Annotated in this window: 106 protein-coding genes, 1 tRNA gene, 1 other RNA gene, 2 pseudogenes and 1 riboswitch (2 of these 111 only partly in view); of the genes and pseudogenes, 59 read left to right on the top strand and 51 right to left on the bottom strand. The window is 67.6% G+C overall.

What is annotated here, in order from left to right; all coding sequences use genetic code 11:
* On the bottom strand, window positions 1-1125 hold the 5' portion of the coding sequence (locus BLA15945_RS16930) for an acetylornithine transaminase (protein ID WP_174992972.1). The gene continues 60 nt to the left of window position 1, outside the view; 1125 of the gene's 1185 nt are visible here — the first part of the coding sequence; it begins with the start codon at window positions 1123-1125; its stop codon lies off the left edge, out of view.
* A gap of 291 nt (window positions 1126-1416) precedes the next feature.
* Window positions 1417-2448, bottom strand: coding sequence for a CDP-6-deoxy-delta-3,4-glucoseen reductase (locus BLA15945_RS16925; RefSeq protein ID WP_174992971.1), 1032 nt, complete (start codon window positions 2446-2448; stop codon window positions 1417-1419).
* A 107-nt stretch (window positions 2449-2555) separates the two neighbouring features.
* On the opposite strand from BLA15945_RS16925, the gene BLA15945_RS16920 reads away from it, so the two are divergent.
* A complete protein-coding gene (locus tag BLA15945_RS16920; protein ID WP_174992970.1) occupies window positions 2556-3593 on the top strand; it encodes an NAD-dependent epimerase/dehydratase family protein in 1038 nt (345 codons plus the stop codon).
* On the opposite strand, the gene BLA15945_RS16915 is transcribed toward BLA15945_RS16920, so the two are convergent.
* Together BLA15945_RS16915 and BLA15945_RS16910 are read right to left on the bottom strand one after the other, a co-directional pair.
* Window positions 3576-3764 carry a hypothetical protein gene (locus BLA15945_RS16915; RefSeq protein ID WP_059233422.1) on the bottom strand — a complete coding sequence of 63 codons (189 nt, stop codon included), beginning with the start codon at window positions 3762-3764 and terminating at the stop codon, window positions 3576-3578. The genes BLA15945_RS16920 and BLA15945_RS16915 overlap by 18 nt on opposite strands.
* Window positions 3765-3870: 106 nt before the next feature.
* Window positions 3871-4587 carry a 16S rRNA pseudouridine(516) synthase gene (locus BLA15945_RS16910; protein ID WP_059233423.1) on the bottom strand — a complete coding sequence of 239 codons (717 nt, stop codon included), beginning with the start codon at window positions 4585-4587 and terminating at the stop codon, window positions 3871-3873.
* 114 nt (window positions 4588-4701) lie between these two features.
* Here BLA15945_RS16910 and copC point away from each other — a divergent pair, with 114 nt between their 5' ends.
* The 4 genes from copC to BLA15945_RS16890 all read left to right on the top strand — a co-directional run bounded on the left by copC (window position 4702) and on the right by BLA15945_RS16890 (window position 7696).
* Window positions 4702-5076, top strand: a complete 375-nt coding sequence (copC, locus tag BLA15945_RS16905; protein WP_174992969.1) for a copper homeostasis periplasmic binding protein CopC — start codon at window positions 4702-4704, stop codon at window positions 5074-5076.
* A gap of 65 nt (window positions 5077-5141) precedes the next feature.
* The gene (locus BLA15945_RS16900; protein WP_174992968.1) at window positions 5142-5642 is read left to right on the top strand and encodes a DinB family protein; all 501 of its coding nucleotides are present in this window, start codon (window positions 5142-5144) and stop codon (window positions 5640-5642) included.
* A gap of 178 nt (window positions 5643-5820) precedes the next feature.
* Window positions 5821-6594: an SDR family oxidoreductase gene (locus BLA15945_RS16895; RefSeq protein ID WP_006478064.1), complete on the top strand. Its 774-nt coding sequence runs from the start codon at window positions 5821-5823 to the stop codon at window positions 6592-6594.
* Window positions 6595-6760: 166 nt separating this feature from the next.
* On the top strand, window positions 6761-7696 hold the full coding sequence (locus tag BLA15945_RS16890) for a LysR family transcriptional regulator (RefSeq protein ID WP_174992967.1): 936 nt from the start codon (window positions 6761-6763) through the stop codon (window positions 7694-7696).
* A gap of 39 nt (window positions 7697-7735) precedes the next feature.
* Here BLA15945_RS16890 and BLA15945_RS16885 read toward each other — a convergent pair whose 3' ends face one another.
* Window positions 7736-8632, bottom strand: a complete 897-nt coding sequence (locus tag BLA15945_RS16885; RefSeq protein WP_174992966.1) for a LysR family transcriptional regulator — start codon at window positions 8630-8632, stop codon at window positions 7736-7738.
* Window positions 8633-8738: 106 nt separating this feature from the next.
* Here BLA15945_RS16885 and BLA15945_RS16880 point away from each other — a divergent pair.
* Window positions 8739-9630: pseudogene (locus BLA15945_RS16880) on the top strand (alpha/beta fold hydrolase).
* 23 nt (window positions 9631-9653) lie between these two features.
* Here BLA15945_RS16880 and BLA15945_RS16875 read toward each other — a convergent pair.
* The 4 genes from BLA15945_RS16875 to BLA15945_RS16860 form a co-directional block, all read right to left on the bottom strand.
* Complete coding sequence (locus BLA15945_RS16875; RefSeq protein WP_174992965.1) at window positions 9654-9821, bottom strand: hypothetical protein; 168 nt, start codon at window positions 9819-9821, stop codon at window positions 9654-9656.
* Window positions 9822-9968: 147 nt separating this feature from the next.
* Window positions 9969-10053, bottom strand: a tRNA-Leu gene (locus tag BLA15945_RS16870).
* 93 nt (window positions 10054-10146) lie between these two features.
* The gene (locus BLA15945_RS16865) at window positions 10147-11304 is read right to left on the bottom strand and encodes an ABC transporter substrate-binding protein (protein ID WP_174992964.1); all 1158 of its coding nucleotides are present in this window, start codon (window positions 11302-11304) and stop codon (window positions 10147-10149) included.
* Window positions 11305-11368: 64 nt separating this feature from the next.
* Window positions 11369-12310: a CysB family HTH-type transcriptional regulator gene (locus BLA15945_RS16860; RefSeq protein ID WP_014896306.1), complete on the bottom strand. Its 942-nt coding sequence runs from the start codon at window positions 12308-12310 to the stop codon at window positions 11369-11371.
* A 214-nt stretch (window positions 12311-12524) separates the two neighbouring features.
* On the opposite strand from BLA15945_RS16860, the gene BLA15945_RS16855 reads away from it, so the two are divergent.
* The 6 genes from BLA15945_RS16855 to cobA all read left to right on the top strand — a co-directional run bounded on the left by BLA15945_RS16855 (window position 12525) and on the right by cobA (window position 18735).
* On the top strand, window positions 12525-14204 hold the full coding sequence (locus BLA15945_RS16855; protein ID WP_174992963.1) for a nitrite/sulfite reductase: 1680 nt from the start codon (window positions 12525-12527) through the stop codon (window positions 14202-14204).
* A gap of 25 nt (window positions 14205-14229) precedes the next feature.
* Window positions 14230-14781: a DUF934 domain-containing protein gene (locus tag BLA15945_RS16850; protein ID WP_059233431.1), complete on the top strand. Its 552-nt coding sequence runs from the start codon at window positions 14230-14232 to the stop codon at window positions 14779-14781.
* Window positions 14778-15521, top strand: coding sequence for a phosphoadenylyl-sulfate reductase (locus tag BLA15945_RS16845; RefSeq protein WP_059233432.1), 744 nt, complete (start codon window positions 14778-14780; stop codon window positions 15519-15521). Before BLA15945_RS16850 ends, BLA15945_RS16845 begins: the two co-directional genes overlap by 4 nt.
* Before the next feature lie 76 nt (window positions 15522-15597).
* Window positions 15598-16560: a sulfate adenylyltransferase subunit CysD gene (gene cysD, locus BLA15945_RS16840; RefSeq protein WP_059233433.1), complete on the top strand. Its 963-nt coding sequence runs from the start codon at window positions 15598-15600 to the stop codon at window positions 16558-16560.
* Between the two features lie 22 nt (window positions 16561-16582).
* A complete protein-coding gene (locus BLA15945_RS16835; protein ID WP_059233434.1) occupies window positions 16583-17899 on the top strand; it encodes a sulfate adenylyltransferase subunit 1 in 1317 nt (438 codons plus the stop codon).
* A gap of 86 nt (window positions 17900-17985) precedes the next feature.
* Window positions 17986-18735, top strand: a complete 750-nt coding sequence (gene cobA / locus BLA15945_RS16830) for a uroporphyrinogen-III C-methyltransferase (protein ID WP_059233435.1) — start codon at window positions 17986-17988, stop codon at window positions 18733-18735.
* An 81-nt stretch (window positions 18736-18816) separates the two neighbouring features.
* Here cobA and BLA15945_RS16825 read toward each other — a convergent pair whose 3' ends face one another.
* From BLA15945_RS16825 to lptF, 3 genes are read right to left on the bottom strand one after another with little or no spacing between them, the layout of a single operon-like run.
* A complete protein-coding gene (locus BLA15945_RS16825; RefSeq protein ID WP_059233436.1) occupies window positions 18817-19200 on the bottom strand; it encodes a sirohydrochlorin chelatase in 384 nt (127 codons plus the stop codon).
* Between the two features lie 27 nt (window positions 19201-19227).
* Entirely contained in the window at window positions 19228-20376 is a 1149-nt protein-coding gene (gene lptG / locus BLA15945_RS16820) for an LPS export ABC transporter permease LptG (protein WP_059233437.1), read from the bottom strand.
* Between the two features lie 3 nt (window positions 20377-20379).
* The gene (gene lptF / locus BLA15945_RS16815; RefSeq protein ID WP_059233438.1) at window positions 20380-21471 is read right to left on the bottom strand and encodes an LPS export ABC transporter permease LptF; all 1092 of its coding nucleotides are present in this window, start codon (window positions 21469-21471) and stop codon (window positions 20380-20382) included.
* Between the two features lie 122 nt (window positions 21472-21593).
* Between lptF and BLA15945_RS16810 the strand changes: the two genes are divergently transcribed.
* From BLA15945_RS16810 to BLA15945_RS16800, 3 genes are read left to right on the top strand one after another with little or no spacing between them, the layout of a single operon-like run.
* On the top strand, window positions 21594-23105 hold the full coding sequence (locus BLA15945_RS16810; RefSeq protein WP_059233439.1) for a leucyl aminopeptidase: 1512 nt from the start codon (window positions 21594-21596) through the stop codon (window positions 23103-23105).
* A 34-nt stretch (window positions 23106-23139) separates the two neighbouring features.
* A complete protein-coding gene (locus BLA15945_RS16805) occupies window positions 23140-23556 on the top strand; it encodes a DNA polymerase III subunit chi (protein WP_021160787.1) in 417 nt (138 codons plus the stop codon).
* Between the two features lie 25 nt (window positions 23557-23581).
* A complete protein-coding gene (locus BLA15945_RS16800; protein ID WP_174992962.1) occupies window positions 23582-24346 on the top strand; it encodes a DUF2486 family protein in 765 nt (254 codons plus the stop codon).
* Between the two features lie 144 nt (window positions 24347-24490).
* On the opposite strand, the gene BLA15945_RS16795 is transcribed toward BLA15945_RS16800, so the two are convergent.
* On the bottom strand, window positions 24491-24817 hold the full coding sequence (locus tag BLA15945_RS16795) for a c-type cytochrome (protein WP_059233441.1): 327 nt from the start codon (window positions 24815-24817) through the stop codon (window positions 24491-24493).
* A 128-nt stretch (window positions 24818-24945) separates the two neighbouring features.
* Window positions 24946-26619, bottom strand: a complete 1674-nt coding sequence (ilvD, locus tag BLA15945_RS16790; protein WP_059233442.1) for a dihydroxy-acid dehydratase — start codon at window positions 26617-26619, stop codon at window positions 24946-24948.
* A 134-nt stretch (window positions 26620-26753) separates the two neighbouring features.
* Here ilvD and BLA15945_RS16785 point away from each other — a divergent pair, with 134 nt between their 5' ends.
* Together BLA15945_RS16785 and lgt are read left to right on the top strand one after the other, a co-directional pair.
* Entirely contained in the window at window positions 26754-27713 is a 960-nt protein-coding gene (locus BLA15945_RS16785) for a LysR family transcriptional regulator (protein ID WP_174992961.1), read from the top strand.
* 89 nt (window positions 27714-27802) lie between these two features.
* Window positions 27803-28693: a prolipoprotein diacylglyceryl transferase gene (lgt, locus tag BLA15945_RS16780; RefSeq protein ID WP_059233444.1), complete on the top strand. Its 891-nt coding sequence runs from the start codon at window positions 27803-27805 to the stop codon at window positions 28691-28693.
* A gap of 113 nt (window positions 28694-28806) precedes the next feature.
* Here lgt and BLA15945_RS16775 read toward each other — a convergent pair whose 3' ends face one another.
* From BLA15945_RS16775 to BLA15945_RS16755, 5 genes are all read right to left on the bottom strand, one after another.
* Window positions 28807-29547 (bottom strand): SIMPL domain-containing protein, encoded by a 741-nt coding sequence (locus tag BLA15945_RS16775; protein ID WP_059233445.1) that lies wholly within the window; start codon window positions 29545-29547, stop codon window positions 28807-28809.
* Between the two features lie 181 nt (window positions 29548-29728).
* Window positions 29729-30190 (bottom strand): EVE domain-containing protein, encoded by a 462-nt coding sequence (locus tag BLA15945_RS16770; RefSeq protein ID WP_059233446.1) that lies wholly within the window; start codon window positions 30188-30190, stop codon window positions 29729-29731.
* A gap of 71 nt (window positions 30191-30261) precedes the next feature.
* A non-coding RNA gene (gene ssrS, locus BLA15945_RS16765) (6S RNA) lies at window positions 30262-30443 on the bottom strand.
* An 81-nt stretch (window positions 30444-30524) separates the two neighbouring features.
* Window positions 30525-30839 (bottom strand): cell division protein ZapA, encoded by a 315-nt coding sequence (locus BLA15945_RS16760; protein ID WP_011352906.1) that lies wholly within the window; start codon window positions 30837-30839, stop codon window positions 30525-30527.
* Window positions 30836-31186 (bottom strand): hypothetical protein, encoded by a 351-nt coding sequence (locus BLA15945_RS16755; protein ID WP_059233447.1) that lies wholly within the window; start codon window positions 31184-31186, stop codon window positions 30836-30838. Before BLA15945_RS16755 ends, BLA15945_RS16760 begins: the two co-directional genes overlap by 4 nt.
* 154 nt (window positions 31187-31340) lie before the next feature.
* Window positions 31341-31592: riboswitch (cobalamin riboswitch) on the top strand.
* A 42-nt stretch (window positions 31593-31634) separates the two neighbouring features.
* Between BLA15945_RS16755 and BLA15945_RS16750 the strand changes: the two genes are divergently transcribed.
* The 5 genes from BLA15945_RS16750 (at window position 31635) to cobC (ending at window position 36014) form a co-directional block, all read left to right on the top strand.
* Complete coding sequence (locus BLA15945_RS16750) at window positions 31635-32750, top strand: FecCD family ABC transporter permease (protein ID WP_174992960.1); 1116 nt, start codon at window positions 31635-31637, stop codon at window positions 32748-32750.
* On the top strand, window positions 32747-33562 hold the full coding sequence (locus BLA15945_RS16745) for an ABC transporter ATP-binding protein (protein WP_174992959.1): 816 nt from the start codon (window positions 32747-32749) through the stop codon (window positions 33560-33562). Before BLA15945_RS16750 ends, BLA15945_RS16745 begins: the two co-directional genes overlap by 4 nt.
* 61 nt (window positions 33563-33623) lie before the next feature.
* Window positions 33624-34679, top strand: coding sequence for a nicotinate-nucleotide--dimethylbenzimidazole phosphoribosyltransferase (cobT, locus tag BLA15945_RS16740; RefSeq protein WP_174992958.1), 1056 nt, complete (start codon window positions 33624-33626; stop codon window positions 34677-34679).
* Window positions 34669-35445, top strand: a complete 777-nt coding sequence (locus tag BLA15945_RS16735; protein WP_174992957.1) for an adenosylcobinamide-GDP ribazoletransferase — start codon at window positions 34669-34671, stop codon at window positions 35443-35445. The genes cobT and BLA15945_RS16735 overlap by 11 nt, the downstream gene beginning before the upstream one ends.
* On the top strand, window positions 35430-36014 hold the full coding sequence (cobC, locus tag BLA15945_RS16730) for an alpha-ribazole phosphatase (RefSeq protein WP_174992956.1): 585 nt from the start codon (window positions 35430-35432) through the stop codon (window positions 36012-36014). The genes BLA15945_RS16735 and cobC overlap by 16 nt, the downstream gene beginning before the upstream one ends.
* Before the next feature lie 123 nt (window positions 36015-36137).
* Here the strand turns inward: cobC and BLA15945_RS16725 are convergent, their stop codons facing one another.
* From BLA15945_RS16725 to cobU, 4 genes are read right to left on the bottom strand one after another with little or no spacing between them, the layout of a single operon-like run.
* The gene (locus BLA15945_RS16725; protein WP_174992955.1) at window positions 36138-37055 is read right to left on the bottom strand and encodes a cobalamin-binding protein; all 918 of its coding nucleotides are present in this window, start codon (window positions 37053-37055) and stop codon (window positions 36138-36140) included.
* Window positions 37052-38071 carry a threonine-phosphate decarboxylase CobD gene (gene cobD / locus BLA15945_RS16720; RefSeq protein ID WP_174992954.1) on the bottom strand — a complete coding sequence of 340 codons (1020 nt, stop codon included), beginning with the start codon at window positions 38069-38071 and terminating at the stop codon, window positions 37052-37054. The genes BLA15945_RS16725 and cobD overlap by 4 nt, the downstream gene beginning before the upstream one ends.
* Window positions 38064-39008, bottom strand: coding sequence for an adenosylcobinamide-phosphate synthase CbiB (gene cbiB / locus BLA15945_RS16715; protein ID WP_059233454.1), 945 nt, complete (start codon window positions 39006-39008; stop codon window positions 38064-38066). Before cbiB ends, cobD begins: the two co-directional genes overlap by 8 nt.
* The gene (gene cobU, locus BLA15945_RS16710; protein WP_059233455.1) at window positions 39002-39556 is read right to left on the bottom strand and encodes a bifunctional adenosylcobinamide kinase/adenosylcobinamide-phosphate guanylyltransferase; all 555 of its coding nucleotides are present in this window, start codon (window positions 39554-39556) and stop codon (window positions 39002-39004) included. Before cobU ends, cbiB begins: the two co-directional genes overlap by 7 nt.
* A 74-nt stretch (window positions 39557-39630) precedes the next feature.
* On the opposite strand from cobU, the gene BLA15945_RS16705 reads away from it, so the two are divergent.
* The 4 genes from BLA15945_RS16705 to BLA15945_RS16690 all read left to right on the top strand — a co-directional run bounded on the left by BLA15945_RS16705 (window position 39631) and on the right by BLA15945_RS16690 (window position 42722).
* Complete coding sequence (locus tag BLA15945_RS16705; RefSeq protein WP_059233456.1) at window positions 39631-41133, top strand: cobyric acid synthase; 1503 nt, start codon at window positions 39631-39633, stop codon at window positions 41131-41133.
* A gap of 82 nt (window positions 41134-41215) precedes the next feature.
* Window positions 41216-41353 (top strand): hypothetical protein, encoded by a 138-nt coding sequence (locus tag BLA15945_RS16700; RefSeq protein WP_174992953.1) that lies wholly within the window; start codon window positions 41216-41218, stop codon window positions 41351-41353.
* 149 nt (window positions 41354-41502) lie between these two features.
* Entirely contained in the window at window positions 41503-41916 is a 414-nt protein-coding gene (locus tag BLA15945_RS16695; protein ID WP_174992952.1) for a DoxX family protein, read from the top strand.
* A 137-nt stretch (window positions 41917-42053) separates the two neighbouring features.
* On the top strand, window positions 42054-42722 hold the full coding sequence (locus BLA15945_RS16690; protein ID WP_174992951.1) for a ParA family protein: 669 nt from the start codon (window positions 42054-42056) through the stop codon (window positions 42720-42722).
* A 94-nt stretch (window positions 42723-42816) separates the two neighbouring features.
* Here BLA15945_RS16690 and panD read toward each other — a convergent pair whose 3' ends face one another.
* From panD to BLA15945_RS16670, 4 genes are all read right to left on the bottom strand, one after another.
* Window positions 42817-43203 (bottom strand): aspartate 1-decarboxylase, encoded by a 387-nt coding sequence (gene panD / locus BLA15945_RS16685; protein ID WP_031398432.1) that lies wholly within the window; start codon window positions 43201-43203, stop codon window positions 42817-42819.
* 44 nt (window positions 43204-43247) lie between these two features.
* On the bottom strand, window positions 43248-44087 hold the full coding sequence (gene panC / locus BLA15945_RS16680; protein WP_059233459.1) for a pantoate--beta-alanine ligase: 840 nt from the start codon (window positions 44085-44087) through the stop codon (window positions 43248-43250).
* Window positions 44088-44354: 267 nt separating this feature from the next.
* Window positions 44355-45227: a segregation and condensation protein A gene (locus BLA15945_RS16675; protein ID WP_059233460.1), complete on the bottom strand. Its 873-nt coding sequence runs from the start codon at window positions 45225-45227 to the stop codon at window positions 44355-44357.
* Window positions 45228-45231: 4 nt separating this feature from the next.
* Window positions 45232-45420, bottom strand: a complete 189-nt coding sequence (locus tag BLA15945_RS16670) for a DUF3460 family protein (protein WP_011352889.1) — start codon at window positions 45418-45420, stop codon at window positions 45232-45234.
* A gap of 247 nt (window positions 45421-45667) precedes the next feature.
* On the opposite strand from BLA15945_RS16670, the gene BLA15945_RS16665 reads away from it, so the two are divergent.
* The 4 genes from BLA15945_RS16665 to BLA15945_RS16650 all read left to right on the top strand — a co-directional run bounded on the left by BLA15945_RS16665 (window position 45668) and on the right by BLA15945_RS16650 (window position 53559).
* The gene (locus tag BLA15945_RS16665) at window positions 45668-47482 is read left to right on the top strand and encodes an autotransporter assembly complex protein TamA (protein ID WP_059233461.1); all 1815 of its coding nucleotides are present in this window, start codon (window positions 45668-45670) and stop codon (window positions 47480-47482) included.
* 28 nt (window positions 47483-47510) lie between these two features.
* A complete protein-coding gene (locus BLA15945_RS16660; protein ID WP_174992950.1) occupies window positions 47511-51554 on the top strand; it encodes a translocation/assembly module TamB domain-containing protein in 4044 nt (1347 codons plus the stop codon).
* Between the two features lie 269 nt (window positions 51555-51823).
* On the top strand, window positions 51824-52546 hold the full coding sequence (locus BLA15945_RS16655) for a hypothetical protein (protein ID WP_174992949.1): 723 nt from the start codon (window positions 51824-51826) through the stop codon (window positions 52544-52546).
* Entirely contained in the window at window positions 52543-53559 is a 1017-nt protein-coding gene (locus tag BLA15945_RS16650) for a methyltransferase (RefSeq protein WP_174992948.1), read from the top strand. Before BLA15945_RS16655 ends, BLA15945_RS16650 begins: the two co-directional genes overlap by 4 nt.
* Window positions 53560-53677: 118 nt before the next feature.
* Here the strand turns inward: BLA15945_RS16650 and metG are convergent, their stop codons facing one another.
* Both metG and BLA15945_RS16640 read right to left on the bottom strand, forming a co-directional pair.
* Window positions 53678-55834: a methionine--tRNA ligase gene (gene metG / locus BLA15945_RS16645; protein WP_174992947.1), complete on the bottom strand. Its 2157-nt coding sequence runs from the start codon at window positions 55832-55834 to the stop codon at window positions 53678-53680.
* A 376-nt stretch (window positions 55835-56210) separates the two neighbouring features.
* Window positions 56211-56855 (bottom strand): OmpA family protein, encoded by a 645-nt coding sequence (locus BLA15945_RS16640; protein ID WP_059233466.1) that lies wholly within the window; start codon window positions 56853-56855, stop codon window positions 56211-56213.
* A gap of 348 nt (window positions 56856-57203) precedes the next feature.
* On the opposite strand from BLA15945_RS16640, the gene apbC reads away from it, so the two are divergent.
* From apbC to BLA15945_RS16615, 5 genes are all read left to right on the top strand, one after another.
* Window positions 57204-58295 (top strand): iron-sulfur cluster carrier protein ApbC, encoded by a 1092-nt coding sequence (gene apbC, locus BLA15945_RS16635; protein WP_059233467.1) that lies wholly within the window; start codon window positions 57204-57206, stop codon window positions 58293-58295.
* A 133-nt stretch (window positions 58296-58428) separates the two neighbouring features.
* On the top strand, window positions 58429-58965 hold the full coding sequence (gene sodC, locus BLA15945_RS16630; RefSeq protein WP_059233468.1) for a superoxide dismutase [Cu-Zn]: 537 nt from the start codon (window positions 58429-58431) through the stop codon (window positions 58963-58965).
* A 112-nt stretch (window positions 58966-59077) separates the two neighbouring features.
* Window positions 59078-59647 (top strand): dCTP deaminase, encoded by a 570-nt coding sequence (dcd, locus tag BLA15945_RS16625; protein ID WP_006398615.1) that lies wholly within the window; start codon window positions 59078-59080, stop codon window positions 59645-59647.
* A gap of 81 nt (window positions 59648-59728) precedes the next feature.
* Window positions 59729-62008 carry an arginine/lysine/ornithine decarboxylase gene (locus BLA15945_RS16620; protein ID WP_059233469.1) on the top strand — a complete coding sequence of 760 codons (2280 nt, stop codon included), beginning with the start codon at window positions 59729-59731 and terminating at the stop codon, window positions 62006-62008.
* Entirely contained in the window at window positions 62008-62832 is an 825-nt protein-coding gene (locus BLA15945_RS16615) for a lysozyme inhibitor LprI family protein (protein WP_174992946.1), read from the top strand. Before BLA15945_RS16620 ends, BLA15945_RS16615 begins: the two co-directional genes overlap by 1 nt.
* 80 nt (window positions 62833-62912) lie before the next feature.
* Here the strand turns inward: BLA15945_RS16615 and BLA15945_RS16610 are convergent, their stop codons facing one another.
* From BLA15945_RS16610 to BLA15945_RS16600, 3 genes are all read right to left on the bottom strand, one after another.
* Window positions 62913-63596, bottom strand: coding sequence for an HAD family hydrolase (locus tag BLA15945_RS16610; protein ID WP_059236646.1), 684 nt, complete (start codon window positions 63594-63596; stop codon window positions 62913-62915).
* A 96-nt stretch (window positions 63597-63692) separates the two neighbouring features.
* On the bottom strand, window positions 63693-65102 hold the full coding sequence (gene argH, locus BLA15945_RS16605) for an argininosuccinate lyase (RefSeq protein WP_059233471.1): 1410 nt from the start codon (window positions 65100-65102) through the stop codon (window positions 63693-63695).
* A 103-nt stretch (window positions 65103-65205) separates the two neighbouring features.
* Window positions 65206-66015, bottom strand: coding sequence for a helix-turn-helix transcriptional regulator (locus BLA15945_RS16600; protein ID WP_059233472.1), 810 nt, complete (start codon window positions 66013-66015; stop codon window positions 65206-65208).
* A gap of 218 nt (window positions 66016-66233) precedes the next feature.
* Here BLA15945_RS16600 and BLA15945_RS16595 point away from each other — a divergent pair, with 218 nt between their 5' ends.
* Window positions 66234-66986, top strand: a complete 753-nt coding sequence (locus BLA15945_RS16595; protein WP_174992945.1) for a class I SAM-dependent methyltransferase — start codon at window positions 66234-66236, stop codon at window positions 66984-66986.
* 119 nt (window positions 66987-67105) lie between these two features.
* Here the strand turns inward: BLA15945_RS16595 and ppc are convergent, their stop codons facing one another.
* On the bottom strand, window positions 67106-70120 hold the full coding sequence (ppc, locus tag BLA15945_RS16590) for a phosphoenolpyruvate carboxylase (RefSeq protein ID WP_059233474.1): 3015 nt from the start codon (window positions 70118-70120) through the stop codon (window positions 67106-67108).
* A gap of 208 nt (window positions 70121-70328) precedes the next feature.
* On the opposite strand from ppc, the gene hemC reads away from it, so the two are divergent.
* From hemC to BLA15945_RS16575, 3 genes are read left to right on the top strand one after another with little or no spacing between them, the layout of a single operon-like run.
* The gene (hemC, locus tag BLA15945_RS16585; RefSeq protein ID WP_059233475.1) at window positions 70329-71330 is read left to right on the top strand and encodes a hydroxymethylbilane synthase; all 1002 of its coding nucleotides are present in this window, start codon (window positions 70329-70331) and stop codon (window positions 71328-71330) included.
* Window positions 71330-73300 carry a fused uroporphyrinogen-III synthase HemD/membrane protein HemX gene (hemDX, locus tag BLA15945_RS16580; RefSeq protein WP_174992944.1) on the top strand — a complete coding sequence of 657 codons (1971 nt, stop codon included), beginning with the start codon at window positions 71330-71332 and terminating at the stop codon, window positions 73298-73300. The genes hemC and hemDX overlap by 1 nt, the downstream gene beginning before the upstream one ends.
* A gap of 2 nt (window positions 73301-73302) precedes the next feature.
* Window positions 73303-74490, top strand: a complete 1188-nt coding sequence (locus BLA15945_RS16575) for a heme biosynthesis protein HemY (RefSeq protein WP_059233477.1) — start codon at window positions 73303-73305, stop codon at window positions 74488-74490.
* A gap of 89 nt (window positions 74491-74579) precedes the next feature.
* On the opposite strand, the gene BLA15945_RS16570 is transcribed toward BLA15945_RS16575, so the two are convergent.
* The 5 genes from BLA15945_RS16570 to BLA15945_RS16550 form a co-directional block, all read right to left on the bottom strand.
* Complete coding sequence (locus BLA15945_RS16570) at window positions 74580-75806, bottom strand: alpha/beta fold hydrolase (RefSeq protein ID WP_174992943.1); 1227 nt, start codon at window positions 75804-75806, stop codon at window positions 74580-74582.
* On the bottom strand, window positions 75803-76216 hold the full coding sequence (locus BLA15945_RS16565; RefSeq protein ID WP_174992942.1) for a helix-turn-helix domain-containing protein: 414 nt from the start codon (window positions 76214-76216) through the stop codon (window positions 75803-75805). The genes BLA15945_RS16570 and BLA15945_RS16565 overlap by 4 nt, the downstream gene beginning before the upstream one ends.
* Window positions 76217-76458: 242 nt before the next feature.
* Window positions 76459-77763 (bottom strand): MFS transporter, encoded by a 1305-nt coding sequence (locus tag BLA15945_RS16560; RefSeq protein ID WP_059233480.1) that lies wholly within the window; start codon window positions 77761-77763, stop codon window positions 76459-76461.
* 146 nt (window positions 77764-77909) lie between these two features.
* Window positions 77910-78668 (bottom strand): SDR family oxidoreductase, encoded by a 759-nt coding sequence (locus BLA15945_RS16555; RefSeq protein WP_174992941.1) that lies wholly within the window; start codon window positions 78666-78668, stop codon window positions 77910-77912.
* 85 nt (window positions 78669-78753) lie between these two features.
* A complete protein-coding gene (locus BLA15945_RS16550; protein WP_174992940.1) occupies window positions 78754-80193 on the bottom strand; it encodes an aldehyde dehydrogenase family protein in 1440 nt (479 codons plus the stop codon).
* A 225-nt stretch (window positions 80194-80418) separates the two neighbouring features.
* Between BLA15945_RS16550 and ppa the strand changes: the two genes are divergently transcribed.
* On the top strand, window positions 80419-80946 hold the full coding sequence (ppa, locus tag BLA15945_RS16545) for an inorganic diphosphatase (RefSeq protein ID WP_011352863.1): 528 nt from the start codon (window positions 80419-80421) through the stop codon (window positions 80944-80946).
* 54 nt (window positions 80947-81000) lie between these two features.
* Here the strand turns inward: ppa and BLA15945_RS16540 are convergent, their stop codons facing one another.
* Window positions 81001-81819, bottom strand: coding sequence for a GIY-YIG nuclease family protein (locus BLA15945_RS16540; RefSeq protein ID WP_174992939.1), 819 nt, complete (start codon window positions 81817-81819; stop codon window positions 81001-81003).
* 77 nt (window positions 81820-81896) lie between these two features.
* Here BLA15945_RS16540 and BLA15945_RS16535 point away from each other — a divergent pair.
* Window positions 81897-82105 (top strand): annotated as a pseudogene (locus BLA15945_RS16535) (fibronectin type III-like domain-contianing protein); the annotation flags it as partial.
* Between the two features lie 71 nt (window positions 82106-82176).
* Here the strand turns inward: BLA15945_RS16535 and BLA15945_RS16530 are convergent.
* Window positions 82177-83355 carry a GNAT family N-acetyltransferase gene (locus BLA15945_RS16530; protein WP_174992938.1) on the bottom strand — a complete coding sequence of 393 codons (1179 nt, stop codon included), beginning with the start codon at window positions 83353-83355 and terminating at the stop codon, window positions 82177-82179.
* Between the two features lie 108 nt (window positions 83356-83463).
* Here BLA15945_RS16530 and BLA15945_RS16525 point away from each other — a divergent pair, with 108 nt between their 5' ends.
* A complete protein-coding gene (locus tag BLA15945_RS16525) occupies window positions 83464-85170 on the top strand; it encodes an NAD+ synthase (protein WP_174992937.1) in 1707 nt (568 codons plus the stop codon).
* Window positions 85171-85253: 83 nt separating this feature from the next.
* Entirely contained in the window at window positions 85254-85592 is a 339-nt protein-coding gene (locus tag BLA15945_RS16520; RefSeq protein ID WP_006398637.1) for a P-II family nitrogen regulator, read from the top strand.
* A gap of 139 nt (window positions 85593-85731) precedes the next feature.
* Here the strand turns inward: BLA15945_RS16520 and BLA15945_RS16515 are convergent, their stop codons facing one another.
* Entirely contained in the window at window positions 85732-86808 is a 1077-nt protein-coding gene (locus tag BLA15945_RS16515; protein WP_059236652.1) for a porin, read from the bottom strand.
* A 562-nt stretch (window positions 86809-87370) separates the two neighbouring features.
* Window positions 87371-88342 (bottom strand): LysR family transcriptional regulator, encoded by a 972-nt coding sequence (locus BLA15945_RS16510; RefSeq protein ID WP_226196673.1) that lies wholly within the window; start codon window positions 88340-88342, stop codon window positions 87371-87373.
* 88 nt (window positions 88343-88430) lie between these two features.
* Here BLA15945_RS16510 and BLA15945_RS16505 point away from each other — a divergent pair, with 88 nt between their 5' ends.
* Window positions 88431-88928, top strand: coding sequence for a GNAT family N-acetyltransferase (locus tag BLA15945_RS16505; protein WP_174992936.1), 498 nt, complete (start codon window positions 88431-88433; stop codon window positions 88926-88928).
* 62 nt (window positions 88929-88990) lie between these two features.
* Here the strand turns inward: BLA15945_RS16505 and BLA15945_RS16500 are convergent, their stop codons facing one another.
* The 4 genes from BLA15945_RS16500 to BLA15945_RS16485 all read right to left on the bottom strand — a co-directional run bounded on the left by BLA15945_RS16500 (window position 88991) and on the right by BLA15945_RS16485 (window position 92188).
* Window positions 88991-89770, bottom strand: a complete 780-nt coding sequence (locus BLA15945_RS16500) for an ABC transporter ATP-binding protein (RefSeq protein ID WP_059233486.1) — start codon at window positions 89768-89770, stop codon at window positions 88991-88993.
* Window positions 89771-89788: 18 nt separating this feature from the next.
* The gene (locus BLA15945_RS16495; protein WP_059233487.1) at window positions 89789-90502 is read right to left on the bottom strand and encodes an ABC transporter permease; all 714 of its coding nucleotides are present in this window, start codon (window positions 90500-90502) and stop codon (window positions 89789-89791) included.
* Entirely contained in the window at window positions 90499-91188 is a 690-nt protein-coding gene (locus tag BLA15945_RS16490) for an ABC transporter permease (RefSeq protein ID WP_021158491.1), read from the bottom strand. Before BLA15945_RS16490 ends, BLA15945_RS16495 begins: the two co-directional genes overlap by 4 nt.
* A gap of 217 nt (window positions 91189-91405) precedes the next feature.
* Complete coding sequence (locus BLA15945_RS16485) at window positions 91406-92188, bottom strand: ABC transporter substrate-binding protein (RefSeq protein ID WP_059236656.1); 783 nt, start codon at window positions 92186-92188, stop codon at window positions 91406-91408.
* 360 nt (window positions 92189-92548) lie between these two features.
* Between BLA15945_RS16485 and BLA15945_RS16480 the strand changes: the two genes are divergently transcribed.
* The gene (locus tag BLA15945_RS16480; protein ID WP_059233488.1) at window positions 92549-93247 is read left to right on the top strand and encodes a pirin family protein; all 699 of its coding nucleotides are present in this window, start codon (window positions 92549-92551) and stop codon (window positions 93245-93247) included.
* Between the two features lie 69 nt (window positions 93248-93316).
* On the opposite strand, the gene BLA15945_RS16475 is transcribed toward BLA15945_RS16480, so the two are convergent.
* On the bottom strand, window positions 93317-93871 hold the full coding sequence (locus BLA15945_RS16475) for a periplasmic heavy metal sensor (RefSeq protein WP_059233489.1): 555 nt from the start codon (window positions 93869-93871) through the stop codon (window positions 93317-93319).
* A 224-nt stretch (window positions 93872-94095) separates the two neighbouring features.
* On the opposite strand from BLA15945_RS16475, the gene BLA15945_RS16470 reads away from it, so the two are divergent.
* The gene (locus BLA15945_RS16470) at window positions 94096-94821 is read left to right on the top strand and encodes a response regulator (protein ID WP_006493394.1); all 726 of its coding nucleotides are present in this window, start codon (window positions 94096-94098) and stop codon (window positions 94819-94821) included.
* Window positions 94805-96121 carry an ATP-binding protein gene (locus BLA15945_RS16465; RefSeq protein WP_059233490.1) on the top strand — a complete coding sequence of 439 codons (1317 nt, stop codon included), beginning with the start codon at window positions 94805-94807 and terminating at the stop codon, window positions 96119-96121. The genes BLA15945_RS16470 and BLA15945_RS16465 overlap by 17 nt, the downstream gene beginning before the upstream one ends.
* Before the next feature lie 42 nt (window positions 96122-96163).
* Here the strand turns inward: BLA15945_RS16465 and BLA15945_RS16460 are convergent, their stop codons facing one another.
* Window positions 96164-96430 (bottom strand): double-stranded DNA-specific endonuclease, encoded by a 267-nt coding sequence (locus tag BLA15945_RS16460; RefSeq protein ID WP_011545926.1) that lies wholly within the window; start codon window positions 96428-96430, stop codon window positions 96164-96166.
* 496 nt (window positions 96431-96926) lie between these two features.
* On the opposite strand from BLA15945_RS16460, the gene BLA15945_RS16455 reads away from it, so the two are divergent.
* From BLA15945_RS16455 to BLA15945_RS16415, 9 genes are all read left to right on the top strand, one after another.
* Window positions 96927-98684, top strand: a complete 1758-nt coding sequence (locus tag BLA15945_RS16455; protein ID WP_059233491.1) for an ABC transporter permease — start codon at window positions 96927-96929, stop codon at window positions 98682-98684.
* A 22-nt stretch (window positions 98685-98706) separates the two neighbouring features.
* On the top strand, window positions 98707-100044 hold the full coding sequence (locus tag BLA15945_RS16450; protein ID WP_059233492.1) for an ABC transporter ATP-binding protein: 1338 nt from the start codon (window positions 98707-98709) through the stop codon (window positions 100042-100044).
* A gap of 568 nt (window positions 100045-100612) precedes the next feature.
* A complete protein-coding gene (gene tssI, locus BLA15945_RS16445) occupies window positions 100613-103612 on the top strand; it encodes a type VI secretion system tip protein TssI/VgrG (RefSeq protein WP_059236657.1) in 3000 nt (999 codons plus the stop codon).
* Window positions 103613-103707: 95 nt separating this feature from the next.
* Entirely contained in the window at window positions 103708-104394 is a 687-nt protein-coding gene (locus BLA15945_RS16440) for an ankyrin repeat domain-containing protein (protein ID WP_226196671.1), read from the top strand.
* Between the two features lie 98 nt (window positions 104395-104492).
* Complete coding sequence (locus BLA15945_RS16435) at window positions 104493-105308, top strand: DcrB-related protein (RefSeq protein WP_059233494.1); 816 nt, start codon at window positions 104493-104495, stop codon at window positions 105306-105308.
* A gap of 12 nt (window positions 105309-105320) precedes the next feature.
* A complete protein-coding gene (locus BLA15945_RS16430) occupies window positions 105321-106667 on the top strand; it encodes a PAAR domain-containing protein (RefSeq protein ID WP_196486591.1) in 1347 nt (448 codons plus the stop codon).
* A gap of 11 nt (window positions 106668-106678) precedes the next feature.
* Window positions 106679-107149 carry a hypothetical protein gene (locus tag BLA15945_RS16425; protein ID WP_059233495.1) on the top strand — a complete coding sequence of 157 codons (471 nt, stop codon included), beginning with the start codon at window positions 106679-106681 and terminating at the stop codon, window positions 107147-107149.
* A gap of 64 nt (window positions 107150-107213) precedes the next feature.
* Window positions 107214-107696, top strand: a complete 483-nt coding sequence (locus BLA15945_RS16420; protein ID WP_174992935.1) for a tetratricopeptide repeat protein — start codon at window positions 107214-107216, stop codon at window positions 107694-107696.
* 75 nt (window positions 107697-107771) lie between these two features.
* Window positions 107772-108458, top strand: coding sequence for a hypothetical protein (locus BLA15945_RS16415; protein WP_174992934.1), 687 nt, complete (start codon window positions 107772-107774; stop codon window positions 108456-108458).
* 237 nt (window positions 108459-108695) lie between these two features.
* On the opposite strand, the gene BLA15945_RS16410 is transcribed toward BLA15945_RS16415, so the two are convergent.
* Together BLA15945_RS16410 and BLA15945_RS16405 are read right to left on the bottom strand one after the other, a co-directional pair.
* Window positions 108696-109190, bottom strand: a complete 495-nt coding sequence (locus BLA15945_RS16410; protein ID WP_059233498.1) for a hypothetical protein — start codon at window positions 109188-109190, stop codon at window positions 108696-108698.
* Window positions 109187-109738, bottom strand: a complete 552-nt coding sequence (locus tag BLA15945_RS16405) for a hypothetical protein (protein WP_059233499.1) — start codon at window positions 109736-109738, stop codon at window positions 109187-109189. Before BLA15945_RS16405 ends, BLA15945_RS16410 begins: the two co-directional genes overlap by 4 nt.
* A 288-nt stretch (window positions 109739-110026) precedes the next feature.
* Here BLA15945_RS16405 and BLA15945_RS16400 point away from each other — a divergent pair, with 288 nt between their 5' ends.
* The 3 genes from BLA15945_RS16400 (at window position 110027) to BLA15945_RS16390 (ending at window position 112370) form a co-directional block, all read left to right on the top strand.
* Window positions 110027-110224, top strand: a complete 198-nt coding sequence (locus BLA15945_RS16400; RefSeq protein WP_174992933.1) for a hypothetical protein — start codon at window positions 110027-110029, stop codon at window positions 110222-110224.
* Window positions 110225-110362: 138 nt separating this feature from the next.
* Entirely contained in the window at window positions 110363-111784 is a 1422-nt protein-coding gene (gene otsA, locus BLA15945_RS16395; protein ID WP_174992932.1) for an alpha,alpha-trehalose-phosphate synthase (UDP-forming), read from the top strand.
* Complete coding sequence (locus BLA15945_RS16390) at window positions 111777-112370, top strand: AAA family ATPase (RefSeq protein WP_174992931.1); 594 nt, start codon at window positions 111777-111779, stop codon at window positions 112368-112370. Before otsA ends, BLA15945_RS16390 begins: the two co-directional genes overlap by 8 nt.
* Window positions 112371-112391: 21 nt before the next feature.
* On the opposite strand, the gene BLA15945_RS16385 is transcribed toward BLA15945_RS16390, so the two are convergent.
* Window positions 112392-112414: the end of an MFS transporter gene (locus tag BLA15945_RS16385; protein WP_059233502.1), read on the bottom strand. 1345 nt of this gene lie beyond the right edge of the window; the window shows 23 of its 1368 coding nt (coding positions 1346-1368); its start codon lies beyond the right edge, outside the window; its stop codon occupies window positions 112392-112394.

The raw sequence follows: 112414 nt of genomic DNA, 5'->3' as shown, positions 1-112414 counted from the left end.
CACGTTCAGTGCGGGCATGAAGCGCAGCAGGTTCGGCCGCGCGGCGTTCAGCAGCAGGCCGTCGGGCTGCATGTCGCGCGCCTTCTCGACGATCTGCGGGCCGATATCCTTGCCGAGCAGCAGCGCGCGCAGCAGGCCTTCGCCGCGTTCGCCCTCGAAGCCGCGCTCCTCCGACAGCTCGAGCAGCTTGCGCTTCAGGTATTCGCCGCGTTCGCGCACGCCTTCGAGGAAGCCGGGCGCGACGAGTTGCGAGATCACCGAGTAGCCGACCGCCGTCATCAGCGGGTTGCCGTTGTAGGTGCCGCCCTGATCGCCGGCCTCGAATACCGCGACGTCGGCTTTCGACAGCAGCGCGCCGAGCGGCGCGCCGCCACCGATGCCCTTCGCGAGCGTCATGACGTCCGGCTCGATACCGGCGAGCTCGTATGCGAACAGCGTGCCCGCGCGGCCGCAGCCGCTTTGCACTTCGTCGACGATCAGCAGCAGGTTGTGCTGCTTCGTCAGCGCGCGCAGCGCCTGCATGAATTCGCGCGTCGCCGGAATCACGCCGCCTTCACCCTGGATCGGCTCGAGCATCACGGCGACGGTCTTGTCGGTGATCAGCTTCTCGACCGAGTTGATGTCGTTCAGCTCGGCCTTCGGGAAACCCGGCACCTGCGGCGCGTAGATCGTGTCCCAGCCCGGCTTGCCGCTGGCCGACATCGTCGCGAGCGTGCGGCCGTGGAAGCTGTGGTCGAACGTGATGATCTCGTACGCGCCGTTCTTGAACTTGCGGCCCCACTTGCGCGCGAGCTTGATCGCGCCTTCGTTCGCCTCGGCGCCGCTGTTCGTGAAGAACACCTTGTCGAACACGCTGTGCTGCGTGAGCAGGCCCGCGAGCTTCGCCATCGGTTCGTTGTAGAACGCCGGCGACGGGTTCAGCAGCTTTTCGGCCTGCGTCTTCAGGGCTTCGACGATGCCGTCGTTGCAGTGGCCGAGGCTGTTGACGGCCCAGCCCTGGATGAAGTCCAGATAGCGCTTGCCCGTGTGATCGTAGAGCCACGAACCCTTGCCGTGCGTAAACACGAGGTCGGGGCGGTTCGTGATGTACATCAGCGAGTCGATCGGAAAATCGTTCAGGGGCATGGCAGCAGACTCCAGCGGACGTTGAAAGGGAAACGGGCAATAAAAAAGCCACGGAAGGCCGTGGCTGGTGGGTTCGAACAGCTTGTGCGTAACCGGTGAAGCGGTGTGGGTTACGCGCGAGTCCGTGACGAGCCTGCGGCATCCGGGCGGAGCGGCGAGCGGCGACGTCGAAGGGCGGACAGGAAGCAGTTCATGTGCGCAAGCATAAGGCATCCCGCGCCCCACTGTAAACCGCCGCAATGCCACGGATGTGACACGGCGGTGCGCAGTGGGGGGCGCGGGCGGCGGCGCTCAGACCGGATGCGCGAGATCGGCCGCGCTCGTGAACGAGTCCGCGTAGAACTCGTCGGCCGGCAGCGCGTGGTGCTGCGTGAAGTCGCGCTGCGCAGATTCGACCATCACCGGCGCGCCGCAGGCGTACACCTGGTGGCCCGACAGATCGGGCAGGTCCTCGGTCACCGCGCGATGGACGAAGCCCGTGCGGCCCGTCCATTGATCGCCGGCGTCCGGCTCGGAGAGCACCGGCACGTACTTGAAGTTCGGGATCTCGCGCGCCCACTGCTCGGCGAGTTCGCCGAGGTAGATGTCCTTCTTGCGGCGGGCGCCCCAGTAGAGCGTCATCGGGCGCGTGATGCCCGAGTGCTTCACGTGCTCGATGATCGCTTTGATCGGCGCGAAGCCCGTGCCCGACGCGAGCAGCACGATCGGCTTGTCGGAATCCTCGCGCAGGAAGAACGTGCCGAGCGGGCCTTCGAAGCGCAGGATGTCGCGCTCCTTCATCGCGCCGAACACGTGGTCGGTGAACTTGCCGCCCGGCATGTGGCGGATGTGCAGCTCGACCGGGCCTTCCTCGTGCGGCGCGCTCGCCATCGAGTAGCTGCGGCGCGAGCCGTCCTTCAGGATGAACTCGACGTACTGGCCCGCGAGGTACTGCAGGCGTTCGTTGGCGGGCAGCTGCAGCTTCACGACCATCACGTCGTCGGCCTTGCGTTCGAGTGCGGCGATCCGGCACGGCAGCTTCTTGACCTGCACGCCGTCGACGCCGGCGATTTCACGCACGTCGATCTCGAGATCGCACTGCGCCTTCGAGCAGCACAGCAGCGCGAGCCCGCGCGTGCGTTCGTCATTGGACAGTGCCGATGCAGCGTGCGGGCCCTGTTCGATCTGACCCGACACGATCTGGCCCTTGCAGGAGCCGCATGCGCCGTTCTTGCAGCCGTACGGCAGATGGACGTTCTGGCGCAGCGCGGCAGCCAGCACGGTTTCGTCCGACTCGACCTGGAATTGCCGGCCGCTTTGCTTGAGAGTGACGTTGAATGCCATAGAACCAAACTAGAACAAAATGTGGGGACCGTGCATGTCGCGCACGGCAGCTACAATGCAAAACCGTTGCGCGTCGCGCAACGGCGGCTACTGATTTCGCAACCAACATGATCGCGACACGAATCCTGCGCCGGCCGCGCGTACTGATCGTCGGCTGCGGCGACGTCGGCATGCGCTGCGTCGCGCAATGGCGCGACGCACGCCGCAACCTGCGGATCCTCGCGCTGACGAGCCACCCGGCCCGCCGCGACGAACTGCGCGCCGCGGGTGCGACACCGATCGTCGGCGACCTCGATCGCCGGGCGACGCTTGGCCGTCTCGCGGGCCTCGCCCGCACGATCCTGCATCTCGCGCCGCCGCAATCCGACGGCCGCGACGACCGGCGCACGCGTGCGCTGATCGCCGCAACGTCCATGCCCGCCCGTCGGCCGGCGGCACCGCCGGCGCCGGCGGTCGGCCGGCTCCGAACGCTGCGCACCGCTACCCGACAGGCCGGCGCGCCCGTTCGGGCAGCGCGTATTGTACCCGACGGTCTTCGCGCGCCGAGGCTCGTCTATGCCAGCACGACAGGCGTATACGGCGACTGCGGCGGCGCGCGCATCGACGAAACGCACCCGCTGCGCCCCGCGAATCCGCGCGCGTTCCGGCGCGTGTCGGCCGAGCGGCAACTGCATGCGGCGACGGTGCGCGGCGTGCTGTCCGCGCGCATCGTGCGCATTCCCGGCATCTACGCGGCGAACCGCCTGCCGGTCGCGCGGCTCGAGCGCGGCACGCCGGCGCTCGTGCCGGCCGACGACGTCTACACGAACCACATCCACGCGGACGATCTCGCGGCGATCCTGCGCCGTGCAGCCGAACGAGGCCGGCCGGCGCGCGCGGTGCACGCGTCGGACGACAGCGAACTGCGGATGGGGGAGTATTTCGACCGGGTCGCGCAGGTGCTCGGCCTGCCGAGGCCGCCGCGCGTCAGCCGCGCGGACGCCGAGCGCCTGCTCGAACCGACGCTGCTGTCGTTCATGCGCGAGTCGCGGCGCCTGTCCAACGCTCGGCTCAAGGCCGAATTGTGCGTGACGTTGCGATATCCGACCGTAGACGATTTCCTTCAAACGCTCGCGCCGGGCAGCGCGTCAGGTCAGCGCCGGTAACGCCTCGATCAGCAGGAAGCAGAGCAGCGCACCGATCAGCGCGCCAATCAGGTTCGGATGATATTTGTGCTTCATGTGCATCGTGGCCAGCAGGCCGCCGATCACGATCACACCGATGACCGCGAACGCAATCATCACGGACGACAGTTCGAAAGAATGGTTGATGTTCATGGTATCTCCCCCTGCATCGCTGCTCTTGCAGCTTGTGATTTCAGTATAGCGGGGGAACATGCGGCCGAGACACGGCCGGACACCGAACGGTCGTGCGGATTTTCCCTTACAGGGTTTTGACGGGATTGCGCAGGGCTGAAAGGTCGGCGTCATCGAGCCACCGCCACGCACCCGGTTCGAGATCGTCCGGCAGCGCGTAACCGCCGATGCTTTCGCGGTGCAGCAACTCGACGCGGTTGCTCGCAGCCGCGACCATGCGCTTGACCTGGTGGTATTTGCCTTCAAGGACGGTCAGCGCGAGTGCGTGGGTGTCGCGCGCGTCGGCAGCGACGGCCGCGATCGGCTTCGGCTCGCCATGTAGCTGCACGCCGCTGCGCAGCGCATTCAGCTGCGCATCGTCGAGCGGGTGGCGCACGGTCGCGACGTAGGTCTTCGGCACCTTGCGTTTCGGCGACGTGTACGCGTGCACGAACTGGCCGTCGTCGGACAGCAGCAGCAGGCCGGTCGTGTCCTGGTCGAGACGGCCGACGCACTGCACGCCGCGTGCGACGAGCGGCGCGGGCAGCAGGCTGAACACGCTCGCGTGATGCTGCGGATCGCGCGAACACTCGTAGCCGGCCGGCTTGTTGAGCGCGAGATACGCGCGCGCGTGAAACGGCCATGCCGTATTGTCGACCGAGAACACGAGGCCGTCGGTGTCGAATGTGGCGTCGGCGTCGGTCGCGGCGGTGCCCGCGACGGCGACGCGGCCGGCTTCGATCAGGCCGCGGCACTGGCGGCGCGAGCCGAAGCCCTGAGTGTAGAGAATGCTTTCGAGATCCATAGCGGGCGCATTCTATCAAGCGACGGCGGATGACCGGCATGAACGCGCATGCGCTGGTAAGCTGCCGGAACGCCGCGCGGGGCGCGGCGCCCGTTCATTCTTCACGGACAGCCCATGCGTTTCGATTCATTCCCGTTCGGCCGCCAGGTGGCCGCAGTCATCGTGGCCGCGACCGTCTCGTCGGCCGCGTTCGCGCACGCGCATCTCGCGAAGAGCGATCCGGCGGCGGGCGCGGCGGTGGCCGCCGCACCGGCCGCCGTCACGATCGATTTCACCGAGCCGCTGGAGCCGGCATTCAGCTCGATCGTCGTCGTCGACGGTGACGGCAAGACGGTGTCGGACGGTCGCGCGCGCATCGATGCGTCGAACCGCAAGCGGATGACGGTGCCGCTGACGGCGGTCGGTACGGGCGCGTATACCGTGAAATGGGTGGCCGTCGCGACCGACGGACACCGCACGCAGGGCATGTACGGCTTCAGCGTGAAGTGACGCAACGGCGGCGGCAGGCCCGTGCCAGGGTTGCCGCCGCCCTTATCCGAAAGGGGGTTTCCCGCATGAACCCGACGACGCTCGACGCACTCACCGATTTTCCCCGTCAGCTCGAAGCGCATTTCGCGGCCGTGCCTGACGGCTACGCGCGCTGGACGCCCGACGACTGGGCCGGGATTCCGAGCGAGCATTTCTCGCCGCTCGGGCAGCTCTGCCACGTGCGCGACATCGAGATCGACGGCTATCACGTGCGGCTGCGGCGGATGCTCGACGAAGACCGGCCGCTGCTCGAGTCGATCGACGGCGACGCGCTTGCGATCGAGCGCCACTACAACGACGCGTACGCATCCGACGTGCTCGCGGCGATCCGCGACGCGCGACGCGAAACGCTGGAGCTGTTGTCGCACCTTACGCCGGAACAGTTCGAGCGTGCCGGCGAATTCGACGGCTACGGGTCGCTGACCGTGCGCGGGCTCGTCCACTACCTGTGCAGCCACGACCAGCAGCATCTGGCAGGCATGCAGTGGCTGCTCGGCAAGATCGACGCGACGCTGTACGCGCGCTGAACCGGCCGGCGGCCGCGCAATGAAACCGGATGCCGGTGCCGCTGTCGGTACGGCATGCCACATTGCGGCGCTTCGATTGGATCGGTTTTCTGGATAATCCATCCAGCCGCAACCGGCTGACCGGCGCGCCGCGGGTGCCTACACTCCTAGCTTCGTTCAACGAAAAAAGGAGTCAACCGTGGCAACTCATACGCTCGCAGACAAGGTTGTCCTGATCGCAGGCGGCGCAAAGAATCTCGGCGGCCTGATCGCCCGCGATCTGGCGGGCCACGGCGCGAAGGCGGTGGCGATTCACTACAACAGCGCGGCGTCGCAGGCACAGGCCGAAGAGACGGCGGCCGCGGTACGTGCGGCCGGCGCGGAAGCCGCGACTTTCCAGGCCGACCTGACGACGGCCGCCGCGGTCGAGAAGCTGTTCGACGACGCGAAGCAGCGCTTCGGCAAGATCGACATCGCGATCAACACGGTCGGCAAGGTGCTGAAGAAGCCGTTCACCGAGATCAGCGAGGCCGAGTACGACGAGATGTTCGCGGTCAACAGCAAGTCCGCGTTCTTCTTCATCAAGGAAGCGGGGCGGCATCTCGAGGATCACGGCAAGCTCGTCACGCTCGTGACGTCGCTGCTCGGCGCGTTCACGCCGTTCTATGCGGCGTACGAAGGATCGAAGGCGCCCGTCGAGCACTTCACGCGCGCGGCATCGAAGGAATACGGCGCGCGCGGGATCTCGGTGACGGCCGTCGGGCCCGGCCCGATGGATACGCCGTTCTTCTACCCGGCCGAAGGCGCCGACGCGGTTGCGTATCACAAGACGGCGGCCGCGTTGTCGCCGTTCAGCAAGACGGGCCTGACCGACATCGAAGACGTCGTGCCGTTCATCCGCCATCTCGTGACCGACGGCTGGTGGATCACCGGCCAGACGATCCTGATCAACGGCGGCTATACGACCAAGTAACCGGGCCGCCCAACGGCCGCGCGGCGCACCGCAATGGCGCGTTTGCGTGGACAATGGACGGGCGTGCAGCCGCGAGGCCGCGCGCCCGTTTTCTCTGTGCCGCCGAAGCGCGCCGCGAGGCGCGGCGGCTGGCGGCGACTGTCGTTCGAACCCGGGTTTGCCGCCGATGGACAAGCTGGATCAGGTCAGGATCTTCCTGCAGGTTGCCGAGATGGGCAGCTTCATCAAGGCTGCGCATGCGCTTGACGTGCCGCGCGCGACCGTGTCCGCGGCCGTCCAGCAGCTCGAGACGGGGCTCGGCACGCGTCTCCTGCATCGCACGACGCGCCAGGTGCAACTGACCGCCGACGGCGCGCTGCTGCTCGAACGCGGCCGGCGCCTGCTCGCGGAGGCCGACGAACTCGACCGCCTGTTTCGCCGCCGCGACCGTGACGTGGTGGGGCGGCTGAACGTCGACGTGCCGAGCCGGATCGCGCGCCGCGTCGTTGCGCCGTCGCTGCCGTCGCTGTTTCGCCGCTACCCGAAGCTGCAACTGTCGCTCGGCTCGACCGACCGCTCGATCGACCTCGTACAGGAGGGCGTCGATTGCGCAATCCGCGTCGGGCGGCTCGCGGACAGCAGCCTCGTCGTGCGGCCGCTCGGGCAGTTCACGCTGATCAACTGCGCGAGCCCCGATTACCTGCGCGAATGCGGCGTGCCCGAGCATCCGGATGCGCTCGCACACGGGCACTGGGCGATCGGCTATGCGTCGCCGACGACGGGGCGCGAGCTTGGATGGGAATACTGCGCGGACGGGCAGCGGCACACGCTGACGCTGCCGAGCCGCGTGATCGTCAACAACGCCGAAACCTATATCGCCGGCTGCATTGCCGGCATGGGCCTGATCCAGATCCCGCGGTTCGACGTCGAACATCTGCTGGCAAGCGGCGCGCTCGTCGACGTGATGCCAGGCCATCGCGCCGAGCCGATGGACGTGTCGGCCGTGTATCCGCACCGCCGGCACCGGTCGCGCCGGCTCAACGCGTTCATCGAGTGGTTCGGGGAGTTGATGGCGGAGGCGCTGACGGGGGCGGCGGCGGGGCAGGGCGCGGACGGCGACTGAGCGGAGCGGCCGGGTGGCGCGGTTGCCATCGCGCAGGTTTCAGTCGTCAAGCGCGGCGAACTGCCGGCCGCGCCCGATGGCCCGCACCGCATCGATCAATGCCGCGCCGGGGCCGTCCGGTTTTGCCGCGAATGCGTAGAAGCGTGCGGCCGGCAGCGCGGGCAGGCCGTCCCGCGGCCCGCATTCGCGCAGGCCGTTGCGCAACTGGCTGCGCGCGAGCGCGGTGACCGCGAAGCCGGCGAGCGCGGCCGACACGCAGCCGGCCATGCTGCCGCTCTCGAACAGCACACGGAACGGCCGCAGGGCGGCGGCGAGCGCTGCGACGGCCGCTTCCCGATAGACGCACGGCTGCGGAAACAGCGCGAGCGGCACTTCGCCACTCGCGTCGAGCGTGCGGTCCGACGCGAAAGCCCACACGAGCGGCTCTTCCCACAACAATTCGCCCGGCGTGTCGACCTGCCGGCACTGTTTGCCGAATACGACGTCGAGCCGGCCGAGCGCCTGCTCGCGCAGCAGCGATGCGGTGATCCCGACCTTCAGCTCGATCGACGTGCGCGGATGGCGGTCGCGGAACGTGCGCAGCACATGCGGTAGCCACGCCCCCGCGAAATCTTCCGACGCGCCGACCCGCAGCGGCCCGTGTGCAGGCGCGCCGCGCAGCCGCGCGCGCACTTCGCGCTCCATGTCGACGATGTTGCGCGCGTACGCGTACAGCGTGTCGCCGGCCGGCGTGAGTGCGATGCGGCGGGTCGTGCGCGCGAGCAGCACGGTGCCGGCCGCCTGTTCGAGCCGCTTGATGTGGCCGCTGACGGCGGAGGGCGTCAGTGCGAGACGTTCGGCGGCGGGCGCGAATCCGCGGCTGTCGACGACTTCGAGGAAGGTGCGCAGCAGCGTGATGTCGAGCGCGGTCGACGCGGGATCGGTCAGCGGTTCCATGGATTAATTCAACGCAATATTCGACGAATGAATCATGATACTCCGCGAATCGTGATGAAAGGCCGGCCTACCATCGTGCGTTCAGGCTGACCCAACGGAGTTCACGATGACGACCTATATGCACGCGACGACCGCGTCGCTCGATATTGCCTATCTCGAATGGAACCCGCGCGGCGAGCGCGCGGCCGTGCTGCTGCATGGCTGGCCGGACAGCCCGGTCGGCTGGGAGCCGGTGGCCGCGGCGCTCGCCGGGCAGGGCTACCGCGTGCTGGCGCCTGCATTGCGCGGCTTTGCGCCGACGCGCTTTCGCGACGCGTCCGTGCCGCGCAGCGGCCAGCTCGCGGCGCTCGGACGCGACCTGCTCGAATTCGTCGATGCACTCGGTGTCGAGCGGCCAGTGCTGGTCGGGCATGACTGGGGTGCCCGCGCGGCCGCGAACGCGTGCGGGCTGCGCGACGGTGCCGCCTCGCATCTCGCGATGCTGTCGGTCGGTTACGGCACCAACGATCCCGGCCAGCCACTGTCGTTGCAGCAGGTGCGCAACTATTGGTATCACTGGTTCATGGCGACGCCGCGCGGCGAGCAGGCGCTGCGCGACGATCGCCGCGCGTTTGCCCGCCTGATGTGGGAGACGTGGTCGCCAGCCGGGCTGGTACCGCGACCGCGATTTCGAGGCAGCTGCGGTCGCGTTCGACGGACCCGACTGGATCGACGTCGTGCTGCATTCGTACCGGCATCGCTGGGGATTCGCGCCGGGCACGCCGGCCTATGCGGACGACAATGCGCGGCTGAACCCGGCGCCCGTGCTGCCGGTGCCGACGCTCGTGCTGCACGGCGGCGCGGATACCTGCAATCACCCGGACAGCTCGGCCGGGCGCGAACGGTTCTTCACCGGGCGCTATGAGCGGCAGATCCTGGACTCGGTCGGGCACTTTCCGCAACGCGAGGCGCCGGCGGCCGTCGCTGACGCGATCCTGCGGTTCTGCGCGCGCGACTGAACGCGCGGCCGTCCGCCCCGCTCTCATTCGGTGCGATGCGGAATGTTGTCCGGGAACGGGTAGGGCGCATGCGGCCCCGGCCAGTCGGGCACCGGCGGCTCGCGAAGCAGGTCGCATCCGCCCAGCATGATCGACAGCAACGCGGCGAGCACGCCGACGCGGATCGGGATTGAAATGACGCGCTTGGACATGGCTTGCCTCCGTGCTGCGTTCCCTGATGCTTGGACTGCGGGAGGAGGGCGCGCGTTGCGGTGGGCATCGCGCGTGGCCAAAACAAAAAACCCGCGAAGCAGCGAGCTTGCGCGGGTTTCAGTGCAGCGCGTGACGCTGCGAAATACTGGTGCCCAGGGCCGGAATCGAACCGGCACGCCTTGCGGCGGGGGATTTTGAGTCCCCTGCGTCTACCAATTTCACCACCTGGGCTTGTTCCTGACCGCGCAGACCAGTGCGCGGCGAAAGGCGGATTATGGCGGAAATCCGGATGCCGGGCAAGCTGCCCGGTTACCGGCGCGCAAGTCACTGGCTCAGGTAGACGAACCGGCCCTGCTTCACGATTCCCATCACGCTGGCGCGCTGATCGAGCCCCACATGATCCTTGTCGCTCGTGTTGACGACGCCGTTCGGCACGACGAGTTCGTGCGCGCGTTCGAGTTCGCGGCGCAGCGCCGCACGGAACGCCGGCGTGCCGGGCTGCGCGGTTTTCAGCGCGCGGCCGACCGCGTCGGCGAGGCGCGGGTAGACGCCCGCCGCGTCGCCTGCGAACTGCGTGACCGTGCCGGCGCCGTACTTCGCCTCGTACGCGTCGACGAACGCGAGCGCGGCCTTGCGGGCCGGATGATCGGCCGGCAGCGTGCGCGCAACGACCACCGGCTGGGTCGGGAACAGCGTGCCGTCGACGTCCTTGCCGCCGAGCTTGATGAATTCCGGCGTCGCGATCCCGTGCGTCTGGTAGACCGGGCCCTTGTAGCCGCGCTCGATCAGCGTGCGCTGCGGCAGCACGGCCGGCGTGCCCGAGCCGGCGATCAGGATCGCGTCGGGCTTCGCGGCGATCAGCTTCAGCGCCTGGCCCGTGACGCTCGCGTCGGTGCGGTTGAAGCGCTCGGTCGCGACGATGCGGATCTTGCGCAGGTCGGCGAAGCGCGTGAATTCGTTCAGCCAGCTGTCGCCGTAGCTGTCCGCGAAGCCGATGAAGCCGACCGTCTTCACGCCGTGGTTCGCCATGGTGCGCGTCATCACGTCGGCCATCGCGCTGTCGCTCTGCGCCATCTTGAACGCCCAGGTCCGCGCGCCTTCCTGCGGCTCGACGATCGCGCCGGAACCCACCAGCGTGATCATCGGCGTCTGCGCGGCGGCCACCGCGTCGAGCGCCGCGAGCGCGGCCGGCGTGATGTTCGGCCCGACCACGACGTCCACGTGATCCTCGTCGACCAGCTTGCGGATATTGCGCACCGCGGTGCCCGGGTCGGATGCGTCGTCGAGCACCGTCACCTGCACCGGTTGCCCGGCGATCGTCTTCGGCCACATCAGGATCGCGTTCTTGCTCGTGATGCCGATCGCGGCCGCAGGGCCGGTCGACGACAGGTCGACGCCGACCTTCAGGTCGGCATGCGCGGCCGCGCAGGCCAGCGCGAGGGCGGCGCCGGCGGCGCGGCGCAGCAGGGCGGGAAGCGTCATGCGGGAATCTCCGTCGGGCAGCAAAAAGGGGCGCGATATGCGCCCCTGTGTTTATACACGCCGGTCAAAGCTCGTACGATTCGGATTCGCCCTTGAGCGCCTGTTCGATCAGCTTGCGGTTCAGCGTTGGCGACAGCAGTTCGACGAGCGTATACACATAGCTGCGCAGGTAGGCGCCCTGCTTGAGCGCGACGCGCGTCACGTTGCTGCCGAACAGGTGGCCGACCGGGATCAGCCGCAGGTTGCGGTCGCGCTCCGGGTTGAACGCGATGTCGGCCATGATGCCGACGCCAAGACCGAGTTCGACGTAGGTCTTGATCACGTCGGCGTCGATCGCTTCCAGCACGATGTCCGGCGACAGCCCGCGCAGCGCGAACGCGTGGTTGATCTTCTTGCGGCCCGCGAACGCGTCGTCGTAGGTGATCAGCGGGTACTGCGCGAGATCGTCGAGCGTGACCGGCTTGCGTTCGAGCAGCGGATGGTCGGCCGGCACGACGGCTGCGTGGTGCCACTGGAAGCAGGGCAGCGACACGAGCTCCTTGTAGTCGGAGATCGCCTCGGTCGCGATCGCGAGATCGGCCTGGTCGTGGATCACCATCTCGGCCACCTGCGTCGGGCTACCTTGCAGGATCGACAGGTGCACCTTCGGAAAGCGCTTCTTGAATTCGGCGATCGCGGCCGGCAGCGAGTAGCGGGCCTGTGTATGGGTCGCGGCGATGGTCAGGTTCCCCTGGTCCTGCGCCGCATAATCTTTCCCGACCCTTTTAAGGCTTTCAACCTCCTGCAGGATCCGCTCGACCGACGCGAGGATGATCCTGCCCGGCTCGGTGAGCGAGCGCACGCGCTTGCCGTGCCGCGTGAAGATCTCCACGCCCAGCTCGTCCTCGAGCTCGATGATCGCCTTCGAAACCCCCGGTTGCGACGTGTAGAGCGCCTTCGCGGCCTCGGTGAGGTTGAAATTCTGCCGGACGGCCTCGCGCACGAAGCGAAATTGGTGCAGGTTCATTTATAACCCTTCCGCATATCAACAGAATTTTTTAGTCGTTTGAAATATAAGGCGAGTTTATTACGATTCACCGGAGTTTTTCAAATATGGATATCTGTTTTCGTCATTAGCAATCCACCCGGCAGCGGATGGGGGCGGTGACGGCGGAACGGAGATTCGGGCGCGACGTGGCTAGGACGTCGCGCGGTCACCACGAAAACCCTGGGGTCCCCGAATGTATCAGTACGACCAATACGACCAGACGATCGTCGACGAGCGTGTCGCGCAGTACCGCGATCAGGTGCGCCGCCGGCTGTCGGGCGAGTTGAGCGAAGACGAATTCCGACCGCTGCGCCTGCAGAACGGCCTGTACATGCAGCGCCACGCGTACATGCACCGCATCGCGATTCCGTACGGCAACCTGCGCAGCGACCAGCTCCGGATGCTGGCGCGCATCGCCCGCGAACACGATCGCGGCTACGGTCACTTCTCGACCCGCTCGAACATCCAGTTCAACTGGGTCGAGCTGGAAGACACGCCCGAGATCCTCGCGAAGCTCGCGTCGGTGCAGATGCACGCGATCCAGACGTCGGGCAACTGCATCCGCAACATCACGGCCGACCAGTTCGCCGGCGTCGCGCAGGACGAAGAGATCGATCCGCGCCCGTGGGCCGAGATCCTGCGTCAGTGGTCGACGTTCCATCCCGAATTCGCGTGGCTGCCGCGCAAGTTCAAGATCGCGGTGTCGGGCTCGAAGGACGACCGCGCGGCCGTGCAGATCCACGATCTCGGCGTGTACCTGAAGAAGAACGCGCAAGGCGAAGTGGTCGCGAGCATCCTCGCGGGCGGCGGCCTCGGCCGGACGCCGATCGTCGGCGCGGTGATCAAGGAAGACCTGCCGTGGCAGCACCTGATCACGTACTGCGAAGCCGTGCTGCGCGTGTACAACCGCTACGGCCGCCGCGACAACCTGTACAAGGCGCGGATCAAGATCCTCGTGAAGGCGCTGTCGCCGGCGAAGTTCGCGCAACAGGTCGAGGAAGAGTGGCAGCACCTGAAGGACGGCCCGTCGACGCTCACGCAGGCCGAGCTCGACCGCGTGTCGCAGTACTTCGCGCCGCCCGTCTACGAGAAGCTGGCCGATACCGACGCGTCGTTCGAACAGCACCTGCTCGAGAACAAGGCGTTCGCGCGCTGGGTCGAGCGTAACGTCGCACCGCACAAGGTGCCGGGCTACGCGGCCGTCACGCTGTCGCTGAAGGATCATCGCGTGGCGCCGGGTGACGCGACCGACGCGCAGATGGACCTGGTGGCCGACTGGGCCGACGCGTACTCGCTCGGCGAGCTGCGCGTGTCGCACGAGCAGAACCTGATTCTCGCGAACGTGAAGAAGCGCGACCTGTTCGCGGTGTGGGAAAAGGCGAAGGCGGCCGGTTTCGCGACGCCGAACATCGGCCTGCTGACCGACATCATCGCGTGCCCGGGCGGCGACTTCTGCTCGCTCGCGAACGCGAAGTCGATCCCGATCGCGCTGGCGATCCAGCAGCGTTTCGACGATCTGGACTATGTGTACGACCTCGGCGACCTGTCGCTGAACATTTCCGGTTGCATGAACTCGTGCGGTCACCACCACGTCGGCAACATCGGCATCCTCGGTGTCGACAAGGACGGCGCCGAGTGGTACCAGGTGTCGCTCGGCGGCGAGCAGGGCACGGGCCAGAACGGCGCGCGCCTCGGCCGCGTGATCGGGCCGTCGTTCTCGGCGGAAGAAGTGCCGGACGTGATCGCGAAGCTGATCGACACGTTCGTCGATGCGCGCATCGACGGTGAGCGCTTCGTCGACACGTACGACCGCATCGGCATCGCGCCGTTCAAGGAGCGCGTGTATGCGGCGCGCCAGGCAGTGAACGCGTAACCAACCGGGTACAAGGAATTTGCAGATGGCTTCGATTATCAAGAACCGCGCAGTGATCGACGACGCATGGCAGGTCGTGCGCGCGGCGGAAGACGGTGCGCTGCCCGCGGTCGACGCGTTGCCGGCCGGCAAGGTGCTGGTGCCGTTCGCGTTGTGGCAGGCCGAGCGCGCGGCGCTCGTCGCCGCGAAGACGAAGGACGAGCTCGGCGTGTGGCTCGCGTCGGACAGCGAACCGGCCGATCTCGTGGCCGATTTCGGCGCGATTTCGCTGATCGCCGTCGATTTCCCGCGCTTCGCGGACGGCCGTGGCTACAGCATCGCGCGCCTGCTGCGCGAGCGCCACGGCTGGACCGGCGAACTGCGTTCGATCGGCGACGTGCTGCGCGACCAGCTGCTGTACATGTCGCGTTGCGGCTTCGACGCATTCGCGGTGCGCGCCGACAAGGACATCCACGACGCACTGAACGCGTTCACGGAATTCACGCAGCGTTACCAGGGCGCGTTCGACGAGCCGGCGCCGCTGTTCCGCCGCCGCGCGGCCGACGCAGCGACGCCCGATGCGAAGGTGAGCGCATGAGTGCCGCCACCGCGCTGACGCCGGTACTCGCCGCGAAGGTCGAGCGCCTCGACGCGCTGCTCGCGCAGATCGGTGCCCGTCACGAAAAAGTGAAGTTCGCGAGCAGCCTCGCGGCGGAAGACATGCTGCTCACGCACGCGATCCTGTCGAAGGGCGTGTCGATCGGCATTTTCTCGCTGAACACGGGCCGCCTGCATGCGGAAACGCTCGGCATGATCGACCGCGTGCGCGAGCGCTACGGCTACGAGATCGAGCAGTTCCACCCGCAGCAGGACGCGGTCGACCAGTATGTCGCCGAACACGGCCTGAACGCGTTCTACGAGAGCGTCGAGCTGCGCAAGTCGTGCTGCCACATCCGCAAGGTCGAGCCGCTGAACCGCGCACTGTCCGACGTCGGCGCGTGGGTCACCGGCCAGCGCCGCGAGCAGTCGGTCACGCGCGCGGAGCTGCACGAGGAAGAACAGGACGAAGCGCGCGGGATCGCGAAGTACAACCCGCTCGCTGACTGGACGGAAAGCGACGTGTGGGCGTACCTTGACGCGTTTGAGGTGCCGGTCAACCCGCTGCATGCGCGCGGCTATCCGAGCATCGGCTGCGAGCCGTGTACGCGTGCGATCCGTCCCGGCGAGGACAGCCGCGCGGGCCGCTGGTGGTGGGAGTCGCGCGATACGAAGGAATGCGGCCTGCACATCACGATTACGCCGGTTCCTGCGGCCGCCGAAGCTGGCGCCGCGCACTGAAAGCCTGACAAGAAACTGAATATTGCGCCGCCAGCGACAGCGGGCGGCACGAACCCAGAAGAGAAGGACTGAAATCATGAGCACGACGCTCGAGCAATCCGCCTTTGCCCCGGCCACCGGCGCGGACAGCCGCATGGGCCACCTCGACTGGCTCGAAGCCGAGTCGATCCACATCCTGCGCGAGCTGGTTGCCGAGTGCAGCAAGCCGGCGCTGCTGTTCTCGGGCGGTAAGGATTCGGTCGTCGTGCTGCATCTGGCACTGAAAGCATTCGGCCTCGGCGCGAACCGCAAGACGACGCTGCCGTTCCCGCTCGTGCACATCGACACGGGCCACAACTACGAGGAAGTGATCGACTTCCGCGACCGCCGCGCGCAGGAACTGGGCGCCGAGCTGATCGTCGGTCACGTCGAGGATTCGATCAAGCGCGGCACGGTCGTGCTGCGCCGCGAAACCGATTCGCGCAACGCCGCGCAGGCCGTCACGCTGCTCGAGACGATCGAGGCGCACGGCTACACGGCACTGATCGGCGGCGCGCGCCGCGACGAGGAAAAGGCGCGTGCGAAGGAGCGCATCTTCTCGTTCCGCGACGAGTTCGGCCAGTGGGATCCGAAGGCGCAGCGCCCGGAACTGTGGAGCCTGTACAACGCCCGCCTGCACAAGGGCGAGCACCTGCGCGTGTTCCCGATCTCGAACTGGACCGAACTCGACGTGTGGCAGTACATCGCGCGCGAGAACCTCGAACTGCCGTCGATCTACTACGCGCACCAGCGCGAGATCGTGCGCCGCAACGGGCTGCTCGTGCCCGTCACGCCGCTCACGCCGATGCGTGACGGCGAGTCGAGCGAGCTTGCGCAAGTGCGCTTCCGCACGGTCGGCGACATCAGCTGCACGTGCCCGGTCGAGAGCGATGCGGACGACGTCGAGAAGATCATCGCCGAGACGGCGGTGACCGAGATCACCGAACGCGGCGCGACCCGGATGGACGACCAGGCGTCCGAAGCCGCGATGGAACAGCGCAAGAAGCAAGGTTATTTCTGAAGCACACGAGGACATTCACATCATGAGCATCATCGAGAACACCGAAGACCTCGGCGTGCTGCGCTTCATCACCGCGGGCAGCGTCGACGACGGCAAGAGCACGCTGATCGGCCGCCTGCTGTACGACAGCAAGGCCGTGCTGTCCGACCAGCTGTCCGCGCTGTCGCGTGCGAAGAACAAGCGCACGGTCGGCGACGAGCTCGATCTCGCGCTGCTGACCGACGGCCTCGAGGCCGAGCGCGAGCAGGGCATCACGATCGACGTCGCGTACCGTTACTTCGCGACCGCGAAGCGCAAGTTCATCATCGCCGACACGCCGGGCCACGAGCAGTACACGCGCAACATGGTGACGGGCGCGTCGACCGCGCACGCAGCGATCATCCTGATCGACGCGACGCGCATCACGGTGGAAAACGGCGTCGTGCAGTTGCTGCCGCAGACCAAGCGCCACAGCGCGATCGTCAAGCTGCTCGGGCTGCAGCACGTGATCGTCGCGATCAACAAGATGGACCTCGTCGACTACAGCGAGGCGCGCTTCAACGAGATCCGCGACGCCTACGTCACGCTCGCGAAGCAGCTCGGCCTGACCGACGTGGGCTTCGTGCCGGTGTCGGCGCTGAAGGGCGACAACATCGTCGGCGCGAGCGAGCGCATGCCGTGGTATGCGGGCGAACCGCTCCTCGACGTGCTCGAGTCGCTGCCGGTGGAGACGCAGGCGCATGACGCGCTGCGCTTCCCGGTGCAGTGGGTTGCGCGCCAGGACGGCAGCTCGGCCGACGATTTCCGCGGCTACATGGGCCGGATCGAGTCGGGCGAAGTGAAGGTCGGCGACGAGATCGTCGTACTGCCGTCGAACCGCACCGCGACGATCGCCGAGATCGTCTCGCCGGTGCCGGGCGGCACGGCTTCCGTCGCGCACGCGTTCGCGGGCCAGACGGTCACGATCCGTCTCGAGGAGGATGTCGACGTGTCGCGCGGCGACATGTTCGTCACGACCGCCGAGCCCGTCGAGCCGGCCAAGAAGCTCGAGGCCGACCTGTGCTGGTTCGACGAAACGCCGTTGTCGCCGCAGCGCAAGTACCTGCTGAAGCAGACCACGAGCACGGTGTTCGCGAAGGTCGGCGCGGTCAAGCAGGTGCTCGACGTGCATACGCTGTCGCACGCCACCGACCGTCAGGAACTGAAGATGAACGACATCGGCCGCGTCGCGCTGACGCTGCAGAAGCCGATCGTCTGCGACACGTACGATGCGCATCCGGGTACGGGCGCGTTCGTGCTGATCGACGAGGCGACGCATCACACGGTCGCCGCGGGCATGATCCGCGCGTTCTCGGCGTAATCGTCAATCTGCGCGGCGAACCGCGCCGCCACACGGCGGCGCGGGCCGTACGCCAACGTCCGCAGGGACGAAGCGAAGCGACCAACATGGGCAAGGTGTATCTGATCGGAGCAGGGCCGGGCGCGGCCGACCTCATCACGGTGCGCGGCGCGCGCCTGCTCGCGCAGGCGGACGTCGTGCTGCACGACGCGCTCGTCGAGCCGGCGATGCTCGACTATGCGCCGAACGCGCGCCGGATCGCGGTCGGCAAGCGTTGCGGGCAGCGCTCGACCGCGCAGCATTTCATCAACAAGCAGATCGTCGATGCGGCGCGCGAGCACGCGTGCGTCGTGCGGCTGAAGGGCGGCGATCCGATGCTGTTCGGTCGCGCGGAAGAGGAAATGCGCGCGCTCGAGGCGGCCGGCATCGACTACGAGGTCGTGCCGGGCATCACCGCGGCACTGGCCGGCGCGGCGACGCTGAAGCGCTCGCTGACGTTGCGCGGTGTGTCGCGCAGCGTCGCGTTCGCAACGCACAGCCGGGCGCCGGGCAGTGACGAGATCCGCGAGGCCGCGCGCGCCGATTCGATCGTCTACTACATGGGCCGCGACAGCGCCCCCGGCATCGCGCAGGAACTGATCGACGCCGGCCGCGCGCCGGCGACGCCCGTGGCGATCGTCGAGGCATGCAGCACCGCGCGCGAGCGCTCGCTGACGCTGACGCTCGCGCAGATGGCGGCGGGCGACGCACAGGCATGGCTCGATCCCGCGGAACCGAGCCTGCTGATGATCGGCGATGCATTCGCCGAGCGCACCCGGCAGGCGAGCGCGGGCGATCCGTTGCGCAATGCCGCCTGAGCGCGGCTCGACGGCAGTCCGAAACGAAAAAAGCGCTGGCAGATGCCAGCGCTTTTTCTTTGTGTCCGGCGAATGCGCGGCCTACGCGTTGCCGCCGATCTGGTCGACGCAATAGCGCGCGATCGCGTCGAGCACGCCATCGTCTTCGCCGACGGCTGTCGCGCAACGGATCTCGACGCCCGGATGTGCGGCGCGGCACGCATCGACGAGCTGCGGCAGGTCGCGACGGACATGACCACCCTGCCCGAAGAACACCGGTACGACGGTGATGCGCGTGCAGCCGGCCGTGACTTGCGTGGCCACAGCCTCACCGAGCGACGGCGTCATCAGTTCGAGGAAGGCGAGCGACACCTGCGGGGCAGGGGAGCCGGCGCTGCGCAGCCGCGCGGCGAGCCGCTCGAACGGCTCGGCCCAGCGCGGATCGCGGGCGCCGTGGCCGAACAGGACGATGCCATGCGAACTCATGTCGAAGCCTCCGTCGTCACGCGGCACTCAGTGCCGGTCGACCCACTTGAGCGCGAACAGGCCGAGCGCGAGATAGATCAGGCCCGGCGTTGCGGCCGTCAGCGGCGCGGGCCACGTGTTCAGCGTGCCGATGTGCGAGAACAGCGTGTTGAGCAGCTGGAAGCTCATGCCGAGCATGATGCCGCCGAACACCTTCACGCCGACCACGCCCGCACGCGTGTGCAGGTACGCGAACGGCAGCGACAGCACGAGCATCACGAACACGGCGAACGGATACAGCAGCTTGCGCCACAGCGCGATGTCGTAGCGCTGCGTGTCCTGCTGATTCTCGCGCAAGTGCTGGATGTAGCGGAACAGGTTGAAGATCGACATGCGTTCCGGCGACACCAGCAGCACCGACAGGATCTGCGGGGTCAGGTCGGAGCGCAGCCGGTATTCGGGCAGCGACACCTGCTGCGACCGGTACACCGGGTTCAGCGCGTCGGCCGGCTGCCCGCTGATCGGCTTGATCGGCGTGAGCTCCGTTTCGGTGACGCCCTTCAGCAGCCAGTGGCCGGGCGGCTCGTAGCTACCCGTCTGCGCGATCCGCACGTTCTGCAGCTGGAACTTCGAGTCGAATTCGTAGATGCGCACGTTGCTGATCGTCGAGTCGGGCGACAGGCTGCCGACGTTGACGAAGCGCGTGACCTGCTCGCCGTTTTCGCGGGCTGCGAGCGTGTCCTTCACCCACACGCCCGACTGGAAGTTCGACGACACCGACGCGCCGAGCGCCTGCAGCCGCACGCGCTCGGACAGCTGGTCGGCGTACGGGCCGACGAATTCGCCGATCAGGTAGGTGATGATCACGAGCGGCACGCCGATCTTCAGCAGCGAGCGCAGCGCCTGGTTGGTCGCGAGGCCCGACACGCGGAAGATCGTGAATTCCGAGTTCGCGGCCATCTGCGCGAACACGTAGATCGCGCTGATCAGCGCGGCGACCGGGATGATTTCGTAGAAGCGCGACGGCGTTTGAAGCGCGACGCGCAGTACCGCGTAGCCGAACTTGTAGTTGCCGTGCCCGACCGAATTCAGTTCGCTGATCAGGTCGAAGAAGAAGAACAGGCCCGAGAACGCGAACAGGATGAAGACGAACGTGACGTAGATCTGTCGCGCGAAGTATTTTTCATAGAGCCGCATCGATCATGCTCCCGAGCGGCCGAACAGCGCGCGTGTAAACAGCGGACGATTGCGCACGCGCAACCAGAAAATGAACGCGACGATCACCGCGACGAGCGCATGCAGGCCGACGAGGCCGACGCCGAACGACATCTTGCCCTGCTCGATCTGCGCCTGTACGACGTTCAGCAGGTTCGAGTACGTGAGGTAGATCAGCACGGCCATCACGAGGTTGATCGTGCGGCTGCGGCGCGGGTTCTGATACGCGAGCGGGATGCCGAGCACCATCAGGTTGAGCGCGATCAGCGGCAGCCCCGCGCGCCATGCGAATTCCGCGAGGTTGTCGCGCGTCGGGTTGCGCAGCAGGTCGAGCGTCGGCGTGCTGTTGGTGGTCGGCACGTTGACGACCGGGGTGCTCGTGATCTTCACGCCGTAGCGCTCGAACTCCATGATCTTGAAGTTCGGCTGGCCGGGCGTGCCGTCGTAGCGGCGGCCGTCTTCCAGGACGACGAAACGGTTGCCGTCCAGCGTCTCGGTGTGCCCCGTCTGCGACACGACGACGTTGACCTTGCCGTTCTCGGTCGACGTGACGAATACGTTCTGCACCTTGCTCTGGTCCGGCGACATCTTCTCGATGAAGAACACGCGGTGGTTCGCGGCCGATTCGCGGAACTGGCCCGGCGCGAGCAGCGAGATTTCGTCGCGCTGCTGGAAGCGCGCGCGGATCATCTTGCTCTGCTGGTTCGACCACGGCCAGCCGACGAACGCGAAGAAGGCGATCAGCAGGACGATCGGCGTGGCGAACACGCCGATCGGCTTGATGAGGCGCGTGAGGCTCACACCCGACGCAAGCCACACCACCATTTCGGAGTCCCGGTACCACCGGGTCAGCACGAACAGGATCGACACGAACAGCGTGACGACCAGCATCACGGCGAGGTAGCCGATGACGGTCAGGCCGATCAGCACGAGCACGTCCCGCGGATCGATTTCACCGGACGCGGCATAGCCGACGATGCGGATCATCATCGTCGTGAGCATGATCGTGAGCAGCACCATGAACACGGCGCCAGCCGTATACGCAAGCTCGCGCTGGAGGGAGCGTTCGAAGATCATTCTTGATGAGAAGAGGGCGGGAGGCTGCGCACGCGTGGTGGAGCGCTCGCGCCGCCACGGGAAAAATAGCGGATAATTGCGGCTTTCATCCTTAGCCCAGATTTTATCCGAGGACAAGCGCGATGGACTTTAGCATAAAAGGCTGTGATTGGAGCAAAGGCGAGGCCAAGGGGTTCCTGACCGGGAAGTCCGACTGCATCGTGCTCGGCATCTTCGAGGCGCAGACCCTGTCGGGCGCGGCGCTCGACATCGACACGGCCACCAAGGGGCTGATTTCGCGCGTGGTGAAGGCCGGCGACATGGACGGCAAGCGCGGCAAGACGCTGTTCCTGCACGAAGTATCGGGCATCGGCGCGTCGCGCGTGCTGCTCGTCGGCCTCGGCAAGCAGGATGCTTTCAATCAGAAAGCCTATAACGATGCCGTGACGGCCGCCTGGCGCGCGCTGCTGGCGACCAAGGTCGTCCAGGTCACGTTCTCGCTCGCGCAGCTGCCGGTCGACGAGCGCAGCTCCGACTGGGGCGTGCGTGCGGCGATTCTTGCGCTGCGCAACGAGACGTACCGCTTCACGCAGATGAAGAGCAAGCCGGAACCGGCGTCGCACACGCTCAAGCGCGTCGTGTTCAGCGTCGACCCGGCGGACGAAAAGGCCGCGAAGGTCGCGGTCAAGCAGGCCGTCGCGCTCGCGAACGGGATGGATCTGACCCGCGACCTCGGCAACCTGCCCGGCAACGTCTGCACGCCGACCTACCTCGGCAACACCGCGAAGAAGATCGCGAAGGATTGGGGCCTGAAGGCCGAAGTGCTCGGGCTCAAGCAGATCCAGGCGCTGAAGATGGGCTCGTTCCTGTCGGTCGCACGTGCGTCGGTCGAGCCGCCGCAATTCATCGTGCTGCACTACCAGGGTGCTGCCGCGAAGGCTGCGCCGGTCGTGCTGGTCGGCAAGGGCATCACGTTCGATACGGGCGGCATCTCGCTGAAGCCGGGCGAGGGCATGGACGAGATGAAGTACGACATGTGCGGCGCGGGTTCCGTGCTCGGCACGATGCGCGCGGTTGCCGAGATGGGCCTGAAGATCAACGTCGTCGCGATCGTGCCGACCTGCGAGAACATGCCGGGCGGCAACGCGACGAAGCCGGGCGACATCGTCACCAGCATGAAGGGTCTGACGATCGAGGTGCTGAACACCGACGCCGAAGGCCGCCTGATCCTGTGCGACGCACTCACGTATGCCGAGCGCTTCAAGCCGGCTGCGGTGATCGACGTCGCGACGCTGACGGGCGCGTGCGTGATCGCGCTGGGCGGCCACAACAGCGGCCTGTTCTCGACCAACGACGCGCTCGCGGGCGAACTGCTCGACGCGTCGCGCGAGGCGAACGACCCGGCGTGGCGCATGCCGCTCGACGACGAGTACCAGGACCAGCTGAAGTCGAACTTCGCGGATCTCGCGAACATCGGCGGACGCCCGGCCGGCGCCGTCACGGCAGCGTGCTTCCTGTCGCGCTTCACCGAGAGCTATCCGTGGGCCCACCTCGACATCGCGGGCACCGCGTGGAAGGGCGGTGCCGCGAAGGGCGCGACGGGCCGTCCGGTGCCGCTGCTCGCGCAGTTCCTGATCGACCGCGCCGGCCAGTGATGGCGGTGCTGACGACGATGCGGGTACGCGGGCAATGACGCGGATCGATTTCCACTCGAACGTCGGCGATTCGCTCGCGTACGCGTGCCGGCTGCTGCGCAAGGCCTACCAGGCCGGGCAGCCGGTGGTCGTGCTCGCCGAGCCCGCGCGCCTGCGCGCGCTCGACGAGCGGCTCTGGACGTTCTCGCCGCTCGATTTCATCCCGCATTGCGGCGTCGACAGCGAGCACGCAGCCGGCACGCCCATCGTGCTGGCCGCCGATCTCGACCGCGCGCCGCATCATCACGTGCTGCTGAACCTCGGCGCAGCCGTGCCCGCGCAGTTCGCCCGCTTCGAGCGCCTGCTCGAAGTGGTCGGCAACGCGCCGGACGAGCTGGCCGCGGGCCGCGACCGCTACCGGTTCTACCGCGACCGCGGATACGCACTGAACAACTACAAGCAAGGCAGCTAGCCGCAACCGTCGACGGAGTGTTGCCGTGACAGAAGCCGATTCATCCTCGATCCCGACGCTGACCGACGTGCTGGTGCCGGGCAAGCCGGTGCCGGCGCGCTCGCCTGCGTCCACCACCGCACCGCTGCCGCACGACAGCGCGGCGATTCCGGTGCTGACCGACGTGGTCGCGCCGGGTGCCGCTGGCGCGGCGCAGGCCGGTTCCACCAAAACAGAAGCTGACCCCGAATCTGTCGTCATCGAACCCGTGCCGACGCTGCACGTGCCGGCCGTCGAACTGCCGGGCGACGTGGCGACGGTCGCTGCCGCCGCCGCGGGCGAGACCGATGCGCCGGCCGAACCCGGCGCCGCGGATCACGTGGTTGCCGAAGATGCGGCGGCGATGACGGCGCCGCTGCCGACGTCGCTGGTCAATGACGACGTGCCGCAGCCCGCGTTCGCCGCGATGGCACGCGAAGCGGCCGGGCAGGCGCCCGACACGGCGACGCCGGAGGCGGTCCTGCCAGGTGCTGCGCCGCAGCCGGATGCGCAGGCGGCTGCCGGGCTGACGCCGGAAGATGCGCAGCACATCGCCGAGCGTCTTCGCCATCGCCTGACGAACTATCTGACCGGTGCCGGGCGTGACGCCATCGAATCACGCTGTCGCGATGCGCTGCACGAGCATTCGGCCTGGCTGGTCGGTCAGGTCACGCGCGAAGTCGCGCTCGCGCTGGAAACCGAGGTCATGGATTGGGTGCGCGACGCGGTCGACGAAGAGATTGCACGCCGGCGCGCCGGTCGTTCCGGCTGAACGCGCGATCGTTTGCTGTGACGGAAAAGAGGGTGCGGTCCGGTAAATGCCGGGGAAGCTGCCGTTGAGGTGCCGGTCAGCCGGTGCAGGCGTGCCTGCCGGCGGCGCCCGGCTCGACGGTGATCCTCGTCCGGGATATCCGGTTCAGCGTACCGACAGCACCCATTGGGCGAGCGTGCGGGCTTCGGTGTTCGTCAGTTGCGTATTGGCGGGCATCGGCACGCTGCCCCATACGCCGACGCTGCCTTTCACGATCGACTGGGCAAGGTAGTCAACGGCGTCGCCGCGCGCCGCGTACTTGCCGGCGATGTCGTGGAACGACGGACCCATCAGCGGCTTGCCGATCGCGTGGCAGGCCATGCAGTTCTTGCGCTGTGCAAGCGCGAGCCCGTCGGCCTGATCGGCGCGTGCCGCCGCTGCGCTGCCGATCAGCAGCGTGGCGAGCAGGGCACGCAATATCGTCTGTTTCATGCGGTTCTCCGCCGGCGGGGACGGCCGGCTTCATGGTCCGCGCATTATAAAAGCAAAGGGGAAGCGCGTTTTGCGCGTTCCCCCCGGCAGCCATGTTGATTGGGGCTGCATGTCGTGACGCGCCCGCGTCAACCCGTGACGGCCCCCTTGTTCGCCGGCCGCGCGAGCGCCGCGAATTTCGCGAGCACGCCGCGCGTGTAGCGCGGCGCCGGCTGTTGCCAAGCGGCCCGGCGGCGCGCGAGTTCCGCATCGTCGACATTCAGCTGCAGCAGTAACCGGTGCGCGTCGATCGTGATCGAGTCGCCTTCCTGCACGAGTGCGATCGTGCCGCCGACGAACGCCTCGGGCGCGACGTGACCGACGACCATGCCCCAGGTGCCGCCCGAGAAGCGGCCGTCCGTGATGAAGCCCACCGATTCGCCGAGCCCCTTGCCGATGATCGCGGAAGTCGGTGCGAGCATTTCCGGCATGCCGGGGCCGCCCTGCGGGCCGAGATAGCGCAGCACGAGGATGTCGCCCGCGCGGATCCGGTCGCCGAGGATGGCATCCATCGCGCTCTGCTCGTCGTCGAACACGCGGGCCGGGCCCGTAATCACCGGATTTTTCAGGCCGGTGATCTTCGCGACCGCACCGTCTTCCGCGAGATTGCCCTTCAGGATCGCCAGGTGGCCTTCCTTGTACAGCGCGCGGTCGACCGGGTAGATCACGTCCTGGTCGGCGCGCGGCACGCTCGGCACGTCCTTCAGTTCGTCGGCGATCGTGCGGCCGGTGATGGTCATGCAGTCGCCGTGCAGCAGCCCCGCATCGAGCAGGATCTTCAGCACCTGCGGAATCCCGCCGGCCCGGTGCAGGTCGGTCGCGACATACTTCCCGGACGGCTTCAGGTCGCAGATCACGGGCACACGCTTGCGGATGCGCTCGAAGTCGTCGATCGTCCAGTCGACCTCGGCCGCGTGCGCGATCGCGAGATAGTGCAGCACCGCGTTGGTCGAGCCGCCCGTGGCCATGATCACCGACACCGCGTTCTCGATCGCTTCCTTCGTGATGATGTCGCGCGGCTTCAGGTCGCGCTTCACGGCCTCGACGAGCACGCGTGCCGATTCGGCGGCCGAATCGACTTTTTCGTCGTCGGGGTTCGCCATCGTCGACGAATACAGCAATGACATCCCGAGCGCCTCGAACGACGAACTCATCGTGTTTGCGGTGTACATGCCGCCGCACGAGCCCGACGTCGGACACGCGTTCTGCTCGACGCCTTCGAAATCCTCCTGCGACATCCGGCCTGCGGTGAATTCGCCGACGGCCTCGAACGACGATACGATCGTCAGGTCCTTCCCTTTCCAGTGGCCGGGGCGGATCGTGCCGCCGTACACGTAGATGCCCGGCACGTTCAGGCGCGCCAGCGCGATCATGCCGCCCGGCATGTTCTTGTCGCAGCCGCCGACCACCACCACGCCGTCCATCCACTGGCCCTGCACGCAGGTCTCGATGCAGTCGGCGATCACCTCGCGCGACACCAGCGAGTACTTCATGCCTTCGGTGCCCATCGACATGCCGTCCGAAATCGTCGGCGTGCCGAAGATCTGCGGGTTCGCGCCGGCGGCCTTCACGGCGTCGACGGCCGCGTCCGACAGGCGCTGCAGGCCGGAATTGCACGGCGTGATCGTCGAATGACCGTTGGCGATGCCGACCATCGGCTTGTCGAAATCGTCCTTCTGGTAGCCGAGTGCGTAATACATCGAGCGGTTCGGCGAGCGGGCCACGCCTTGCGTGATGTGCTTCGAGCGACGGTTGTACGACATGGGGGGCTCCATCGTTGTGTGGGCGTCGCTCGCGCGGGCGCGCCGGTTCGGATCAATCAAGAATGGAGTTTCCGGATTGGGATGTCCAATATATTATTTGTCGCTTATTAAGTCGTCACATGAATGAGTCGAGCATGGCCGATCCGACACCCGACCTGCGCCAGTGGCGCTATTTCGCGACCGTCGCCGAAGAGCGTCATTTCGGCCGCGCGGCCGAACGCCTGTCGATGACGCAGCCGCCGCTGTCGCAGGCGATCCGGGCGCTCGAGGACGCGCTCGGCGTCGCGCTGTTCGTGCGCACCAAGCGCTCGGTGGCGCTGACGGCGGTCGGCGCGGCGCTGTTGCCCGACGTGCGCCGTCTGCTGGCGTCGGCCGATGCGCTGCCGCCGCTGGCGCGACGGCTCGCGCGCGGCGAGGCCGGTTCGCTGTCGCTCGCATTCGTGTCGACCGCCGATTACGGGCTGCTGCCATCGTTGCTGCGTGCGTTCGGCGCGCGCTATCCGCAGGTGCGCCTGCAGCTTGCCGAGGCGACGAGCGATGTGCAGATCGACGAACTCGTCGCCGGGCGCATCGACGCGGGGCTCGTCATTCCGCCCGTGCCGCCGCGCCATGCGGCCGGGTTGTCGTACCTGCCCGTCATGCGTGAGCCGCTGGTCGTCGCGATGCCGGCCGCCGGGTCGCCGGCCGCCGGGTCGCCGGCCGCCGGATCGCCGGCCGCAGCGTCCGACGCGCCCGAAGACGCGCCCGTGCATCTCGCCGAAGTGGCCGCGTTGCCGCTCGTGATCTTTCCACGTCGTTTGGCGCCCGGCTTTTATGACATCATTACGGGCTGCTACGGCGCGGCGGGGGAAACCCCGCGCATCGGCCAGGAGGCGATCCAGATGCAGACGATCGTCAGCCTCGTGTCGGCCGGCATGGGCGTCGCACTGGTGCCGCAATCGCTGCGTAACCTGCGGCGCACCGGCGTGGTCTACCGGCCGCTTGCCGGCCACGCGCCGGTCGTCGAGACGGGTTTGGTGTGGCGCACCGGCGACGTGAGCCCCGTGCTCGCCGGCTTCATCGACGTCGTGCGCGCGCAGGGTCTTGCCGCGTGACGTGAACGATGGCGCGCGGGTGCCGTCCAACGCGCGGCGCTGCACACATGCCATGGCCGTACCGTATTCGAAAACTTCTTCGCTAACCCATGATCATTCACCCGAATTTCGACCCCGTTGCGATCCATCTCGGGCCGCTGGCCGTGCGCTGGTACGGCCTCATGTATCTCGTCGGCTTCATCGCGGCGATCGTCGTCGGCCGGATCCGCCTGAAACTGCCGCATGTCGCGGCGCAGGGCTGGACCGCGAAGGACATCGACGACATGATGTTCTACGGCGTGCTCGGCACCGTGCTCGGCGGCCGGCTCGGCTATGTGCTGTTCTACAAGGCCGATTTCTACCTCTCGCATCCGCTCGACGTGTTCAAGGTGTGGGAAGGCGGCATGTCGTTTCACGGCGGCTTCCTCGGCGTGACGCTCGCGATGGTGCTGTTCGCGTGGCAGCGCAAGCGGCACTGGCTGCAGGTGACCGATTTCGTCGCGCCGATGGTGCCGACGGGGCTCGCGGCCGGGCGGCTCGGCAACTTCATCAACGGCGAACTGTGGGGCCGCGTGACCGATCCGACGGCGCCGTGGGCGATGCTGTTCCCGGGCGCGATGCGCGACGATGCGGCCTGGCTGCCGAAGCATCCGGCGCTCGTCGAGAAGTGGCATCTCGCCGATGTGTTCATGCAATACCAGATGCTGCCGCGCCATCCTTCGCAGCTCTATGAAATCGCGCTCGAAGGTGTTGCACTGTTCTTCGCGCTGTTCTTCTTCTCGCGCAAGTCGCGGCCGATGGGCGCCGTGTCCGCGCTGTTCCTGATCGGCTATGGCCTCGCACGCTTCACGGTCGAGTTCGCACGCGAGCCTGACGATTTCCTCGGCCTGCTGGCGCTCGGCCTGTCGATGGGGCAGTGGCTGTCGCTGCCGATGATCCTCGCGGGCATCGCGTTGATGATCTGGGCGTATCGCCGCCGCGCGGCAAACGCTGCTGCGTGATGTGAAATCGATGCGCGCGCAATCGACGCGTGCTTCGACAACGTGAAGGCAAACAAAAAAAACGCCGGCCCTCGGGCCGGCGTTTTTCGTTTTCGGCAGCTGCGCGATGCGCGTTACTTCATCTGCACGGAGCCGTTGACGGTGACCGACACGGTGGCCTTGCCGCCTTCGACCGCGATCGGTGCGCTCATCTTCGCGCTGTCCATCGGTGCCGCGGCCATCGCCATCATGCGCGTGTACGGCTGCACGTTGCGGCCGCTGCCGACATTCACGTCGCGGATCGTGTAGCTGCTGTAGCCGAATGCCTTCGCGGCTTCGTCCGCGCGTGCGCGGAACGACTTGATCGCTTCGGTCGTGAGCTTCTGCTCGGCCGTGCGCTGTGCTTCGGGCGACAGCGAGAACTCGACGTTTGCGACCTGCATCAGGTTCGACAACTGGCCCGCCAGCTTCGACGCCGCCGCGAAATCGCGCGATTCGAGTGCAACCTCGGTGCGGCCGCGCCACGCGGAAATCTTGCCGTCGCGATCGGTGCTCGGATACACGGAGAACGCTCCGGTGTGCGCGGTGACGCCCGATACGCCCTTCGCCTGCGACAGCGCCGCGTCGGCGCGCTGGTTCAACTGCGCCGTGAGGCTGCCCGGATCCTTGGCCTGCTGCTCGTAGAACAGCGTGATGTGGATGATGTCCTGCGGCACGTCGGCGCTGGCCTGCGATGACAGCGACAGCACACCCGCCGGCTCGGGGAAATGCGGGTTTGCGGTCTGCGCGTGCGCGGCGGGCGACGCGAGCGTCAGCGCGACGGGAACGGCAGCGGCGAGGGCGAGCGACAGCGCGAGTGCGGATTTCTTGGTCATTGTTGGACTCCTTGTGCGAGGGCGCGCACGCGGATTGCGCGTGCGCGACGCGGGCGTACCGCGCGACGAAAAAAACGACAGCCGGCCCGATCGACCGGCAGCGGTTGCTTAGGCTGCGCGAAAGTGCCGCGAGTTCCGTGACGGCGGCACGTGCTGACCAGATTTGACCTTTGGCGCGCGCTTACTTCATCAGCTTTTCGGTGATGAACCGCCATTCGGCGCGCGTGACGGGTGTGATCGACAGCCGGTTGCCGCGTGCGAGCACGCGCATGTCGGCGAGCTCGTCGTGTTCGCGCAGGGCGGCGAGCGGCACGAGCGGCGACTTGTTCACGTAGCGCACGTCGACGAGCAGCCAGCGCGGCGTTTCCTGCGTCGATTTCGGGTCGTAATAGGGGCTGTTCGGATCGAACTGGGTGGGATCGGGGTAGGGCGTCGACGACACTTCGGCGAGGCCCGCGATGCCCGGCTCGGGGCAGCTCGAGTGATAGAACAGCACGCCGTCGCCGATCTTCATCGTGTCGCGCATGAAATTGCGCGCCTGATAGTTGCGCACGCCGGTCCACGGCAGCGAGCGCTGCGGGGCGTTGGCGAGATCGTCGATGCTTGCTTCGTCCGGTTCGGACTTCATCAGCCAGTATTGCATGGATCGTGATCGACGCAGAAAGAGGCTGCTACAAAAGAAAACGGCACCGGGACGTGCCCGATGCCGTTGGATAGGCCCCCGCCTTGGCCGCTAGGCCGGCATCCTGAACCTGGGGTTCAGAATTGGTCGCAGTTAGCAGCACTTCGGGTACATCAGACAGAGTGACGCGCGCGCCCGTGCTACAAATTTCCGCAACCGTGCACATGGCATTGGTTCAAGGAATATATGACCTTGGCGAACCAGGCAGGGAAGCTGACTGAACTGTGATTCGATGCGCCAATTTGACCACCGTTGATCGCAGAGATCAAGGGGAATCGACGCATCGATTAAAACGTTACTGCGTCTCGTGCTGTGCGAGCACCGCGCCGAGCTGTTCGTTCATCTGGTGCATTGTACGACGGATTTCCTCCGCCGGAAATGCTTCACCGTGCCGCACGCTCGTTTGCAGCCGCAGCAATTCCGATGCGAGCGACAGCGCCGCCATCACCGCAATGCGATCGGTGCCGCGTACCGAGCTGTTCGAGCGGATTTTCGACATTTCGGCGTCGACCCGCGCGACGGCCTCGAGCAGCGCCGCTTCGGTCTCGGCCGAACAGGCGAGCCGATAGGCCTGACCGAGAATCGAGACTTCGATCTGCTTGGTGCTCATGCATGTTCTCCGTGGCTGGCCGCGTCATCGCCATCCGGACGCGCCTGCGCATCCAGCAGGTCGAGCTGGTTGTCGGCTTGCTCCGCGCTTTTCGAGCGCGGCAGCTTTTCGAGAATCGCGTTCAGTTTCACCTGGGCGTCGTCGATCTTTGCCGACAGCGTGTCACGCTCGGCCGCGAGCGCATTGCGTTCATCGCGCAGTTCCGCGAGTTCCGCGCGGACCGTGTCCGCTTCCGCGCGCAATTGCGCGACCTGCTCCTCGAGCGCGAGCCGTTCCGCGTGATAGCGCTTGTTCAGCGAAATCAGACGGCCAATATTTTGAGATAAGGTTTCGAGTTCGTTGAGCATTTGCTGCGTCCTCTAAAGACCCAGCATTTTAGCGCGGAATACCGTGCAATCCGACATCTGTAACGTTTCCAGTCGTAACACCCCTGCTTCTTGCCGTGAATCGGTGCTTCCCGTACGTGTCCGGACGCTTCCTTGACGCTCGCGTTACCCGCTCCTAAACTGGCGCCGCCTCGGTGCTCGCGCGTGGCACGCGCGGTTAAACGGGAAGCAGGGCGTGCGCTCCGGGAGCACACCAGCCTGCGCTGCCCCCGCAACGGTAAGCGGCCGCGTCCCTTGACGCAGGCCGGCTCGGGCGCGTTTTGCGTGCAGATGTCGCACGCGGGCGCGGGCCACTGCGCGTGAAACGCGCGGGAAGGCGAGCCGGACCGCCGCCAGCCCGGATACCGGCCGAGACGGGAAGCCTGCATGGGCTTCGTGACGCGTGGCCTGCGGGGAGGCGGGGCGCGCAATGCTTCACGGAATGTTCTTCGATGCTGACCCCAATCGTCCGCGCGGCGTCCCTGTCACGTCCGGCCGGCACCCTCAATCGGATGCGCCGCGCGTCATGCGCGCGGCCGTGCACGGCATGAGCGCCGCGCGCGCCGCCGCGATCTGGGCCGCGCTGGCCGCCGTGGTCGCGCTGCTGTTCGTCGCGTCGCTGTCGATCGGCAGCGTGCCGATGTCGCCGTGGCAGGCACTCGCGTCGCTCGTGCCGCATGGCGGCGATGCGCTGTTCGCCGATATCGTCCGCACGCTGCGCCTGCCGCGCGCACTCGCCGGCTTCGCGTGCGGCGCGCTGCTCGCGCTCGCCGGCGCACTGCTGCAGGTGCTGCTGCGCAACCCGCTCGCGGAACCCTACGTGCTCGGCGTGTCCGGCGGCGCGGCCGGCTTCGCGCTCGTCGCGATGATCGCGGGCGGCGCGTGGTGGCTCGTCGACGCGTCCGCATTTGCCGGCTCGCTCGTCTCGGTCGCGCTCGTGCTCGGCCTCGCGCGCCGCGAGCTGTGGCGCGGCGATTCGCGCGACGCGTCGCCGCGCTTGCTGCTCACCGGTGTCGTGATCGCGGCAGGGTGGGGTGCGCTCGTCACGCTGTTGCTGTCGCTCGCGCCCGATGCGCGGCTGCGCGGCATCATCTTCTGGCTCACGGGCGACCTCAACGGCGTGACGGCGCCGTGGTTCGCATGGAGTGCGCTGCTGCTGGCCGCCTGCGTCGCGCTGCCGGCCGCGCCGCAACTGAACGTGCTGCTGCGCGGCGACGCGACTGCGCAGGCGCTCGGCGTGCCCGTCGCGCGCCTGCGCGTGCGGATCTATCTCGTCGCGTCGCTGGCCGCCGCGGCCGCGGTGACGACGGCCGGCACGATCGGCTTCGTCGGACTCGTCGTGCCGCATGCGCTGCGGCTCGCGTTCGGCAACGACCAGCGAATGCTGCTGCCGGCCGCGATGCTCGCGGGCGGCGGCGGCGTGATGGCGGCCGACCTGCTCGCGCGCACCGCGATCGCGCCCGCGCAGTTGCCGGTCGGCGTGATGACCGCGTTGATCGGCGTACCGGTGTTCCTGTGGATGTTGCTGAGGAGACCGATGCGATGACGGATGCTGCACGACACGCCGATGGCGGCGACATGACCTGCGCGGCCGTCGACCTGACGCTGACGGCCGGCGCGCGCACGCTGCTCGACCGCTTCACGCAGGCGTTCCGCCCAGGCGAGATCTGGTGTGTCGCGGGGCCGAACGGCGCAGGCAAGACGACGCTGCTCGCGACGCTCGCGGGGCTGCAGCCGCCGGCCGGCGGACACGTCGAGATCGACGGCCGGCCGCTTGCCGCGTGGCGCCCCGAACAACTTGCGCAACGCCGCGCGCTGATGCCGCAGCAATTGCACGACGCGTTCAGCGCGACCGTGTTCGACACGGTGCTGCTCAACCGCTTTCCGTATCTCGGTGGCTGGGGCTGGGAGCGCGACGGCGACCGAACGGCCGCGCGCGATGCGCTCGCGACGTTCGACCTGACCGCGCTCGCGTCGCGCGACGTCCTGTCGCTGTCGGGCGGCGAGCGGCAGCGGGTCGCGCTGGCCGCGACGCTGTGCCAGGATGCGCCGCTGATGCTGCTCGACGAGCCGCTCGCGCATCTCGACCTGCATCACCAGATCGACTGCCTGACCGCGCTGACCGCATGGCTCGAAGCGGGCCCGCGCACGGTGCTGTTCTCGTGTCACGACCTGAATCTCGCACGGCGTTTCGCGACGCATGCCTTGCTGCTCGACGGCCGCGGCCGCGCGTGGGCCGGCCCCGTGCACGACGTGCTGACGCCCGCGCGCGCGAGCGACGCGTTCGGCTATCCGCTCGTGCTGATCCGCGAGAATGGTCGCGATGCGCTGCTGCCGGCGTGGCCTGCGCGACAATGAGCTTTCCCTTTCCGATTCTTTCGATGCGCGGCGCATGCCGCGCGCACGACACGGCTCCTCGATGACGACTCCGACCCACTTCCCGCCCGCGATCGCGCCCCTCGACGACACACTGCGCAAGCGCCTGCAGCATGTGATCGACCACAAGACCAAGCCGCCCGGCAGCCTCGGCCAGCTCGAGGCGGTCGCGCTGCAGATCGGCCTGATCCAGCGCACCGAGCGGCCGGTCGTGCAGCGTCCGGTGACGATCGTGTTCGCGGGCGACCACGGGATCGCGGCCGAGGGCGTCAGTCCCTATCCGCAGGCGGTGACTGCGCAGATGGTCGCGAATTTCCTGGCCGGCGGCGCCGCGATCAACGCGTTCTCGGGCGTCGCGCAGAGCACGCTCGAGATCGTCGATGCGGGCGTCGCGTCACCGCTGCCGCTGTCGGACCGGCTGGTGTCGCTGCCGGTCGCGCGCGGCACGCGTAACTTCGCGGCGGAGCCGGCGATGACGCGCGACGAGGCGATGACGGCGCTGGCCGCCGGCGCGGCACGCGTGCGCCTGCACGCATCGCTCGGCACGAACGTGATCGGTTTCGGCGAGATGGGGATCGCGAACACGTCGTCGGCCGCGTGCCTGATGAGCCGTCTGCTCGACGTGCCGATCGACGCATGCGTCGGGCGCGGCACGGGCCTCGACGACCAGGGCCTCGCGCACAAGCGCGCGGTGCTCGGCCGCGCGCTCGTCAAGCATTCGCACGCGGTCGCGCCGCTCGACGTGCTTGCGACGTTCGGCGGCTTCGAGATCGCGATGATGACGGGCGCGTACCTCGCGGCCGCGAGCGAGCGGATGACGATCCTCGTCGATGGTTTCATCGCGACGGCCGCGCTGCTCGTCGCCGAGCGCATCGCCCCCGGCGTGCGCGACTACTGCGTGTTCTCGCATACGTCGCACGAGGCCGGACACCGGCGCATGCTCGAGCATTTCGGCGCGAAGCCGCTGCTCGCGCTCGACCTGCGGCTCGGCGAAGGCACGGGCGCCGCGCTCGCGCTGCCGCTCGTGCGCGCGGCGGCCGCGTTCCTCAGCGAGATGGCGAGTTTCGAATCCGCGGGTGTCGACAATCGTGACGCCTGATCGCGCGCGCGGCGTGCGGGCCGAACTGCGCTACTTCTTCGTCGCGCTCGGTTATTTCACGCGCGTGCCCGTGCCGCGTTCGATCGGCTACGCGGCCGGCGATCTCGACCAGGCCGCACGCTATTTCCCGCTCGTCGGCGCATGCGTCGGCGCGTGGGGCGCGCTGGTCTATCTGGTCGCGCTGCGCGCGCTGCCGGCGTCGATCGCGGTCGGGCTGTCGATGGCCGCGACGCTGCTCGCGACCGGCGCCTTCCACGAAGACGGCCTGGCCGACAGCTGCGATGCGTTCGGCGGAGGCTATACGCGCGACGACGTGCTGCGCATCATGCACGATTCGCGGATCGGCACGTTCGGCGCGGTCGCGCTCGTGATCTCGCTCGGGCTGAAATGGCAAGCGCTCGCGTCGATGCTGCCGCTGCGCGCCGCATGGACGATGATCGCCGCGCATGCGGCGAGCCGCGCGGCGGCCGTGAGCCTGCTGATGACGCTCGACTACGTGCGGCCCGAGGGCAAGGCGAAACCGGTCGCGCAACGGATGGGCGCGCGAGCGGCCTGCGTTGCTGCGATCTTCGGATTGCCCTGGCTGTTCTGGCCGGACTGGCGCATGGGCGTTGCGGCGTGCGTGGCGCTCGTGCTCGTGCGCGCGTGGGCGGCCCGCTATTTCGTGAAGCGGATCGGCGGTTATACGGGCGACTGTCTCGGCTTCGCGCAGCAACTGTGCGAGCTGGCGATCTATCTCGTGGTGCTCGGATGGACATCGTCCTGATCCGCCACCCGGCCGTCGGCGTCGAGCCGGGCATCTGCTACGGACGCAGCGACGTGCCGCTCGCCGCGCCGGCCGACGCCGGCGCGCAGGCCGTACGCGCGCATCTGGCGGATCTTGGCGCGCCGCTGCCCGACCGGATGTGGACGAGCCCGCTGATGCGCTGCGCGTCGGTTGCCGAACGGCTGGCGCGGGCATTCGACGTACCGCTGCGGCGCGATGCCGGCTGGCAGGAGATGGATTTCGGCACGTGGGAAATGCAGCGCTGGGACGATATCGACCGCGCGGCACTCGACGCGTGGGCGGCCGATCTGATGCATGCCTGCGCGCACGGCGGCGAAAGCGTCGCGCGATTCGCCGCGCGGATTGCACGGCAGGCCGATGCGATGACGACGTTCGACGGGCCGCAGTGGGTCATCACGCATGCGGGCGTGATCCGTGCGTTCGCGTCGCACGTTTTGCGTGTCCCGCTCGATACGCTGTTGTCGCGGCCGGTGCCGACGGGCGGTGTCGTCTGGCTGCGCGCGGATGCCGCCGCGCGAACGTGGGAAGTCGTCCGCTGGGACGAATAGGCGCGCGGCCGCCTGCATGCAAGCGGCACGGCGTGCGGTCAACAACGTCTCGGGCATCGGTCGCATCGGTCGCATTGGTCGCACCGTTCGCCGGTGCGCGTTGACCGCGCAAGTCGCCGGGACTCAGCGCGCCGGCCGCCGGGTTCGCGCGGCATCGAGGTCCTCGCACAGCGCGGCCGCACCCTGCGCGATCCGCGGCGATGGCCGCGTCAGCAGATCGCCGTCGATCGCGAACAGGTTGTTGCGCGTCACGGCCGTCAGCGCGGGCCATGCGCGCCAGCGCGCGAGGCTCGGCAGCGGCTCGTTCGAACGGGTTGCACCGGCGCTCGTCGTCACGATCGCTTCCGGATTCGCCGCGAGCACGGCCTCGTCGGTGACGGTCGGCACGAGCGGCTTGAGCGACGCGAACACGTTGCGGCCGCCGCATAGTTCGATCACTTCGTTGATCAGGTGGGCGCCGTTGAGCGTCATCAGCGGCCGGTCCCACACCTGGAAGAACATCGTGACGGGCGGACGCGCCGCGTAGCGTGCGCGTAGCGAGCCGATGTCGTGCGTCAACGCGGCCGCGGCCGCATCGGCCGCCGGTTGCGTGCCGAGCAGCGTGCCGAGCCGGCGCAGCGACGACGACACGTCGTCGAGATGTTTCGGTTCACTGAAGAACAGCGGGATGTGCAGCGCGCGCAGCGCGTCGGTTTGCCGCTCGGCGTTGCCGTGCCGCCAGACGACGATCAGGTCGGGCTTCAGCGCGGCGATCCGTTCGAGGTCGAGCGCCTTGTTGTCGCCGACGCGCGGCACGGCCTGCGCGGCGGGCGGATAGTCGCTGTACGTGACGGTGCCGACGAGCTTCGCGCCGCCGCCGGCCGCGTAGACAAGTTCGGTCGCGTGCGGTGCGAGACTGATGACGCGTTGCGCGGGCGCGGGCAGCGTGACCGGATTGCCGGCGTCGTCGCGCGTCGACACATCGGCGTGGACAAGCGGCGCGTAAGCGAGCGCGGCCACCATCGCGGCCGGAGCGAATCCGCGAAACGTGCGCGGAGTCATGCGGATTCCTGGTGCAGCAGCGGCACGCAATGGGCGAGCGCGTCGCCGAGGCGCTGCCATTCGGCTTCGCTGCCCGGCAGGCCGACGCGTACGCTCGACGGTGCCGGGAAGTACCGCGTCCAGATCCCGCGTGTCGCGAGTGCCGCATGCAAAGCCGCAGCGCGCGGGTCGTCGGTCCAGCTGAAGAGCGGCGTCGCGTGAACCGCGAAGCCATGTGTGCGCAGCAAGGCCGCCATACGTTCGCCGTCGGTCGCGAGGCGCTCGCGGGCGGCCGCTTGCCACGCGCGATCGGCGAACGCCGCCATCACCGCGTGACGTGCCGGACCGCCGACTGTCCACGCGCCGAGCATGTCGCGCAACGCGGCGATCCGGTCGGGGCACGCGAGCACGAAGCCCGCGCGGATGCCGGCGAGCCCGTAGAACTTGCCGACCGAGCGCAGCACGACCAGCCCCGGGCGATTGACCTGCGGCGCGAGCGACTGCGGCGCGCCGGTATCGGCGAACGCCTCGTCGACGATCAGCGTGCCGCCGCGCGTCGCGAGTTGCGCATGCCAGCCGAGCAGGCGCGCAGCCGGCACGAATTCGGCGGTCGGATTATTCGGATTCCCGACGATGACGTGGCGCAGCGTCGCTGGCAGCATGTCGGTGCCGATGTCGAGCGGCACGACGCGATGGCCGTGGCGCGCGAACGCGGGCGCGTATTCGCCGTACGCGAGCGCTGCGACGCCGGCGTCACCGGCCGGCAGCAACGCGGGCAACGCGCGGATCGCGGCCTGGCTGCCGGCGACCGGCAGCACGTGTGCGGGATCGGGCGCGTGGTAATACTGCGCGGCGCAGGCCGCGAGGCCGTCGCCGTCGTCGGGCAGCCGGCGCCAGGCGTCGGCCGGGACGGGCGGCACCGGATAGCCGACCGGATTGATGCCGGTCGACAGGTCGAGCCAAGCGTCGTACGGAATGCCGTGGCGGCGCGCGGCTTCGTGCAGGTTGCCGCCGTGCGCGATGCGTGTATCAGACATGATGGGTGGCCATGGCGAGTGCGCCGCTCGCGACCAGCAGCGCGAGCCACAGGGCAAGCGTGCGCGTGACGAGCGACAGCGCGGCGACGATGTGGAGGGCGGTGGCCGATGCGCCGGTGCCGAGCGCCGGACGATCCTCGATTTCGCCGTGATAGACGGCCGGGCCGCCGAGCTGCACGTTCAGACTGCCGGCGCCCGCGGCCATCACCGGGCCCGCGTTCGGGCTGTCCCAGTGGCGCGCCTGCGTGCGCCAGCAGCGCCAGGCGGCGGCCGTGTCGCCGAGCAGCGCGTAGCTCGCGGCCGTGAGGCGCGCGGGTATCCAGTTCAGTGCATCGTCGAGGCGCGCGGCGGCCCAGCCGAAGGTCAGGAAACGCGGCGTGCGGTAGCCCCACATCGCGTCGAGCGTGTTCGCGAGCCGGAACAGCAGCGCGCCGGGACCACCGGCAACGACGAACCAGAACAGCGCGCCGAAGATCGCATCGTTGCCGTTCTCGAGCGCCGATTCGACGGCCGCGCGCGACAACGCGCCTTCGTCGGCGTCGCTCGTATCGCGCGACACGATGCGCGCGGTCAGCGTGCGGGCGGCCGCGAGATCGTGCCGCAGCAGCGCGGCGGCGATCGGCGCGATATGCTCGCCGAGGCTCTTCGCGCCGAGCGCGAACCACAGCAGCGCGACGTGCAGCGCAGCCGCGAGCGGCCAAGGCAGCACGGAGACGAGCCAGGCCGCGACGGCCACCGGCGGCACGACGGCCGCGATCCACGCGGCGACGCCGACCATGCGGCCGCGCCGGCCGGTGTTCAGTGCGCCTTCGATGCGTGCGGCGAGGCGGCCGAACGCGACGAGCGGATGCCAGCCGGCCGGTTCGCCGAGCGCGCGGTCGACGATCGCGGCCGCGACCGCGAGCATCGCGACGACGGGCAGCGACAGCATCAGCATGACGGCGCTCCGGCCTTCAGGTCGAGCGGCAGCCCGGCGACGAGCAGCGTCACGCGCGTCGCGAGCGCAGCGACGCGCTGGTTCAGGCGCCCGAGCTCGTCGACGTAACGGCGCGTGACCGACCCGAGCGGCACGACGCCGAGCCCGATCTCGTTGCTGACGACGATCACCTTCGCGCGTGCGCCGCGCAATGCTTGCTCGAGCCGCTCGACCTGCGCCGCGTACTGCGCATCGTCGAGCGGTGCGCCGTCGGCCGGGCACAGCAGGTTCGTGAGCCACAGCGTCAGGCAATCGACGAGCAGGCACGCGTGCGGATCGTCGAGCCGCGCGAGCGTGCCCGCGAGGTCGACGGGTGCCTCGGCGAAGCCCCAGTCGGCCGGCCGGCGCGCGCGGTGATGCGCGATGCGCTGCGCGAATTCGGCATCGGCGGCGGTCGCGGTCGCGATGTAGGTGACGGGGCGGCCGCTGTCGGCGGCGAGCCGCTCGGCATGCGCGCTCTTGCCCGAGCGCGCGCCGCCGAGGACGAAGGTGAGGTCGTGCGGAATCATCGCGTGATTGTAACGGCGCGGGCGACCCGTCGCGGGCGATAATGCGGCCTTTGCTTCGCAACGACCTTCACACGATGAATGCACCCGAGCCGCGGCCGCGCGGCACGCTGATGATCCAGGGCACGACGTCCGACGCGGGCAAGAGCACGCTCGTCGCGGGCCTGTGCCGCCTCGCGCACCGTGCCGGTGCGCGCGTGGCGCCGTTCAAGCCGCAGAACATGGCGCTCAACAGCGCGGTGACGTCCGACGGCGGCGAGATCGGCCGCGCACAGGCGCTGCAGGCACTGGCCGCGGGTGTCGCGCCGCATACGGATTTCAACCCCGTGCTGCTGAAGCCGACGAGCGACCGCGGCGCGCAGGTGATCATTCACGGCAAGGCGCGCATGAACCTCGACGCACGTGCATATCACGACTACAAGCCGGTCGCGTTCGATGCGGTGCTCGAATCGTATGCGCGCCTGCGTGCCGGTTACGACACGGTGATCGTCGAAGGCGCGGGCAGCCCGGCCGAGATCAACCTGCGCGAAGGCGACATCGCGAACATGGGGTTTGCCGAGCGCGTCGACTGCCCGGTCGTGCTCGTCGCCGACATCGACCGCGGCGGCGTGTTTGCGCATCTGGTCGGCACGCTCGCATGTCTGTCGGACAGCGAACGCGCACGCGTGCGCGGCTTCGTGATCAACCGCTTCCGTGGCGACATCGGGCTGCTCGAACCGGGGCTCGACTGGCTGCGCGCGCAGACGGGCAAGCCCGTGTTCGGCGTGCTGCCGTACCTGCACGGGCTCCTGCTCGACGCGGAAGACATGCTGCCCGCGCAGGCGCGCAGCGCCGCCGCGCGCGGCGACGCCGGCGTGCTGCGCGTCGTCGTGCCCGCGCTGCCGCGCATCAGCAATCACACGGATTTCGATCCGCTGCGCGCGCATCCGCAGGTCGAATTCACGTACTGGAAGAGCGGCCCCGTGCCGGACGCCGACCTGCTGATCCTGCCCGGGTCGAAGAGCGTGCAGCGCGATCTCGCGTGGCTGCGCGATGCGGGCTGGGATGCGGTGATCCGTCGCCACCTGCGCTACGGCGGCAAGGTGATCGGCATCTGCGGCGGGATGCAGATGCTCGGCCGCACGCTCGACGATCCGCTCGGCCTCGAAGGCGCGCCCGGCAGCGTGCCGGGGCTCGCGCTGCTCGATTTCGACACGACACTGCAGCCCGACAAGACGCTGAAGAACGTCACGGGGCACGTCGCGCTGCCGGGCGGGGCCGCCGTGCGCGGCTACGAGATCCACATGGGCGACACGCGCGGGCCCGCGCTCGCGGCGCCCGCGCTGATGCTGGCAGCCGACGATGCGCAGGGCGGCGCGCGTCCCGACGGGGCGGTTTCCGCCGACGGCCAGATCCTCGCGACCTACGTGCACGGGCTGTTCGACGCGCCTGACGCCTGCGCGGCGCTGCTCGCATGGGCCGGTCTCGACGGCGCGGAACGGCTCGACTATCCGGCGCTGCGCGAGGCATCGCTCGAGCGGCTGGCCGACACGTTCGCCGACCATCTCGACCTCGACGCGCTGTACGCCGAGTTCCGTTGAGGCCACGGCGGTTCGTGCTCGCTTTTTCCGCCCGATCGCGTACAACAGAGGAGGGCGGAGGTCCGCCTGGAGGAGTGCGACGATGAAGGCTCGATGGTGGTGGAGCGTGCTGCTCGCGGCGCTGCTGGGCGCGTCGGCGGTTGCGCACGCGTGCGATTCGTACGCGCCGGGCGGCCAGTCCGGCTCCGGCGACGCCACACAAGGCAAGAGCGGTTACTGAAGCATCGCAACGGGCATGATCGGTCATGCCCTTTTTTTGGCGCTATTCGTTCTTGTCGGGAATCAGTTAAAGCGTATTGGCGTGTTTATCGGCTGAAATGATTCGAATAGAGTGCGATCCATTGTCATCCACTCACGAAGGAATCCGCCATGAACGCCAATCACCTGAACGATTTCGCCGCGACGCTGTTGCGTGTCGCGCTCGGCGTGTTGTATCTCGCGCACGTCGCACAGAAGGTGTTCGTCTTCACGCTGCCCGGCACCGCGCAGTTCTTCGCGTCGATCGGCCTGCCGGGCTGGCTCGCGTACCTGACGACGCTCGTCGAGCTGGCGGGCGGCCTCGCGCTGCTCGCGGGCTTCCGCGTGCGCGTCGCCGCGCTCGTGCTGCTGCCGTTCATGCTCGGCGCGACCGCCGCACATCTGCCGAACGGCTGGAGCTTCTCGTCGCCGAACGGCGGCTGGGAATATCCGGCGTTCTGGGCCGTCACGCTGGCCGTGCAGGCCCTGCTGGGTGGCGGCGCATTCGCGATCGGTGCGCGGGAGGCCTCGGTCCAGCGCGTGTAAGGCGGGCGAAAGCGGCGTCCGGATCGGCGCAACCCGTTCCGGTGACACCCCGTTTGCCGATATCATCGCTCCCTGTATCCGCAATCGAGCGGCGCCAGCCATGCGGCCGGCGCCGCGCGGCTTTTTCGGGGGAATTCATGACGGTGATCGTGGTGGCGAATCCGAAGGGCGGCGTGGGGAAGAGCACGCTGTCCACCAATCTTGCCGGCTATTTCGCGGCGCAGGGCGCCTGGGTCGCGCTGGCCGACCTGGACCGGCAGCAATCCGCGCATGCGTGGCTCGACCTGCGGCCGGCTGGCTTGCCGCCGATCGAGGCATGGGATCTCGACCCGGACGCGCCGTCGAAGCCGCCGCGCGGCCTCGAATACGCGGTGATCGATACGCCGGCCGGCCTGCATGGCACCCGCCTCAACCTCGCGCTGCAACTGGCCGACAAGGTGATCGTGCCGCTGCAGCCGTCGATGTTCGATATTCTCGCGACCCAGCAGTTTCTGGAGCGCCTGGCCGGCGAGAAGGCCGTGCGCAAGGGCAGCGTCGAGGTCGGGATCGTCGGGATGCGGGTCGATGCGCGCACGCGTTCGTCCGACCAGCTGCACCGCTTCGTCGAAGGGCTCGGCCTGCCGGTGCTCGGCTACGTGCGCGACACGCAGAACTACGTGCAGATCGCCGCGCATGGCCTGACGCTGTGGGACGTCGCGAAGAGCCGCGTCGAGAAGGATCTCGAACAGTGGCGGCCGATCGTCGAATGGGCCGAACGCCGTGCGCCGAAGGCGGACAAGGCCGAGAAGGTCGCCAAGGCGTCCTGAGCGTGCAGCCGCCGCGCGTGCGCGGGGCGAAATGAGAAGGGCCGGATCCCGTGCATTACGGGATCCGGCCCTTTGCGCATGAACGGCGGCCGGATTACGTCCAGTTCTGCGTCGGCACGTGATCGCGGTGGCCCTTGATCTTGTTGCCGTCGTCGATGAACACGAGCTTCGGCTTCCAGCCGGCCTGCAGTTCGGCTTCGTCGACCATCGCGAATGCCGCGATGATCACGAGGTCGCCGAGCTGCGCACGGCGCGCGGCCGAGCCGTTCAGCGAGATCATCCCGCTGCCGCGCTCGCCCTTGATCGCGTACGTCGAGAAACGCTCGCCGTTGTTGATGTTCCAGATGTCGATCCGTTCGTTTTCGACGATGTTCGAGGCTTCGAGCAGGTCTTCGTCGATCGCGCACGAACCTTCGTAGTGCAGTTCGCAGTGCGTGACCGCCGCGCGGTGGATCTTCGATTTGAGCATGTGGCGCTGCATGGTGTCTCCGTGATGCGTCGTGAGAGGCGCGGGCGGGCCGCCCGTCAGATTTCCAGGTTGTCGATGAGGCGCGTCGCGCCGAGCTTCGCGGCCGCGAGCACGACGAGCGGCTCGCCGGCTTCGAGTTCGGCGGCGCTCGGCGCGATCAGGTTCGCGCGGCGGCGGATCGACAGGTAGTCGGGCGCCCAGCCGCGCTCGGCCAGGTGCGTGCGGGCCTGTTGCTCGAGCTTGCCGAGGTCGCGCTCGCCGCCGAGCACGCTTTCGCGCATGCGCTGCAGCGTCTTCGCGAGTTCGGGCGCTTCCTTGCGCTCGTCGGTGGACAGGTAGCGGTTGCGCGACGACAGCGCGAGGCCGTCCTCGTCGCGCACGGTTTCGGCGGCGATGATGTCGACCGGCAGCGCGAGCTGCTGGCACATGCGGCGCACGATCATCAGCTGCTGGTAATCCTTCTTGCCGAACACGGCGACGCGCGGCTGCACGCAGGCCATCAGCTTCGACACGACCGTGCACACGCCGGTGAAGAAGCCCGGCCGGAATTCGCCTTCGAGGATGCCGCCGAGATCGTCCGGCGGCAGCACGCGGTATTCCTGCGGTTCCGGGTACATGTCGCGCTCGGTCGGCGCGAACAGCACGTACACGTTTTCCTTCTGCAGCTTCTCGATATCGTCCTGCAGCGTGCGCGGATACTTGTCGAAATCCTCGTTCGGGCCGAACTGCAGCCGGTTGACGAAGATGCTCGCCACGACCGGGTCGCCGTGCTGGCGCGCGAGACGCATCAGCGACAGGTGCCCTTCGTGCAGGTTGCCCATCGTCGGCACGAACGCCGTGCGGTTCTGTCCGCGCAGCTGGTCGCGCAGTTCATGGATCGAGCTGATGACTTTCATGATCGGGTAGCGGGTTCCTCGCGCAGGCGCGCGTTGGCGCCGCAGCAGCGGCGTCGGGGTCGAAGCGGAGAACGCCGGCGCGCGGGCGGCGCATCGGGCGTCGGCGGATTGTAGAGGATTTGGCCGCCGGACGCATCGATAAAAGAACGATCGTTCACTTTTTAGTCGGGCGTGCCGGAAACCCGCGGGACGGCCAGCCGCCGCGGCGAGACGGCGAAGCGGCGAGCGCCGGGATGAAGCGGGGAACGGGAAGCGGCGGGGCGGGCGTTACGCGGGCAGGTACGCGAGGCGCACGTAGATCGGCGCGAACGGCTCGGCCTGCGTGATCTCGAGGAGCGATTCGCGCGCGAGCTCGAGCATCGCGATGAAGTTCACGACGACGACCGGCACGCCGCGCGACGTGTCGAACAGGTCGGCGAACTCCATGAAGCGTGCGTTCTGCAGCCGGCGCAGGATCAGGCTCATGTGTTCGCGCACCGACAGCTCCTCGCGGGAGATCTTGTGGTGCTGGACGAGCTTCGCGCGCTTGAGCACGTCGGCCCACGCGCCGCGCAGGTCGTCCGAATTCACGTCGGGAAAGCGCGGCGTGACGCTTTGCTCGATGTACACCTCGGCGCGCAGGAAATCGCGGCCGAGCTGCGGCAACTGGTCGAGCCGCTGCGCGGCAAGCTTCATCTGCTCGTATTCGAGCAGCCGGCGCACGAGTTCGGCACGAGGATCTTCCGCTTCCTCGCCGGTGTCGGCCTTCTTGACCGGCAGCAGCATGCGCGACTTGATCTCGATCAGCATCGCGGCCATCAGCAGGTACTCGGCCGCCAGCTCGAGGTTCGACGTGCGGATCTGGTCGACGTAGCCCAGATATTGCGCGGTGACCTGCGCCATCGGGATGTCGAGCACGTTGAAGTTCTGCTTGCGGATCAGGTACAGCAGCAGGTCGAGCGGGCCTTCGAACGTCTCGAGGAAGATCTCGAGCGCGTCGGGCGGAATGTACAGATCCTGCGGCAGCTTGAAGAGCGGCTCGCCGTACAGGCGAGCGAACGCCGCGACACCGTCGACCGTGTCGGGCGTCGAATCGGCGCCCGCGGGCGCGGCGATCGCGTCGTCCTGCCGGGCGGCGCTGGCCTCGTCGGCGGCGCTCACGTCGTCAGAAGTTCTGGTAGTAGACGTACGACGTTTGCTTCACGCGCGATTCCTGCTGCTCGGCGCGCTCTTCGAGGTCGATCGGCTGCTTGTCCCACAGCAGGGAACGGCCCTTGCGCTGCTCATCTTCGAGCGTCGGCTTCTGCTGCTTGAGCTGGTTCAGGAACTGCGTGACGTCGGACTGGTACGGCATGGCTGGATCTTCCGTTTCGGGCGGCGCACGATGCGCCGGATTCGCGATGGCGGGATTTTACCGCATCGCGGGGAACAGCCGGCGCCAATCGCGCGTCGAAACCGCGGGCCGGTGCCGACAGGCATCGTGCGGCGGTCGTGCCGGACCTAGCACTCTTTCACATTCGTTTGGCTTTGGCGTCCGCGCCCTGTGGTCAAATACAGGGTTTTCCACGAAACCGTAACAATCCAGGACGGCGAGGTCATATTTGGCGGGGCAGTCGAACCAGCAAGCACACACGGCGCACGACGCGGGCCCGCGCGCAGTACGCGATCGCGCCGGCGCCGCGGCCCGTGTCGCGCGGACGACCCTGGCGGGTTGCCTCGTCGCGTTCTTCGCGCTGCCGGCCCATGCGAAGTACGACGTCGACATCGACGCGCCGCGCTCGATCCGCAAGCTCCTCAAGACGCATCTCGATATCGCGCGCTTCGCGAAGCGCGACGACATCAGCGACGACCAGTTCGACTTCCTCGTGACCGCCACGCCGCAGCAGGTGCGCGACCTGACCGCGACGGCCGGCTACTTCTCGCCGGTCGTGCGCACCGACGTGCGTACGCGCGACGGCAAGCGCGACGTGCGCATCGCGGTCGATCCCGGCAAGCAGACCGTCGTGTCGACGGTCGACCTGACGTTCAAGGGGCCCGTCGACACCGAGGATCCGAAGCAGGAGGCCGCGACCCGTTTCGCGTTCTCGCTGAAGCCGGGCGACCCGTTCACGCAGGCCGACTGGGACGGCGCGAAGGGCGCGGCGCTCAGGCAACTGCAGGCGCGCCGCTACATCGGCGCGAAGATCGTGTCGTCCGAGGCGCGCATCGATCCGCGCACGCAGCGCGCCACGCTCGCGGTGACGTTCGACAGCGGCCCGACGTTTACGATCGGCAAGGTCGATGTCGATGGAGTGCGTCGCTATCCGGAGAAGATCGTCACGAACGTCAATCCGCTATCGGAAGGCGAGATCTACGACGTGCAGCGGATCGCCGAATTGCAGCGGCAGTTGCAGAACACGCCGTACTACGCGAGCGTCGCGATCGACGTCGGCGACGATCCGGCGAAGCCCGAGCGCACGCCCGTGCACGTGAAGGTCAGCGAGTTCCCGTACAACAACATCCGTGGCGGCGTGGGCTTTGCCACCGACACCGGGCCGCACGTGCAGGGCTCCTATACGTATCTCGACACGTTCGGCGCCGCGTGGCCGCTGACCGTGTCGGGCCGGCTCGACCAGATCCAGCAGTACGGGCAGGTCCAGCTGTCGATGCCGCCGGGCGAGAAGGGCTGGACCAACAGCGTGCTCGCGTCGTACACGAACACCAACGTGTCGGATACGCGCATCTACAGCGCGCGGATCGGCGCGCAGCGCACGCGCACCGGCCAGTTCATCGACTATTCGTATTCGCTGATGTACTACCAGGACCGGCTCGACCAGAACGGCGCCGGGCCGACCACGAGCCGCGCACTCGTGCCGCAATGGGCATGGACGCGCCGCAACGTCGACGATCCGCTGTTCCCGCGCTCGGGCAACCTGATTCACGCGGAGGCCGGCTTCGCGGTCAAGGGCGTGCTGACCGACCAGACCTTCGTTCGCGGCTACGCGCGCGGCCAGCAGTACCTGCCGGTCGGCAAGCGCGACCTGTTCGTGTTCCGCGCGGAGCTCGGCGGCGTGTTCACGGGCGGCAGCTCGACCGGCGTGCCCGCGTCGCTGCTGTTCCGCGCGGGCGGCTCGAATTCGGTGCGCGGCTACGGCTACCAGAGCATCGGCAACAGCGTCGACGGCTCGGTGCTGCCGACCAAGTACCTGATGACGGGCACGGCCGAGTACCAGCACTGGTTCAACCGTGACTGGGGCGCCGCGACGTTCTTCGATATCGGCACCGCGACCGATGCGTGGGGCGAGCGCGTGTTTTACCCGGGCGTCGGCGTCGGCGCGCGCTGGCGCAGCCCCGTCGGCCCGATCAACGTCGACGTCGCATACGGGTTGCGCAACCATAGCGTGCGCCCGTACCTGACGCTCGGCATCGCATTCTGACCGTACCGCTTCCTCGACGACGAACCGCATGACGAAGGACCCGAACGACACGCCGCCGCCTCACGATCCGGACTCGCCCGACGGCGCGCCCGATACGCCGCCGCGCGCGCCGCGCCGCGGCCGCGCGGTGCGCGTCGTCGCGTGGACGCTCGCGACGGTCGTGCTGCTCGTCGTGCTGGCAGCGGGGCTCGTGGCGGGCGCGGTGATGACCGAGCGCGGCACGCGGCTCGCGTGGCAAGTGGCCGGGCACGTGCTCGGCGCGCGGCTCGCGGGTACGCTCGAAGGCGGCTCGCTCGCGACCGGCGTGCGGTTGCGCGGGTTCGCGTGGACGAGCCCCGACGGCACCGGCACCGAAATCCGCATCGACCGGCTCGACGGCCGCTGGGCGCTGACCCGCGCGCCGTGGCGGCTGTCCATTGCCTATCTTCGCGCCGGCACGATCGACGTGCGCATCCCGCCGGGTCCATCGACGCCGAGTACGACGCCGCAGGACCTGAGCCTGCCGCTGCAGTTGCGCATCGACGACCTGCGCGTCGATCACCTGGCAATCCACGATGGCGGGTCGACGACGCAGCTCGACCATATCGCGCTGAACGGCCGCAGCGACGGCCGTCACCATGAACTCGTGCTCGACGGCGTCGATACGCCGTACGGCGCGCTGACCGCGCGCGCGAAGCTCGACGGGGTAAAGCCGTTCGCGCTGACGGGCGAAGCCACCTACGCGGGCAAGCTGTCCGACGAGCCGGTCGACGCGCGGGCGCGCGTGTCGGGCTCGCTCGAGGCGCTCGTCGCCGACGTCAATGCGAGCGGGATGAAGCTGAACGGACGCGCACACGTCGAGGCCGCGCCGTTCGGCGCGGTGCCGCTCACGCGCGCGTCGCTCGCGTTCGACCACGTGAACCCGCAGGCGCTTTCACCCGGCGCACCGATGGCCGATCTCGCGGTGCGGGCGGAACTCGCGCCGGTGACCGCGCCGGCCGGCTCCGCGCCGGCGAAGGGTTTCGCGGTGACGGGCCCTGTGTCGATCGTCAACGCCAAGCCCGGCACGCTCGGCGACCATCTGCTGCCGGTGATCGACGCGCATGCGAGCGTGCTTCTCGACGCGCACGCGCAGCGGATCGACGATCTCGCGTTGAAACTGATCCGCGACGGCAGCGTGACGGGCAACGGCACGTTGAAGGGCGGCAAGGGCCGCTTCGACCTGAAGGTCGCGAACCTCGACCTGAACGCGTTCGTTGCCGAACTCCGGCCGATGCGCCTCGGCGGCCCGCTCGGTGTGACGCTCGCGGGCGACGTGACGACCGTCGACTTCAACCTGAACGACCCGAAGCTTGCGCTGGGCGCGCGCGCGAAAGTCGCGCTGACGCCGCAACAGACCGTGCTGACCGACGCGCGCGTGACGGCAGGCAAGGGCCGCATCGACCTGACGGGCGTGTTCCGTCACGACGCGCATTCGAGCTACGACGCGAAGGCCACGCTGACGACGTTCGATCCGCTGCTGCTCGCCGCGCTGAGTGCGCCGAAGGCCGGCGGCGGCAAGGCACCCGCCAAGGCGGCCAAGGCATCGGCCACGCGCGGCGAGACGCGCGTGTCGGGCACGTTGACGGCATCGGGCGCGTTCGCGCCGCAGGTGTCGACCAAGGCGACGTTCAAGCTCGGCGACAGCCTGTACGACGGCGTGCCGCTGACCGGTGCCGGCGTCGTGCAACTCGCCGGCTCGCGGATCCTGCCGAGCAATGCGACCCTGTCGATCGCCGGCAACCACGTCGACCTGCGCGGCAGCTTCGGCGCGCCCGGCGACCGATTGCGCTTCGTCGTCGACGCGCCGCAGCTCGACCGGCTCGGTTTCGGCGTCGAAGGGCTCGTGCAGGCGCAGGGCGACCTGACCGGCAGCTTCGCGCATCCGAACGTGACGGCTACCTACAAGGCCGAGCACGTCGTCGTCGGCTCGAACCGGATCGGTACGGCACAGGGCCGCGCGGACATCCGCGACGGCGCGCACGGCGCGCTCGTGTTCACGGCCGACGCGTCCGATATCGCACTCGGTTCGCTGAAGCTGAAATCGCTGCGCGCGAACCTCGACGGCACGCGCGCGAAGCACACGCTCGATGCATCGGCGCTCGGGATGGCCGGCGGCCGCGTGATCGACCTGACGCTCGCGGCGAACGGCGGCGTGGTCGAGAATCGCGACGGGATGCGCTGGGACGGTACCGTCACGCGCCTCGCGAACCGCGGCACACCGGCGCTTGCACTGCAGGCGCCGCTGACGGTATCGGCCGGCGCCGGTCGCGTCACGCTCGGCGCGACGCGGCTCACGCTCGAAGGCGCGGCGATCGACCTGAAGTCGTTCGTGTTCGATCACGGCCAGATGCGCTCGGCCGGTTCGGTGAGCGGCGCGTCGGTCGCACGTTTCCTCGAGGTTCGTCAGGAGCTGACCGGCCAGCGGCCGCCGGTGCGGACCGACGTCGTGCTCGATGCCGACTGGGATTTCTCGCTCGGCGCGAACGCGACGGGTTACGTGCAGGTGAAGCGCCGCGGCGGCGACGTCACGATCGAAAGCGGGCGCGGCATCGCGTCGCTCGGGCTGACCGACCTGTCGGCGCGCGCGAACTTCACGCCCGGCAACCGGCTCAACGTGACGGCGCTCGCGAAGGCGAGCCGGATCGGCACGCTCGACGCCAACGTCACGGTGCCGTTCGCGCTGCGCGACGGCGTGTTCGGCGTCGTCAACGACGGCCCGCTGTCGGGCCGCATCGACGCCGATATCCCCGCGCTGAAGACGACCGGCAACCTGTTCGGGCCGAGCTACCTGCTCGGCGGACGCGCGGCGCTGAAGCTGACGGTCGCCGGCACGCCGGTGAAGCCGAACCTGTCGGGGATGCTGACGGGCGACGATCTGTCCGCGACGCTCATCGACCAGGGCGTGCAGTTGAAGGACGGCATCGTGCGCGTGAAGCTGTCGGACAACCTCGTCGAATTCCAGCAAGTCGAGTTCCACGGCGGCGACGGCACGCTGCGCGCGCTCGGCCGCGTGCGCCTCGACGGCGAGGCGCCCGACCTGACCGCGAGCATCGTCGCGGACAAGCTCGAGCTGTTCGCGGCGCCGGACCGCAAGCTGTCGCTGTCGGGCAAGGCGACTGTCGCGAACGACGGGCCGCGCGGTGCGTTGTCGATCGACGGCAAGTTCGTCGTCGATCGCGCGCTGTTCGACCTGCCCGAGCAATCGGCGCCGCACCTGTCCGACGACGTCGTGATCGTGCAGCCGGACGGCACGGTGCGCGGCGAGACGCCGACGGGCACCGCGGTCGCGAAGCCGAAGCCGGTCGAGGACAAGCCGGCGCCGTCGCTCGCGCCGCGCGCGAACATCGACATCGGCCTCGGCAACAACTTCCGCTTCAAGGGCCACGGCGCGGATCTCGGGCTGCGCGGCACGATCACCGTGATGAGCGCGCCGGGCGTGCCGCTGCGCGCGGTCGGCAACGTGCGCGTGACCGAAGGGTCGACGTATACGTCGTTCGGCCGCAAGCTCGCGATCGAGAACGGCTTCTTCACGTTCAACGGCCCCGTGTCGAACCCGGGCGTCAACATCCTCGCGATGCGGCGCAACCAGGAGGTCGAGGCCGGCGTGCAGGTGACGGGCACGATCCAGTCGCTGACGGTCAAGCTCGTGTCGGAGCCGAACGTCACGGACAACGAAAAGCTGTCGTGGCTGCTGTTCGGGCACGGCACCGACCAGGGCAACAACGTCGGCCAGCAGGGTGCGATGACCGCGGCGCTCGGGCTGCTCGGCAGCGTGACCGGCAAGCGCGTCGCGCAGACCTTCGGTCTCGACGAGGTGTCGGTCGGCCGCAGCGAAGTCGGCCTGACCGATCCGCAGGTCGTGCTGGTGTCGAAGGCGATCAACGAGCGGTTCGTGCTCGGCTTCGAGCAGGGGCTGCAATCGGCGGCCAACGCGTTCAAGGCGACGATCAACCTGACGCGCTTCTGGTCGGTGTCCGCGTACGGCGGCACGTTCCAGGGCGTCGACCTGAACTACACGCGGCGCTTCGACCGGTGGTTCAGTCAACGGTGACGGCGGCCGCGGCGCGCGACAGGTGTGGCGCGCCGCGCCGATTGATTCCGCTGCGTGCGGTTTGTGCACCTATCCTTGACAATCGTTCAAATCATTCTAGATTGATCACGTTCGCGTGACCGGCGCCGAGCGGGCGTTCGACGCAATACGCGCGGGCGTTTCGATTTCGTCAACGATACGCAATGGGCTCGGAAGCGGCATGATCGGCGGGCGCGCGGCCGGCCGGACGCGTCACGTCTGCGTCGATGGCGTCACGCAGGAGCACGCCGATGAAAGCGGTACTGGCTCATGTGAGGCGGAACAGAGAGGACTACGAAAATCTTCCGCTGTTCGACCGGCTGCGCGACGATCGCCTGCCGCCGCTCGTGCGGCTCGAGTTCGTGCGCGGCTTCATGTTCTTCGTGATGGCGTTCGGCGACCTGAATCGCTACGTGCTGCGTGCGGAGCCGCCGGCCGACGCGTACCAGGCGCGCGTGAACGCGCATACGCGCGAGGACGATCATCACTGGCCGTGGTTTCTCGAGGATGTCGAGACGCTGGGCTGGAACGATGCGACGACGCTGATCGATACGCTGCGCATGCTGTGGAGCGAGCACACCCATCGTAGCCGTCTGCTGATGTACGAGCTGTGCGCGATCGTCGGCGACGCGGACGGCGTCGAGCGCCTTGCCGTCATCGAAGCGATCGAGGAAACCGGCAACGTGCTGTTTTCGCTGACGACGCATGTGGCCGCGCAGGTGCGTGCGCAGACGGGGCGCGAGCTGCGTTACCTCGGGGCGTTTCATTTCGCACTCGAGTCGGGCCACCTGCAGAACGGCGAGCACGCGGAACTGGCGTCGATCGCGCTGGGCGGCGACAGCCGCGCGCGCTGCATCGCGCTTGTCGATCGTGTGTTCCGTGCGTTTGCCGCGTGGACGCACGAAGCGGCGACGCAGATCGATATGGCCGCGGCTGGGGCCGATATCGTGCCGGTTGCGCGGAGCCTGCCATGAGTGCCGCGCTGCCGCGTCACGACGACCGCGCCGCATACGATATCGCCCGCGGCCTGTTCGTCGGACCCGCGATGCTGATCGCGCACCGGCTCGGCCTGTTTCGCCACCTCGACGAGGGGCCTGCGACCGTCGCCGCACTCGGCGATGCGCTCGGGCTCGCGCGCCGGCCGACCGAGGCGCTGGCGAATCTCGCGGTTGCGCTGGGTTTCGTGCAGTGCGACGCCAATCGCTATGCGCTGACGTCGCTCGGCGAGGACCTGCTGCTTGAACGGAGTCCGACGTACTTCGGCGCGTTCTGGGACCTGATGTACGACAACGCCGAGACGTTCTCGGTGGCCGGGCTCGAGGCCGCGTTGCGACGCGACGCGCCATGCGCGTACGGCGATGCGGACATCTTCCGCACGCATGAGCAGCAGGTGGAACTCGGGTTGCGCTTCATGCGTGCGATGGAAAGCCTGAGCGCGTCGCATGCGCCCGTGTGGCCGACGCGCATCGATCTCGGCGCGCATCGGCACATGCTCGACATCGGCGGGGGTTCCGGCGCGCACATCAAGGGGGCGCTGGCGACATGGCCGGCGTTGCGCGCGACGCTTTTCGATCTGCCGACCGGGTGCGAACTGGCCGCGCACTTCGTTGCCGCGCCGCCGTGGCAGGCGCGGGTGACCCTGCATCCCGGCGACATGTGGTGCGATCCGTTTCCGGACGCCGACCTGCATTTCTATTCGAATATCTTTCACGACTGGCCAGCCGGGCGCAACGCGTTCCTCGCCCGCAAGAGCTTCGACGCGTTGCCGCCTCGCGGCCGCATCGTGCTGCACGAAGTGCTTTACCGCGACGACAAGCGTGGCCCGCTCGCGGCACCCGCATACAGCCTGATGATGCTCGGGTGGACACAGGGCGAGCAGTACTCGGCGCGCGAGCTCGAAGCGCTGCTCGCGGACGCCGGATTCGTGTCGATCGAAACCGTGCCGAGTTTCGGCGATCATAGCCTCGTGACGGGCCGTAAGCCGTGACGATGCCGGTAAGGGCGCTTGTCGCGGAGAGGCGGTGCACGAACCTGGCGACACGCAGACATGAAAAAGCCCCGCACGAATCGTGCGGGGCTTTTTCTTCGCCAGCAGCGCGTGCGGCTTACTTCACGCGCATGCCGGGCTTCGCGCCGCTGTGCGGCTCGAGGATGTAGAGGCCCGGTTCCGCCTTCTCGTCGGTGGCCGATGCGGCGAGCACCATCCCTTCGGACAGGCCGAACTTCATCTTGCGCGGCGCGAGGTTCGCAACCATCACCGTCAGCTTGCCGACGAGTTGCTCGGGCTGGTAAGCGGACTTGATGCCCGAGAACACGTTGCGGGTCTTTTCCTCGCCGACGTCGAGCGTGAGCTGCAGCAGCTTGTCCGAGCCCTCGACGGCCTGGCACGCGACGATTTTCGCGATGCGCAGGTCGATCTTCGCGAAATCGTCGATCGAGATCGGCGCGTCGTCGGCGCCGTTCACGACCGCCTGCTTCGCGTTCGCCTTGGCATTGTTCTTCGCGTCCTTCGCGGCATTGGCGCCCGCGGCGGCCGCGCCGGTTGCCTCGGCCTGCAGCGAATCGCGGTTCGCGGCGAGCAGCGCTTCGATCTGCTTCGGATCGACGCGCGTCATCAGGTGCTGGTAAGCCTTGATCGGCTGCTCCGACGACAGCGGCTTCGCGGCGTCGGCCCATGCGAGCGGCGCGATCCCGAAGAACGCCTCGACCGCTTCGGCGACACGCGGCATCACCGGCTTCAGTGCGAGCGACAGCAGACGGAACGACTCGAGGCTCACGCTGCAGGTCTCGTGCAGCGCGACCGCGTTGGCCGGATCCTTCGCGAGATCCCACGGCTTTGCGCCATCGACGTACGCGTTCACTTCATCCGCGAGTTCCATCGTGTGGCGCAGCGCGCGGCCGTACTCGCGTGCTTCGTAGTTCGCGGCGATCTGCGGAATCGCATCGCGCAGCTTCGCGACGAGCGGGTGATTCATCGCGCTGTCCTGCACGCGGCCGTCGAAACGCTTGATCAGGAAGCCCGCCGCGCGGCTCGCGATGTTCACGTACTTGCCGACGAGATCGCTGTTCACGCGCGCCTGGAAATCGTCGAGGTTCAGGTCGATGTCTTCCATCGTCGCGTTCAGCTTCGCGGCGAAGTAGTAGCGCAGCCACTCGGGGTTCAGGCCCGTGTCGATATAGCTCTGCGCGGTGATGAACGTGCCGCGCGACTTCGACATCTTCGCGCCGTCGACCGTCAGGAAGCCGTGCGCGAACACGTTGGTCGGCGTGCGGTGGCCCGAGAACTCGAGCATCGCGGGCCAGAACAGCGTGTGGAAGTACAGGATGTCCTTGCCGATGAAGTGGTACTGCTCGGCCTTCGAGCCCGGCCGGATCCACGCGTCGAAGTCGACGCCGTTGCGGTCGCACAGGTTCTTGAAGCTCGCGTAGTAGCCGACCGGCGCGTCGAGCCACACGTAGAAGTACTTGCCGGGCGCGCCCGGGATCTCGAAGCCGAAGTACGGCGCGTCGCGCGAGATGTCCCAGTCGGCGAGCTTGGCTTCGCCGGCATCGCCGAGCCACTCGCGCATCTTGTTGGTTGCTTCGGGCTGTGCGAGGCCGCTCACCCAATCGCGCAGGAACGACTCGCAGCGCGGGTCGGACAGGCGGAAGAAGTAGTGCTTCGAGGTCTTGCGCACCGGCGTCGCGCCTGACACGACCGAGTACGGGTTCAGCAGTTCGGTCGGCAGGTAGGTCGAGCCGCACACTTCGCAGTTGTCGCCGTATTGATCCTTCGCGTGGCACTTCGGGCACTCGCCCTTGATGAAGCGGTCCGGCAGGAACATTTCCTTGACGGGATCGTACGCCTGCTCGATCTCGCGCTCGGCGATCAGGCCGGCGTCCTGCAGCGCGAGGTAGATCTTCTCGCTCAGCACGCGGTTCTCGTCCGAGTCGGTCGAGTAGAAATTGTCGAACGACACGCCGAAGCTGTCGAAGTCGCGCTTGTGTTCGGTCCACACGCGATCGATCAACTGCTTCGGGGTCAGGCCTTCCTTCTCCGCGCGCAGCATGATCGGCGTGCCGTGCGTGTCGTCGGCGCCGATGTAGTAGACCTCATGGCCATGCATTCGCAGCGTCCGCACCCAGATGTCGGTCTGGATGTACTCGACCAGGTGGCCGATGTGGATCTGCCCGTTGGCATAGGGCAGTGCGGACGTTACGAGGATCTGGCGGCCGCCTTGCGGCGCCGCAGCCTGCACGGAAGTGAGGTCGGATGCGGACATAGGGTCTGTAGAGGAACAGCGGAAAAACAACGGGAAAGTGCGATTCTAGCAGGGGCGCGGGCCGGCGATGCGAGCCGGCGCCGCGGACCGGGCGCCGGAAGGGGCGGGGCCGCGCAAGCAGCGTGCCTGGCGAGGTTGTGCTGCGTTGCAACACGCATTTTGCAGGCAAAAAAAACCGGGGCGGATACGGCCCCGGAGCAACAACGACAAGAGGAGAATGGTGACGCGCCGGCAACACCAGCCACGTACCGTAAATACTGACCACGGCCTGCGACAGAAGTTCGAAAATTTTTTCGATTCGTTACCGGGCCCGCCGGAAGCCTTGTCCGGCGGGGCCCCGCGGGCAGCGCGCCCGCGTATTCCCCTCGTCGTGCGCTTACTGCGCCTGGGCTGCGCGCAGGTAGATCTCGACGCGGCGGTTCTGTGCGCGGCCGGCTTCGGTCGCGTTGTCCGCGATCGGGTTCGACGGGCCCATGCCCTGGGCCGACAGGCGGCCGCCGTTCACGCCGCGCTGGGCGAGTGCGTTCACGACGCTTTGCGCGCGGTTCTGCGACAGCGTCTGGTTCAGCTGCGCCGAGCCCGTGCTGTCGGTGTAGCCGACGATCGAAGCCGTGACTTGCGGGTTCTGGTTCAGCGTCGTGGCCAGGTCGTTCAGCAGCGGCGTGAAGGCCGGCGTGATCGCGTACTGGTTCGTCGCGAACGTGACCGAGCTCGGCACGTTCAGCTTCAGCGAGCCGTCCGGCTGCTCGGTGACCTGCGTGCCCGTCTTCGCTGCCGACGGCGCGAGCTTGTTCTTGATCGCCTGCCAGTTGTAGCCCGTCACGCCACCGACCAGTGCGCCGACGCCTGCGCCGATCGCCGCGCCCTTGCCGCCACCCGCCAGCGCGCCGATGCCTGCGCCCAGCGCCGCACCCGTGCCGGTACCGACGGCCGTGTTGTTGCCTTGCTGCGTGGCGCAGCCTGCCAGCAGTGCGCCGGCCAATGCGAAGACGGACAAGCGGGTCGCGATTTTCATGTTCATCTTGGATTCCTCTCTTGGTTGAACGAGTCGACAACGACGACAACAGTTACGGCTCCCTGCGCGGACCACCCGAAAAAGCAGGGTCGCCCGGCGCTTGCGGCAGCCGCCGAGGCGGCCGCATGCCCTGTCCGCCAGCGTGGCTGTTCAGACAGCGCGACGCGTCAGCCTCTACAATATAGGCGGTTAGTGGCCGATTTGGCCCTATAGCGTGCCGCACGCGAAGAGTGCGCCGGGCCGCGCGTTCGCGCAATGGCATGCAACAGATTCTTTCACTTTTCCCGATTTTCGCAGCGTAATTTGATATTTTTTGACGTTTGCGCGCGAGAAAAACGTTTTCATGGAGTTTCGATGAGCATTGACCGGGCACAAGTCGACGCCGCGCTGGCGGCAGTCGTCGACCCCAATACCGGCCGCCCGTATGCGGCGAACAAGGGCGTGCGCAACGTCGCGATCGACGGCGATGTCGTGACGCTCGACGTGGTGCTCGGTTACCCCGCGCGCAGCCAGCACGACGACGTGCGCGCGCGCGTCGCCGCCGCGCTCCAGGCCGTGCCGGGCGTGCGCGACGCACGCGTCGCGGTGTCGCAGGACATCGTTGCGCACACGGTGCAGCGTGGCGTGAAGCTGTTGCCGAACGTGAAGAACATCGTCGCGGTCGCGTCGGGCAAGGGCGGCGTCGGCAAGAGCACGACGGCCGTGAACCTCGCGCTCGCGCTGGCCGCGGAAGGCGCGTCGGTCGGCATCCTCGACGCGGACATCTACGGCCCGTCGCTGCCGACGATGCTCGGCATCCACGGCCAGCGCCCCGAGTCGCCGGACAACCAGTCGATGAACCCGCTCGTCGGGCACGGGCTGCAGGCGAACTCGATCGGCTTCCTGATCGAGGAAGACAACCCGATGGTGTGGCGCGGCCCGATGGCGACCTCCGCGCTCGAGCAGCTGCTGCGCCAGACCAACTGGCGCGAGCTCGACTACCTGATCGTCGACATGCCGCCCGGCACCGGCGACATCCAGCTCACGCTCGCGCAGCGCGTGCCCGTCACCGGCGCGGTGATCGTCACGACGCCGCAGGACATCGCGCTGCTCGACGCGAAGAAGGGCCTGAAGATGTTCGAGAAGGTCGGGATCCCGATCCTCGGCATCGTCGAGAACATGAGCATCCACATCTGTTCGAACTGCGGCCACGAAGAGCACATCTTCGGCGCCGGCGGGGCCGAGCGGATGGCGAAGGACTACGACGTGAACGTGCTCGGCAGCCTGCCGCTCGACATCGCGATCCGCGAGCGCGCCGACAGCGGCACGCCGACGGTGGCGGCCGATCCGGACGGCGCGCTGGCGCGCCGCTACCGCGAGATCGCGCGCGGCGTCGCGCTGGCAATTGCCGAGCGATCGCGCGACATGACGTCGAAGTTCCCGTCGATCGTTGTTCAAAATACGTAAAACCCTTGCGGGGCGGGGCCTTACGCTGTTTACGGCGCCGCGAGGCGCGGTATCATGGCGACTTTTCCCGGGTCCCTTTACCCGCCCGGCGCGGCCGCCGTGTCAAACGGCCGTCAGCCGGCATGAGGATCGAATGAAACAACGACATCACGGCGTGCGCGCCGGCCGCGCGCAGCGCGCGCTGCTGGCCGCCGCCGCGCTGGGCCTGCTGGCCGGCTGTACCTCCTTTTCCTCGTCGCACGAAAAACGGGCCGATGCACAACTGCAGCCGACGGTCGGCGCGCAGGCGCGCGGCGCGGTGACGTTCGTCGAGCGCCCGGACGGCGTGCAGGTGACCTACAACCTGGTCGGCCTGCCGCCGAACAGCGACCACGCGCTGCAAGTGCACGAGCGCGGCGACTGCAACGCGGGCGACGGCTCGAGCGCCGGCCAGGTGTTCGCGCCGGCCGCCGACCGGCTGCGCGCCGGCGCACGCGTCGCCGGCGATCTCGGCAACATCCATGCGGATGCGAACGGCGTCGCGGCCGGCTTCATCGTCGCGCCCGATCTGGCCCTCGATGGCGTGCGCTCGGCGATGAGCCGTGCGGCGCTGGTGCACCGCGACCCGAGCGACCCGGCGTTTCCGCACCATGGCGCGGGGCCTGCGCTGGCCTGCGGCGTGATCCGTTGACGGCCGCCGCGTGCGCCGGCCGATGATCGCGTAAAATGTCCGCCTTTCCCGGCCGCTGCCTTGCGCGAGCGGCCCTCCCTGACTGTCACGCAGCGTTTCCTGGCGCCCCGATATGAGTATCAAGTCCGACAAATGGATTCGGCGCATGGCCGAAGAGCACAAAATGATCGAGCCGTTCGTGCCCGATCAGGTCCGCGCGTCCGAGGACGGCCGCCGGATCGTCAGCTACGGCACGTCGAGCTACGGCTACGACATTCGCTGCGCAGACGAATTCAAGATCTTCACGAACATCAACTCGACGATCGTCGATCCGAAGAACTTCGACGAGGGTTCGTTTGTCGATTTCAAGGGCGACGTGTGCATCATCCCGCCGAACTCGTTCGCGCTGGCCCGCACCGTCGAATATTTCCGGATCCCGCGCACCGTGCTGACCGTCTGCCTCGGCAAGTCGACCTATGCGCGCTGCGGGATCATCGTCAACGTGACGCCGTTCGAACCCGAGTGGGAAGGCTACGTCACGCTGGAATTCTCGAATACCACGCCGCTGCCCGCGAAGATCTACGCGAACGAAGGCGTCGCACAGGTGCTCTTCTTCGAGAGCGACGAAGTGTGCGACGTGTCGTATGCCGATCGCGGCGGCAAGTATCAGGGGCAGCGCGGTGTCACGCTGCCGAAAACCTGATCTGGTTGCATAACGTCTCACCAGTTTCCGGGTGACCGCTGCGCGTGACGCGCCGCGGTCGTTCTTTTTGGAGAATCGCCCATGAAGTTTCGTTTCCCCGTCGTCATCATCGACGAAGATTTCCGCTCCGAGAACATCTCGGGCTCCGGCATCCGGGCGTTGGCCGAAGCGATCGAGAAGGAGGGCGTCGAAGTCCTCGGCCTCACGAGCTACGGCGATCTGACGTCGTTCGCGCAGCAGTCGAGCCGCGCGTCGTGCTTCATCCTGTCGATCGACGACGACGAACTCATGCTCGGCGAGACCGGCCAGGACGGCGAGCTGCCCGAGCTCGCGACCGCGATCATCGAGCTGCGCGCGTTCGTCACCGAAGTGCGCCGCCGCAACGCGGACATCCCGATCTTCCTGTACGGCGAGACGCGCACGTCGCGCCATCTGCCGAACGACATCCTGCGCGAACTGCACGGCTTCATCCACATGTTCGAGGACACGCCGGAGTTCGTCGCGCGCCACATCATCCGTGAAGCGAAGGTCTATCTCGACTCGCTCGCGCCGCCGTTCTTCAAGGAACTCGTCAAGTACGCGGACGAAGGCTCGTACTCGTGGCACTGCCCGGGCCACTCGGGCGGCGTCGCGTTCCTGAAGAACCCGCTCGGCCAGATGTTCCACCAGTTCTTCGGCGAGAACATGCTGCGCGCGGACGTCTGCAACGCCGTGGACGAACTCGGCCAGCTGCTCGATCACACGGGCCCGGTCGCGGCGTCCGAGCGCAATGCGGCGCGCATCTTCAGCGCCGACCACCTGTTCTTCGTGACCAACGGCACGTCGACGTCGAACAAGATCGTCTGGCACGCGACGGTCGCGCCGGGCGACATCGTGCTGGTCGACCGCAACTGTCACAAGTCGATCCTGCACGCGATCACGATGACGGGCGCGATCCCCGTGTTCCTGACGCCGACGCGCAACCACTTCGGCATCATCGGGCCGATTCCGCGCGACGAATTCAAGCCGGAGAACATCCGCAAGAAGATCGAGGCGAACCCGTTCGCGCGCGAAGCGATGCGCGAGAACCCGGACATGAAGCCGCGGATCCTGACGATCACGCAGAGCACGTACGACGGCGTCGTCTACAACGTCGAGATGATCAAGGACCTGCTCGGCGACCTGCTCGACACGCTGCACTTCGACGAAGCGTGGCTGCCGCACGCGACGTTCCACGATTTCTACCGCGACATGCACGCGATCGGCGACGGCCGTCCGCGCACGGGCGCGCTCGTGTTCGCGACGCACTCGACGCACAAGCTGCTCGCGGGCATTTCGCAGGCATCGCAGATCGTCGTGCAGGATTCGGAGAACCGCACGTTCGACAAGCACCGCTTCAACGAGGCGTACCTGATGCACACGTCGACGAGCCCGCAGTACGCGATCATCGCGTCGTGCGACGTCGCGGCCGCGATGATGGAGCCGCCGGGCGGCACCGCGCTCGTGGAGGAATCGATCGCCGAGGCGATCGACTTCCGCCGCGCGATGCGCAAGGTCGACGCCGAATACGGCGACGACTGGTTCTTCAGCGTGTGGGGCCCGGACAACCTGTCCGAGGAAGGCATCGGTTCGCGCGAAGACTGGATGCTGAAGCCGAACGACCACTGGCACGGCTTCGGCTCGCTGGCGGAAGGCTTCAACATGCTCGACCCGATCAAGGCGACGATCATCACGCCGGGGCTCGACGTCGACGGCGAGTTCGGCGAGACGGGCATTCCGGCCGCGATCGTCACGAAGTACCTGGCCGAGCACGGGATCATCGTCGAGAAGACCGGCCTGTACTCGTTCTTCATCATGTTCACGATCGGCATCACGAAGGGCCGCTGGAACTCGATGGTGACCGAGCTGCAGCAGTTCAAGGACGACTACGACAACAACCAGCCGCTGTGGCGCGTGCTGCCGGAATTCGTCGCACAGCATCCGCGCTACGAGCGCGTCGGCCTGCGCGACCTGTGCACGCAGATCCACGACGTGTACCGCGCGAACGACATCGCCCGCCTGACGACGGAGATGTACCTGTCGGACATGGAGCCGGCGATGAAGCCGTCCGACGCGTTCGCGAAGCTCGCGCACCGCAAGATCGACCGCGTGCCGCTCGACGAGCTCGAAGGCCGCGTGACGAGCATCCTGCTCACGCCGTACCCGCCGGGCATTCCGCTGCTGATTCCGGGCGAGCGCTTCAACAAGACGATCATGAACTACCTGCGGTTCGCGCGCGACTTCAACGAGCGTTTCCCGGGCTTCCACACCGACATCCACGGCCTCGTCGCGGAAGAGGTGAACGGCCGCGTCGAGTACTTCGTCGACTGCGTGCGCGACTGATGGCGACGTACGGACGATTCCGGGCGATGCGCGCGGCGCTGGCCGCGCTCGTCGTCTGGGCGGCAGGCGCGGCGGGGCTGGCAGGGCCGGGCGCCGCGCACGCGGAAGTCGCGGCGGCCGATCCGATCGACGTCGCGATGCGGCAATGCCTCGCGCGGCGCGACCGGTCGTCGCCGGCCGGCCAGATCCAGTGCATGGGCGAAACGCAGCAGCAGTGGCAGGCCGTGATGGACGGCGCGTACCAGCGCCTGTTGAAGGATGCGCCGGCCGATGCGAAGCGCGGCTGGCAGGACAGCCAGCGCCATTGGCTCACGTGGCGCAAGGACGAAGTGCATCTGCTGAAGGCCGTGTACGACACGACGCGCGGCACCGCGTATGCGATGTCGAGCGCCGATCTGCAGCTGCAGCCGGTGCGCGATCGCGCGCTGGCGCTGCGCGGCGCAGCCGATCGCTATGCGCCGCAGCCGCCCGCCGCGGTACCGGTCGCGGCAACGAGCGGCGCGCAGGGTGGTGCGGGCGCGGCGGCCGCGCCGGCCGGCGGCAAGCCGGCGAACGCGCCGCGCGATCCGGCCGTGCGCCGTGTGCGGCCCTGTGCGCAGGATGCCGCATGCGAGCACGCGATATTCGACCTGAACCGCTATTACCAGAAACTGCGCCGCAAGATGTCCGCGCATTCGGCCGCGACGCTCGTCCGCGCACAGCGTGCGTGGGTGGCGTTCCGCGACGCGACGGCGCCGCTCGTCGGCGAGGACGGGCGCGTCGACCTGATCGGCGCGCGCATCGCGACGATGAAGCGTCTGTCGGAGACGGCCGGCAACCAGTAAGGCCGGTGCGACGCCGGCAGGTTGGCGACACGACAAAACGGGCACCCGAGGGTGCCCGTTTTGCATGGCGCGGCGGCCGATTACGCGGGCTGCGACGTACCCTGCAGGCCGAACCACGACGGCACGAGCGCGACCGCATCGTCGAGCGACGCGAGCACGTGCAGGCTCAGCGCGATGATTTCGGGCGTCGGCGCCTTCAGATCCGGCACGGTGACGACCGATGCGCCGGCGCCGGCGGCCGACTGCGCGCCGAAGTCGCTGTCCTCGAACGCGACGCACGCGTGGGCCGGCACGCCGAGGCGTTCGGCCGCGAGCCGGTAGACGGCCGGATCGGGCTTGCCGCGCGCGACTTCGTCGCCGCCCGCGATCGCACGGAAGAACGGCAGCACGCCGACCGCGTCGAGCCGCGCACGGATCACGTCGCCCGCGGACGACGACGCGACCGCGCACGGAATGCCGGCCTGCGCGAGTGCATCGAGCAGCGCGAACGCGCCCGGTTTCAGCGGAAACTTCGGATGCGGCTCGGGCGCCGCGAGCTGTTCGCGCACGCGGGTGCGCACGGCGTCGAACGTATCGGGGTTGCCGATCAGCCGCGCCAGGATGACCTGGCCTTCGGCGAACGAACGGCCGACGATCTGCAGGTAGTCGGCGACGGTCAGCGCGACACCGTGTGCATTCGACACGTCGATCCACGTGTTCATGATGGTCCGCTCGGAATCGACGAGCAGGCCGTCCATGTCGAAGAGCGCGGCGGAAAAGGTCATCGGCGGCATCCGTGAAGCGGGGCAGGCGACGGGCGGCGTGACGGCCGCCCGAATGAAAAACGGACGCCGAAGGCGTCCGTCCGGAACAGCAGGCGGTTACCGGCCGAGTGCGGCGCGGGCTGCCTTGACGGCCGCGCGCACCTGGTCGGGTGCGGTGCCGCCCGGGTGGTTGCGGCTCGCGACCGACCCCTCGAGCGTCAGGTAGCCGAACACGTCGTCGCCGATCAGGTGCGCGACGTTCGGCAGATCCTGCTTCATCTCGTCGAGCGTCAGGTCGGCGAGATCGATGCCGCGGTCGTCGCAGATCTTCACGGCATGCGCGACGGCTTCGTGCGCATCGCGGAACGGCAGGCCGCGCTTCACGAGGTAGTCGGCGAGGTCGGTCGCGGTCGAGAAGCCCTGCAGCGCGGCCGCACGCATCGCGTCCGGCTTCACGGTGATGCCGGCAACCATCTCGGCGAAGATCCGCAGCGTGTCGGCGACGGTGTCGACCGTGTCGAACAGCGGTTCCTTGTCTTCCTGGTTGTCCTTGTTGTACGCGAGCGGCTGGCCCTTCATCAGCGTGAGCAGCGCCATCAGGTGGCCGTTCACGCGGCCGGTCTTGCCGCGCGCGAGCTCGGGCACGTCCGGGTTCTTCTTCTGCGGCATGATCGAGCTGCCGGTGCAGAAGCGGTCGGCGATGTCGATGAAGCCGACGCGCGGGCTCATCCACAGCACGAGTTCTTCGGAGAAGCGCGACACGTGCGTCATCACGAGCGCCGAGGCCGCCGTGAATTCGATCGCGAAGTCGCGATCGGACACCGCGTCGAGCGAGTTCGCGCAGATGCCGTCGAAGCCGAGCGTCTTCGCCACGGCATGACGGTCGATCGGGTAGCTCGTGCCCGCGAGCGCGGCCGCGCCGAGCGGCAGGCGGTTCACGCGCGTGCGGCAGTCGCGCATGCGTTCCGCGTCGCGCGTGAACATCTCGACGTACGCGAGCAGGTGGTGGCCGAACGTGACGGGTTGCGCGACCTGCAGGTGCGTGAAGCCCGGCATGATCGTGTCGGCGTTCTGTTCCGCGAGGTCGACCAGCGCGCCGCGCAGGTCGTTCAGCAGGCCGCCGATGCGGTCGATCTCGCCGCGCAGCCACAGGCGGATGTCGGTCGCGACCTGGTCGTTGCGCGAGCGGCCCGTGTGCAGGCGCTTGCCCGCGTCGCCGATCAGCGCGGTCAGGCGCGCCTCGATGTTCAGGTGGACGTCTTCCAGGTCGAGCTGCCATTCGAATTCGCCGCGCTCGATCTCGCCCTTGATCTGCGCCATCCCGCGTTCGATCGCGGCCAGGTCGTCGGCGCTGATGATCTTCTGCGCGGCGAGCATGTTCGCGTGCGCGAGCGAGCCGGCGATGTCGACGAGCGCGAGGCGCTTGTCGAAAAACACCGACGACGTGTAGCGCTTGACCAGTTCCGACATCGGTTCCGAGAAGCGGGCCGACCAGGCCTCGCCCTTTTTGTGCAGTTGGGACGTCATGGCGATTCTTCGAAGGGGAGTTGGGCAGCGTGCGCCGCCGAGGGAATCCCGCAATTCTAGCATTCGCGGGCCTGCCGGCCGTGGCCCGCGCGGGCCGGCCCGCTCAGTCGCGCACCAGCACGACGAGCTTCAGGTCCTCGCGGTGCGCGGGCTTTAGCGTGATCTGCTGGTACACGAGGCGGCCGTCGGCCGGATGGTCGAATTCGCGCAGCCCGCCTTCGCGTTCGAACACGTCCTGCGACGCCCAGTACTGCGCGAATGCGTCGCTGCCGGCGGTCAGCGCGTCGATCAGCGCGCGCGTCGGCGCGTCGGCCAGGTGGCGGATCGAATCGGCGCGGAATTCGGCCGCGAGACGCCGGGCGCGGGTTTCCCAGTCGACGATCAGCGTGCGCGCGGCCGGCGACATGAACGTGAAGCGCAGCAGGTTGCGATCGTGCTCGCCGTCGAGCCAGCCGGAAAAGAGCGCGGCGGCCGGCGCATTCCACGCGAGCGCATTCCATTGGCGGTCGAGCACGTAGGCAGGCGTCGCGATCGCCGCGACGGTCGCGGCGAGCGTCGGCGGCAGGTCGCCGCCCGCGACGTCGGGCTCGGCCGGGTCGCGCTGCGCGGCCAGCTCGAACAGGTACGCGCGTTCGGCCTTCGACAGCTGCAGCGCGACGGCGATCCGCGCGAGCGCGTCGGCCGACGCGGACACCGGGCGGCCCTGCTCGATCCACGTGTACCAGGTCGGGCTGACGCCGCACAGTTGCGCGACTTCCTCGCGCCGCAGCCCCGGCGTGCGGCGGCGCGGGCCGGGCGGCAGGCCGACGGCCTGCGGCGACAGCCGCTCGCGGTGAGCGCGGATGAATTCGCCGAGCGCGCGGGCGGGCGTGGCGTCGAGCGGCGGGACGGGGGCGGAGGGCGGCTGGTTCATGCGGGAACGGCGAAATGGATACGAGGACGCGGCAACGTTCAGACAGGTGGATCGAATACCAGAATAACTGCTTAACTTGTACTGGTACAGGCGTGGGCCTATTGTAGCGTCTCGCGCGCTGGCAGGGCAGCGGGCGTCCCACAAAACGCGTTGCACGGGGCCGGAACGCGCGCTGAAGCGCCAACACCGGGCGACTGCATCAAGGAAAGGAGCGAACGATGAAACACCACGACCAGGTCGCCGACGCATTCGGCACGACGGCCGCCGCCTATCTGACGAGCACGGTTCATGCGACGGGCGCCGACCTGCAGACGCTCGCCGACGCGGTGAGCGCGACACCCGATGCCGCGGTGCTCGATCTCGGCTGCGGCGCCGGCCATGCGAGCTTCGCGGTCGCGCCGCACGTGCGCGACGTGGTCGCCTACGATCTGGCCGCGCCGATGCTCGCGACCGTCGACGCCGCCGCGCGCGAGCGCGGGCTCGCGAACATCCGCACGCAGCAGGGCCCGGCCGAGCGGCTGCCGTTCGACACGGCGACGTTCGACTGGGTCGTGAGCCGGATGAGCGCGCACCACTGGCACGACATGCGCGCGGCGCTCGCCGAGGTGCGCCGCGTGCTGAAGCCGGGCGGCCGCGTGCTGATGATCGACATTGCCGGCAATGACCATCCGCTCCTCGACACGTACCTGCAGGCCGCGGAAGTGCTGCGCGACGCGTCGCACGTGCGCGACTACCACGCCGACGAATGGCTCGCGATGTTCCGCGAGGCCGGCTTCGACGCGCAGGTGCACAGCCGCTGGCGGCTGCCGATCGATTTCGAGACGTGGGTTGCGCGCATCCGCACGCCGGCCGACAGCGTGACCGGCATTCGCGCATTGTGGGCGCATGCGCCGGACGAGGTGCGCGGCTATTACGCGGTGCAGCCCGACGGTTCGTTCGAGCACGACGCGCTGCTGATCGACGCGCATTGAGCGGGTGGCGCGTTCTGCGCCGTTACGCGGCAGCATGAAAAAAGCCGCGATACGCCTACTCGCGTATCGCGGCTTTCACGATGCGGGCCGGCGCGGAGCGAGCCCGCGCCGCCTGCGGATCAGCCGGTGTTGCGCAGGCCGGCCGCGATCCCGTTGATCGTCAGGTGAATCCCGCGGCGCAGTCGCGCGTTCGTGTCGCCCGCACGGTGACGCTTGATCAGCTCGACCTGCAGGTGGTTCAGCGGGTCGAGATACGGGAAGCGGTTCTTGATCGAGCGCGCGAGCAGCGGGTTGGTCGCGAGGCGGCCTTCGTGCCCGGTGATTTCCGCGAGCGCGTGCGACGTGCGCTCCCATTCCGCGACGATCCGCTCGAACACGTGCTTGCGCAGCTTGCGATCGGACACGAGCTGCGCGTAGCGCGACGCGACCGCGAGATCGGTCTTCGCGAGCACCATGTCCATGTTCGACAGCAGGTTCGAGAAGAACGGCCAGGTCTTGTTCATCTTCTTCAGCAGCGCGACGCGCTTCGTGCGCTCGGCGTCGTCCTGCGCGCTGTCGAGATACGCGCTCACCGCGCTGCCGAAGCCGTACCAGCCGGTCAGCAGCAGCCGGCACTGGCCCCACGAGAAGCCCCACGGAATCGCGCGCAGATCCTCGATCTTGCGCTGCTTCGGATCCTGCAGCTTGCGCGATGCCGGGCGGCTGCCGATGTTCAGCTCGGCGATCTCGGTGATCGGCGTCGACGAGAAGAAGTAGTCGGTGAAGCCCGGGGTTTCATAGACGAGCGCGCGGTAGGCGGCCATCGCCGAGTCGGACAGCGTCTGCATCGCGGCTTCGAACGCGGGCAACTGCGCCGGCGCGTTCGACTGCGGCAGCAGCGACGCTTCGAGCGTTGCGGCGACGACCGTCTCGAGGTTCCGGCGGCCGATCGACGGGTTCGAGAACTTGCTCGCGATCACCTCGCCCTGTTCGGTCAGGCGGATCTGGCCGTTCACGGTGCCCGGCGGCTGCGACAGGATTGCCTGGTAGGTCGGGCCGCCCCCGCGGCCGACCGTGCCGCCCCGGCCGTGGAACAGCCGCAGCGTGATCTTGCGCTCGCGGAACAGGTCGACGAGCGCGAGTTCCGCGCGATACAGCTCCCAGTTCGACGTGAGGAAGCCGCCGTCCTTGTTGCTGTCCGAGTAGCCGAGCATCACTTCCTGTTCGGCGCCCTGGTGCGCGATCAGCGTGTCGATGCCCGGCAGTGCGAAGTAGTCGCGCATGATGCGCGACGCGTCGCGCAGGTCGGGGATCGTCTCGAACAGCGGGATCACCATCAGGCTGTTCCTCGCGTCGCTGCCCGGCACGCCGAGCGTGCCTTCGAGCAGGCCCGTCTCCTTCTGCAGCAGCAGCACCTCGACGAGGTCGCTGACGGTTTCCGTATGCGAGATGATGTAGTTGCGCACCGCGCGCGCGCCGAATTGCGCGCGGACTTCGCGCGCCTTCTCGAACACGCCGAGCTCGCTTTGCGCGAGTGCCGAGTATTCGAAGTACGGCGAGCGCAGCGGGCGCGGATCGGCGAGCGCGGCGAGCAGCACGCGCAGCTTGTCTTCCTCGGCGAGCGCCGCGTAGTCGGCCTCGACGCCCGCGCGCGCGAACAGCTCGGCGACCACCGCTTCGTGGATGTCGGAGCTCTGGCGCAGGTCGATGCTCGCGAGATGGAAGCCGAACACTTCGGCCGCGCGCACGAGCGGCGCGAGGCGCGGCGCGGCGAGCGACGTGCCGTGGTGCTCGTCGAGCGACGCGGTCAGCACCTTCAGGTCGGCGACGAACGCCTCGGAATCCGCATACGGGATCGCGCGCACGGGCGGCGCGCCGCGACCCGCGCTGCGCACGGGCACCGTGCCTTCGCCGACGCGCACGCGCGCGCTCGCGGCGAGCCGCGTGTAGATGCCGATCAGCGCGCGGCGATACGGTTCGTCGACGCGGTGCGGCGACTGGTCGGGCGATGCGGCCGCCAGCGCCTTCACCGCGTCGTTCGCGCCGACGAGCAGGTTCGACACCGAGAGCTCGGCGCCGAGCTTGTGCACCTGTTCCAGGTAGTGCTCGAGGATCACCGCGGCCTGGCGGTTGATCGCTTCGTCGAGCGTCGGCGCGGTCACGTTCGGGTTGCCGTCGCGGTCGCCGCCGATCCAGCTGCCCATCTGGAAGAACGCGGGCACGCGGGCGGACAGGCCGTGCTCGGCGAGCGCGGCCTCGATGTCGCCGTAGAGCGCGGGCAGTTCGTCGAGGAACGTCGCGCGGTAGTACGACAGCGCGTTCTCGATCTCGTCGCCGACCGTCAGGCGCGAGTCGCGCAGCATGCGCGTCTGCCACAGCGCGGTCACGCGCGCGCGCAGCATCGCTTCGTTGTACTGGCGCTCGCGCGCGGTCAGTTCCTGGTCGCGTTCGGCGAGCAGGCGCGCGATGTCGTGCTGTGCGTCGAGGATGCTCTTGCGCTGCACTTCGGTCGGGTGCGCGGTCAGCACCGGCACGATCAGCGCATCGTCGAAGAAGCGCTGCAGCAGGCGTTTCGACGCGTTGCCGGTCGTCTTCAGCTGTTCGAGCGCGTACGCGACGGTGCCGGGCTGCGGCGCGGAGCCGGCCAGCGCGTGGATGCGGCGGCGGCGGTTGTGATGGCGGTCTTCCGCGATGTTCGCGAGATGCGAGAAATAGCTGAACGCGCGCACGACGCTCACCGTCTGTTCCGGCGTCAGCTTGCGCAGTTTCTTCTCGAGCGTCTGCGCGGCTTCGCTGTCGTCCTCGCGGCGGAACTTGACCGCGGTCTGGCGGATCGTTTCGACGACGTCGAATACCGTATCGCCTTCCTGTTCGCGCACGACGTCGCCGAGCAGGCGGCCGAGGAAGCGGATGTCCTCGAACAGCGGGCCGTCCTTGTCGTCGCGCGTGCGCGTGCCGGCCTTCGGCGCGGCGGCCTTGCGGGCAGCGGGGCCGGCGGCTCGGGGCGCGCGTTTTGTCTGACGTATCGGGTCTTTCGGTTTCGTTGCCGTTTTCGCACGGCCGTTCGCGGCGGTGGCGACGGTGTCCGTCGAGGCGTCGGAGGAGGACAGGGCAGCATTGCGGCGCGCCGTGCGCGCCGATCCGGAAGACTTCACGATGGGTTTCCTTGGGAAAGCTCGAGTCAAAAGGAACTGCGGTAACTGCGGGAACTGCGGTCAAGCAACCAGCTACGTGCGGCACATCCGCACATCGGCGCCGCGACCCGCACAGGGGCAGGCCGGGCGCAGGCTCCGGGCCCGGGCGGGCCGGGGCGTGCGTGCTACCATTGTTCGATCTTCAATCCCGTCCTTCGATGTTCCAGCAATGAATTCCGAGACCCCTGCGGCCGGGCCGCAACAGGCACAGCCGCCCGCGACGTTGACGATTGCTTCGCGCGAGAGCCGCCTGGCGATGTGGCAAGCCGAACATGTGCGTGATGCGCTGCGCAAATTATATCCAGCTTGTGACGTGAAAATCCTCGGGATGACGACACGCGGCGATCAGATTCTCGATCGCACGCTGTCGAAGGTCGGCGGCAAGGGCCTGTTCGTGAAGGAACTGGAGACCGCGCTGGCCGACGGCCGCGCCGATCTCGCCGTGCATTCGCTGAAGGACGTGCCGATGGCGCTGCCCGACGGCTTCACGCTCGCCGCGATCATGGAGCGCGAAGACCCGCGCGACGCGTTCGTGTCGAACGACTACGCGTCGCTCGACGCGCTGCCGGCCGGCGCGGTCGTCGGCACGTCGAGCCTGCGCCGCGAAGCGATGCTGCGTTCGCGTTATCCGCATCTCGACGTCCTGCCGCTGCGCGGCAACCTCGACACGCGTCTCGCGAAGCTCGACCGCGGCGACTACGCGGCGATCATCCTCGCGGCCGCCGGCCTGAAACGCCTCGGCCTCGAAGCGCGGATTCGCGCGCTGATCGACGTCGAAGCGAGCCCGCCCGCGGCCGGTCAGGGCGCGCTCGGCATCGAGATCGCCGCGCACCGCGACGACGTCGCTGCGTGGCTCGCGCCGCTGCACGACCCGCAGACCGCACTCGCGGTCGAGGCCGAGCGGATGGTGTCGCGCGCGCTCGGCGGCAGCTGCGAGGTGCCGCTCGCCGCGCACGCGGTGTGGCGCGCGGGCGAGCTGTACCTGACGGGCCGCGTGTCGACGACTGACGGCAAACGCGTGCTGACCGCCGAGGAGTGCGGCGCCGTGATGACCGTCGCCGATGCGCTCGCGCTGGGCCGTGCGGTGTCCGACGAGCTCGAGGCGCAAGGCGCGCTCGATATCGTCCAGGCGCTGCTCGCGGCCTCGCAGGCCGGCAAGGGCGACGCCTGATGGCGGGCGGCGCGCGCGCGTTCACCGCTGTCCTGACGCGTCCGGACGGCCAGTCCGACGCGCTGGCATCGCAACTGGCCGATGCCGGTTGCGACGTGCTTGAATTCCCGCTGATCGATATTGCGCCGGTTGACGATCCGGCACCGCTGGACGCCGCGTTCGCGGCGCTTGCCGACTACGCGCTGGTGATTTTCGTGTCGCCGAACGCGATCGACCGCGCACTCGCGCAGTACGGCGCGATCTGGCCGAACGCGTTGCCGGTCGGCGTGGTCGGGCCCGGCAGCGTCGCGGCGCTCGAGCGTCACGGCATCGCGGCGCCCGCGCATCGCGTGATCGCGCCGCAGGCGCCGGCCGACGGCGGCATGCCTCATTACGATTCCGAAAGCCTGTTCGCATGTATCGAGGCCGCGTTCGGCGGCGCGCAGGCGCTGGCGGGCAAGCGCGTGCTGATCGTGCGCGGCGACGGCGGGCGCGAATGGCTTGCCGACCGCCTGCGCGAGGCCGGCGCGGACGTCACGCTCGTCGCGGCCTACCGGCGAGTCGTGCCGGAGCCGCGCGTCGGCGCGTGGGAGCGCGTGCACGCGCTGCTCGACGGCCAGCCGCATGCGTGGCTGGTCACGAGCTCGGAAGGTGTGCGCAACCTGCACGAGCTTGCGCGGGCGCACTTGAACGATGCCGAGATCGAGGCGCTGAAGCATGCGCCGCTCGTCACGCCGCACCCGCGGATCGAGCAGACCGCGCGCGCATTGGGTTTTGATAGGATTACGCTGACCGGCGCGGGCGATGAGCGCATCGTCCGCGCGTTTCGAACGATGGCCGACGAGGCCGTCCAACCGGCGACAGCCGCACCGGTGACTAAACGCATGACAGATACCAACGATTCCAAAAGCGTCGCTTCCCAGCCGGCCGCTGCATCCGCACCGCCGCCCAGTCCCCCTTATCTCGCGCCCGAGCCGCCCGCGCGCCGCGGCGGCAGCGCGGTGCTGTGGTTCGTCGTCGTCGTGCTCGGCTGCGCGGCGGGTGTCGGCGGCTACGCGCTGAACCGCAAGATCGACCGGCTCGACGGCACGTTCGTCACGCGCCAGAAGGCGCTCGACGCGCAGACGGCCGAAACGCGCATGAAGACCGAGCAGGCGCTCGCCAGTACGCACCAGGTCGACACGCAGCTCGCGCAGCTCGACGGCAAGCTCGCCGACGCGCAGAGCGCGCAGCAGGCGCTGCAGCAGCAATACCAGGACCTGTCGCGCAACCGCGACGCGTGGATGCTCGAGGAAGTCGACCAGATGCTGTCGAGCGCGAGCCAGCAGCTCCAGCTGACCGGCAACACGCAGCTCGCGCTGATCGCGCTGCAGAATGCCGACGCGCGTCTCGCGACGTCGCAGAGCGCGCAGGCCGTCACGGTGCGAAAGGCGCTCGCGCAGGACATCGAGAAGCTGAAGGCCGCACCGGCGGCCGATCTCACGGGCCTCGCGATCAAGCTCGACGACGCAATCGCGAAGATCGACGCGCTGCCGCTGTCCGGCGAGGCGATCGTGCCGCACGCGGAGCCGAAGGCTGTGCCGGCCGAAGCCGCATCGTCGGCCGTGGCCGGCGAGCCGCGCTGGAAGGTGTGGTGGCACGACTTCTCGGCCGGCCTCGGCCAGCAGCTGAAGAGCCTCGTGCAGGTGCGCCGGATCGACAACGCGGACGCGATGCTCGCGTCGCCCGATCAGGGCTATTTCGTGCGTGAGAACGTGAAGCTGCGCCTGCTCACCGCGCGGCTGTCGCTGCTCGCGCGCAACGACAGCGCGATGAAGGCCGACCTGCACGCCGCGCAGGCGTCGCTCGGGAAGTATTTCGATCAGGCATCGAAGGACACGCAGACCGTCGAGGATCTGCTCAAGCAGGTCGACGGCGCATCGCTGACGGTCGCGGTGCCGAACCTGAATACGAGTCTGAACGCCGTTCAGCAGTTCAAGAGCCGGGGGTAACGATGACGCTTCGAGGAATCGTCTGGCTCGCGGTCCTGTTCGCGATCGCCGCGGCGCTCGCCACCGTCGGCCGTTTCGACGCGGGGCAGGTGCTGCTCGTCTATCCGCCGTACCGGATCGACGTGTCGCTGAACCTGTTCGTGATCGCCATCGTCGTGCTGTTCATCGTCGTGTACGCGCTGCTGCGCATCGTGCGCAACATCTGGCGCATGCCGCAGCGGGTCGCCGCATATCGGGCACGCTCGCGCAACGAGAAGGCACAGGCGTCGCTGCGCGACGCAATTTCGAACCTGTACGCGGGCCGCTTCTCGCGCGCGGAGAAGGCCGCGCGTGAAGCGCTGACGGTCGATGCGAACCTGGGCGCCGCGAGTCTCGTCGCGGCCACGGCCGCGCACCGGATGCACGAGTACACGCGCCGCGACGACTGGCTGTCGAAGGTGGACGCGCCCGAATGGCAGGACGCCCGGCTGCTCGCGGCTGCCGACATGCGCGCGGATGCGCGCGATGCCGACGGCGCGCTCGCCGCGCTGGCCGACATGCAGGCCGGCGGCAAGCGCATTCACGCGCAGCAGGTTGCGCTGCGCGCGCAGCAGCAACTGAAGAACTGGGCCGAGGTGTTGAAGCTCGCGAAGGCGCTCGAGAAGCGCGAGGCGCTGCATCCGGCCGCGGCCGTGCGGCTGCGCCAGCAGGCGGCGGAAAACCTGCTGCGCGAACGCCGGCACGACCCGGACGCGCTGCTCGAAGTGTGGCAGTCGCTGTCGCCGGTCGAGCGCCAGTCGCCGCGTCTGGCCGATCTCGCGGCCGACCTGCTCGTACCGCTCGAGCGCCGCAACGAAGCGCGCCGCATCGTCGAGGACGCGCTCGCGCACAACTGGGATGCCCGCCTGCTGCGCCGTTACCCGGATACGGCCGGCGCCGATGCGCTGCCGCTGATCCAGAAGGCGGAAGGGTGGAAGAAGGATCATCCGGAAGACGCCGACCTCTTGTTCGCGCTCGGCCGCCTCTGCCAGCAGCAGCAGCTGTGGGGCAAGGCGCAGTCGTTCCTCGAATCGGCGCTGAAGCTGGCCGACAACGAGGCGCTGAAGGTGCGGGCGCATCGCGCGCTCGCCCGCCTGTTCGAGCATCTCGGCGAAACCGACAAGGCGGCAAAGCACTATCGCGAAAGCGCGCTCGCGATCACCGTGGTCTGACGCGGCGCTGCACTGCACGGCGCAAAAAGCCCCGAACGCCAAGCGGCCTTCGGGGCTTTTTTTCGTCCGTCGCCGCCGGCCCGAACGCGTTACGCGCCGAGCCTGCGCAGCAGGTCGTCCTCGCTCGCGACGAACCACACCGATTGGCCGCGGTTGGATTCGCGAACGAGCGCGCGCAGCGCTTCGCTGCGCGCGAGCCAGCGGTCGATGTCGCCGACCACGCCGAGCCGGACGCCGTAATTGACGAGCTTCTGCAGCACGGCGCCGGCCAGCCCGCTGTCGAGCCGGTAGAAGTCGTCGTGCAGCGCGTCGGCGGGGATCGCGATCCAGTCGGCTTCGTGCTCGTGCGCGAGCGCGACGAGATCGAGCGCATCGCTTTCCCGCTGCACGAGGGCGGAGGAAGGGGCGCGGACCAGCACACGGCTGCCGGCTGCCTGAACGAATCGGTGGGACATGGTGTCGGGTTCCGTCGATGTCAGAAATGCGAGCACGGTGTCGCGCTGCCCGCGGATGAAGTGCGGCTGCCCGGGAAGAAACCGGACTTGCGCGTGCGGCACGAGACGCGTCAGACGATCACGGGTGTCGCGCGAATCGAGCATCACGTCGCGTCCGCCGACGACCGCCAGCACGGGCATCGACAATGTGCGGAGCGTATCGTCGTCGAATACCGGGATCGGTTCGATGCGCGGGCGAAACCCGCGGTCGACGGCGTGCATCAATGCGAGCGTGTCGCGTTCGGCCGGCGTCGATGCGGGCGGCAGACGACCGAGCACGCGCCGCCGCACGCACGCGCGCCCGACATCGCCGAGCAGCAACAACGGCAGCGCCCACCACAGAAACGGCTTCTGCCGGCCGATGCCGGACGGGCAGAGCAGCGCGAGCCGCGTGACGCGCGCCGGCCGGCGCAACGCGAAGTCGAGTGCCGTTCGCGCGCCGAGCGAGATGCCGGCGAACGCGGCGCGCGATACCTGCAGGCCGTCGAGCACGTCGTCGAGCCACTGCGCGTACGCGTCGCTCGCGAGTGGAGGGCGCGACGGCGCGCTCGGTCCCGCTTCGCCGATCACGTCGATCGCGTAGAGCCGGAAGTGCGTCGACCAGACGGCCGCGTAATACTGCCAGCTTGCCGCCGTCGTCTGCGCACCGTGGATCAGCACGAGCGGCGGCGCGTGTTCGGGGCCGCAGTCGATCACGTGCGTCGCGCCGTGCCGTGTTTGCACCGTGACGCGCCGATGCCCGGCCGGCCAGTGCGACAGTGCGGCCGCGTAAGCAGCACGAATCGCGCGCGCGTGGCGGGGCGACCGGAAGATCGCGCTCATGCCCCGCTTTGCTGCAGCAACCTCTCGAGCGACGACATCAGCGCAGCCGTGTCGGCCGGTGTCGCGGCGACGATGATCTTGACCACGCTCGCGGCGGGATCGAACGTCACGTCGATCCGCACGGGATCGACGTACGACGTGCGGCCCGACGCCATCGCATGCAGCGAGCGCGACAGGTACTGGTGCAGCGACTGGGACGCGTCCGGAATGTCGACGATGCTGGTGACGCGCACCGCGCGCGGCATGGGCGCGGCCGGCTCCGTTGGCGCGAACGCGGCAAGGTCGGCAGCGAGGATGCGGTACGCGCGGCCGACCCGCGTCGCGCGCAGCTTGCCGTCGCGAATGAACCGCAGGATGGTCTTCGGATGGACGCGAAGGCGGGCGGCAGTGTCTTCGACGGTGTGGAACATGGTCGGCAAATGATTTCCTTAATACTCTTTATTGTTCCATATAAAAGGGAGCATAAGGGAATAATTTGGTGAATAGGGCGCCATCATCCGGCTGACTTGGCTCGGCTGATCCGGATAGCGCCTGCCCGGAATCGAAGACGCCCCGGCAACCGGGGGATTCCGGCTGCCGGGGCGTTGTCGGGGGCCGGCAATCGATCGGCCGGCGTGCTTCGCGTGCCCTGCGTGCAGTTACGCGCCGCGCATCACTTGTCGACCAGCTGCTTCGGCACGGACAGCGCGAGCAGCCCGCCGAGCACGAGGAACGCGGCAAGCATGTACATGCCCGCATCGTTCGCGCCCGTCGCCTGCTTGAGCCAGCCCATCAGGTACGGGCTCAGGAAGCCGGCCAGGTTGCCGATCGAGTTGATCATCGCGATGCCGGCCGCGGCCGCCGTGCCGCCGAGGAACGCGGTCGGCAGGCTCCAGAACAGCGGCAGTGTCGTCAGGATGCCGATCGTCGCGAGCGTGAGGCCGAGCATCGCGAGCGAGGTCTGGTGCGCCCAGATCACCGACAGCACGAGTCCGATTGCACCGATCGCGGCCGGAATCGCGACGTGCCAGCGGCGTTCGCGGCGCTTGTCCGCGCTGCGCGCGATCAGGATCATCGCGACCACCGCGGCGGCATACGGAATCGCCGACAGCAGGCCGATCGCGACCGTGTCGGTGACGCCCGTCGCCTTGATGATGGTCGGCAGCCAGAAGCCGACGCCGTAGAGCCCCATCACGAACGAGAAGTAGATGAGCGCCATGAGCAACACGCGCGGGCTGGCCAGTACGGCGCCGAGCGGCAGGTCTTGCTTCGTCGCTTCCTCCGCGTCGACGTTGCGCGCGAGCAGCGCCTTTTCCTCGTCGGTCAGCCAGTTCGCCTTCGCGATCCGGTCGTCGAGCTTGAGGAACACGACGACGCCGACCAGCACTGACGGGATGCCTTCGAGCAGGAACAGCCATTGCCAGCCGTGCCACCCGCTCACGCCGTCGAACGCCTTCAGGATGAAGCCCGAGATCGGGCCGCCGATCACGCCGGACAGCGCGACTGCCGTCATGAAGAACGTCGTCATCCGGCCGCGCCGGTGCGCGGGATACCAGTAGGTGAGGTAGAGGATCACGCCGGGGAAGAAGCCCGCTTCGGCGACGCCGAGCAGGAAGCGCATCACGTAGAACATCGCGGGCGTCGTGACGAACATCGTCAGGATCGAGATCACGCCCCAGGTCGCCATGATGCGTGCGATCCACACGCGCGCGCCGACCTTGTGCAGGATGATGTTGCTCGGCACTTCGAACAGGAAATAGCCGAAGAAGAAGATCCCGGCGCCAAGCCCGTACACGGTATCGCTCAGGTTCAGGTCGCTCGCCATCTGCAGCTTCGCGAACCCGACGTTCACGCGGTCGAGATACGCGACCACGTAGCACAGCAGCAGGAGCGGCACGAGCCGCCACGACACCTTGCGATAGGTTGCTTCCTCGAATGCGCCGGACGAGCCCGGCAGCGACTGCGTCGATGTTGCCATGTTGTCTCCTGTCGATCTGAGTGAGCGCTTCAGCGGTTACCTGGATCCCATGCACCGCTGTCCTTATAGTTGGCCGGAACAGGCGCCGCGGCGCCGATTCCGGATTCGTGCGATGCAATGCGTGGCGATCGTGCTGCCCGGTGCGGCTAGATGCAGCGCCCGCCGTCGACTTCGAGGCAGACGCCGGTGATGAATTCGGCTTCGTCGGAGGCGAGGTAAAGCGCCGCGTTCGCGATGTCCTGCGGCGTCGAGAAACGGCCGAGCGGGATCGTCGCGAGGAAGCGGCGGCGATTCTCGGGCGTGTCCTCGCAGCCCATGAACTCGGTCATCAGCGCCGTCTCGCCGAGCACGGGGTTGATGCAGTTCACGCGGATGCGATCGGCGCCGAGCTCGGCCGCGAGCGACTTGCTCGCGGTGATCATCGCGCCCTTCGTGCTGTTGTACCAGACGAGGCCCGGGCGCGGCCGCACGCCGGCCGTCGACGCGACGTTCACGAACACGCCGCCGCCCTGCTCGCGGAAGTACGGCACGAAGGTCTGCACGCACCAGAACAGGCTTTTCATGTTGACCGCGTACACGCGGTCGAACTCGGCTTCCGTGACGTCGAGCACGGGCTTGTTGCGGTGCGTGGTGCCCGCGTTGTTCACGACGATCTGCACCGAGTGGAAATCGTCGAGCGCGGCCTGCAGCAGCGCTTGCCAGTCTTCCTGCTTCGACACGTCGCCGGCCACGGCGATCGCCTTGCCGCCCGCGAGCGCGATCTCGCTCGCGACACGCTCGGCCGCCGCGCCGTTCAGGTCGTTGACGACGACGTTCGCGCCTTCGCGCGCATACGTCTTCGCGATGCCTTCGCCGAAACCCGAGCCGCCGCCCGTGACGATGGCCGTCTTGCCGCTCAACCGCATGGTGTGTCTCCTGTGCTGGTGATGAGAGTCGCCGTGTAGCGATCGGCGGCCGGGCGCTGCCGGCCGCATGTCGCGCGCCGCGGGTTCAGCCGTGCCGGATCGCGATCGTCTTCAGCGTGGTGAAGCCGTACAGCGCCTCGAAGCCTTTCTCGCGGCCGTGGCCCGAGTGGCCGACGCCGCCGAACGGCAGCTCGACGCCGCCGCCCGCGCCGTAGTTGTTGATGAACACCTGGCCCGCACGCAGGCGCCGTGCGAGCCGCATCTGGCGCGCACCGTCACGCGTCCAGATGCCCGCGACGAGGCCGTACGGCGTGCCGTTCGCGAGCGCGACGGCTTCGTCTTCGTCGACGAAACGCATCGCGGCGAGCACGGGGCCGAACACTTCTTCCTGCGCGAGGCGGTGCGACGGCGGTACGTCGCGCAACAGCGCGGGCGCCTGGTAGAAGCCGCTTTCGGGCGCGTCGGCGACGACCTGCCCGTGCGCGGCCATCGGAATGCCGTCGTGCTGCGCGTCGGACAGGAAATCCCATACGCGCTGCTGCTGCTTCGCGTTGATCAGCGGGCCGCAGTCGAGATCGGCGCGGCTCGGGCCGACACGCAGCCCGTTGAACGCGGTGGCGAGGCGCTCGACGAGCGGCTCGTACACCGCGCGCTCGATCAGCACGCGGCTGCCGGCCGAGCAGGTCTGCCCGCCGTTCTGCACGATCGCCGATACGAGCACGGGCAGCGCCGCGTCGAGATCGGCATCGGCGAACACGATCTGCGGCGACTTGCCGCCGAGTTCGAGCGTGACGGGCACGTGGTTTTCCGCCGCCATCTGCGTGACCAGCTTGCCGGTGGCCGGCGAGCCCGTAAACGAGATGTGGTCGATGCCCGGATGGCGCGCGAGCGCGGCGCCGGCTTCGTGGCCGTAGCCGGTGACGATGTTGAGCGCGCCGGCCGGCAACCCGACCTCGGCGGCGAGCTCGGCGACGCGCAGCACGGACAGGCATGCATCCTCGGCCGGCTTGACGACGCAGGCGTTGCCGGCCGCGAGCGCCGCGCCGACGCTGCGCCCGAAGATCTGCATCGGATAGTTCCACGGCACGATGTGGCCCGTGACGCCGTGCGGCTCGCGCACCGTCAGCACCGTGTAGCCGGCCTGGTAGGGGAGGGTTTCGCCGTGCAGCTTGTCGGCGGCGCCCGCGTAGAACTCGAAGTAGCGCGCGAGCGCGGCCGCGTCGGCGCGCGCCTGCTTCAGCGGCTTGCCGGTGTCGCGCGCCTCGATCGCGGCGAGTTCCTCGATCGAATCGGCCACGCGCACCGACAGCCGCATCAGCACGCGGCCGCGTTCGGCGGCACTCGCGGCGCCCCATGGGCCCGCGAAGGCGTCGCGGGCCGCGGCGACCGCGCGCTCGATGTCGGGCGCGGTGCCGCGCGCGATCGTCGCGAACGGCTGGCCGTCGGAAGGATCGACGACTGCGATGGTTTCCAGTTGCGCGGGCAACGTCCATTCGCCCGCGATGAAGTGCTTCGCCTCTTCCATGCCTGCTCCCGTGTACCAGGGTGGGCGCTTCAGCGCCGACGCCGATTCGATGCAACGCGGCCGGTGGTTCGACGACCGACCATCCGGAACGATTATCGCGCCGATCGTCATCCGGACGCCACCGGTCGATTGGCTATAATGGCGCATTCCCTTGGGGGACGCCCGCGGCGGTGCATCGGCCGCGGCGCCCTGTCCCGAATTCCCATCGACCTACAGAGAGTGCTCATGAGCTTCAATCATGTTCCGGCCGGCAAGGACCTGCCGCAAGATTTCAACGTGATCATCGAGATTCCCGCGCAAAGCGATCCGGTGAAGTACGAGGCGGACAAGGAACTGGGCCTTCTCGTCGTCGACCGCTTCATCGGCACGGGCATGCGCTATCCGGTGAACTACGGCTACATCCCGCAGACGCTGTCGGGCGACGGCGATCCGGTCGACGTGCTGGTGATCACGCCGTTCCCGCTGCTGGCCGGCTCGATCGTGCGCTCGCGCGTGCTCGGCATGCTGCAGATGACCGACGAGTCGGGCGTCGACGCGAAGCTGGTTGCCGTGCCGCACGACAAGGTCTGCCCGATGACGGCGAACCTGAAGTCGATCGACGACGTGCCCGAGTACCTGAAGGACCAGATCAAGCACTTCTTCGAGCAATACAAGGCGCTCGAGAAGGGCAAGTGGGTGAAGGTCGAAGGCTGGGCCGGCATCGAAGCCGCGCACAAGGAAATCACCGACGGCGCCGCGAACTACAAGAAGTAAGCGGCGTACCGGCCGACGGCCGGTTCGTACGGAGCGCAAACCGCGCGTGTCTCCTCAGGAGGCCGCGCGGTTTTGTTTTGTGCGCGCGGGTTTCTTGCGTGCGGGTGTGGAAGGCGGCGGGGGCGGGGCGGCCAGTGCACCCTTCGTGCGTTTTGCGCGGCGCGGGGCAACGGAGGGTGCGTTCTCTTTCACGGCTTTCGTGGCCGACGCACGGCGACGAGCCGGTGCCGGAGCGGTATCTTCCCGTGCGTTCGCGACGGGTTTGCCGGCGGCGGCCGGCGCCTGCTTTTTCGAGGACGCGGATTCGGACGTCCTGGTCTTCTTTACCGGCGATCTACGCGACGCAGTTTTTTTTACGACTGCATCGCCGCCGGTTTTCTCACGCTTCGTGTCCGGCACGGCCTTCGTAGTCTTCGAGGCTTGCTTGCCTTTTGCCGGCTTCGCGGACTTGGCTACTTGCCCGGTCTTCACGTTTTTCCCGGCAACCGGAGTCGTTGCAACCGCCTGCGGCGTGTCGTCGGCGGTTTCCGTCTGCACCTTCTTGCGCCTGCGCGTACCGGCCTTCAACCCGGCCGGGTCTTCGCTTTCATCGAGCGGCACCACGACGGGCAACACCGATTCGAGCGTCCGCAAACCGGCCGCCAGTTCCCGCTTTTGCACGGGCGTGAGCCGCTTCACCCAGTATTCCGCACGCGACGCGCTCGACCGGTCGGGCAGCGGAAACGACGCGAGCACCGCGCGCGGCTTGCGCGAGCGCGTGTAGCGCGCGCCCTTGCCGGACGCGTGTTCGTCGAAGCGTGCGGCAACGTCGGTCGTGATGCCCGTGTAGACGCTGTCGTCGGCGCATTCGATCAGATACAGAAACCAGGACATGGCAGGGCGGCGGGATGCGAAGCCGCCAGTGTCTCAGAAAAAGCGCGCGTCAACGCCACCGGTCGCCGTGCCCGTCGCCGAAGCGGCTCGTCGGCTGGGCCAGGGTCGCGCTGCAGCCGGGCGAGGCCCGCACGGTCAGCGTCGCGGTGCCGGCGCAGCACTTCGCGGTCTGGATGCGAATGCGCACGCATGGCGGATCGGTGCGGGCAGCGCCGTGCTGTCGGCGGCCGCGTCGTCGCGCGATCCGCAGGCGCTGTCGCAGACGGTGACGCTCGCCGCGCACTGAACCGGACGCAGCCGTGCGGCATGTGGCGAGGCCCGTCGTGGCCTTGCCGCATGCCGGTGTGCTGGCTGACGCTACTCGGCGCCGCGCCGGAACGGATCGTGTTCGCGCAGTTCGTCGACGTACGCGTGGATATGCTCGGTCTCGCGTTCGAGAAAGCGCGCGACCGCATCGGAAAACGCCGGGTGGGCGAGCCAGTGCGCGGAGTGCGTGACGGTCGGCAGGAAGCCGCGTGCGAGCTTGTGTTCGCCCTGCGCGCCGCCTTCGAACGTATCGAGCCCGGCCTCGATGCAGAACTCGAGCAACTGGTAGTAGGCCGTTTCGAAATGCAGGCAGGGCACGTGCTCGATCGCCCCCCAGTAGCGGCCGTACAGCGTGCCGCCGCCGTGCTCGCCGCGCCGGTACACGGCGAGCGCGCTCGCGATCGGCTGGTCGTCGGCTTCCGCGATCACGAGCAGCAGGTTCTCCGGCATCGTCGCGCCGATCGTGCGGAAGAAATCGAGGTTCAGGTACGGGCTCGAGAAGTGCTCGCGGTAGGTCTGCCGGTAGCAGCGCGAGAAGAAGCGCCAGTCGGTGTCGGTGATCTGATCGCCGGTCAGCCGCCGGAATGTCACACCTGCGTCCTGCACCTTGCGCCGCTCCGCGCGAATGTTCTTGCGCTTCTTCTGCTCGAGCGTGCCGAGGAAATCGTCGAAGTGGCGGTAGCCGTCGTTGAGCCAGTGGAACTGCACGCCTTCGCGCAGCATCATTCCCATCGATTCGAGCAACCGTGCTTCGTCGCCGGTCGGGAACAGCACGTGCAGCGACGACACGTCGCTCTGCTCGGCGAATGCGAGCAGCGTGGCCGCGAGCCGGCGGCGCGCGTCGTCGTCGGCCGCGAGCAGGCGCGTGCCCTGCACGGGCGTGAACGGCACCGCGCACAGCAGCTTCGGGTAGTAGGGCAGGTTGTTGCGCTGGTACGCGTCGGCCCACGCCCAGTCGAACACGTATTCGCCGTACGAATGCTGTTTCGCGTAGACGGGTGCGGCAGCCGCGAGGCGGCCGGTGCGCTCGTCGGTCAGCGTGACGAAATGCGGCGACCAGCCGGTGTCGTCGACCGCGCAGCGCGCGACGTGCAGCGCGTCGAGGAATTCGTGGCGCAGGAACGGCGTCGGCTGCGCGTCGCGCGCGAGCAGCGCGTTCCATTCGTCGGCCGGCACCTCGGCGGGGGACGACAGGATGCCCGTGCGATAATCGATGCGTTCGTGTTTCAAGCGTGAATCCGTACCGTTGGATGTTGCCGGATGCGTGCCGCTGCGGCCGCGCCCGGGTCGATTTCGTCAGCCGTTCAGGGCGCGCCGCCGGGTTGCGCCGATCCCGCCATGAAGACCCGACTCGCTCTCGCCCAGATCAACGTCACCGTCGGCGATTTCGCCGGCAACGTCGCGCGGATCGTCGCGGCCGCGCGCGCCGCGCACAACGATGGTGCGCAGCTGATGGTCGCGCCCGAACTCGCGCTGTCCGGCTATCCGCCGGAAGACCTGCTGCTGCGGCCCGCGTTCTACGCGGCGGCGGCCGCCGCGCTCGACGCCTTGGCCGATGCGCTGAAGGCATTCGACGGGCTCGCGGTGCTGGTCGGCCATCCGTTGCGCGGTGCGGGCGACGATGCGCGCGCGCCAGCCGTCGATGGTAATGCAAACCGCCCGATCGAGCGCGGCGTGCCGCCTGCCGATACCTTCAATGCCGTGTCGCTGATCGTCGGCGGCGAGATCGTCGGCACCTACCGCAAGCAGGATCTGCCGAACGCCGAGGTGTTCGACGAGAAGCGCTACTTCGCGACGGACGCCGAGCCGCTGGTGTTCGAGCTGAACGGCGTGAAATACGGCGTGATCATCTGCGAGGACGCGTGGCATGCGTCGGCCGCGCAGATCGCGAAGGCGGCCGGCGCGCAGGTGCTGCTGATCCCGAACGGCTCGCCGTACCACATGAACAAGGGGGCGGTGCGCGTCGACATCCTGCGCGCGCGGATTCGCGAGACCGGGCTGCCGATGGTGTACGTGAACCTCGTCGGCGGCCAGGACGAGCTCGTGTTCGACGGCGGCTCGTTCGTGCTCGACGCGCAGGGCGCGCTCGTCGCGAAGATGCCGCAGTTCGACGAAGGCCATGCGATCGTCGAATTCGACGGCGCGCGGCCGCTGCCCGGCGCGATCGCCCCCGAGCTGCCGACGGATGCGCAGGTGTACCGTGCGCTCGTGACCGGCGTGCGCGACTACATCGGCAAGAACGGTTTCCCCGGCGCGCTGATCGGGTTGTCGGGCGGCGTCGATTCGGCGCTGGTGCTGGCGGTCGCGTGCGACGCGCTCGGGCCCGAGCGCGTGCGCGCGGTGATGATGCCGTCGCGCTTCACGGCCGACATTTCGACCACCGACGCGGCGGAGATGGCGCGGCGCGTCGGCGTGCGCTACGACGAGATCGCGATCGCGCCGATGTTCGACGCATTTCGTGCGGCGCTTGCCGGCGAGTTCGCGGGCCGCGCGGAAGACGCGACGGAGGAGAACATCCAGGCGCGCATCCGCGGCACGCTGCTGATGGCGCTGTCGAACAAGTTCGGCTCGATCGTGCTGACGACCGGCAACAAGAGCGAGATGGCGGTCGGCTACTGCACGTTGTACGGCGACATGGCCGGCGGTTTCGCGGTGATCAAGGACATCGCGAAGACGCTCGTGTACCGGCTCTGCCGCTATCGCAACGAAACCGCCGACTACCCGCTGCGCGACGTGATCCCCGAGCGGATCCTGACGCGCGCGCCGTCGGCCGAGCTGCGCGAGAACCAGACCGACCAGGACAGCCTGCCGCCGTACGACGTGCTCGACGCGATCATGCGGATGTACATGGAAGAAGACCGGCCGCTCGCCGAGATCGTCGCGGCCGGCTATGCGCAGGCCGACGTCGAACGCGTGACGCGGCTCATCAAGATCAACGAATACAAGCGCCGCCAGGCGCCGATCGGGATCCGCGTCACGCATCGCGCATTCGGGCGCGACTGGCGCTACCCGGTCACGTCGCGGTTTACCGAACGTCTCGATTGAGCCGTGCTGGGCCGGATGCGGCTCGCAGGCTTACAATCGGGATCGCGATTTTTCATCCAAACGAGCATTGGGGGACAACCACCATGAAACGCATCACCGCCATCATCAAGCCGTTCAAGCTGGACGAAGTCCGCGAAGCGCTCGCCGAAGTGGGTCTCACGGGCCTGACCGTGACGGAAGTGAAGGGCTTCGGCCGCCAGAAGGGCCATACCGAGTTGTATCGCGGTGCCGAATACGTCGTCGACTTCCTGCCGAAGATGAAGATCGAGGTGGTCGTCGCGGAAGCGCAGGTCGACCAGGTGATCGACGCGGTGATCGGCGCGGCACGCACCGGCAAGATCGGCGACGGCAAGATCTTCGTGTCGGACGTCGAGCGCGTGATCCGCATCCGCACCGGCGAAGAGAACGAAGCGGCCGTCTGAGCGCCGACTTCGTCGATGGGCCGCGCAAAGTCGGCCCGCCAATAAAAAACGGTGCGATACCCGGTTGGGTACCGCACCGATACGCGCCTCTCGCAGCAGCGTGGAAAGTGTTGTCGAATCGTTCTTTGACGGCGCCCGATCAGAACAGGTGCTGGATGCCGGCGTAGACGCCGGTCTGGCTGCCGCCCGGATTCGGGTTGCCCGTCGACACGGCCGTACCGGCGCCGTTCGCGTTCAGGCCGAAGTTGGCGTTCTTGCTGTTGCGCACCGTCGCGACCTGCAGGTCGAACAGCGTGCGCTTCGAGATGTTGTACGAGCCGCCGACCGTGTAGATGTTCGCGTTGCCGCCGCCGTGGTTCGCGTTCACGTGATACACGGCTGCGATCAGCGCCGCTGCCGGCGTGGCCTGCCACGTCACGCCGCCCCAGACCTGCTGGGTGCCCGTCACGCCTGCGTTCACTGCCGGGCCGCCGCTGCCGTCCGCGCGCGATGCCTGGTAAGCCGCCTGAACCTTGAACTGGCCGAGGAACACGTTCACGCCCGCGAAGTATTCACGCGAGTAGTTGAACACGTCCGAGAAGCGGCCGTTGCTGTCGCGCGTTTCGTCGTAGATGCCGCGCAACTGGAACAGCGAGTTCGTGTAGGTGACCTGTGCGCCGGCTGCACGGCCCGGTTGGCCGGCCGTCGTGTTGCCGTTGAAGCTGGTCGAGTTCGAGAACGAGAACTGGCCGTAGAAGTCGAGGCCGTAGAACTGCGGCGACTGGTACGACACGTTGTTGCTGGTCTTGTTCCAGTTGCGGCCGCGCACGAGCGATGCGGTCGACCAGGCCGACTGGCCGAACGGATCGAAGTCCCACACGCCGTTGGCGATCGCGAGCTCGCGACCCAACAGCAGCGTACCGTAGCGGTCGTTCGAGATACCGACCGTCGCATAACGATCCCAGATCGAGCCGCTGAAGCCGCCGGTCATCGTGTTGAACGCGCCTTCGAGGTGGAACAGGACCTTGTTGCCGCCACCGATGTCTTCACTACCCTTCAAGCCCCACAGGCTCGTGCCCCAGTCGCCGCTTTCCGCGCGCACTTGGTGGCCGTTTTGCAGGCCGTTCATGTACTCGATGCCTGCATCCAGGCGGCCATACAGCGTGACGCTGCTCTGCGCGTGCGCCGTCACCACCCCAGCAGCCATCAGCGCGGCCGCGACCAAAGCTTTCTTCATCGTCTCCTCCATACCCTGTCAAAAAGTCAACCCAGAACTGCACGAGATGCCCGGAGCGACAAGCGCCGGGCAAAAGCGGGATAACCAGGGAGACCTCGCGCAGGGCCGGTAAGCGCAGCACGCGGGCAAGCGGACGGAAAAACCGTTGAGCAGTCCCGCGCAGCCGGGTCGGCCTGCGGGGTCTCCTTGTAGTGTCGTGAAGCTAAACTACATTTCACGAACTTCGTTTTGCTACTTTGGTTACTAATTTAGCAAAAATACAATTTTGTGGCGATGGAAATCGTTGTTTGACTAACCGCTGTCGCCAAATTGCCATGCAACACGGTGCGCAACAGGTGCACCGAGGGTTAGCAATTAACGGAAAACCCTTGTCTGGCAAGGGAGACACGAATTCCGCGAACATGGGTCAAGGATTGCCACTATTGACGTTGCGGAAGTGCGGGCGTAGGCGCGAAAGTCGCGAAATGGGTAAGTATTTCGTAATGAATCGGGCGGTTTCTGCCACCGCCGGCCATGCCTGAAACGCCCGTTGCACAAGGCGCGCGGCCCCGATGCGCTGCGTTCAGCCGGGGCCCGGCCGTGCGTCGTGCAACTGCGCGCGAATCCAGCGATGCGCATCGGTGCGCGCATGCTTAGCGTGCGAGTAGACCTTCACCGTGTAGCGCGGGATTTCGAATGGCGCAGCGAAGATGCGGATCGGCGCCGCGTGCTGCAGCGCCTGCGCCGCGCGGTTCGGCACGGTCATCAGCAGTTCGGATTCCGCGATCACGAACGGCGCGGCCAGCACGGTCGGCAATTGCACGGCCACGTGCCGCGCGAGGCCGAGCCGGTCGAGCACGTAGTCGACGACGCCGCGCGATTCGTTCCACGGCGTGACGACCACGTGACGGGCGGCCAGGTACTGATCGAGCGTCAGCCGCCGGCGGATCGACGGGTGCGAGGCGCTCGCGATCACGACGTAGTCGTCGGAGAACCAGTCGAAATCCTCGATGCCCGACGCATCGGCCGCCGATTCCTCGTGATAGCCGAGCGCGAAGTCGATGCGGCCGGCCGCGAGCGCGTCGACGGATATCTTCCGGTCGGAATGCACGACGCGGATCCGCAAGTGCGGTGCGACATGCTGGATCCGCGCGAGGAACGCCGGCAGCACCGCGAACGCCGTGTAGTCGGTCGCGGCGAACACGAACGTGCGGTCGCTTTGTGCGGGATCGAAGCGGCCCGCGCGGGCGAGCCCCTTCGACATTGCGTCGAGCGCATCGCCGGCCCATGTGGCGATGTCGTCGGCGCGTACGGTCGGCTGCATCTCGTTGCCGAGGCGCACGAACAGCGCATCGCCGATCGCGTCGCGCAGCCGCGCGAGCGCATGGCTCAACGCGGACGGGCTCAATGCGAGCTCGTGCGCGGCCGCCGCGACCGAGCGGTGGCGGTACAGCGCGTCGAACACGAGCAGCAGGTTCAGGTCGAGGCGGCGCAGATCGGGATGCATCATGTTCATGTCTGGATGAAGAAACTGCACTTCCTGCAGTTGTGGCATGAACGTAGCATGATGGTTTGATCGGCGCCAGCGCGGTTGCGCGTTGCCGCCTTCCGTTTCACATCCGGGCCGGAGGAGGGCTCAACCCGTGCAAATCGATATCCGTTCCGCGACCGTCGCCGACGTACCGCTGATCCTGCGTTTCATTACCGAGCTGGCCGTCTACGAGAAGGCGGAGCACGAAGTGATCGCCACGCCTGCGTCGCTCGAGCGCAGCCTGTTCGGCGAAGGCTCGCCGGCGCGCGCGCTGATGTGCGAGGTCGATGGCGAGCCGGCCGGCTTCGCCGTGTATTTCTTCTCGTATTCGACGTGGCTTGCGCGGCAGGGGCTGTATCTCGAGGATCTGTACGTGTCGCCGCGCTTTCGCGGCGCGGGTGCCGGGCTGCGGCTGCTGAAGGCGCTTGCGCGGATCGCGGTCGAATCCGGCTGCGGGCGTTTCGAATGGAGCGTGCTCGACTGGAACGAGCCGGCGATCCGCTTCTACGAGAGCGTCGGCGCGGCGCCGCAGAGCGAATGGGTGCGTTACCGGCTGGCGGGCGACGAACTGCGCGCGTTCGCCGACAGCGCGCCGGTGAGCGCCGCGTAAACGCAAAACGGGCGCCGCGGGGCGCCCGTTCGAACGTCGTGCGTTCGTGTGTTTCGTGCGTGTTACTTGAGGCTGCCCGACAGGAACCCGCGCAGGCGTTCGCTCTTCGGATTCGCAAACACCTCGGACGGCACGCCTTCTTCCTCGACGCGGCCCTGATGCAGGAACATCACGTGGTTCGATACGTTGCGCGCAAAGCCCATCTCGTGCGTGACGACGATCATCGTGCGGCCTTCCTCGGCCAGCTTCTGCATCACCTTCAGCACTTCGCCCACCAGTTCCGGGTCGAGCGCCGACGTCGGCTCGTCGAACAGCATCACGTCCGGATGCATCGCGAGCGCGCGCGCGATCGCGACGCGCTGCTGCTGACCGCCGGACAGATGCGACGGATACTGCTTCTCGACGCGCGGCGCGAGCCCGACCTTCTCGAGATATTCGCGCGCGCGCGCCTCGGCTTCCTTCTTCGGGATGCCGAGCACGTTTACGGGCGCTTCCATCACGTTCTCGAGCACGTTCATGTGCGACCAGAGGTTGAAGTGCTGGAACACCATCGACAGCTTGGTGCGCACGCGCTGCAGCTGCTTCGAATCGGCGGCGCGCAGGGCGCCCGTCTTGTCGGGCGTCGTGCGTACTTCCTCGCCGTCGACGACGATGCGGCCTGCATTCGGCTGCTCGAGGAAGTTGATACAGCGCAGCATCGTGCTCTTGCCGGAACCGGACGAGCCGATCACGCTGATCACGTCGCCCGAGTTCGCCTTCAGCGACACGCCCTTGAGTACCTCGTTGTCGCCGTACCGCTTGTGCAGATCGTCGACGAAAAGCTTCTGAGTCTGGGAATTCATCAATAGTCCTGCGAAAACTTACTTGCCTTGCGGGCGCAGATACGCGAGCCAGCGACGCTCGGCCTGGCGGAACAGCCACACGAGCGTGAACGAGATCACGAGGTAGAGCAGGGCGGCGATGCCGAACGCATGGAACGACATGTAGGTCGCCGAGTTGACGTCGCGCGCGATCTTCAGGATGTCCGGCACGGTCGCCGTGAACGCGACGGTGGTCGCATGCAGCATCAGGATCACTTCGTTGCTGTACAGCGGCAGCGCGCGGCGCAGCGCCGACGGCAGGATCACGCGGCGATACATCGTGAACGTGGACATCCCGTACGCGCGCGCCGCTTCGATCTCGCCGTACGACGTCGCCTTGATGGCGCCGGCGAAGATCTCGGTGGTGTACGCGCAGGTGTTCAGCGTGAACGCGAGCAGCGTGCAGTGCATCCCGTCGCGGAAGAACGCGTCGAGCATCGGCGTGCCGCGCACGGCCTGCAGGCTGTAGAGGCCCGTGTAGCAGAGCAGCAGCTGCACGTAGAGCGGCGTGCCGCGGAACACGTACGTGTACAGCCACACGGCGCTCGACAGCCACTTCTTCTTCGACACGCGCGCCACGGCGAGCGGTATCGACAGGCAGAAGCCGAGGCCGATCGACACGACGAGCAGCCACAGCGTGATCGCGACACCGGTGATGCGATAGCCGTCGGTGTAGAGATAGTTGCGCCAGTATTCTTGGATGAGTTCGATCATAGGTCAGCCTTGCGGACACCGGTCGAGTAGCGCTTTTCGAGCCACATCAGCACGAAGTTCGAGATCGTCGTGATGGCGAGGTAGACCGCACCGGCGATCAGCGTGAAGAAGAAGAACCGCAGCGTGCCCTTGCCGGCGTCCTGCGAGGCCTTCACGACGTCGGCCAGGCCGATGATCGACACGAGCGCGGTCGACTTCACGAGCACCTGCCAGTTGTTGCCGATGCCGGGCAGCGCGAAGCGCATCATCTGCGGGAACATGATCCGCGTGAACACCTGCCAGTTCGTCATCCCGTAGGCGCTGCCGGCCTCGAGCTGGCCGCGCGGGACCGACAGGAACGCGCCGCGGAACGTCTCGGTGAAGTACGCGCCGTAGATGAAGCCGAGCACGAGCACGCCGGCGAGGAACGGGTCGATGTCGATCTGGTCCCAGCCGAGCGCGTCGGTCGCCATGTTCAGCCAGATCTGCAGGCTGTAGAACAGCAGCAGCATCAGCACGAGGTCGGGTACGCCGCGGATCAGCGTCGTGTAGACGGTGCCGACGCCGTTCGTGAAGCGGTTGCGCGACAGCTTCGCGCCGGCGCCGAGCAGCCCCAGCAGGAACGACAGCGCAAGCGAAAGCACCGCCAGTTTGACGGTTTGCCAGGTGCCAGCGAGGATCAGCGGGCCGTAACCTTGTAGAAACATATGTGGTCCTTGACGGCGCACGCAGTGCGCCGCGAAAGACGCGCCCGCCAAGCTGCGCGGAACGCCCCGTGCGTATCATGACCGTCCGCCCCGGCAACGGTGCCGGGCGAGCCCGTCGCGCGAGCGGTGGGCAAGGGGGCGGGCGGCGCGTGGTTGACTGCCTGTACTGCGCGGACACGGGGCCGCCCCCGCATCCGTTGCTTCTTCTTGTCGGCGCTCAGCGGGCCGGAGCCGAATAGACGCTGAACGAGAAGTACTTGTGCGACAGCCGGTCGTACGTGCCGTCCTTGTGCATGTCGGCCAGTGCCTTGTTGATCTTGAGCTTCAGGTCCGTATCGTCCTTGCGCAGGCCGATCGCGGTGCCGTCGCCGATCGTCTTCGGATCCTTCACTTCCGGCCCGGCGAACGCGAAGCCCTTGCCGCGCGGCGTGCGCAGGAAGCCGTAGTCGGCCTGCAGCTCGTCCTGCAGCGTCGCGTCGAGGCGGCCCGAGCCGAGGTCGGCATAGACCTGATCCTGGTTCTGGTAAGGAATGATCGTCACGCCCTGCGGTTCCCAGTACGCCTTCGCGTAGGTCTCCTGCGTCGAGCCCTGCTCGACGCCGACGCGCTTGCCCTTCAGCGACGCGACCGTCGGCAGCAGCGGCGAGCCGGTCTTCGCGATCATCCGCGCCGGCGCGTCGTACACCTTGTCGGAGAAGTCGATCTGTTCGCGGCGCTTGTCCGTGACGGTCAGCGACGACACGATGACGTCGTACTTCTTCGCCTTCAGCGCCGGGATGATCCCGTCGAGATCCTGCGCCACCCACACGCATTTCACGTTGATCCGCTTGCAGATTTCCTTGGTGAGATCGACGTCGAAACCGACGATCTCACCGCTCGGCGCGGTCGACTCGAACGGCGGGTAGCTGGCATCGACGCCGATCCGAACGGTCTTCCACTCCTTCGCGAAGGCGCTGCCCGCCACGAGGGCGAGGGCGGCGCACAGGGCGGCCTTCTTCATTTCCATCCTTCTGTTGCTTTTCGGGGGCGCTCGCGGCCGGTCGGACCGGGCGCCGCGGCGTATTCTAGACGGCCAAAAATCGCGGAACGGCGCTCTGGCGATGGCGGCCGCCGGCAAGGCGAGCGCCAAAAGGGCGGTATTTTACCCGAACGCGATACCCGGAAAACCGCAATCCGGCGCGATCGATCGATTCTTCGATTCGGCTGTTGCGGCAATCGTGGTATTCGCAACCGGTATTCCGGCAATTGGCGACGCAGGTGCAACGATGCGGTGCGCCGGCGGCGGATTGTGCCGCGTTCGGTGTCCCCCTACAGTGGAGGTAAACCCGAACAAAGAATCTGCCCCCGGAGTGTCCGCGCCATGTTCCAGATCCGCCGCGCCGAAGAACGCTGCCACACGCGCCAAGGCTGGCTCGAATCGAGTCACAGCTTTTCTTCCGCCGGCCGTGCCGCGCATGCGCATCCGCCGGTCGGCGCGCTACAGGTGCTGAGCGAGGACCTGATCGCGCCGACGCGCGGTTTCGGGATGCAGCCGCGCCGCGACGTGGAGATCGTGACCTACGTGCTGGACGGCACGCTCGCCCACCGCGACAGCCTCGGCTGCGGCGCGATCGTCCGGTCAGGCGGCGTTCAGCGGATGAGCGCCGGCACGGGGCTCGTGCACAGCGAAACCAACGCGTCGTGCGACCGGCCGCTGCATCTGCTGCAGATCTGGCTGCAGCCGGCCGAGCGGGGCGGGCGCCCCGGTTACGAGGAACGGCATTTCGCCGACGACGAGAAACGCGGCCGGCTGCGGCTCGTCGCGGCGCCGGACGGCGGCGACGGCGCGCTGACGATGCGCGCGGACGCCCGCATCTTCGCGGGGCTGATCGACGGCGACGAGGTGGCGACGTTCGACGTGCGCGCCGGGCGCAGCACCTACGTGCACGTGGTGCGCGGCGACGTCGAGGTCAACGGCCGCGCGCTGGCCGCCGGCGACGGCGCGCGGATCGGCGGCGTGCAGGCGGTGGCGTTCGCGCGCGGCCGGACGGCCGAAGTGCTGCTGTTCGACGTCGCCTGAAACGAAAAAGGGGACGCGGGCCGATGCCCGCGTCCCCTCCGGTGCCGCTCCGGGAAGCGACCCGCCGGCTTACTGCGCCGGCGCCGACGCGCCCTTGGCGGCCGCGCGGTGCTGCTCCCAGCGCTCCTTCATCTTCTCGTGGCGCTGCTCCATCTTCGCGAACTGCTGCTTGAGCGCCGTGCTGACCATCGTCTTCTGCTGGTCGTTCAGCCCGTTGTAGAACGTGAGCCACGCGGCGGACGTCTGCTCGCGCAGTTGCGCGTTCTGCTGCTCGGCCTGCTGGCGTGCCGAGTGCATCGCGCTCAGGTCGAGGATCGGCTGGTTCTGCTGCGCCTTGAACTGTTCGCGCATCTGCTCGTGGCTCTTGCGCATCGTGTCGCGGTTCTGCTTCATCGTGTTCACGGCCGCCTGCCATTGCTGTTCCTGCGACGCGTTGAGCTTCAGCTGGTCGTGCAGTTTCATGATCGCGCCGAACGGGCCGCCTTCGTGCCCGCCGTGCATCTGGTGCATGCCGGGGCCGCCCGGCGGCGGCATGTCGTTGGGCTGCGCGGCCTGCGCGGTGCCGAATGCGAGAGCGAGCACGGTGGCGGCCGCGATGGCCACGCGGGAAGTCTTCTTATACATTTCAGAAACTCCTTGTATCCAAAGGGTCCGGCGATGCGGTGCCGGGAAAGCCGAGTACCGCATCCGGTAAGACGCAGGTTAGCGATGCAGGTCGCGGCGGGTGTTACGTGGGGCGGCGGCCCGGTTACCGTGCATTACAGTTCCCTTGCGCGGTAACCCGCAGTAACCCTTTCGTCCCTTTGTTTCGTTCTTCGACTCCGCCCTCGCGCGGTAAACTTCGAGCCATGACTACCCAGATCCTCATCGTCGACGACGACCAAGAACTCCGAGACCTGCTGCGCGACTATCTCGTGCGCCAGGGGATGGAAGTGTCCGTGCTGCACGACGCGGCGACGCTCGAGAAGCGCCTCGAGCGCGAGCGGCCCGACCTGATCGTGCTGGACCTGATGATGCCGGGCGTGGACGGCCTGACCGCGCTGCGCCAGCTGCGCGCGGCCGGCGACGACATCCCCGTGATCATGCTGACCGCCCGCGCGGACGACGTCGACCGCATCGTCGGGCTCGAGCTCGGCGCGGACGACTACCTCGGCAAGCCGTTCAATCCGCGCGAGCTGCTCGCGCGCGTGCAGGCCGTGCTGCGCCGCCGCCGCGCGACGCCGTCGGCGGCGGCGCCCGAACAGCGCGAGCCGTTCGCGTTCGGCCGCTTCCTGCTGGACTTCCAGGCGCGCACGCTGTCGGTCGACGGCAAGCCGGCCACGCTGTCGAGCAGCGAATTCGCGTTGCTGAAGATCTTCGTGAACCATGCGCTGCGCACGCTCACGCGCGAGCGGCTGCTCGAGCTGCTGCACGGGCCCGAGTACGACGGTACCGACCGCGGCATCGACGTCCAGGTGTGGCGCCTGCGCCGCATCCTCGAAACGGATCCGTCGACGCCGCGCTTCATCCAGACGGTGCGCGGGCGCGGCTACGTGTTCGTGCCCGACGGCGAGGCTCATGCGCAAACCCATTGATTCACTGTTCGGGCGGCTGGCGCTGCTCGTCGTCGGTGTCCTGCTCCTGTCGCACTTCGCGTGGTTTTTCGCGATGCGGCTCGAGCGCAACCAGATGCAGACACGGTATGCCGTCGAAGAGGCCACCTTCCTCGTCGACGCGGTGCGCCAGCACGTCGCGCGCACGCCGGACCAGCCGCTGCCGTCGCGCGTGCGGCTCGTGTCGCCGGACAGTGCCGACGTGCCGAAGGGCGGCGATTCGGGATTGCCGCCGCCGCTCAAGCGGTTCCGCGACGACGTGAGCGACCGCATGCCGCCCGGCACGCAGGTCCAGATCGGCGTGCCCGGCCATCCGCCGGTGCTGTGGGTGAAGGAGCCGGCCGACCGCAACTGGATCGTCGTGCCCGTCCAGCCGCTGCGGCCGCCGCGCTCGCTCGACCGGATGCTGCTGTGGCTCGGCACGATCTTCTCGGCCGGCGTGATCGCCGCGCTGTTCGCGGCCTGGCAGTTGCAGCAGCCGCTGCGCTCGCTCGCGCGCGCGGTCGCGCGTTTCGGCCGCGGGCAGCCGGTGCCGCCGCTGCGCGAGCGCGGCCCGCGCGAGCTGCGCCAGCTCACGCACGGCTTCAACCAGATGGTGGAGCAGGTGTCGCAGGCCGAGAGCGATCGCGCGGTGATGCTGGCGGGCGTCGCGCACGACCTGCGCACGCCGCTCGCGCGGATGCGCCTGCGGGCGGAAATGATGGACGACGCACGGTTGCGCGACGGGGTCGTGCGCGATGTCGACTCGATGTCGCACATCGTCGATCAGTTTCTGGTGTTTGCGCACGGCGGGGCCGATCGCAGCGAACCGGTGCCGGTCGATCAGGCCTGCGAGCGGATCGCACGCAGCTATCGCGCCGTCGCGCCGAACGCGCCGACGGTCCAGACGCGGCTGGAGGCCGATCCGGGCTTCCGGCTGCCGACGGCGACACTCGACCGGATCCTGTCGAACCTGCTGGACAACGCGCATGCGTACGGCGCACCGCCCGTGCTCGTCGAGACGGCGCGCACGCCGGCCGGCTACGTGCTGTCGGTCAGCGACAGCGGCGGCGGGATCGCGCCGCGTGACCTCGCGGCCGCCACGCGGCCGTTCGTGCGGCTCGACCCCGCGCGCGGCGGGAACGGCCACAGCGGGCTCGGGCTCGCGATCGTCGAGCGGCTGGTGCTCAGGCTGGGCGGCGCGTGCGACATCGGCAACCGCCCCGAAGGCGGGCTGCGTGTCTCGATGACGTTCCCGTTCGAGGTCGTGCCGAAGGACGAACCCCACGCACAGGCCGCGTAAGCGGTTGCGGCGCCTGCCCGGCCGGGCAGGCGCCGCCCGGCATCATTCGCCGAACAGCGTGCCGAGCGTCTCGGCCGCGTTGCTGTCGATCGTGTTGTAGGTCACCGTGGTGGCCTCGAAGATGTAGACGGTCGTATACCGGCCGAGGCGCTCCAGGATTTCCTCCTGCAGCGATTCCGGCACGACGTTCATGTTCAGGTACCATGCCGTCGACGACAGCCGCGTCTGGAACGACCCGTACTCCTGCATGAGTTCATAGAACGCGTCGGCATCCTGATCGCGGCAGACGATCACCAAGTTTCCTGCCATTCCCTTCCTCCCGCTCGTCGGTCGATCCCCGGGGCCGGTTTACATGGGGAACGCGCGCGCGTTGCCACGAGACGGCCGAAACAGACCCTGGGGGCTAGCCCCGATCATACCTGCTTCGCCGGATCCGGCTGCTGATGCCCGACACGGTTTGCGCCCGCGTGCGGCTGGCGGGTTCCCGGCCGGGCCGGATCACGGCATAATTCGGGCCTGCATGCCGGCCGTAGGACTGCGGCCGGGCCGTTCCCCGCCATCCACCGCGCGCCGGGCACGATCCGTGCGCTGCCTGCGCCGTCCCCGGACGGTTGTACCTGAAATACAGGTTGGTGTAGTGTCGTGCCGTCGCGGGCCGGCTCGACCGGGCCGCGACGGCGCATGCACGCACGGCGCCTCGCGCCTGCGCGAGATCGCCAGTCAATCGAATTACCGCGCCCGTGCGCTTTGCCATGAATCAACATCGACTGCCGGCTTCGTTCGGCCTTACCGGGGAGAGCGCCTGATGGACGTCGGATTCTTCAATCCGAACCGGACCGCCAACGCATCCGCGTGGCGTGTGCTGCCGAACCGGTGGGACTTCATCGCATTTCCGCTGATCATCTGCCTGATCGCGATGGCGGTCGTCGGCTTTCACGAGACGATGGCGCCGATCGGCACCCTGCAGACGCAGAAGATCTCGCTCGATCCGTCGAACCTGCCCGAATACGCGTTGCGCACCACGCTGCGGATGCTCGCCGCGATGGTCGCGTCGCTCGCGTTCACGCTCGTCTACGGCACGCTCGCGGCCAAGAGCCGCCGCGCGGGCATGGTGCTGATCCCGATCCTCGACATCCTGCAGTCGGTGCCGGTGCTCGGCTTCATCTCGTTCACCGTCACGTTCTTTCTCGCGCTGTTCCCGAGCCGCGTGCTCGGCGCCGAGCTGGCGGCGATCTTCGCGATCTTCACGAGCCAGGCGTGGAACATGACGTTCAGCTTCTACCAGTCGCTGCGCACGGTGCCGCGCGACCTGGACGAAGTGGCGCGCAGCTTCCACCTGACGTCGTGGCAGCGCTTCTGGAAGCTCGAAGTGCCGTTCTCGATGCCGGGCCTGATCTGGAACATGATGATGTCGATGTCGGGCGGCTGGTTCTTCGTCGTCGCGTCGGAGGCGATCACCGTCGGCAACCAGACCATCACGCTGCCGGGCATCGGCGCGTATCTCGCGCAGGCGATCTCGGACAAGAACTTCGGCGCGATCGGCTGGGTGATCCTCACGATGACGGTCGTGATCCTCGCCTATGACCAGTTCCTGTTCCGCCCGCTCATCGCGTGGGCCGACAAGTTCCGGATGGAGAACACCGCGTCGGGCGATGCGCCGCAATCGTGGCTGCTCGACCTCGTGCGCCGCACGCGCCTGATCCATCAGCTGCTCGTACCGGCCGGCTGGTTCTTCGCGAAGGCGGCGCGGATCCCGCTGCGACTGCCGCTGTCGGGCGCGATGCGCTTCACGCTGCCGCGCGTCGAGAAGAAGGCGTCGCGCACGGTCGACATCGCGTGGGCGGTTCTGGTGCTGATCGGCACGGCGTATATCGTGTGGCGCGTCGTCAGCTTCGTCTCGACCGGCGTGACGATGGGCGAGGTCGGCCACGTGCTCGTGCTCGGGCTCATCACGCTGCTGCGCGTGGTCGTGCTGATCGCGATCGCGTCCGTGATCTGGGTGCCGATCGGCGTGTGGATCGGGCTGCGCCCGAAGCTGGCCGAGAAGCTGCAGCCGCTTGCGCAGTTCCTCGCCGCGTTCCCGGCGAACCTGCTGTTCCCGGTGTTCGTGATCGTGATCGCGCGCTTTCACCTGAACGCCGATATCTGGCTGTCGCCGCTGATCGTGCTCGGTACGCAGTGGTATATCCTCTTCAACGTGATCGCCGGCGCAACGTCCTACCCGAACGACTATCGCGAAGCAGCGACGAACTTCCGCATCCGTGGCTGGCAGTGGTGGCGGCAGGCGATCCTGCCCGGCATCTTCCCGTACTACGTGACCGGTGCGATCACCGCCTCGGGCGGCGCGTGGAACGCGAGCATCGTGTCGGAAGCCGTGCAGTGGGGCAACACCAAGATCGAGGCCCACGGCCTCGGCGCATACATCGCGCAGACCACCGCCGCCGGCGATTTCCCGAAGATCATCCTGGGCATCGCCGTGATGTCCCTGTTCGTCACCCTGTTCAACCGCCTGCTGTGGCGCCCGCTGTATGCCTTCGCCGAAGCGAAGCTGCGGCTCGACTGAGACCGATTGAGAGCGAAACGCGATGCACAATCCGAATGCTGTAAACGCCCCCGTCCAGACGTCCCAGCCGCCGCGCCTCGGTGAGGAAATCCTGCGTGTCGATCACGTCTGCCGCGGCTTCAACAAGACGCAGGGCGAACTGCTCGTGCTCGACGACGCGAACCTGTCGCTGCGCGAGGGCGAAATCGTCGGCTTGCTCGGCCGTTCCGGCTCGGGCAAGTCGACGCTGCTGCGAATCATCGCCGGGCTGATCGAACCGACCGGCGGCGAAGTGACCTATCTCGGCAAGCCGCTGGATGGCCCGGCCGAAGGCGTCGCGATGGTGTTCCAGACCTTCGCGCTGTTCCCGTGGCTCACGGTGCTGCAGAACGTGGAAGCCGGCCTCGAAGCGCTCGGCGTCGGCGCGCGCGAGCGGCGCGAACGCGCGCTGGCCGCGATCGACCTGATCGGTCTCGACGGCTTCGAGAACGCGTACCCGCGCGAGCTGTCGGGCGGCATGCGCCAGCGCGTGGGCTTTGCGCGTGCGCTCGTCGTCGATCCGACGATCCTGCTGATGGACGAGCCGTTCTCGGCGCTCGACGTGCTGACGGCCGAGACGCTGCGTACCGACCTGCTCGACCTGTGGACGCAGGGCCGCATGCCGATCAAGTCGGTGCTGATCGTCACGCACAACATCGAGGAAGCCGTGTTCATGTGCGACCGGATCCTCGTGCTGTCGTCGAACCCGGGCCGCGTGATCGCCGAGATCAAGGTGCCGTTCAAGCATCCGCGCAACCGGCTCGACCCGGCGTTCCGCAAGCTCGTCGACGACATCTACGCGAAGATGACGGCCCGCCAGACCGGCGAGGCGACGAAGAAGGGCCTCGAACTCGGCAGCTGGCTGCCGCAGGTGTCGACCAACCTGATGGCCGGCCTGATCGAGACGCTCGCGATGGCGCCGTACCACGGCCGTGCCGACATGCCGGAAATCGCGCGCACGCTGCATCTGGAGGTCGACGACCTGTTCCCGATCGCCGAAGTGCTGCAGTACCTCGGCTTCGCGGACGTGCGCGAAGGCGACGTGTTCCTGACGCCGCCGGGCCGCGTGTTCGCGGAATTCGGCACGCAGGAGCGCAAGCTGATGTTCGCCGATCATCTGCTGAAGCACGTGCCGCTGGCTGCCCGGATCAAGAAGGTGCTGAACGAGCGCCCGGGCCACCGCGCGCCGCGCGTGCGCTTCGAGCAGGAGCTGGAGGATTTCCTGTCGGACGGCGCGGCCGAGGAAACGCTCGACGCGGTGATCGACTGGGGCCGCTACGGCGAGATCTTCTCGTACAACGACCAGACCGAGATCTTCAGCCTCGAGGACGTCGAGTCCTGACGCCCGCGGAGTCGGTCGAAAGCATTCGGCGGACATCGCACGGATGCCTGCCGCGGTTCGATTCGGCCGCTCCCCGCAAAGGGCCGTACGGGGCCTGTCCCCGGCGTTCGCCACGAGCGCCGCGCGTTGACTACCCGCCTACCTGAACGCCGGATCGTGCCCCTGCCGGGGGCACGGGCGCATGGCATGCGTCAAGCATGCCGCGCCCGGTTCGATCGTCGCGCGCACCGCCTTGCTCACGACCGGCTGCGCCATCCGGCCCGCCACACGTTGATTTCCTGCTGCATCGGCTCGTTCGTTTTTCGGTGTACGCCGCGCTCCGGCCGTGCATCGCAGGCCGATCGTGCGATGCGTCCGACAGTCGGGCGCCTGAGACTGGCGGTCGGCAATCGATATTGGGGATCTATCACGGCTGTCAACGCGCCTCAACATTAAATGCTGACAAATGGTTATGAATTCTCTTGTGATTTGATATATTTGGCGCCTTCAAGGTGGCTGAGAGCGCCTTGTTGGTGCGATAGCGTCCAGGTCGCGGCGGGTTCGCCCGACAAAAAGAACGAGGTTAATGATGAGTTTCGCAGCAAACGGAAACCCCGAAGGGACGGGAGGGAGCGGTGCGACCCTGGCCGGCGGTCTGGGCAATCTGGGTTCGATTGCCGGAATGGCGGGACAACTGGGGGCGTTGACCGGTATGCCCGGTGCGGGGCTGCTTGGCGGGGCCGCGAGCGCGGTGCAACTGGCGCAGACCGGCTTGTCGTTGATGGGCAAGGCCCCGGAGTCGATTGCCGAAGCCATCAACAGCCTGACGGGCGGGCTTCCGCGTCTGACCCAGGACAATCGTTTCATCACGATCGAAACGCCGCTCGGTCCGGACGTGCTGCTGGTCAGCGCGGCGGTCATCGACGAACACGTCAATCAGCTGACCGAAACACATCTCGACCTGCTGTCCCATCGCAACAATATCGAACCCCAGGAAATTGTCGGGCAGCGGGTCAAGATCACGCTCGAGCCGCAGAGCCGCAATTTCAGTCTGACGCGCGTCGTGACGTCGGCAGCGGATACCGAGACGAAGCGATATTTCGACGGGTACGTCGCGTCGTTCGGCCGCGTCGGAAAATCGGGCTCGGTGACCCGTTACGAAATGTCGGTCGTGCCGTGGTTCTGGTTTCTGACACGCTCGACCGATTGCCGGATCTTCCAGAACCAGACGCCGCAGGACATCCTGACCGACATTTTCCGCGAGATGGGTTTTGCGGATTTCGAGTTCGCGATGCAGGGCGAGCGTCCGAAGCTCGAGTACATCGTCATGTACGACGAGTCGTACTACGGTTTCTGCTCGCGCCTGATGGAGCAGGAAGGGCTGATCTGGACGCTCCGCTACGAACAGGACAAGCACGTCCTCGTGATCGGCGACACCAACGCGGTGTTTCAGCCGATTCCGAACCTGAAGACGATTCCGTACGAAGCCAGCAGCGCCGCGAGCGAGCAGAACGGCATCGATCGATGGGATGAGGCGTTCAGCTTCCGGGTCGGCAAGATCACGTACCGGGATTTCAACTACAACCAGCCGTCCTCGCAACTGATGCACGTCGAGGTGCCGACGGTCAACCTGAAGCACCCGAACATCCAGACGACCGAGCGTTACCAGTTCCATTCGCTGTATGACCACGGCGACGACGGGCAACGTTACGCGTGCTACGCAATGGAAGCGGAAGAGGCGCTCGCGCATCGCTTCAACGGCGCGGGGCATGCGCACGGGATGACGACGAACGGGCGATTCACGCTGGTCAATCACGGCACGTCCACTTACAACAACAAGGACTTCGTGATCCTCCGCGTTCGTCATCAGGTGGCGAACGACTATACCCAGCAGACGTCGAAGCTGCCGTATCACAACACGTTCACGTGCCTGCCGATCGATATCCCGTTCAGGCCGGAGCGGCGTACGCCCAAGCCGCACATGCAGGGCACGCAGTCCGCGATCGTGGTCGGGCCGAAGGGCGAGGAAATTCACACCGACGGCAGCCGGGTCAAGCTGCATTTCATGTGGGACCGGCGCGGCAAGCTCGACGGTTCGGACTCGATGTGGGTGCGCGTGTCGCAACCGTGGGCCGGCAAGGGCTGGGGCGGATCGGCGATCCCGCGGATCGGCCAGGAGGTGCTCGTCTCGTTCAACCAGGGCGATCCGGACAACCCCATCGTCGTCGGGCGCGTGTTCAACGGCGATTCGGGCAACCCGTACCACGGCAGCGGCGGCCAGACGATGGGGATGCGCAGCCAGACGCACAAGGGCGATGGCTTCAACGAACTGCGCTTCTCGGACGTGAACGGGGCGCAGGAAGTCTTTCTGCATGCGCAGAAGGACATGAAAACGATCGTCAAGGACAGCGAGTCGCACACGGTCGAATCCGGCGCGCGGAGCGTGTCGGTGCTGAAAGGCGACGAGAGCAAGCATGTTGCGGAAGGCAACCTGTCGGAGAAGATCGCGAAAGCGCGTTTCACGACGGCCAACAGTGTCGGCGTGCAGGCGCTGGCCGGCGATGCGGGGCCGGGCAAGCAGAGCTATCAGGCGACGGACGAGATCGAGCATCGCGTGGGCGCGAGCATCGTCACGCTGAAGCCGGACAGCATCAAGCTGTCCCACGGCGCATCGAGCATCCTGATCAATCAGAGCGGCATCTTTCTCGACGGCCCGGTGATCCACCTGAACCAGGGGCTGTTCGTGACGCCCGAGCAGGCGATGGCGATCGAGTGGGCCAATCAGCAGGCGATCATCGCGGCGGGTCTCGCATCGGCCGATCCCAAGGTGCAGGCAGCGGCACGCAAGCTTCAGGCGACGGTCAAGGCGCAGCAGCTGGCCAAACTCGCGGGAGCCGTGTATGCGCCGGGTACGGCGCCGCCGGGATGGAAGAACGTGTCGAACGATCCGGAAGCGCTCAAGAAGTTCGGCCTGAGGCCGCAGGACTTGCAGATTCCCGGCAGCAACTTCGGTGCGCAGGCATACGTGCCCGATCCCGCGGTGTTCGGCGACAGCATGAAGCCTACCCTGGCCTTCAAGGGAACGCAGCCCACGGTCAAGGAAGACTGGTCGAACAACCTCAATCAGGGATTGGGCGACAACTCCCCGTACTACGATCGCGCGGTGACCATCGGCAAGAAGATCTACGGCTCCGGCAATGCAGGCGGCCTCGATCTCACCGGTCATTCGCTCGGCGGCGGGCTGGCTTCGGCGGCGTCCCAGGCCAGCGGCGCGGGCGCGACGACGTTCAACGCGGCCGGCCTCAATTCAGAAACGCTGCCGATGTACGGCGCAACACCGCGGGCGTCGGCCATCACGAACTACCGGGTCGACGGAGACATCCTGACCGGGGTGCAGGAAGGCAGGCTGGGCCCGATCAGCGACGTGACGTCGCAATTGATGCCCAAGGCTGCCGGTGAGCAGATCACCATCCCGGGTACCAGTTTGACGACCGTTCAGCGCCACATGATGGGGCAGGTGACGAGCGGGCTGGAAACGACCGTTGCCGATCAGCAGGCGTCGTTGCTGAGCCAACTTCAGGGACATTGATGAAATACAGCAAGGTCATCGCCGCGGGCGCGGTTGTCGCGGTAATCGGTTTGTCGTCGCCGTTCTGGTGGCCGACTCAAGCACAGGAAACAAAAATGGCAGACTTCAAGCGTTACCCGCCCGAAGACTTTTTCTCGGGATCGCAACTCGAGCTGGCGCGTGCCATTCGCGACGGAAATCTCGAGCAGGTCAAATCGCTTGCGACGCATACCGATCTGGCTGCGCCGGGCAACAAGAAGGCCACCCTGTTGTCGTTCGCGGTGCAGGAGGCGATTCCGGTGAAGACGGACGCCACGAACGTGCACTTCCAGATCGTCAGCGAACTGGTGCGGGACGGCGCGAAGCCCGAACAGCCGTTCGGCGAGAACGGCGCGAACGTCGCCTATCTGGCTGCGCGGGCCGACACGCCCAATCTGCTGAAAGCATTGCTGGCCGGCGGCATGAACCCGGATCTCAGGTACGACGGCGATACGCCGCTGCTCTTCGCAACCTGCAAGGACACGCTGTTGCCGCAAATGCGCGCGCTGGTCGAACACAAGGCCAACGTCAATCTGCGGGACTCGATGAAGGAAACCGCGCTCTACGAAGCGACGCGCCTGCGGCAGTGGGACGTCGTCGATTATCTGCTCGCGCATGGTGCCGATCCGTCGGTGAAGAACGACAACGGCCTCGCCTATTCGAAAGTCCTCGGCGACGAACTGCAGCAGACGCCGAAAGGCTCGCCGCAGCTGAGTCGCATCGAAGCCATTCACAAGCGTCTGGTCACGGCCGGCGTGCAGTAACGCAAGCCGCATGACGGCAGCGCCGGCTGCGGCTGTGCCGCCGGCGAACAGTTTCAATCCGGCGCCTGCCCCGACGGGCAGGCCGAACCGAGAAGAGCATGTCCGAATATCAGATGAACGACGCCGTCATTCAGTTGCCGGCGCACTTCAAAGACAAGACGATTCACCTGTTCACGGTCGATGAAGCAGGGAGCAGCGAATTCACGTTCGTGGTTTCGCGTGCGCCGATGGAGCCGGACGACACGGTCGATACGTTCGTGACGCGGCTCGTATCGGAGATGCGCAAGTCGCTTCCGCGTTTCGAATTGAAGCATCTGGACAATCGGGAAATCGACGGCGAAACCGCACGCGAAGTCGATTATCAGTGGGTGTCGGAAGGCACGCCGCTGCATCAGCGCCAGACGGTGGTGATGTCACCGAAGGCCGGGCGCGAGCGCGTGGCGATCAGTTTCATCGGTACCTGTCCGAAGTCGTTCACGGAGGACAAGAGCAAGGAGTACAAGAGCTTGCTCGAGAGTGTCGTGCTGGCCCGGCCCGACCGTGCGGCTTTCGTGCCGACCGCGCTCGGCCAGGACGAGGCGGGCATCGTCTTCGTGCTGCATGAGCCGAGCGCGACGTTGTACGCGCTCACCGGCCTGGCCGAACTGTTCCGGCACGACGTCACGGAAATGTTCGACGACACCGCGTTCTTCGGCCCGTCCGGTGAGCCGCTGGCGTTGCAACCTGCTCCGATCGGACAACCGGCGTGGAGAGCACTGGACGGCCGTCAGTTCGCGCTCTGGACGACGGATGCGCGCGAGCACGCGCCGCTGGGCGACCGGCTCGGCGGTGTGGCCGCGGTGAAGGGCATGACCGGCATGCAGAGCATCGAGGCCGTGCGTGCTTATCTGACCGCGGTTGCGAACGCGGGCTAACGGGGAGCGCGCGTGGATACATTGCTTGCTGCTGCGCGATTGGGCGATCCGATTGCGCATACGGCGTCCAAGGGATGGATGATTGCCGGGCTGATCGCCGGCGCGGTAATCGGGGCCGTGGCGGTGGTCGCAACGGGCGGCGCCGCGTTGACGGTGATTGCCGCAGTCGCGGCGGGCGCTGCCGCGGGCGGCGGGCTCGGCGAAGTGCTGGGCACGATGTCGTGGGCGCCCCGGCATGTCACGGGAAGTCTGATAAAGGGCTCACCCAACGTCTTCATCAACAGTCGCGCGGCGATGCGGGCCATCCTGAGCCTGGGTCTGTGCAGCGACCACGCGGGTCCGCCGCAGGTGGTCGCGCAGGGTTCGTCGACGGTCTACATCAACAGCCAGCCGGCGAGCCGCAAGGAAGACCGGATGATGTGCGGCGCGTTGATCAACGACGGATCGCCGAACGTGTTCATCGGTGGCCCGGCGGTCGGGGAGTTCAATCCCGAGATCCCGGCGTGGGTCAACTGGACGATGGCCGCGGTGGGCATTGCCGCCGCGGCCGTCCTTGCCGGGCCGGCGCTGGCGATTCTCGGCGCGGCCGGCGGTTTTTTCGGCGGTGAAGTTGGCGGATGGCTGGGCGGAAAGATTTTCGGCGAAGGTTCCGACGGGCAAAAGTGGTCGATGCTTGGAGGAAGCTTGCTGGGCGGGTTCGGGGCGGCGAAGGGCGCCGGGCTCGTCAGCGGGGCGAGGGGGGCGGGCTCCGTGGCGGGCGAACTGTCGGCGCTGGAGGCCACCGAAGGTGCCGCAGGCGCGACGGAGCAGCCGACGATTTCGTTGTTCGGGGTACGCGGTGGCGGGCGGACGCCCAACGCCGAAGGCGTGCAGCACCCGTATCAGTACACTGGTCACGTCGGGTATTCGTTCGACGGAGGCAAGACGATTTGGGGCTTTGGCCCGGCAGTGGGGGATGCGACCGCGGCGGATGTATTTGCTAATCTGAAGTCATCCGGCAGCTACCCCGGGCAACTGACTCAGGACCAGACGCCATTCTCCCTGATTGCAGAGAATCCGCTGCCGGCCCGTGGAGGGGGCGGCGCGCTGCAGACGGTATATGAGCAGAAGATACCGGTCACGCAAGAGCAGTATGAATCGATTCTGGCGGCGCACGAGGAACTGGTCGCGCGTGGGCCCATGGACGACATTCGATATCAATGGCCGCCCAAGTCCGGCGAATGGCCGGAAAACAACTATAACTGCGCAACATTCCCCGGCCGTCTCGGTATCCCCATTCCAGAGGCGACCGGAAAATTGCAGAACTACATGCCCGAACTCGAGAAGGTCGGGACGCCCTGGAAGCCCTGGAAGCCGTGAGATCGGGATCGATGAGTGAGAAAAAGGATTTCTATACCGTAGCCGCAGAGTCGTTCGATCTGGTGCTCGCGTCCGTTGTCGACGCCCCGGGTCCGCAAGTTTTTCGGGCGAAGGTCGAGCGCATCTATTCCAGCGGAAAAGGCATCACGCCGGATCTTCTCGGAGCGGAGATCACGTTCACCGGTGGTCCGCCGACTTGGGGTAACGTGGCGCTTCAAGTCGGGGAGCGTGCGCTCATGTTCGTGAGAGTGCAGGCCAGCGGGTTGAACGAGTATCCGTGGTGCGGGCACATGGTTCTGGAAGACATGGACGGTGAATTGGGTGCCAGGTTACATGTTTCGGAGTTGTGGCTGCGTGATGATTTCCCGGAGGCCGTGAAGGCTGCGGCGAGTCAGCATCCGACGTGGCGGAATGCGTCGATCGTCAAGTTCAGTGTGCTGGAGAGCTACCTGAAAGGCTTGATCGCGAGGTCCGCACGCTGAGCCGGATCGGTTTTCAGACGGTGAAGCGGATATTGGGAAAACGAAGTTTTTGGAGCTGAATGGAATGACCGACAAGAATCCCGATTTTTCACCGATTCGCATGCGCGCGCGCGGTTTCGTGTCGCAGGGGCGCATCGAGGATGCGCTCGGGCTATACGGCGACATCCTGAAAGTTGCGCCGGAAGACGCGGCGACGTATGCCGACCGCGGCACGACCTTCGCGATGATCAAGAAGACGGATCTCGCGTTGAACGATCTGAACCGCGCCATCGAGCTGGGGTACACGGATCCGTCGGCGTACTGCACGCTCGCGACGATTTTCCTCGAAGGCGGTGGCTACCAGAAGTCGCTGGAGTATTTCGACAAGGCGCTGAAGCTCAATCCCGATCAGCCCTTCGTCTATTTCAACCGCGCCCGCGTTTACGAGACGCTGGGCGATATCAAGGCTACGATTGCCGATCTGGAGCGGTGCCTGACCTACAACCCGGACGATGCGTTGTCCGCGAAGATCAAGGAAAGGGTGGCGCAGCTTCGCGCGCGTACGTAACGGCCGCCGCCGGGTGCGAAGTTTGCGGTATCTGGCCCGGAACTGTCCGGGCAAATTGCTTCCGGGGCCGTCGGGATGTTGAAGCGTGACAAGTTGCCGTACTCCGCGCTGCCGGCATCGTTGACGGCGTTGATTCCCGAGGCAGTTTTCTTGAAGGCGCTCGAGAGTGCCGAGTCCCAAACGATCATCGTCTGGTACGTCGACGCGAAAATCGGTCGTCAACATGAAGTCGAGTTTTCGCCGCAATTGGGGCGTCTGCTGTCACGCAACGAGCGCGAAGCACGATTTCCGCTGGAGCGGCGGATAGTTCTGCGAGATGGAATCCGGGTGCAAGTAGGTCATCGGCTCGAGGCCGCTACCGACGTTCGCTATGAAACCTATACCGCATACGATCCGGTGACCTCGTCGAGGCTTGCAGTTGGAGAGCAGATGTTCTTCATGCAGTTTCCGGCCGATCCAGAGACAGTCGTTCGGCAAGCAATCGAACAAGCGAGGTTCCCGGACACCTATGCGGGATGGAGTGCAATCGAGCGCACCCGCTATTGGGTTGGCGTGCTGTATCGCGCGCGACGCCAGACGGGCGAATCGGGAATCAGTGAAGACGAAGCTTTCCGGCCTGCGTTGCTGACGCAGATGAGAGCGGTGGATCCCGAGGTCGACGGCATACTTGTGGCGGTCCTCGCCGAGCTGGGTCGAATGGAAATGATCGGCCCGGAAGTGATGCGGGCTGCGTTCAATCAACGGACAGGCGCATCGATCTGATTGCCCGGCTGACGGACGTGCCGATGATCGAAGTGCCCGGATTGGCAAGTCGCATTCTCGGCGGTTCCCGATTGGCTGGCAGCAGAGCGGTGCCTGGCCTGCAACCCGGACGATGGATGCGTGTTCCGCGCGGATCAACGGCAGCGTGACGCAGCTGCGCGCGTCTATGTAACGACTGCCGGTTGCGGCTGACCAGAACGGCAGGGCACCGTGCATGGCGCGCGGCGCATCGCACCGCTACTGCAGATTCCCCCACCGGTCGACCGCCGGTTCCGCCGACGCCCACTTCCAGTGCGTGCCTTGCTGGCACGCATTCGCGAAATACCAGTCGGCCTTGTCGCCGTCCTTTACCGAGAACGTGAATTCCTTGCACAGCGCCAGCGGCGTCGAGTAAGCGCGCGCGACGCGCACTTCGCCTTCGCCGTTTTCCAGCGGCAGCGTGTTCTTCACCTTCCACGGCTTCACTTCGCCGACGGCCAGACTGCCGGCCACCTTCGCGATCGCGTCCTGCTGGTTCTGATGGAGCTGCTTCATCGTACGGTTGACGGCCTCGTCGGTCGCGGCCTGCACGGCGATCCCGACGCCGACGCCCACCGCCGGGTTCGCGGTGACGAGGCCCGTCGCCGCGCCGGCAAGTGCGCCGCTCGCCGCGCCGACCGACCCGCAGCCCGACAGCGCGGCGGTGGCCGCGCACAACGCGCCGATGGCCGCGATACGGATCGCGACGCTCATTGCAGCGCGCCCCAGCGTTCGGTCGCCGGTTCGGCCGACGCCCATTTCCACGCGGGGCCGTCGCGACAGATCGTGGCGACGTAGAACGCCGATTGCGCGGCCTTGTCGGCCTTCGCCGGCGTGTCGACCGCGAACACGATTTCCTTGCAGTCGAGCGGACCGACGCTGATCATCCGGCTGACCGTCACGCGACCCTGCTCGTCGTCCTCGATCGGGAACGAGTGGTGGGTCGACCACGGTGCGACGCCGCCGACGTCGAGCGGGCCGGCCGCCTTCGCGATCTGTTCCTGTGTGTAACGGTGTGCGACGCGCTGCGAGTACTGGACGCCAGCCCGCGCGCCGGCGACGGCGCCGAGACCGATGCCTGTCGCGACGGCCGCGTTGTTGGTGACCTTGGAAGCGATTGCGGCGCCCGCGATACCTGCGCCGGCTGTCGCGCCTTCGCTGTACAGCGAATTGCAGCCGGACAGCAGTGCGGCCGTGGCGATCGCGGCCAGCACGACGCGCGCCGGCATGGCCCGGCGCGGCGATTCGAAACGATTGTTCATCCCTGAGTGCAAGTCCTGTCTGGGTGAGCGGCGACGCGTGCACGCCCCGATGCCGCGTCATTGTTTCGCAATTGTCATAGGAGAACTGCAAAGCTTTGACAAATCGCCGGCCGGCGTACCGCGCGCGAACGCGCGGCGCTATTGTCGGATAGTTGATTGGTGAGGGGTCGAAACGTTACAAATTGAAGGTAATTGTTACCTCGGGATGCAAGGAACCGACCTAGACTGTTTTGTTATGGAATGTTTCTACGACGGCCTCGAGCCGCGCCACATATGAGACACCCAGCCATGCGCCGTTCGAAACGGTTGTCCCACCGGCCACCCGACGCCGGGGCAGGCCGCTCGCGTCCGCAGCCCGACGCACCACCGGCGCCGGCTGCTGGCAAGCCCGACGACACGCCGTCCGACGGCGATCACAACCAGGGCGGCGCTCGCCCGGAAGGGCTCGACTATCAACGCGACCTCGGCCAGGAGCAGGACGCTTGATTTCGTCGTCGCTGCATTCCACCGCCGTATTTCATCGCATTTCTCGGAACTGAATCGCCGCGCGGCCGCCTTCGGGCCGCCGTGTCCGCTCGGGTGCGCGTCGCGCGCCAGCCAATCGAATCGAGGAGGGGAAGCCGCATGAGCAGATTGATCGTGGTATCGAACCGTGTCGCCGCCGGCGAGGACACGCGCCCGAGCGCGGGCGGCCTGGCCGTCGGCGTGATGGACGCGCTGAAGGAAACGGGCGGCGTCTGGTTTGGCTGGAACGGCGAGATCGTCGGTGCGCCGGATGCCGAACCCGCGATCCAGCGGGACGGCAACGTGACCTATGCGACGGTCGGGCTGACCCGGCGCGACTACGACCAGTACTACCGCGGTTTCTCGAACGCAACGTTGTGGCCGGTGTTTCACTACCGCGGCGATCTCGCGCGCTTCGATCGTCAGGAGTACGCGGGTTATCTGCGCGTGAACGCGATGCTCGCGAAGCAGCTCGCCGCGCTGCTGCGGCCCGACGACCTGATCTGGGTACACGACTACCACCTGCTGCCGTTCGCGCATTACCTGCGCGAGCTCGGCGTGAAGAACCCGATCGGCTTCTTCCTGCACATCCCGTTTCCGTCGCCCGACATGCTGCGCCTCGTGCCACCGCACGAGGAGCTCGTGAAGTTCATGTGCGCGTACGACGTCGCGGGCTTCCAGACCGAGAGCGACAAGCGGGCATTCACCGACTACATCGAGCGGCGCGGAATCGGGGCGGCGAGCGATGACGGGATGTTGCATGCGCACGGCCGCGTCGTGAAGGTCGCGGCCTATCCGATCGGCGTGCATCCCGACGCGATCGCGCAGGCGGCCGTCCAGTACGGCACGCGCAAGCCGGTGAAGATGCTGCGCGAGGCGCTCGACGGCCGCAAGCTTGTGATGAGCGTCGATCGCCTCGATTACTCGAAGGGGCTCGTCGAGCGCTTCCAGTCGTTCGAGCGGATGCTCGCGAACGCGCCGGGCTGGCAGGGGCGCGTGTCGCTGTTGCAGATCGCGCCGCCGACGCGTTCCGACGTGCAGACTTACCAGGACATCCGCGAAACGCTCGAAGGCGAAGCCGGCCGCATCAACGGCCGTTTCTCGCAGCTCGACTGGACGCCGATCCAGTACCTGAACCGCAAGTACGAGCGCAACCTGCTGATGGCGTTCTTCCGGATGTCGCAGGTCGGCTACGTGACGCCGCTGCGCGACGGGATGAATCTCGTCGCAAAGGAGTACGTCGCGTCGCAGGATCCGGCCGATCCGGGCGTGCTCGTGCTGTCGGAGTTCGCGGGCGCGGCGGCCGAGCTGACGGGTGCGCTGCTCGTCAATCCGTACGACCTGTCGCAGATGGCCGAGGCGCTCGAACGCGCACTGTCGATGCCGCTCGCGGAGCGGCAGGCACGTCACGAGGAGAACCTCGCGCGGCTGCGCGAGAACGACCTCTCGGTGTGGCGCGACACGTTCGTTGCCGACTTGCGCAGTGTCGCGGCGGCTGCGTCGGTCACGCAACGTGCGGGCCGGCGGGTTGCACATGCGTGACGTCACGCCGGGCGCGGGTGCCGACGAGGAAGCGGACGACGAAGCAACCGGCCGCTTCTTCGTCGTGACGGGCGGCCCGGGTTCGGGCAAGAGCACGTTGCTCGATGCGCTCGAGCGCGCCGGATTCGCGCGCTCGCAGGAGGCCGGGCGCGGTGTGATCCGCGACCAGATGGCCGTCGACGGCCTTGCGCTGCCGTGGCGCGACCCGGCCGCGTTCGCCGAGCTGATGCTGAGCTGGGAAATGCGCTCGTACCATCTCGCGCGGCAGGCGCGCGGGCCCGTGTTCTTCGATCGTGGCGTGCCGGACGTGGTTGGCTACCTGCGGCTGACAGGTTTGGCGGTACCCGCGCATGCGGAGGCCGCGGCCCGCCGCTTCCGCTATCACCGGCGCGTGTTCATCGCGCCGCCGTGGCCCGAGATCTATGCGCAGGACACCGAGCGCCGGCAGGATTTCGCGGAAGCCGAGCGTACCTATGACGCGATGGTCGATTGCTACACGTCGTACGGCTACCGGCTGATCGAATTGCCGCGCGCGAGCGTGAAGGCGCGCGTGCGCTTCGTGATGGACGCGCTCGACGCCGCATGACGCGAGCGGCGCGAGGCGGTGTCAGGTCGCCGTGTCCGGCCGTG

It is taken from the genome of Burkholderia arboris (assembly GCF_902499125.1).
In the GTDB taxonomy this organism is placed as follows: Bacteria; Pseudomonadota; Gammaproteobacteria; order Burkholderiales; family Burkholderiaceae; genus Burkholderia; species Burkholderia arboris.
This window is presented reverse-complemented; position numbering and strand designations above follow the sequence as displayed.

Coding starts and splice junctions, on each gene's coding strand:
- BLA15945_RS16915 (WP_059233422.1), bottom strand. CDS start 3,764: ATGAACATCAACCATTCTTTCGAACTGTCGTCCGTGATGATTGCGTTC.
- BLA15945_RS16805 (WP_021160787.1), top strand. CDS start 23,140: ATGACGCGGATCGATTTCCACTCGAACGTCGGCGATTCGCTCGCGTAC.
- BLA15945_RS16770 (WP_059233446.1), bottom strand. CDS start 30,190: ATGCAATACTGGCTGATGAAGTCCGAACCGGACGAAGCAAGCATCGAC.
- BLA15945_RS16865 (WP_174992964.1), bottom strand. CDS start 11,304: ATGACGCTTCCCGCCCTGCTGCGCCGCGCCGCCGGCGCCGCCCTCGCG.
- BLA15945_RS16470 (WP_006493394.1), top strand. CDS start 94,096: ATGACTACCCAGATCCTCATCGTCGACGACGACCAAGAACTCCGAGAC.
- ilvD (WP_059233442.1), bottom strand. CDS start 26,619: ATGTCGTACAACCGTCGCTCGAAGCACATCACGCAAGGCGTGGCCCGC.
- apbC (WP_059233467.1), top strand. CDS start 57,204: ATGAGCATTGACCGGGCACAAGTCGACGCCGCGCTGGCGGCAGTCGTC.
- BLA15945_RS16570 (WP_174992943.1), bottom strand. CDS start 75,806: ATGAGCGCGATCTTCCGGTCGCCCCGCCACGCGCGCGCGATTCGTGCT.
- BLA15945_RS16810 (WP_059233439.1), top strand. CDS start 21,594: ATGGACTTTAGCATAAAAGGCTGTGATTGGAGCAAAGGCGAGGCCAAG.
- BLA15945_RS16515 (WP_059236652.1), bottom strand. CDS start 86,808: ATGAAGAAAGCTTTGGTCGCGGCCGCGCTGATGGCTGCTGGGGTGGTG.
- BLA15945_RS16700 (WP_174992953.1), top strand. CDS start 41,216: ATGAAGGCTCGATGGTGGTGGAGCGTGCTGCTCGCGGCGCTGCTGGGC.
- BLA15945_RS16610 (WP_059236646.1), bottom strand. CDS start 63,596: ATGACCTTTTCCGCCGCGCTCTTCGACATGGACGGCCTGCTCGTCGAT.
- panD (WP_031398432.1), bottom strand. CDS start 43,203: ATGCAGCGCCACATGCTCAAATCGAAGATCCACCGCGCGGCGGTCACG.
- BLA15945_RS16565 (WP_174992942.1), bottom strand. CDS start 76,216: ATGTTCCACACCGTCGAAGACACTGCCGCCCGCCTTCGCGTCCATCCG.
- BLA15945_RS16835 (WP_059233434.1), top strand. CDS start 16,583: ATGAGCATCATCGAGAACACCGAAGACCTCGGCGTGCTGCGCTTCATC.
- BLA15945_RS16755 (WP_059233447.1), bottom strand. CDS start 31,186: ATGCTCAACGAACTCGAAACCTTATCTCAAAATATTGGCCGTCTGATT.
- BLA15945_RS16785 (WP_174992961.1), top strand. CDS start 26,754: ATGGCCGATCCGACACCCGACCTGCGCCAGTGGCGCTATTTCGCGACC.
- sodC (WP_059233468.1), top strand. CDS start 58,429: ATGAAACAACGACATCACGGCGTGCGCGCCGGCCGCGCGCAGCGCGCG.
- BLA15945_RS16525 (WP_174992937.1), top strand. CDS start 83,464: ATGAAGACCCGACTCGCTCTCGCCCAGATCAACGTCACCGTCGGCGAT.
- cobA (WP_059233435.1), top strand. CDS start 17,986: ATGGGCAAGGTGTATCTGATCGGAGCAGGGCCGGGCGCGGCCGACCTC.
- BLA15945_RS16495 (WP_059233487.1), bottom strand. CDS start 90,502: ATGATCGAACTCATCCAAGAATACTGGCGCAACTATCTCTACACCGAC.
- cobC (WP_174992956.1), top strand. CDS start 35,430: ATGGACATCGTCCTGATCCGCCACCCGGCCGTCGGCGTCGAGCCGGGC.
- BLA15945_RS16855 (WP_174992963.1), top strand. CDS start 12,525: ATGTATCAGTACGACCAATACGACCAGACGATCGTCGACGAGCGTGTC.
- BLA15945_RS16560 (WP_059233480.1), bottom strand. CDS start 77,763: ATGGCAACATCGACGCAGTCGCTGCCGGGCTCGTCCGGCGCATTCGAG.
- BLA15945_RS16760 (WP_011352906.1), bottom strand. CDS start 30,839: ATGAGCACCAAGCAGATCGAAGTCTCGATTCTCGGTCAGGCCTATCGG.
- BLA15945_RS16490 (WP_021158491.1), bottom strand. CDS start 91,188: ATGTTTCTACAAGGTTACGGCCCGCTGATCCTCGCTGGCACCTGGCAA.
- BLA15945_RS16615 (WP_174992946.1), top strand. CDS start 62,008: ATGGCGACGTACGGACGATTCCGGGCGATGCGCGCGGCGCTGGCCGCG.
- BLA15945_RS16455 (WP_059233491.1), top strand. CDS start 96,927: ATGGACGTCGGATTCTTCAATCCGAACCGGACCGCCAACGCATCCGCG.
- BLA15945_RS16705 (WP_059233456.1), top strand. CDS start 39,631: ATGAATGCACCCGAGCCGCGGCCGCGCGGCACGCTGATGATCCAGGGC.
- BLA15945_RS16920 (WP_174992970.1), top strand. CDS start 2,556: ATGATCGCGACACGAATCCTGCGCCGGCCGCGCGTACTGATCGTCGGC.
- lgt (WP_059233444.1), top strand. CDS start 27,803: ATGATCATTCACCCGAATTTCGACCCCGTTGCGATCCATCTCGGGCCG.
- BLA15945_RS16450 (WP_059233492.1), top strand. CDS start 98,707: ATGCACAATCCGAATGCTGTAAACGCCCCCGTCCAGACGTCCCAGCCG.
- BLA15945_RS16480 (WP_059233488.1), top strand. CDS start 92,549: ATGTTCCAGATCCGCCGCGCCGAAGAACGCTGCCACACGCGCCAAGGC.
- BLA15945_RS16520 (WP_006398637.1), top strand. CDS start 85,254: ATGAAACGCATCACCGCCATCATCAAGCCGTTCAAGCTGGACGAAGTC.
- argH (WP_059233471.1), bottom strand. CDS start 65,102: ATGACGTCCCAACTGCACAAAAAGGGCGAGGCCTGGTCGGCCCGCTTC.
- BLA15945_RS16725 (WP_174992955.1), bottom strand. CDS start 37,055: ATGACTCCGCGCACGTTTCGCGGATTCGCTCCGGCCGCGATGGTGGCC.
- BLA15945_RS16460 (WP_011545926.1), bottom strand. CDS start 96,430: ATGGCAGGAAACTTGGTGATCGTCTGCCGCGATCAGGATGCCGACGCG.
- BLA15945_RS16595 (WP_174992945.1), top strand. CDS start 66,234: ATGAAACACCACGACCAGGTCGCCGACGCATTCGGCACGACGGCCGCC.
- BLA15945_RS16825 (WP_059233436.1), bottom strand. CDS start 19,200: ATGAGTTCGCATGGCATCGTCCTGTTCGGCCACGGCGCCCGCGATCCG.
- BLA15945_RS16860 (WP_014896306.1), bottom strand. CDS start 12,310: ATGAACCTGCACCAATTTCGCTTCGTGCGCGAGGCCGTCCGGCAGAAT.
- lptF (WP_059233438.1), bottom strand. CDS start 21,471: ATGATCTTCGAACGCTCCCTCCAGCGCGAGCTTGCGTATACGGCTGGC.
- BLA15945_RS16910 (WP_059233423.1), bottom strand. CDS start 4,587: ATGGATCTCGAAAGCATTCTCTACACTCAGGGCTTCGGCTCGCGCCGC.
- BLA15945_RS16875 (WP_174992965.1), bottom strand. CDS start 9,821: ATGTCCAAGCGCGTCATTTCAATCCCGATCCGCGTCGGCGTGCTCGCC.
- BLA15945_RS16640 (WP_059233466.1), bottom strand. CDS start 56,855: ATGAACATGAAAATCGCGACCCGCTTGTCCGTCTTCGCATTGGCCGGC.
- cobT (WP_174992958.1), top strand. CDS start 33,624: ATGACGACTCCGACCCACTTCCCGCCCGCGATCGCGCCCCTCGACGAC.
- BLA15945_RS16475 (WP_059233489.1), bottom strand. CDS start 93,871: ATGTATAAGAAGACTTCCCGCGTGGCCATCGCGGCCGCCACCGTGCTC.
- BLA15945_RS16465 (WP_059233490.1), top strand. CDS start 94,805: ATGCGCAAACCCATTGATTCACTGTTCGGGCGGCTGGCGCTGCTCGTC.
- dcd (WP_006398615.1), top strand. CDS start 59,078: ATGAGTATCAAGTCCGACAAATGGATTCGGCGCATGGCCGAAGAGCAC.
- ppa (WP_011352863.1), top strand. CDS start 80,419: ATGAGCTTCAATCATGTTCCGGCCGGCAAGGACCTGCCGCAAGATTTC.
- BLA15945_RS16435 (WP_059233494.1), top strand. CDS start 104,493: ATGTCCGAATATCAGATGAACGACGCCGTCATTCAGTTGCCGGCGCAC.
- cobD (WP_174992954.1), bottom strand. CDS start 38,071: ATGTCTGATACACGCATCGCGCACGGCGGCAACCTGCACGAAGCCGCG.
- BLA15945_RS16540 (WP_174992939.1), bottom strand. CDS start 81,819: ATGTCCTGGTTTCTGTATCTGATCGAATGCGCCGACGACAGCGTCTAC.
- BLA15945_RS16660 (WP_174992950.1), top strand. CDS start 47,511: ATGACGAAGGACCCGAACGACACGCCGCCGCCTCACGATCCGGACTCG.
- BLA15945_RS16900 (WP_174992968.1), top strand. CDS start 5,142: ATGAACCCGACGACGCTCGACGCACTCACCGATTTTCCCCGTCAGCTC.
- BLA15945_RS16390 (WP_174992931.1), top strand. CDS start 111,777: ATGCGTGACGTCACGCCGGGCGCGGGTGCCGACGAGGAAGCGGACGAC.
- BLA15945_RS16695 (WP_174992952.1), top strand. CDS start 41,503: ATGAACGCCAATCACCTGAACGATTTCGCCGCGACGCTGTTGCGTGTC.
- BLA15945_RS16405 (WP_059233499.1), bottom strand. CDS start 109,738: ATGAACAATCGTTTCGAATCGCCGCGCCGGGCCATGCCGGCGCGCGTC.
- BLA15945_RS16425 (WP_059233495.1), top strand. CDS start 106,679: ATGAGTGAGAAAAAGGATTTCTATACCGTAGCCGCAGAGTCGTTCGAT.
- BLA15945_RS16650 (WP_174992948.1), top strand. CDS start 52,543: ATGAGTGCCGCGCTGCCGCGTCACGACGACCGCGCCGCATACGATATC.
- BLA15945_RS16845 (WP_059233432.1), top strand. CDS start 14,778: ATGAGTGCCGCCACCGCGCTGACGCCGGTACTCGCCGCGAAGGTCGAG.
- BLA15945_RS16600 (WP_059233472.1), bottom strand. CDS start 66,015: ATGAACCAGCCGCCCTCCGCCCCCGTCCCGCCGCTCGACGCCACGCCC.
- hemC (WP_059233475.1), top strand. CDS start 70,329: ATGAATTCCGAGACCCCTGCGGCCGGGCCGCAACAGGCACAGCCGCCC.
- tssI (WP_059236657.1), top strand. CDS start 100,613: ATGAGTTTCGCAGCAAACGGAAACCCCGAAGGGACGGGAGGGAGCGGT.
- lptG (WP_059233437.1), bottom strand. CDS start 20,376: ATGCGGCTCTATGAAAAATACTTCGCGCGACAGATCTACGTCACGTTC.
- copC (WP_174992969.1), top strand. CDS start 4,702: ATGCGTTTCGATTCATTCCCGTTCGGCCGCCAGGTGGCCGCAGTCATC.
- cbiB (WP_059233454.1), bottom strand. CDS start 39,008: ATGCTGATGCTGTCGCTGCCCGTCGTCGCGATGCTCGCGGTCGCGGCC.
- BLA15945_RS16925 (WP_174992971.1), bottom strand. CDS start 2,448: ATGGCATTCAACGTCACTCTCAAGCAAAGCGGCCGGCAATTCCAGGTC.
- BLA15945_RS16620 (WP_059233469.1), top strand. CDS start 59,729: ATGAAGTTTCGTTTCCCCGTCGTCATCATCGACGAAGATTTCCGCTCC.
- BLA15945_RS16550 (WP_174992940.1), bottom strand. CDS start 80,193: ATGGAAGAGGCGAAGCACTTCATCGCGGGCGAATGGACGTTGCCCGCG.
- panC (WP_059233459.1), bottom strand. CDS start 44,087: ATGAAAGTCATCAGCTCGATCCATGAACTGCGCGACCAGCTGCGCGGA.
- BLA15945_RS16670 (WP_011352889.1), bottom strand. CDS start 45,420: ATGCCGTACCAGTCCGACGTCACGCAGTTCCTGAACCAGCTCAAGCAG.
- cysD (WP_059233433.1), top strand. CDS start 15,598: ATGAGCACGACGCTCGAGCAATCCGCCTTTGCCCCGGCCACCGGCGCG.
- BLA15945_RS16575 (WP_059233477.1), top strand. CDS start 73,303: ATGACGCTTCGAGGAATCGTCTGGCTCGCGGTCCTGTTCGCGATCGCC.
- BLA15945_RS16410 (WP_059233498.1), bottom strand. CDS start 109,190: ATGAGCGTCGCGATCCGTATCGCGGCCATCGGCGCGTTGTGCGCGGCC.
- otsA (WP_174992932.1), top strand. CDS start 110,363: ATGAGCAGATTGATCGTGGTATCGAACCGTGTCGCCGCCGGCGAGGAC.
- BLA15945_RS16795 (WP_059233441.1), bottom strand. CDS start 24,817: ATGAAACAGACGATATTGCGTGCCCTGCTCGCCACGCTGCTGATCGGC.
- BLA15945_RS16415 (WP_174992934.1), top strand. CDS start 107,772: ATGTTGAAGCGTGACAAGTTGCCGTACTCCGCGCTGCCGGCATCGTTG.
- BLA15945_RS16850 (WP_059233431.1), top strand. CDS start 14,230: ATGGCTTCGATTATCAAGAACCGCGCAGTGATCGACGACGCATGGCAG.
- BLA15945_RS16485 (WP_059236656.1), bottom strand. CDS start 92,188: ATGAAGAAGGCCGCCCTGTGCGCCGCCCTCGCCCTCGTGGCGGGCAGC.
- BLA15945_RS16750 (WP_174992960.1), top strand. CDS start 31,635: ATGCTTCACGGAATGTTCTTCGATGCTGACCCCAATCGTCCGCGCGGC.
- cobU (WP_059233455.1), bottom strand. CDS start 39,556: ATGATTCCGCACGACCTCACCTTCGTCCTCGGCGGCGCGCGCTCGGGC.
- BLA15945_RS16655 (WP_174992949.1), top strand. CDS start 51,824: ATGAAAGCGGTACTGGCTCATGTGAGGCGGAACAGAGAGGACTACGAA.
- BLA15945_RS16420 (WP_174992935.1), top strand. CDS start 107,214: ATGACCGACAAGAATCCCGATTTTTCACCGATTCGCATGCGCGCGCGC.
- hemDX (WP_174992944.1), top strand. CDS start 71,330: ATGGCGGGCGGCGCGCGCGCGTTCACCGCTGTCCTGACGCGTCCGGAC.
- BLA15945_RS16885 (WP_174992966.1), bottom strand. CDS start 8,632: ATGGAACCGCTGACCGATCCCGCGTCGACCGCGCTCGACATCACGCTG.
- metG (WP_174992947.1), bottom strand. CDS start 55,834: ATGTCCGCATCCGACCTCACTTCCGTGCAGGCTGCGGCGCCGCAAGGC.
- BLA15945_RS16555 (WP_174992941.1), bottom strand. CDS start 78,668: ATGCGGTTGAGCGGCAAGACGGCCATCGTCACGGGCGGCGGCTCGGGT.
- BLA15945_RS16510 (WP_226196673.1), bottom strand. CDS start 88,342: ATGCCACAACTGCAGGAAGTGCAGTTTCTTCATCCAGACATGAACATG.
- BLA15945_RS16745 (WP_174992959.1), top strand. CDS start 32,747: ATGACGGATGCTGCACGACACGCCGATGGCGGCGACATGACCTGCGCG.
- BLA15945_RS16775 (WP_059233445.1), bottom strand. CDS start 29,547: ATGACCAAGAAATCCGCACTCGCGCTGTCGCTCGCCCTCGCCGCTGCC.
- BLA15945_RS16500 (WP_059233486.1), bottom strand. CDS start 89,770: ATGAATTCCCAGACTCAGAAGCTTTTCGTCGACGATCTGCACAAGCGG.
- BLA15945_RS16690 (WP_174992951.1), top strand. CDS start 42,054: ATGACGGTGATCGTGGTGGCGAATCCGAAGGGCGGCGTGGGGAAGAGC.
- BLA15945_RS16890 (WP_174992967.1), top strand. CDS start 6,761: ATGGACAAGCTGGATCAGGTCAGGATCTTCCTGCAGGTTGCCGAGATG.
- BLA15945_RS16440 (WP_226196671.1), top strand. CDS start 103,708: ATGGCAGACTTCAAGCGTTACCCGCCCGAAGACTTTTTCTCGGGATCG.
- BLA15945_RS16400 (WP_174992933.1), top strand. CDS start 110,027: ATGCGCCGTTCGAAACGGTTGTCCCACCGGCCACCCGACGCCGGGGCA.